Source organism: Halococcus salifodinae DSM 8989, assembly GCF_000336935.1.
In the GTDB taxonomy this organism is placed as follows: Archaea; Halobacteriota; Halobacteria; order Halobacteriales; family Halococcaceae; genus Halococcus; species Halococcus salifodinae.
This window is the reverse complement of sequence record NZ_AOME01000014.1, coordinates 1-105,665: the sequence shown is the minus strand read 5'-3', so window position 1 is coordinate 105,665 and position 105,665 is coordinate 1. Positions and strand designations below refer to the sequence as shown.

General features: G+C 66.0%; 109 protein-coding genes, 1 tRNA gene and 1 pseudogene. 58 read left to right on the top strand and 53 right to left on the bottom strand.

The window, feature by feature from the left end:
- Window positions 1–297: hypothetical protein (locus C450_RS02995; protein WP_005039830.1), on the top strand; the 297-nt coding region annotated here is incomplete at its 5' end.
- Here the strand turns inward: C450_RS02995 and C450_RS02990 are convergent.
- From C450_RS02990 to C450_RS02975, 4 genes are all read right to left on the bottom strand, one after another.
- Window positions 281–1,372, bottom strand: a complete 1,092-nt coding sequence (locus tag C450_RS02990) for a molybdopterin-dependent oxidoreductase (RefSeq protein ID WP_005039829.1) — start codon at window positions 1,370–1,372, stop codon at window positions 281–283. The two genes, C450_RS02995 and C450_RS02990, sit on opposite strands and share 17 nt — an antisense overlap.
- Before the next feature lie 60 nt (window positions 1,373–1,432).
- Window positions 1,433–2,416, bottom strand: a complete 984-nt coding sequence (locus C450_RS02985; RefSeq protein ID WP_005039827.1) for a lamin tail domain-containing protein — start codon at window positions 2,414–2,416, stop codon at window positions 1,433–1,435.
- 63 nt (window positions 2,417–2,479) lie between these two features.
- Window positions 2,480–3,037, bottom strand: coding sequence for a magnesium transporter (locus tag C450_RS02980; protein ID WP_005039823.1), 558 nt, complete (start codon window positions 3,035–3,037; stop codon window positions 2,480–2,482).
- Window positions 3,038–3,616, bottom strand: coding sequence for a magnesium transporter (locus C450_RS02975; RefSeq protein WP_005039820.1), 579 nt, complete (start codon window positions 3,614–3,616; stop codon window positions 3,038–3,040).
- Window positions 3,617–3,731: 115 nt separating this feature from the next.
- Between C450_RS02975 and C450_RS02970 the strand changes: the two genes are divergently transcribed.
- Window positions 3,732–4,085, top strand: a complete 354-nt coding sequence (locus tag C450_RS02970; RefSeq protein WP_005039818.1) for a MarR family transcriptional regulator — start codon at window positions 3,732–3,734, stop codon at window positions 4,083–4,085.
- Window positions 4,082–4,417: a type II toxin-antitoxin system PemK/MazF family toxin gene (locus C450_RS02965; protein ID WP_005039815.1), complete on the top strand. Its 336-nt coding sequence runs from the start codon at window positions 4,082–4,084 to the stop codon at window positions 4,415–4,417. Before C450_RS02970 ends, C450_RS02965 begins: the two co-directional genes overlap by 4 nt.
- 4 nt (window positions 4,418–4,421) lie before the next feature.
- Here the strand turns inward: C450_RS02965 and C450_RS02960 are convergent, their stop codons facing one another.
- The 9 genes from C450_RS02960 to thpR form a co-directional block, all read right to left on the bottom strand.
- Entirely contained in the window at window positions 4,422–5,816 is a 1,395-nt protein-coding gene (locus C450_RS02960; RefSeq protein ID WP_005039813.1) for a signal recognition particle protein Srp54, read from the bottom strand.
- Window positions 5,817–6,075: 259 nt separating this feature from the next.
- Window positions 6,076–6,567: a metal-dependent hydrolase gene (locus C450_RS02955; RefSeq protein ID WP_005039811.1), complete on the bottom strand. Its 492-nt coding sequence runs from the start codon at window positions 6,565–6,567 to the stop codon at window positions 6,076–6,078.
- 21 nt (window positions 6,568–6,588) lie between these two features.
- Window positions 6,589–7,944, bottom strand: coding sequence for a signal recognition particle-docking protein FtsY (gene ftsY, locus C450_RS02950; RefSeq protein WP_005039809.1), 1,356 nt, complete (start codon window positions 7,942–7,944; stop codon window positions 6,589–6,591).
- 9 nt (window positions 7,945–7,953) lie between these two features.
- The gene (pfdA, locus tag C450_RS02945) at window positions 7,954–8,430 is read right to left on the bottom strand and encodes a prefoldin subunit alpha (protein WP_005039807.1); all 477 of its coding nucleotides are present in this window, start codon (window positions 8,428–8,430) and stop codon (window positions 7,954–7,956) included.
- A 109-nt stretch (window positions 8,431–8,539) separates the two neighbouring features.
- Complete coding sequence (locus C450_RS02940) at window positions 8,540–9,205, bottom strand: translation initiation factor IF-6 (RefSeq protein ID WP_005039805.1); 666 nt, start codon at window positions 9,203–9,205, stop codon at window positions 8,540–8,542.
- 1 nt (window position 9,206) lies between these two features.
- Entirely contained in the window at window positions 9,207–9,485 is a 279-nt protein-coding gene (locus tag C450_RS02935; protein WP_005039803.1) for a 50S ribosomal protein L31e, read from the bottom strand.
- Window positions 9,482–9,634 (bottom strand): 50S ribosomal protein L39e, encoded by a 153-nt coding sequence (locus C450_RS02930; protein ID WP_005039801.1) that lies wholly within the window; start codon window positions 9,632–9,634, stop codon window positions 9,482–9,484. The genes C450_RS02935 and C450_RS02930 overlap by 4 nt, the downstream gene beginning before the upstream one ends.
- Window positions 9,635–9,703: 69 nt before the next feature.
- Entirely contained in the window at window positions 9,704–10,501 is a 798-nt protein-coding gene (locus C450_RS02925; RefSeq protein ID WP_005039799.1) for a ZIP family metal transporter, read from the bottom strand.
- Between the two features lie 80 nt (window positions 10,502–10,581).
- Complete coding sequence (gene thpR / locus C450_RS02920; protein WP_005039797.1) at window positions 10,582–11,133, bottom strand: RNA 2',3'-cyclic phosphodiesterase; 552 nt, start codon at window positions 11,131–11,133, stop codon at window positions 10,582–10,584.
- A 53-nt stretch (window positions 11,134–11,186) separates the two neighbouring features.
- Here thpR and C450_RS02915 point away from each other — a divergent pair, with 53 nt between their 5' ends.
- Together C450_RS02915 and C450_RS02910 are read left to right on the top strand one after the other, a co-directional pair.
- Complete coding sequence (locus C450_RS02915) at window positions 11,187–12,032, top strand: tetratricopeptide repeat protein (RefSeq protein WP_005039795.1); 846 nt, start codon at window positions 11,187–11,189, stop codon at window positions 12,030–12,032.
- Window positions 12,013–12,306, top strand: coding sequence for a DUF424 domain-containing protein (locus tag C450_RS02910; RefSeq protein WP_005039794.1), 294 nt, complete (start codon window positions 12,013–12,015; stop codon window positions 12,304–12,306). Before C450_RS02915 ends, C450_RS02910 begins: the two co-directional genes overlap by 20 nt.
- A gap of 7 nt (window positions 12,307–12,313) precedes the next feature.
- Here C450_RS02910 and C450_RS02905 read toward each other — a convergent pair whose 3' ends face one another.
- Window positions 12,314–12,598 (bottom strand): GYD domain-containing protein, encoded by a 285-nt coding sequence (locus C450_RS02905; protein ID WP_005039792.1) that lies wholly within the window; start codon window positions 12,596–12,598, stop codon window positions 12,314–12,316.
- Between the two features lie 152 nt (window positions 12,599–12,750).
- On the opposite strand from C450_RS02905, the gene C450_RS22275 reads away from it, so the two are divergent.
- The 6 genes from C450_RS22275 (at window position 12,751) to C450_RS02880 (ending at window position 18,537) form a co-directional block, all read left to right on the top strand.
- Window positions 12,751–12,897: a hypothetical protein gene (locus C450_RS22275; RefSeq protein ID WP_005039790.1), complete on the top strand. Its 147-nt coding sequence runs from the start codon at window positions 12,751–12,753 to the stop codon at window positions 12,895–12,897.
- 61 nt (window positions 12,898–12,958) lie between these two features.
- Window positions 12,959–14,206, top strand: a complete 1,248-nt coding sequence (locus C450_RS02900) for an aminotransferase class V-fold PLP-dependent enzyme (protein WP_005039788.1) — start codon at window positions 12,959–12,961, stop codon at window positions 14,204–14,206.
- Window positions 14,207–14,461: 255 nt separating this feature from the next.
- The gene (locus C450_RS02895; RefSeq protein ID WP_005039786.1) at window positions 14,462–14,932 is read left to right on the top strand and encodes a winged helix-turn-helix domain-containing protein; all 471 of its coding nucleotides are present in this window, start codon (window positions 14,462–14,464) and stop codon (window positions 14,930–14,932) included.
- Window positions 14,932–15,207 (top strand): DUF7521 family protein, encoded by a 276-nt coding sequence (locus C450_RS02890; RefSeq protein WP_005039784.1) that lies wholly within the window; start codon window positions 14,932–14,934, stop codon window positions 15,205–15,207. The genes C450_RS02895 and C450_RS02890 overlap by 1 nt, the downstream gene beginning before the upstream one ends.
- 196 nt (window positions 15,208–15,403) lie before the next feature.
- A complete protein-coding gene (locus tag C450_RS02885) occupies window positions 15,404–18,022 on the top strand; it encodes an efflux RND transporter permease subunit (RefSeq protein ID WP_005039782.1) in 2,619 nt (872 codons plus the stop codon).
- A gap of 95 nt (window positions 18,023–18,117) precedes the next feature.
- Window positions 18,118–18,537 (top strand): iron-sulfur cluster assembly scaffold protein, encoded by a 420-nt coding sequence (locus C450_RS02880; protein WP_005039780.1) that lies wholly within the window; start codon window positions 18,118–18,120, stop codon window positions 18,535–18,537.
- Between the two features lie 345 nt (window positions 18,538–18,882).
- On the opposite strand, the gene radA is transcribed toward C450_RS02880, so the two are convergent.
- The 4 genes from radA to htpX form a co-directional block, all read right to left on the bottom strand.
- Window positions 18,883–19,917: a DNA repair and recombination protein RadA gene (gene radA / locus C450_RS02875; RefSeq protein WP_005039777.1), complete on the bottom strand. Its 1,035-nt coding sequence runs from the start codon at window positions 19,915–19,917 to the stop codon at window positions 18,883–18,885.
- Between the two features lie 119 nt (window positions 19,918–20,036).
- Window positions 20,037–20,678 carry a TMEM165/GDT1 family protein gene (locus C450_RS02870; RefSeq protein ID WP_005039773.1) on the bottom strand — a complete coding sequence of 214 codons (642 nt, stop codon included), beginning with the start codon at window positions 20,676–20,678 and terminating at the stop codon, window positions 20,037–20,039.
- Window positions 20,679–20,753: 75 nt separating this feature from the next.
- Window positions 20,754–21,356, bottom strand: a complete 603-nt coding sequence (pspAB, locus tag C450_RS02865; protein ID WP_005039771.1) for a PspA-associated protein PspAB — start codon at window positions 21,354–21,356, stop codon at window positions 20,754–20,756.
- Window positions 21,357–21,705: 349 nt separating this feature from the next.
- A complete protein-coding gene (gene htpX, locus C450_RS02860; RefSeq protein WP_005039769.1) occupies window positions 21,706–22,578 on the bottom strand; it encodes a zinc metalloprotease HtpX in 873 nt (290 codons plus the stop codon).
- A gap of 112 nt (window positions 22,579–22,690) precedes the next feature.
- Between htpX and C450_RS02855 the strand changes: the two genes are divergently transcribed.
- Window positions 22,691–23,803, top strand: a complete 1,113-nt coding sequence (locus C450_RS02855) for a 60S ribosomal export protein NMD3 (RefSeq protein ID WP_005039767.1) — start codon at window positions 22,691–22,693, stop codon at window positions 23,801–23,803.
- Between the two features lie 189 nt (window positions 23,804–23,992).
- Window positions 23,993–25,666 (top strand): Na+/H+ antiporter NhaC family protein, encoded by a 1,674-nt coding sequence (locus tag C450_RS23145; protein WP_005039764.1) that lies wholly within the window; start codon window positions 23,993–23,995, stop codon window positions 25,664–25,666.
- A gap of 30 nt (window positions 25,667–25,696) precedes the next feature.
- Here the strand turns inward: C450_RS23145 and C450_RS02845 are convergent, their stop codons facing one another.
- Both C450_RS02845 and C450_RS02840 read right to left on the bottom strand, forming a co-directional pair.
- Window positions 25,697–27,430, bottom strand: a complete 1,734-nt coding sequence (locus tag C450_RS02845) for an ATP-dependent DNA helicase (RefSeq protein WP_005039762.1) — start codon at window positions 27,428–27,430, stop codon at window positions 25,697–25,699.
- A 38-nt stretch (window positions 27,431–27,468) separates the two neighbouring features.
- On the bottom strand, window positions 27,469–27,693 hold the full coding sequence (locus tag C450_RS02840) for a DUF7561 family protein (protein WP_005039761.1): 225 nt from the start codon (window positions 27,691–27,693) through the stop codon (window positions 27,469–27,471).
- Window positions 27,694–28,150: 457 nt separating this feature from the next.
- Here C450_RS02840 and C450_RS02835 point away from each other — a divergent pair, with 457 nt between their 5' ends.
- Both C450_RS02835 and C450_RS02830 read left to right on the top strand, forming a co-directional pair.
- Entirely contained in the window at window positions 28,151–29,086 is a 936-nt protein-coding gene (locus C450_RS02835) for an NAD(P)H-binding protein (RefSeq protein ID WP_005039759.1), read from the top strand.
- Window positions 29,083–29,811, top strand: a complete 729-nt coding sequence (locus C450_RS02830) for a DUF7530 family protein (protein ID WP_005039755.1) — start codon at window positions 29,083–29,085, stop codon at window positions 29,809–29,811. The genes C450_RS02835 and C450_RS02830 overlap by 4 nt, the downstream gene beginning before the upstream one ends.
- Here the strand turns inward: C450_RS02830 and C450_RS22220 are convergent.
- The gene (locus C450_RS22220; RefSeq protein WP_394324902.1) at window positions 29,798–29,974 is read right to left on the bottom strand and encodes a DUF5786 family protein; all 177 of its coding nucleotides are present in this window, start codon (window positions 29,972–29,974) and stop codon (window positions 29,798–29,800) included. The genes C450_RS02830 and C450_RS22220 overlap by 14 nt on opposite strands.
- Window positions 29,975–30,087: 113 nt before the next feature.
- Here C450_RS22220 and C450_RS02825 point away from each other — a divergent pair, with 113 nt between their 5' ends.
- Window positions 30,088–31,083 (top strand): DUF5784 family protein, encoded by a 996-nt coding sequence (locus C450_RS02825; protein ID WP_049909800.1) that lies wholly within the window; start codon window positions 30,088–30,090, stop codon window positions 31,081–31,083.
- Window positions 31,084–31,102: 19 nt separating this feature from the next.
- Here C450_RS02825 and C450_RS02820 read toward each other — a convergent pair whose 3' ends face one another.
- Window positions 31,103–31,390 (bottom strand): DUF5789 family protein, encoded by a 288-nt coding sequence (locus C450_RS02820; RefSeq protein ID WP_049909799.1) that lies wholly within the window; start codon window positions 31,388–31,390, stop codon window positions 31,103–31,105.
- 123 nt (window positions 31,391–31,513) lie between these two features.
- On the opposite strand from C450_RS02820, the gene C450_RS02815 reads away from it, so the two are divergent.
- The 5 genes from C450_RS02815 (at window position 31,514) to C450_RS02800 (ending at window position 33,934) form a co-directional block, all read left to right on the top strand.
- On the top strand, window positions 31,514–32,296 hold the full coding sequence (locus tag C450_RS02815) for a PHP domain-containing protein (protein WP_005039744.1): 783 nt from the start codon (window positions 31,514–31,516) through the stop codon (window positions 32,294–32,296).
- A gap of 38 nt (window positions 32,297–32,334) precedes the next feature.
- The gene (locus C450_RS22270) at window positions 32,335–32,496 is read left to right on the top strand and encodes a DUF6757 family protein (RefSeq protein WP_005039741.1); all 162 of its coding nucleotides are present in this window, start codon (window positions 32,335–32,337) and stop codon (window positions 32,494–32,496) included.
- Window positions 32,497–32,608: 112 nt separating this feature from the next.
- The gene (locus C450_RS02810) at window positions 32,609–33,139 is read left to right on the top strand and encodes a cupin domain-containing protein (RefSeq protein WP_005039738.1); all 531 of its coding nucleotides are present in this window, start codon (window positions 32,609–32,611) and stop codon (window positions 33,137–33,139) included.
- A gap of 63 nt (window positions 33,140–33,202) precedes the next feature.
- Entirely contained in the window at window positions 33,203–33,445 is a 243-nt protein-coding gene (locus C450_RS02805) for a hypothetical protein (RefSeq protein WP_241430243.1), read from the top strand.
- Between the two features lie 99 nt (window positions 33,446–33,544).
- Window positions 33,545–33,934: a DCC1-like thiol-disulfide oxidoreductase family protein gene (locus C450_RS02800; protein ID WP_005039734.1), complete on the top strand. Its 390-nt coding sequence runs from the start codon at window positions 33,545–33,547 to the stop codon at window positions 33,932–33,934.
- A 21-nt stretch (window positions 33,935–33,955) separates the two neighbouring features.
- Here C450_RS02800 and C450_RS02795 read toward each other — a convergent pair whose 3' ends face one another.
- Complete coding sequence (locus C450_RS02795; protein WP_005039732.1) at window positions 33,956–35,119, bottom strand: acyl-CoA dehydrogenase family protein; 1,164 nt, start codon at window positions 35,117–35,119, stop codon at window positions 33,956–33,958.
- 40 nt (window positions 35,120–35,159) lie between these two features.
- Window positions 35,160–35,873: a type 1 glutamine amidotransferase gene (locus tag C450_RS02790; protein WP_005039730.1), complete on the bottom strand. Its 714-nt coding sequence runs from the start codon at window positions 35,871–35,873 to the stop codon at window positions 35,160–35,162.
- Between the two features lie 166 nt (window positions 35,874–36,039).
- Between C450_RS02790 and C450_RS02785 the strand changes: the two genes are divergently transcribed.
- The 3 genes from C450_RS02785 (at window position 36,040) to C450_RS02775 (ending at window position 39,630) form a co-directional block, all read left to right on the top strand.
- Complete coding sequence (locus tag C450_RS02785) at window positions 36,040–37,314, top strand: ABC transporter substrate-binding protein (protein ID WP_005039728.1); 1,275 nt, start codon at window positions 36,040–36,042, stop codon at window positions 37,312–37,314.
- Window positions 37,311–38,594, top strand: coding sequence for an ABC transporter substrate-binding protein (locus C450_RS02780; protein ID WP_005039725.1), 1,284 nt, complete (start codon window positions 37,311–37,313; stop codon window positions 38,592–38,594). Before C450_RS02785 ends, C450_RS02780 begins: the two co-directional genes overlap by 4 nt.
- A 76-nt stretch (window positions 38,595–38,670) precedes the next feature.
- Complete coding sequence (locus C450_RS02775) at window positions 38,671–39,630, top strand: ABC transporter ATP-binding protein (protein ID WP_005039723.1); 960 nt, start codon at window positions 38,671–38,673, stop codon at window positions 39,628–39,630.
- A gap of 33 nt (window positions 39,631–39,663) precedes the next feature.
- Here the strand turns inward: C450_RS02775 and C450_RS02770 are convergent, their stop codons facing one another.
- The 4 genes from C450_RS02770 to C450_RS02755 are packed head-to-tail and all read right to left on the bottom strand — an operon-like array spanning window position 39,664 to window position 42,805.
- Complete coding sequence (locus C450_RS02770) at window positions 39,664–41,229, bottom strand: alpha/beta fold hydrolase (RefSeq protein ID WP_005039721.1); 1,566 nt, start codon at window positions 41,227–41,229, stop codon at window positions 39,664–39,666.
- On the bottom strand, window positions 41,226–41,771 hold the full coding sequence (locus C450_RS02765; RefSeq protein ID WP_005039719.1) for a poly(R)-hydroxyalkanoic acid synthase subunit PhaE: 546 nt from the start codon (window positions 41,769–41,771) through the stop codon (window positions 41,226–41,228). Before C450_RS02765 ends, C450_RS02770 begins: the two co-directional genes overlap by 4 nt.
- Before the next feature lie 42 nt (window positions 41,772–41,813).
- On the bottom strand, window positions 41,814–42,494 hold the full coding sequence (locus C450_RS02760; protein ID WP_005039717.1) for a hypothetical protein: 681 nt from the start codon (window positions 42,492–42,494) through the stop codon (window positions 41,814–41,816).
- Window positions 42,491–42,805, bottom strand: a complete 315-nt coding sequence (locus C450_RS02755; RefSeq protein WP_005039714.1) for an AbrB/MazE/SpoVT family DNA-binding domain-containing protein — start codon at window positions 42,803–42,805, stop codon at window positions 42,491–42,493. Before C450_RS02755 ends, C450_RS02760 begins: the two co-directional genes overlap by 4 nt.
- Before the next feature lie 227 nt (window positions 42,806–43,032).
- On the opposite strand from C450_RS02755, the gene C450_RS02750 reads away from it, so the two are divergent.
- Window positions 43,033–43,629, top strand: a complete 597-nt coding sequence (locus C450_RS02750; RefSeq protein WP_005039711.1) for a MaoC family dehydratase — start codon at window positions 43,033–43,035, stop codon at window positions 43,627–43,629.
- On the opposite strand, the gene C450_RS02745 is transcribed toward C450_RS02750, so the two are convergent.
- Genes C450_RS02745 through C450_RS02735 form a run of 3 tightly spaced genes read right to left on the bottom strand, consistent with a single transcriptional unit; the run spans window position 43,626 to window position 47,359 of the window.
- Window positions 43,626–44,489: an alpha/beta fold hydrolase gene (locus tag C450_RS02745; RefSeq protein WP_005039710.1), complete on the bottom strand. Its 864-nt coding sequence runs from the start codon at window positions 44,487–44,489 to the stop codon at window positions 43,626–43,628. The two genes, C450_RS02750 and C450_RS02745, sit on opposite strands and share 4 nt — an antisense overlap.
- A gap of 45 nt (window positions 44,490–44,534) precedes the next feature.
- Entirely contained in the window at window positions 44,535–45,059 is a 525-nt protein-coding gene (gene cgi121, locus C450_RS02740) for a KEOPS complex subunit Cgi121 (RefSeq protein ID WP_005039707.1), read from the bottom strand.
- A 29-nt stretch (window positions 45,060–45,088) separates the two neighbouring features.
- Window positions 45,089–47,359 (bottom strand): ATP-dependent DNA helicase, encoded by a 2,271-nt coding sequence (locus C450_RS02735; RefSeq protein WP_005039705.1) that lies wholly within the window; start codon window positions 47,357–47,359, stop codon window positions 45,089–45,091.
- Between the two features lie 439 nt (window positions 47,360–47,798).
- Between C450_RS02735 and C450_RS02730 the strand changes: the two genes are divergently transcribed.
- On the top strand, window positions 47,799–48,077 hold the full coding sequence (locus tag C450_RS02730; protein WP_005039703.1) for a ferredoxin: 279 nt from the start codon (window positions 47,799–47,801) through the stop codon (window positions 48,075–48,077).
- Between the two features lie 324 nt (window positions 48,078–48,401).
- A complete protein-coding gene (locus C450_RS02725; protein ID WP_005039701.1) occupies window positions 48,402–48,764 on the top strand; it encodes a nuclear transport factor 2 family protein in 363 nt (120 codons plus the stop codon).
- Between the two features lie 40 nt (window positions 48,765–48,804).
- Here C450_RS02725 and serS read toward each other — a convergent pair whose 3' ends face one another.
- Window positions 48,805–50,187, bottom strand: coding sequence for a serine--tRNA ligase (gene serS / locus C450_RS02720; protein WP_005039699.1), 1,383 nt, complete (start codon window positions 50,185–50,187; stop codon window positions 48,805–48,807).
- Between the two features lie 202 nt (window positions 50,188–50,389).
- Here serS and C450_RS02715 point away from each other — a divergent pair, with 202 nt between their 5' ends.
- The 6 genes from C450_RS02715 (at window position 50,390) to C450_RS02690 (ending at window position 58,795) form a co-directional block, all read left to right on the top strand.
- Entirely contained in the window at window positions 50,390–51,292 is a 903-nt protein-coding gene (locus C450_RS02715; RefSeq protein ID WP_005039696.1) for an MBL fold metallo-hydrolase, read from the top strand.
- A gap of 36 nt (window positions 51,293–51,328) precedes the next feature.
- Entirely contained in the window at window positions 51,329–51,595 is a 267-nt protein-coding gene (locus C450_RS02710) for a hypothetical protein (RefSeq protein ID WP_005039693.1), read from the top strand.
- 95 nt (window positions 51,596–51,690) lie between these two features.
- Entirely contained in the window at window positions 51,691–53,628 is a 1,938-nt protein-coding gene (locus C450_RS02705; protein ID WP_005039690.1) for an AMP-dependent synthetase/ligase, read from the top strand.
- A gap of 84 nt (window positions 53,629–53,712) precedes the next feature.
- Window positions 53,713–55,593 (top strand): cation:proton antiporter domain-containing protein, encoded by a 1,881-nt coding sequence (locus C450_RS02700; RefSeq protein ID WP_005039689.1) that lies wholly within the window; start codon window positions 53,713–53,715, stop codon window positions 55,591–55,593.
- A gap of 489 nt (window positions 55,594–56,082) precedes the next feature.
- Window positions 56,083–56,571, top strand: a complete 489-nt coding sequence (locus C450_RS02695) for a universal stress protein (protein ID WP_005039687.1) — start codon at window positions 56,083–56,085, stop codon at window positions 56,569–56,571.
- Window positions 56,564–58,795: an amino acid permease gene (locus tag C450_RS02690; protein ID WP_005039684.1), complete on the top strand. Its 2,232-nt coding sequence runs from the start codon at window positions 56,564–56,566 to the stop codon at window positions 58,793–58,795. Before C450_RS02695 ends, C450_RS02690 begins: the two co-directional genes overlap by 8 nt.
- Before the next feature lie 55 nt (window positions 58,796–58,850).
- On the opposite strand, the gene C450_RS02685 is transcribed toward C450_RS02690, so the two are convergent.
- Window positions 58,851–60,158: a DUF389 domain-containing protein gene (locus C450_RS02685; protein WP_005039682.1), complete on the bottom strand. Its 1,308-nt coding sequence runs from the start codon at window positions 60,156–60,158 to the stop codon at window positions 58,851–58,853.
- Between the two features lie 304 nt (window positions 60,159–60,462).
- On the opposite strand from C450_RS02685, the gene C450_RS02680 reads away from it, so the two are divergent.
- Window positions 60,463–61,638 (top strand): Fic family protein, encoded by a 1,176-nt coding sequence (locus tag C450_RS02680; protein ID WP_005039680.1) that lies wholly within the window; start codon window positions 60,463–60,465, stop codon window positions 61,636–61,638.
- Window positions 61,639–62,164: 526 nt separating this feature from the next.
- On the opposite strand, the gene C450_RS02675 is transcribed toward C450_RS02680, so the two are convergent.
- Window positions 62,165–63,304 (bottom strand): thiolase family protein, encoded by a 1,140-nt coding sequence (locus C450_RS02675; protein WP_005039679.1) that lies wholly within the window; start codon window positions 63,302–63,304, stop codon window positions 62,165–62,167.
- 174 nt (window positions 63,305–63,478) lie between these two features.
- On the opposite strand from C450_RS02675, the gene C450_RS02670 reads away from it, so the two are divergent.
- Window positions 63,479–64,909: an ATP-binding protein gene (locus C450_RS02670; protein WP_005039676.1), complete on the top strand. Its 1,431-nt coding sequence runs from the start codon at window positions 63,479–63,481 to the stop codon at window positions 64,907–64,909.
- Window positions 64,910–65,731: an MBL fold metallo-hydrolase gene (locus tag C450_RS02665; protein WP_005039675.1), complete on the top strand. Its 822-nt coding sequence runs from the start codon at window positions 64,910–64,912 to the stop codon at window positions 65,729–65,731.
- Window positions 65,732–65,740: 9 nt separating this feature from the next.
- On the opposite strand, the gene C450_RS02660 is transcribed toward C450_RS02665, so the two are convergent.
- The 9 genes from C450_RS02660 to eif1A all read right to left on the bottom strand — a co-directional run bounded on the left by C450_RS02660 (window position 65,741) and on the right by eif1A (window position 73,538).
- The gene (locus C450_RS02660; protein ID WP_005039673.1) at window positions 65,741–66,682 is read right to left on the bottom strand and encodes an ABC transporter permease; all 942 of its coding nucleotides are present in this window, start codon (window positions 66,680–66,682) and stop codon (window positions 65,741–65,743) included.
- A complete protein-coding gene (locus C450_RS02655; RefSeq protein ID WP_049909802.1) occupies window positions 66,679–67,719 on the bottom strand; it encodes an ATP-binding cassette domain-containing protein in 1,041 nt (346 codons plus the stop codon). Before C450_RS02655 ends, C450_RS02660 begins: the two co-directional genes overlap by 4 nt.
- A gap of 125 nt (window positions 67,720–67,844) precedes the next feature.
- Window positions 67,845–68,315: a carotenoid biosynthesis protein gene (locus C450_RS02650; protein WP_005039668.1), complete on the bottom strand. Its 471-nt coding sequence runs from the start codon at window positions 68,313–68,315 to the stop codon at window positions 67,845–67,847.
- Between the two features lie 101 nt (window positions 68,316–68,416).
- Complete coding sequence (locus C450_RS02645) at window positions 68,417–69,049, bottom strand: TetR/AcrR family transcriptional regulator (protein ID WP_005039666.1); 633 nt, start codon at window positions 69,047–69,049, stop codon at window positions 68,417–68,419.
- A 436-nt stretch (window positions 69,050–69,485) separates the two neighbouring features.
- Window positions 69,486–70,034, bottom strand: coding sequence for a KH domain-containing protein (locus C450_RS02640; RefSeq protein ID WP_005039664.1), 549 nt, complete (start codon window positions 70,032–70,034; stop codon window positions 69,486–69,488).
- Between the two features lie 114 nt (window positions 70,035–70,148).
- Window positions 70,149–71,435 (bottom strand): tryptophan--tRNA ligase, encoded by a 1,287-nt coding sequence (locus tag C450_RS02635; RefSeq protein ID WP_005039662.1) that lies wholly within the window; start codon window positions 71,433–71,435, stop codon window positions 70,149–70,151.
- Between the two features lie 203 nt (window positions 71,436–71,638).
- A complete protein-coding gene (locus C450_RS02630; protein ID WP_005039660.1) occupies window positions 71,639–72,145 on the bottom strand; it encodes a GNAT family N-acetyltransferase in 507 nt (168 codons plus the stop codon).
- Window positions 72,146–72,170: 25 nt separating this feature from the next.
- Window positions 72,171–73,028, bottom strand: a complete 858-nt coding sequence (rio1, locus tag C450_RS02625) for a serine/threonine-protein kinase Rio1 (protein ID WP_005039658.1) — start codon at window positions 73,026–73,028, stop codon at window positions 72,171–72,173.
- A gap of 222 nt (window positions 73,029–73,250) precedes the next feature.
- Complete coding sequence (gene eif1A, locus C450_RS02620; RefSeq protein ID WP_005039657.1) at window positions 73,251–73,538, bottom strand: translation initiation factor eIF-1A; 288 nt, start codon at window positions 73,536–73,538, stop codon at window positions 73,251–73,253.
- Window positions 73,539–73,688: 150 nt separating this feature from the next.
- On the opposite strand from eif1A, the gene C450_RS02615 reads away from it, so the two are divergent.
- On the top strand, window positions 73,689–73,877 hold the full coding sequence (locus C450_RS02615; protein ID WP_005039655.1) for a DUF7470 family protein: 189 nt from the start codon (window positions 73,689–73,691) through the stop codon (window positions 73,875–73,877).
- 16 nt (window positions 73,878–73,893) lie between these two features.
- On the opposite strand, the gene C450_RS02610 is transcribed toward C450_RS02615, so the two are convergent.
- A complete protein-coding gene (locus C450_RS02610; RefSeq protein ID WP_049909801.1) occupies window positions 73,894–75,870 on the bottom strand; it encodes a DUF460 domain-containing protein in 1,977 nt (658 codons plus the stop codon).
- A gap of 120 nt (window positions 75,871–75,990) precedes the next feature.
- Between C450_RS02610 and C450_RS02605 the strand changes: the two genes are divergently transcribed.
- The 5 genes and pseudogenes from C450_RS02605 (at window position 75,991) to C450_RS02585 (ending at window position 79,664) form a co-directional block, all read left to right on the top strand.
- A complete protein-coding gene (locus tag C450_RS02605) occupies window positions 75,991–76,269 on the top strand; it encodes a hypothetical protein (protein ID WP_005039652.1) in 279 nt (92 codons plus the stop codon).
- Between the two features lie 104 nt (window positions 76,270–76,373).
- Window positions 76,374–77,073, top strand: a pseudogene (locus C450_RS23410) (nucleoside monophosphate kinase).
- A 118-nt stretch (window positions 77,074–77,191) separates the two neighbouring features.
- Window positions 77,192–78,145, top strand: a complete 954-nt coding sequence (locus C450_RS02595; protein ID WP_005039650.1) for a DUF106 domain-containing protein — start codon at window positions 77,192–77,194, stop codon at window positions 78,143–78,145.
- Window positions 78,146–78,210: 65 nt separating this feature from the next.
- Window positions 78,211–78,786, top strand: a complete 576-nt coding sequence (cmk, locus tag C450_RS02590; RefSeq protein WP_005039648.1) for a (d)CMP kinase — start codon at window positions 78,211–78,213, stop codon at window positions 78,784–78,786.
- Window positions 78,786–79,664, top strand: coding sequence for an RNA-guided pseudouridylation complex pseudouridine synthase subunit Cbf5 (locus tag C450_RS02585; protein ID WP_005039645.1), 879 nt, complete (start codon window positions 78,786–78,788; stop codon window positions 79,662–79,664). Before cmk ends, C450_RS02585 begins: the two co-directional genes overlap by 1 nt.
- On the opposite strand, the gene C450_RS02580 is transcribed toward C450_RS02585, so the two are convergent.
- On the bottom strand, window positions 79,661–80,578 hold the full coding sequence (locus C450_RS02580) for a mechanosensitive ion channel family protein (RefSeq protein ID WP_005039643.1): 918 nt from the start codon (window positions 80,576–80,578) through the stop codon (window positions 79,661–79,663). The genes C450_RS02585 and C450_RS02580 overlap by 4 nt on opposite strands.
- Window positions 80,579–80,728: 150 nt before the next feature.
- On the opposite strand from C450_RS02580, the gene C450_RS02575 reads away from it, so the two are divergent.
- A tRNA-Pro gene (locus C450_RS02575) sits at window positions 80,729–80,801 on the top strand.
- Between the two features lie 2,394 nt (window positions 80,802–83,195).
- On the top strand, window positions 83,196–83,342 hold the full coding sequence (locus C450_RS20530) for a PGF-CTERM sorting domain-containing protein (protein ID WP_005039639.1): 147 nt from the start codon (window positions 83,196–83,198) through the stop codon (window positions 83,340–83,342).
- A gap of 157 nt (window positions 83,343–83,499) precedes the next feature.
- Here the strand turns inward: C450_RS20530 and C450_RS02565 are convergent, their stop codons facing one another.
- Window positions 83,500–84,492 carry a radical SAM protein gene (locus tag C450_RS02565; RefSeq protein ID WP_005039637.1) on the bottom strand — a complete coding sequence of 331 codons (993 nt, stop codon included), beginning with the start codon at window positions 84,490–84,492 and terminating at the stop codon, window positions 83,500–83,502.
- Window positions 84,493–84,735: 243 nt separating this feature from the next.
- Here C450_RS02565 and C450_RS02560 point away from each other — a divergent pair, with 243 nt between their 5' ends.
- A complete protein-coding gene (locus C450_RS02560) occupies window positions 84,736–85,821 on the top strand; it encodes a DUF373 family protein (protein ID WP_005039635.1) in 1,086 nt (361 codons plus the stop codon).
- Between the two features lie 405 nt (window positions 85,822–86,226).
- Here the strand turns inward: C450_RS02560 and C450_RS02555 are convergent, their stop codons facing one another.
- Genes C450_RS02555 through C450_RS02540 form a run of 4 tightly spaced genes read right to left on the bottom strand, consistent with a single transcriptional unit; the run spans window position 86,227 to window position 90,110 of the window.
- Window positions 86,227–87,069, bottom strand: a complete 843-nt coding sequence (locus C450_RS02555; RefSeq protein WP_005039634.1) for a polyprenyl synthetase family protein — start codon at window positions 87,067–87,069, stop codon at window positions 86,227–86,229.
- Between the two features lie 58 nt (window positions 87,070–87,127).
- On the bottom strand, window positions 87,128–88,096 hold the full coding sequence (locus C450_RS02550) for an electron transfer flavoprotein subunit alpha/FixB family protein (RefSeq protein ID WP_005039631.1): 969 nt from the start codon (window positions 88,094–88,096) through the stop codon (window positions 87,128–87,130).
- Window positions 88,093–88,887, bottom strand: coding sequence for an electron transfer flavoprotein subunit beta/FixA family protein (locus C450_RS02545; RefSeq protein WP_005039629.1), 795 nt, complete (start codon window positions 88,885–88,887; stop codon window positions 88,093–88,095). Before C450_RS02545 ends, C450_RS02550 begins: the two co-directional genes overlap by 4 nt.
- A 44-nt stretch (window positions 88,888–88,931) precedes the next feature.
- Window positions 88,932–90,110 (bottom strand): helix-turn-helix transcriptional regulator, encoded by a 1,179-nt coding sequence (locus tag C450_RS02540; RefSeq protein WP_005039625.1) that lies wholly within the window; start codon window positions 90,108–90,110, stop codon window positions 88,932–88,934.
- 121 nt (window positions 90,111–90,231) lie between these two features.
- Here C450_RS02540 and C450_RS02535 point away from each other — a divergent pair, with 121 nt between their 5' ends.
- The 13 genes from C450_RS02535 to C450_RS02475 all read left to right on the top strand — a co-directional run bounded on the left by C450_RS02535 (window position 90,232) and on the right by C450_RS02475 (window position 102,782).
- Window positions 90,232–91,551: a DUF7096 domain-containing protein gene (locus C450_RS02535; protein WP_005039623.1), complete on the top strand. Its 1,320-nt coding sequence runs from the start codon at window positions 90,232–90,234 to the stop codon at window positions 91,549–91,551.
- Window positions 91,552–91,601: 50 nt separating this feature from the next.
- Window positions 91,602–92,075 (top strand): type IV pilin N-terminal domain-containing protein, encoded by a 474-nt coding sequence (locus C450_RS20525; RefSeq protein WP_080510249.1) that lies wholly within the window; start codon window positions 91,602–91,604, stop codon window positions 92,073–92,075.
- Window positions 92,076–92,323: 248 nt separating this feature from the next.
- Window positions 92,324–92,944 (top strand): methyltransferase domain-containing protein, encoded by a 621-nt coding sequence (locus C450_RS02525; RefSeq protein ID WP_005039618.1) that lies wholly within the window; start codon window positions 92,324–92,326, stop codon window positions 92,942–92,944.
- Window positions 92,945–93,222: 278 nt separating this feature from the next.
- On the top strand, window positions 93,223–93,549 hold the full coding sequence (gene ahaH / locus C450_RS02520) for an ATP synthase archaeal subunit H (protein ID WP_005039616.1): 327 nt from the start codon (window positions 93,223–93,225) through the stop codon (window positions 93,547–93,549).
- Between the two features lie 10 nt (window positions 93,550–93,559).
- Window positions 93,560–95,857 carry a V-type ATP synthase subunit I gene (locus C450_RS02515; protein ID WP_005039613.1) on the top strand — a complete coding sequence of 766 codons (2,298 nt, stop codon included), beginning with the start codon at window positions 93,560–93,562 and terminating at the stop codon, window positions 95,855–95,857.
- A 178-nt stretch (window positions 95,858–96,035) separates the two neighbouring features.
- On the top strand, window positions 96,036–96,290 hold the full coding sequence (locus C450_RS02510) for a hypothetical protein (RefSeq protein WP_005039611.1): 255 nt from the start codon (window positions 96,036–96,038) through the stop codon (window positions 96,288–96,290).
- A 19-nt stretch (window positions 96,291–96,309) separates the two neighbouring features.
- Complete coding sequence (locus C450_RS02505; protein WP_005039608.1) at window positions 96,310–96,891, top strand: V-type ATP synthase subunit E; 582 nt, start codon at window positions 96,310–96,312, stop codon at window positions 96,889–96,891.
- Entirely contained in the window at window positions 96,888–97,949 is a 1,062-nt protein-coding gene (locus tag C450_RS02500) for a V-type ATP synthase subunit C (protein ID WP_005039605.1), read from the top strand. Before C450_RS02505 ends, C450_RS02500 begins: the two co-directional genes overlap by 4 nt.
- Window positions 97,950–97,998: 49 nt before the next feature.
- On the top strand, window positions 97,999–98,328 hold the full coding sequence (locus C450_RS02495; RefSeq protein ID WP_005039603.1) for a V-type ATP synthase subunit F: 330 nt from the start codon (window positions 97,999–98,001) through the stop codon (window positions 98,326–98,328).
- Between the two features lie 4 nt (window positions 98,329–98,332).
- On the top strand, window positions 98,333–100,090 hold the full coding sequence (locus tag C450_RS02490) for an ATP synthase subunit A (protein ID WP_005039601.1): 1,758 nt from the start codon (window positions 98,333–98,335) through the stop codon (window positions 100,088–100,090).
- Between the two features lie 7 nt (window positions 100,091–100,097).
- Window positions 100,098–101,615: a V-type ATP synthase subunit B gene (locus C450_RS02485; RefSeq protein WP_005039599.1), complete on the top strand. Its 1,518-nt coding sequence runs from the start codon at window positions 100,098–100,100 to the stop codon at window positions 101,613–101,615.
- Window positions 101,616–101,642: 27 nt separating this feature from the next.
- On the top strand, window positions 101,643–102,347 hold the full coding sequence (locus C450_RS02480; protein WP_005039595.1) for a V-type ATP synthase subunit D: 705 nt from the start codon (window positions 101,643–101,645) through the stop codon (window positions 102,345–102,347).
- 39 nt (window positions 102,348–102,386) lie between these two features.
- Complete coding sequence (locus tag C450_RS02475) at window positions 102,387–102,782, top strand: DUF6276 family protein (protein ID WP_005039592.1); 396 nt, start codon at window positions 102,387–102,389, stop codon at window positions 102,780–102,782.
- A 31-nt stretch (window positions 102,783–102,813) separates the two neighbouring features.
- Here the strand turns inward: C450_RS02475 and C450_RS02470 are convergent, their stop codons facing one another.
- The 3 genes from C450_RS02470 to C450_RS02460 all read right to left on the bottom strand — a co-directional run.
- Complete coding sequence (locus C450_RS02470; RefSeq protein WP_005039590.1) at window positions 102,814–103,800, bottom strand: TackOD1 domain-containing metal-binding protein; 987 nt, start codon at window positions 103,798–103,800, stop codon at window positions 102,814–102,816.
- 109 nt (window positions 103,801–103,909) lie between these two features.
- Window positions 103,910–105,154 carry a peptide chain release factor aRF-1 gene (prf1, locus tag C450_RS02465; RefSeq protein WP_005039588.1) on the bottom strand — a complete coding sequence of 415 codons (1,245 nt, stop codon included), beginning with the start codon at window positions 105,152–105,154 and terminating at the stop codon, window positions 103,910–103,912.
- Window positions 105,155–105,265: 111 nt separating this feature from the next.
- On the bottom strand, window positions 105,266–105,665 hold a 400-nt coding region (locus C450_RS02460; RefSeq protein ID WP_005039586.1), incomplete at its 5' end, for an MATE family efflux transporter.

Genomic DNA, 105,665 nt, shown 5'->3' with positions numbered 1-105,665 from the left:
GGCGAGATCCGTGCCGAAACACACTCGCTCGATCGATTTTCCGAACTCCTCCACCGTCAGGCAATCCTCGACTCCGCCCGGAGCGAGTTCTTCGGCGGCCGTCAGGGCGAAACGGTCTCTTTCGACTTGAAGAAACAGGCCGCCTTCGAGAGTGTGGTCAACTTCGCGGTCGGTGAACCGAGCGAACTCGGCGAGATCCACGTCCGGGTGCGGGTCCACGAGCCGTCGGTTGAGGAATACGTCGATCACGTCGCGCCGTCGACCGAAGACGGGACGCCAGTTACCGACGATCCGTAGCACGGTCCGCGCTCGTCTCGTCGAACCCGCTGACGAAGATCGCCAGCCACTCGCTCGCGTCGCGCTTCCGCCGCACTTCGACCGTCTCGACCCACTTCACCCACTGGAACCCGCGCCGGCCAGGCGCGACGAGCCGGAGGGGGAAGCCGTGACCATGAGAGAGCCGCTCGCCATCGACGTGGGTCGCGAGCAGTGCGTCGCGGGCTTCCTCGATCGGCAGGCTCCAGCGATACCCCGTCACCGATCGGAACGAGATCCACTGCGCCTCGTCCGTCGGTTCGGCGCTATCGAGGAGGTCGCCGACTCGAACGCCCCGCCAGTCGTGTGTCGAGTACCAGCCGCTGGTGCAGTCGAGCACCGTGCGGCGGCCTGCGTCCGAATCGAGCGCTCCACCGTCGAACGCGAGTTCGCGCCCGACCCGGCCGCCGACCTGGAGCTGCCAGTCGTCGGGATCGATCGGATCGGGATCGTCGGCGACCCAGCTCGTGACCGGGAACGCGTTGCCCTCGCCGCTGCCGTCCTCACGCGACCCGGTGAATCGGTGATCCGCGCCCGCGAGCCCGAACAGCTGATTGGCCTCACGCTGGAGCCGCCACGTCAGCGCGCCGAATCCCACGACCGCGAGTCCGCTCAGCGTGGTTCGCCGCCCCGCGAAATCGTCGGTATTCGGGGCGCGAAATCGTCCGCGGAGGTGGACGAGCACGAGTGGCACCACGAGTACCCCGAGTGCCATGTGGACGAACAGTAGCGTCCACGGCCCGACGCCGAGGCGGCCGCCGAACGCCCAGTACGCCCCGGTGGCGAGCGCCGCGATGGCGACGATCCCCAGCAGAATCGAGAGCGGGGTGTGTCGATCCCACGCCACTCGATTGGTCATCCGATGGCGTACCCGCCGGAGCTTCCAGAACAGCAAGAGAACGAGCGAGAGCCCGCCGATCCCGTGGGTCACGAACACCCACGCGTCGCCGGTGCGTCCCGACACGAGACCGAGCAGGCCGGTGGCGACCGCGAAGCAGACGGCGCCGAGGATCGACCAGTCGACCAGGCGCGGCGGGAGTTCGAAACGCGACCCCATCGTTTGGGATACGGGCTCCAGGCGGTTGAGCCCTGCGTCCACTCGTGACGGACGAGCCTCTCAGCCGTACGACCGCTCGGCGACCGTCTCTCCGGCCCCGTTCCGCACCGTCACCGTGTCGCCGTCGTTGTTCCAGACGGCCCCCGACGCACCCCAGTACAGCTTGCTCGCGGTGTTCGCACCGTCCCCCGTGTGGAGCGTAACTCGCTCGCCTGGTCCGAGCGTGAACCCGCTGGGAAGCGTATAGGTATGGTCGGCGGCGTCGCTCACGGTCCAGCCGCCGAGATCGATGCGTGTCTCTTTTCGATTCTCGAATACGATCCGTTCCTCGTTGCGGTTCGCGTTGTCGTTGCCCGGCGCGTCCGCGTCGATCTCGGCGATCACGAGCCCACCCGGCTCCGTCCGAACCCTGGTCGACGGTTCCGGTTCGTCCTCGTCAGTCGCGCACCTCCAGAGTCCGATTCCCTCCTGCCTCGCGCGCGCTTCGGCCCGGTCGAACCGCTCGCGACCCACAAACGAACTCTCGTACACCCGGGCGTACCCCTCGTCGACGAGGCGATAGTTGAGGCTGATCCCGTCGTGGCGGACGAACGCCAGCAGCCGGTCGTAGCGGTCGCGGCGGTCGCCGCCGACCACGAGTCGTACCTGTTCGTCCGCGAGGGTCCGTTCGACGAACGCGCTCGCGTTCCGGCCCGCGTCCCGGAGACAGGCGCTCCCTGCTTCGGTGTCGGGAATCCCCTCGAACTCCGGCGGATCGTTCGCGACGTGGACTTCCGGGGTGTCGACACCGAGCAGCCGGACCGTGTCGATCGTGCCGTTCGAATAGCGGACCTCGATGGTGTCGCCGTCGACGATCCTGGTGACGGTCGCTGCCCGTCCCTTCGCCTGCTCGACGGTCGTTCCGGCTGGCACGGTCGTTTCCGGGACGGTCGTGACGTCCTGCGTTTCGGCTGGCGACTCCGTGGGTTCGGTCGCCCCTGGCGTCGTTCCTGCACAGCCAGCGAGCACGACACAAACGACAAGAACCCACGCGAGGCGGTGCATATCCACACGATCGCGTCATCACTTCTAAACCTTCGGGAGACTTTCGGCGGGCCCGTCTCGGGTTCAGACCACGATCTGGACGATCCCGAACAACACGAGCACGCCGAGCACGTCACAGACGTTCGTCACGACTGGGATCACGATGTCGTCGGGATCGAGTTCGAACCGGTAGGCGGCGTAGGTCGCCACGACGGTGACGGCGACGGCGAGAACAGAAAGCACCGCACCGCTCGCGGTCGCGATCACTACTACCGTCGCAAGCGCGAGGCTCGATCCGGCAGTGAGCGCAGTGAGTACCCACGCACCAGCGCCGACGACCGGAAAGACGGTGAGCGCGAGCCCCACGGTGGCGACGGCGTTGCCCGCGAGGGTGTCGTCGGTCGGCGAAAAGGAGAGCGTGCCGAGGTGGAAGGCGGTCGAGAGCCGCGCGGCGAGCACGCTCCCCAGATTGCCTGCCGTGCCGATCGTGACCGGAACGAGCACGAGCAGCGCGGGGTAGCGGAGCAGGGTGGCTTCGAACGACCCGAGCACGAACCCGCTGCCGAGCTCGACGAGTGTGAGAACAGTTAAAACGGGCAACAGCGCCCGCGTGATCGCCCGGAACGACCACTCGGTCGGCACTCAGCCACCCCCGAGCGCGAGCACGATCCGCACCGCGAGCAACAGGTAGGCGATCCCGAACACGTCGCCCGTGGTGGTGACGAGCGGCCCGACCAGCGTATCGGGGTTGTACCCCCGCCGGTAGCCCGCGAACACCGCGAGCACGACCACCGTCGAGAGCGTCACGCCCGAGAGCAGCCCGGCGAGCACCGCGATCCCGACGAGTGTGGTGAGCGGCGCGGGCGACGCCGAGAGACTCCACAACACCGCGTAGGCCGCGGTCGCGGCGAACGCACTCGCGAGCAATCCGTTCGCGATCGACGCCGCGACCGCCGACCGGAGCCGGGGATCGCCGCCGCGCACCCGTGGCTCGACGAGTCCCTGGTGAAGTGCGGTGGCGATCCGCGCGCCGAGCGAGCTGTAGACGTTGCCCCGGGTCGCGAGTAGCGCGGGCACGAGCACGAGGAGTCCCGGGACCGCTTCGAGTTCGCTTCGCATCCCGCCGAGGACCACGCCCGCGAGAAGGCCGCCGACGAGGCTCGCCGACAGCGCCGGCAGTGCCTCGCGGTAGGCTTCGCGTGCGACCTCGGCGACGCTCATTGGCGTGTCGATACCCGCCGGGAACAAAAATCGGTTCCATCCGCGTGCGACAGCCGACGAGTGTCGTTCGGTTGGACGCCAATACATCTATTACAGTGAGACACGTAGTACAGCCGTGTCGATAGACATCGAACGGTTCGAGGACGAGGATGCGGACGCCCTCGACCGGACCAACGCCGAGCGCGTCGTTGGCTTTCTCGCAACCAACGACGACCGTGCGTGGACGCAGTCAGAAATCAGCGATCGAACGGGTGTCAAACGCGGATCGATCGGTCCGGTGTTGAGTCGCCTCCACGACCGCGGACTGGTCCGCCATCGTGGCCGATTCTGGGCGATCACCGACGACGAGGAACGCCTCACGGGGGCGATAGCGCTTCACCGCATCACCGAATCCCTCGACGAACGGTACGGGAGCGAGAATCGAGAGGCGTGGCTGGAACACGCTGCGGACGACGGAACGACCGAATGAGCCACGACCGCGGCGATGTCGTGTGGAGCGATGACCCGTTCAAAGACGGAACGGCCGGCCGCCCGTGGCTCGTGTTGAACGACGACACCCATCCGTTCGGCGACGAACAGCACATGGCCGTCGCGCTCTCGACCAGCGGCCACGACGCCGCGCTCCCGATTCGAGAGGACGACTGGGTCGAGGGTGGAACACCGAAACGAAGCTACGTGCTCCCGTGGGCGATTCACTCGCCACGACGAGCGGACGTCACCCATCGCCAGGGCCACCTCGCCGATGCTATCGTTGACCGAACCGCCGAGGAACTCCTGACGTACATCGAACCCGGAGCGTAGCGCCTCAGCCGAACGGCCCGCCACCGCCGCCCATGCCACCCATGCCGCCGCCGCCCTCGCCCTCCATCCGCTTCATCATCCGCTGCATGTCGGCGTCACCCATTCCCTGGAACTGCTTCAGGGTCTGCTCCATCATCCGGTGTTGTTCGAGGAGTTCCTGCACGCGTTCCTCGGGCTGGCCGCTGCCGCGCGCGATCCGACGGGTCTGGCTCGCGCCCACGGAACGAGGATTTTCCAGCTCGTTCTCGGTCATCGAGTCCATCACGATGTCGAAGCTCCGCATCCGGTCCTGGGTGACGTCCATCGCGTCGTCGGGGAGCTGATCCTTGAGCCCGCCGCCCAATCCAGGGATCATGTCGAGAACCTGATCGAGGGGCCCCATCTTGTTCATCGCGTCCATCTGGTGGCGCATGTCCTTCAGGGTGAACTGCCCATCCAGGATGTCCTCGGGGTCCCAGTCCTCCTCGTCGGTGTCGGTGTCGGCCATCGCGCGCTCGACCCGCTCGGCGAGCTGCTTGAGGTCGCCCATCCCCAGCAGTCGGGAGATGAACCCGTCGGGTTCGAAGCGCTCGACGTCTTGGACCGTCTCGCCCGTCCCGAGAAACGCGATCGAGGAGTCGGTCTCGTTGACCGCGGTCAGCGCGCCCCCACCCTTCGCGGTCCCGTCGAGCTTGGTGATGGCGACGCCGTCGATCCCGATGGCCTCCTCGAAGCGCTGTGCTTGGTCCTTCGCTCCCTGGCCCAACGCCGCGTCCATCACGAGCAGGCTCCGATCCGGCTCCACGACCGCGTCGATCTCCTGGATCTCGTCGATCAGCCCCTCCTCCAAAGCGTGGCGGCCCGCGGTGTCGACGATGTGGATGTCGGCCTCTTCGGTCGCCGCGAGGCCCTCGCGGGCGATTTCGACGGGGTCGTCGGCGTCGGGATCGCCGTAGAAGGTGACCTCCGCGCGCTCGGCCATCTCCTTCGCCTGGTCGTACGCGCCTGGCCGGAAGGTGTCGGTCTGGATCACCGCGGGACGCAGCCCCTTCTTCGAGAACCACCACGCCATCTTCGCCGCGGTCGTGGTCTTCCCCGAGCCCTGGAGCCCGGCGAGCAGAATCGTCTGCGATTCGAGGGGGAGGTCCGTGCTCTCGCCGACGAGCTCGACCATCTCCTCGTAGACGATCCGGAGGACGAAATCCCGGGCCGTCGTGCCGCCGGGGGGCTCCTCTTCGAGCGCGCGCTGCTCGATGCTGTCCGAGAGCTCCATCACGAGGTCGATCTCGACGTCGGCCTGGATCAGCGAGCGCTGGATCTCCCGGACGACCTCCTCTACGTCCTCTTCGTCGAGGCGGGTCTTTCCCTGGAGTCGGTCGAGAGTCCCCCGGAGGGAACTCCCGAGATCGTCGAGTACCATTTGTCGGTGCTACGTCGTGTGGCTGGTAAAGGCTTGTCCGTCGGACGAGGCGATCGAAACCCGATCTGATTCAATAACGTCGTCGAAACGAATGGACGTGACTGCAAACCGCCTGCTTGCACGGGACAAATGAATACCGCAGACCACACCCTCCCCAACCGATTCGCTCGTTCGCTGCGCTCACTCGCTCATCCCTCGCGCGAGTCGCGCCTCCGGCACTCCCACGCGCCATCCGCAGCCGTTCTCAAAACGTATCCACTCAGCCGATCAATCCTGTGAACCACAGCACCACGGCTGTCGCGCCCGCGCCAAGCACGAACAGGAACCCGTTCGCGAGCGTGCTCGACGCACGGGCGAAGCCGAGCGAGAACCGATGGGACGAAAGCGGCCAGAACGGCGCGATCCCCATCGGCGTCAGCCAGTCGGCGACCAGATGCGCGACGACGACCAGCGCACCGAGCCCGAACCCAAACGAGCCGAGCAGCTGTGGCTCGAACCGAGTTAGTTCAGTCCCGAGAACCCACCCGATCGCCCCGCACGCGAGCCCGACGATCACCGCGAACCCGAGGGTGTGGGTCGGGCCACGATGGGAGACGAACGGAAGGCGCATGTCGACGTCCGGCAGCATGGCGAGCCAGATCATCACTCCGAACCCGACGATAGCGAGCACGAGCCGTCCGGCCGAAACCATTGCGTAGGCTGCCGGGGCGTAGAGAAGCAGCCCGACTCCGATGTGGCCCTGACGATACACTCCTGTTCCTCGCTTCCCGACTTATTCCTCGCCGCCGAGCAGCCGGTCGACGAGCACGTCGGGGTCGAACCGCTCGATGTCGTCGTAGCCCTGGCCAGTCCCCAAAAAGAGGATCGGCTTGCCGGTGACGTGGGCGATCGAGATCGCCGCGCCACCCTGGGAGTCGGCGTCGGCCTTCGCGAGGATCGCGCCGTCGATCGCCGCGGCGTCGTCGAACTCCTCGGCGCGATTGGTGGCGTCCTGGCCCGCGACCGCCTCGTCGACGAAGAGGGTCATGTCGGGATCGACCACCCGATCGATCTTCGCTAACTGGGCCATCAGGTCGTTCGAGGTGTGGAGTCGACCCGCGGTATCCCCCAACACCACGTCGATGTCGTTCGCCTCGGCGTACTCGACCGCGTCGTAGAGCACGGCGGCCGGATCGGAGCCCTGGTCGTGGGCGATCAGCTTCTTTCCCAACCGGTCTGCGTGCTCGCCCAACTGCTCGTTCGCGCCCGCACGATAGGTGTCGCCGTTCGCGAGCACGGTCGAAAGCCCGCGCTCCTCGAAGTAGCGCGCGAGCTTCGCGATGGTCGTCGTCTTCCCGACGCCGTTGATTCCCGTGAAAACGATCGTCACGGGCTTGTCGGCGTCGGCGATCCGTCCGTCGAAATCGAACTGCCCGACGCTGATGACCTCCCGAAGCGCCTCGGCGAGCGCCTCCTCGACCACCGTGCCGGTGGTCTTGACCTGGGCGCGCGTCGCGCCGGTGAGCTCCTCGCGGAGCCGGTCGAGGATCGCTTCGGCGACGCTCATCTCGACGTCGCTTTCGAGCAGCGCCATCTCGAGATCGAACAGCGGGGCGTCGAGTTCGCCCGCCTCGATCAGCGACTGGCCCGTGGCGAACAGCTTCGCGCGCGTCCCGAGACCGAGATCGCTTCCCTCCCCATCGTCGCTCCCCGCCTCGTTCTCGTCTTCTCCCTCTTCTCGATCGCCACTCGTCCTCGACGTCGACCACCCTCGACGTGCCGCGTCGGCAGCACTCTCGGTGGTCTCTGCTGCTGGCTCTTCCGGCTCGTCCGCCGTTGCTGATGCGGGTTCGCCGTCCGGCCCTTCCGTTTCGGGCGTCGTGGTCGTCTCGGACGTCGCGGCCGCGTCGGTCGCCGACGCCGCTTCCGCTGTCGCTTCGCCGTCCGAGCCGGAGTCGATCTCAGTTCCGCCCCCAGTTTCGGTCTCGTCCTCGGTTCCAGTACCGGCGGTCTCGGCCTCGCTGGCCTCGATCTCACCGTCGCCTTCGGGCTCCGGTTCGGGTTCGTCGACCTCGCCGGCCGCCTCGTCGAGTTCCTCCTCGGCGTCGCGCTGGAAGGAGGAGAGCTTGTCCTTGAGTCCGTCGAACATCGTTCGGCCTTACTCGTCGTCGTCCGCGTCCTCGCCCATGCCACCCATCTGGCCCTGGAGCTGCTGCATCTGCTGTTGTTGCATCTGCTGGGCCTGCTGTTCGAGCTCGTCGCGCTCGCCCTCGACTTCGGTGATCTCCTCGCGGACCTCCTCGATGCGATCGTCGAGCGCGTCGCGTTTGGTTTCGAGGGTGTCGATCGCGCCCTCCTTGTCGCGTTCGGCGGCGTACCCGCCACCGAGGCTCACCACTGCCTCGTCGATGTCCTGAATTTCGGCGCGGACGTACGCGTCGCCGCCGAGCGGGACCTGGACCGTCGACCCGCTTTCGAGCGCGTCGAGCGCCTCGGTCGCCTCGTCGATCTCGCGCTGTTCCTCCTGGAACTCGTCGATCTCGTTTTCGAGCGCCTGCTCGTGGCGTTCGAGGTTCTCGATCTCCTCAGAAAGCTGTTCGAGCTGGCCGCCACCGCCGCCACCACCGAGGCTCATCGGCTGCCTCCCTGCACCGCAACCGCTTTCGATCGATACGTTTCGGGTGTTACGAACTCGTCCATACCCCGGTTGGGCGGGCGCGCCGGAAGTATGTTGTCTTACCTACTCACTCGATGTAGCCGAGCGCGTCCTCGATCCGCCCGAGCTCTGGGCCGGTCGTCTCCTCGCCCGCGACGTACCCATGCGAGTTAGCGAGCAGTCCCGAGCCCACGACCGGCGCACCGTAGTTGATGGTGCCGATGTCCGCCGGAACGCCGAGCAGTTCCTCGACGTGATCCAGCTCTTCGTCGGTGCTTTTCGGATGGCAGAGCACGCCCCGATTGGTGGCGACCGCCGCCGTCCCGACAGTTCGAACGCCAGCGAGCACGCCCCGATCGGCCGGGACGTCGAGATGCTCCTCGACGACAGCGACCGCTTCGTCGGGGAGATCGGGATGGAGATACGCACCATCGTCGTTCGCGAGCACGACGTTGCCGGCGGCGTTGATCCGGCCGGGCAGCTCCGCCACCGATACGTCGACGGCCTCGTCGATCCGGTCGCGCTCGACGTCGGTGAGTCGGCTGCTCGTCACCAGTCCGTTGGAGTTGCCCGCGACGAGCGCACCCACGGTGCCGGAGCCGGCGATCGTCGTTCGCACTGCGGAGACGCCGAGCTCGTCGGTCAGCGCCGCGAGACGATCCTCGTCGACGTCGGGCCGAACGAGCAAGCAGTCGTCTGTGGCTCGGGCGAAGACGCCGACGTACGCCGAACCGGTGAAGGCCGCGCGGAGCACGTTACTCCGCGTATTCGGCTTCGACCACGCGCTCGCCTTCCTCCTCGAACCGGGCGGCTCGCACGCGGAGCTTGCTCGGGGGGTTGCCCCGGCCGCGCGCCCAGACCGCCTCGTTGATCGAGGGATCGAGCCGCACCGCGTCGGGATCGGCCTTGAAGTGCTGTGCGAGGTGGTCACGGATGAGCGTCATCGCGCGGTCCGCACCCTTGTGGTTCGCGCCCGCTTTCACGTCCCGGAGCGGTACCGTCACGACCCGCTCCTCGAACTCTTCGGCGCTCATTCGTCCGTGTCACTCCGCCGCCAGTTGCGCTGCTTCGGGTTGCGCATCGTGTCGCGGTCGGTCTTCATGATGACCCACGCCGGCACCCGGGAGTTCTGGCGTTCGAGCTTCCCCAGCCGCTTCTTCTTGGCTTTCGAGTTCTTACCCATGATGGACGCATTCGGCCGGCGCGGCTTAAATCGTTGTCCTTCTTCGGCTCGCTCGGGCCGCGACCCCACTCAGACCAGCGCCAGCGGGACCATCACGACCACGCCGACGCCGAGTCCAGCGAGGAGTTCTCGCCGGCCGCCGCCAGGCAGCCCCGCACCGACCTCGCGCGCCTCGGGGATGAACTCCGAGACGACGAGGTAGATCATCGCGCCCGCCGCGAAGCCGAACCCGAACGGGACGAACGCGCGCGCGACCCGGACGAACGCGAACGCGACGACTGCACCCACGGGTTGAGGGAGGCTCGAAAACACCGACCACCAGACGAGGCGTCGTCGCGGCACCCCCATCTCCTGGAGCGGGATCGAAACCGCGACGCCCTCTGGAACGTTGTGGATCGAGATCGCGACAGTCATGAAGACAGCGAGCACCGGCACCGTGAACCCAACCAGTTCGATCCCGTTCCCGAAGTTGAGATCGGCAAAGGAGACCCCGACCGCAACGCCTTCGGGAAAACTGTGGACGGTGAGAACGCCGAGGATCAGGAGGAGCTTGCGGTAGTCGGCCTCGGCGTACTGTTTCGGCTCGACCTCCCACCCCTCGATGACGTGGTGGCTGACGATCACGAGCGCGACGCCGGCGAAGAGACCGGGGACGATCTCCATCACTGTGCCCTCGGCGAGCCCCTCGAACACCAGGCCGAACACCGACGCCGACACCATGATCCCCGAGGCCAGCCCCCAGAGCACGACGCTCGTCCGGTCGCTCACGTCGTCGACGAGGAAAAAGGGCAGCGCACCCAGGCCAGTCGCGAGCGCGGTGAGCAACCCCGCAACGAACACCAGCGCGAGATTCGCCAGCGCGCCCATACCGTCGAGTGACGATCCAACGACTTAGGACTTATCAATATACGTATATTTTCGGCCTGCCTAAATCGGTGTGTCGCGGCTCAGAGCTCGAACCGCTCGACGGTGGTGTACTCCGGTCCGTCGTCGTTGAGCACGCTCTCGGTCAGCCGGACTTCCCTAACATCGAGCGTGCCGACAGTGGGATCGGTCTCGCGTAACGCACGCTGGACCCGCTCTTTCCCACCGGCGTGATCCATTCGGGCGATCGTGGCGTGTGGCGTGAACTCGTGATCGGCGGGATCGAACCCCATCTCGACGGTTCGATCCTCGATCGCTTCGTGGAGCCTGGCCAGCTCGTCGCCACCCTCATGGACGCCGACCCAGAGCACGCGGATGTACTCCTCGCTCGGGAACGCGCCGAGCCCGCCGAACGCGGCCACGAACGGCCCGACGCCCGATTCGTCGATCGCTGCGGCCAGTTCCGTCGTGAGGGCTGGAACCCGCTCTTCCTCGACTTCGCCGAGGAACTTCAGCGTCACGTGGACGTTCTCGGGATCGGTGAGCCGGACCCCGCTCGCGTCGGCGACCGCTTCCTGGACGGCCGCGATCTCCGCGGCGAGCCCGTCGAGATCGACGCTCACGAACAGTCGCATACCGAGCGTACGCGGTCGTAGCCCTTAATCGCGGTCGTCGTTTATGGATACCCATGACCGACGACGAGTCCGAACGAACTCCCGACGCCGAACCGAGCCGTGATTCGGCCGACGACCACGATCCCCGCCCCGCATCCGACGAGCCTGTCCCCGATCCCGCAGACGACACCGCGGACGACCACCAGTTCTCCGCGGGCCAGGGGTTCGGAGAGCCCGAAGGGTTCGATCTCGACCCGCCCGAGCTCTCGGTCGACCCGGGCGAGGTCGATCCCGTCGACTCGCGCGCAGTGGCCGACTTGCTCGACGAACGCCAGCTCGGCACCGACGACGTGGACGCCGAGGAACTCGTCGACGTGGGGCTGAACTACCTTCGGATCAACCGGTACGAGCAGGCGACTGAAACCCTCGAACGCGCGGCGCGATTCGCCGACGACGAGTCGATCGAACAGGAGGCGTGGGTCAACAAGGGCGCGGCCCACGCCGAACTCGAAGAGTACGACGAGGCGATCGGCGCGCACCAGGAAGCACTCCGGATCGACGACCGGAGCGAACACGCCGCGAGCGCCGAAACCAACCTCGCCTCCGCGCTCTGGGAGGCCGGCCGGTCCGAGCAGGCCCTCGAACACGCCGAGCGCGCCGTCGAGATCGATGCACGCTTCCCCCAGGCGTGGTTCAATCGCGGCTTCTTCCTGCTCGAACGCGGGCTCGCGAGCGAGGCGCTCGACGCGTTCGACAACGCCATCCGACTGGGATTCCGGAACGCCGAGGTCATCGAGGAGAAAGCGCGCGCGCTGGAGGAAACCGGCGAGGACGAGAAAGCCGAGGAGCTCGCCGCGGAGGCGCGCGAACTCCGTGAGGAGGCCGAGGAGGAGCTCGTCCGTGATCGTCAACGAGCGTGAGACGCCGGAAGGACGGCTGGTTTCGGTCTGTGACCCCGAAGTCCTCGGCGAGACCTTCGAAAACGGCGATCTCGACTTCGAGGTGAGCGAGGAGTTCTACGACGGCGAGCCAGCCGACGAGGAAGACGTGGTGGCGAGTCTCGCGGGCGCGCGGGTGGCGAACATCGTCGGGTGTGACGCCGTAGCGCTCGCGGTCGAGCATGGGTTCGTCGACGAGGAAAGCGTGCTCGATCTCGGGGATACCCGCCACGCACAACTGCTGCGCTTGGAGTGAACGCGGCCTACTCGCCGACGAGCCCGCCGAAATCCTCGATCGGGACGCCTTCCATCGAATCCATATCGAGGCCGTGGCGCTCGGCGGCCAGCGAGACCTCGAACACCGACTCGCGGTCGGGGGCCTCGAACACCACGAGGAAATCGTACCGCCCGAGCAGCGCGTAGGTCTCCTGGAGTTCGGCGTCGACCTCCTCCAGCTCGATGTTGATGTCGCCCCAGAGCGAGGCGAGTTCTTGGAGGTCCTGAAACTCACCGTCGACGACTTCGACGAGCGCAACCCAGGTCTGCATGGCCACCGTTCCGCCCGCGGCGAGTAAAACCGTTCCGGCCGAGCATATCACCAGGCGGCTTGTCGGGTGGTTTCGGTCGTCCGTGCCGCACAAAAGCCGGGGCTTGCAGATGCCGACGGGGAGCTTTACCCGTTCGCGTCCGGTGTTGCCCCATGAGCTACTCCACGACCATCGGTTGGTCGCTGTTCACCTCCGGTATCGTCACGCTACTGTTGGTCTGGGTGCCCGGCGATTCGCTGTACTGGGGGCTTGCGCTGCTCGTGCTCGGACTGCTGGTGATGTCGCGCCGCGTCGCCTGAGCCGGCCACGAACACGTGCTGACCGAAGGAATGTTCCCCCTCCGGACCGTACGCAGCGTCAATGAGCAGTCAGACCGCCGAACCGCTGGATGTCGGCCGGATCCGGGACGAGTTCCCGATCCTCGAACGCGAGGTCGGCGACGGCCAGCACCTCGCGTACCTCGACAACGCCGCCACGAGCCAGACGCCCGATCGCGTGGTCGACGCGATGAGCGACTACTACCGGGGGACCAACGCGAACGTCCACCGGGGGATCCACCATCTGAGCCAGGAGGCCTCGATCGCGTACGAAGAGGCCCACGACCGCCTCGCCGAGTTCGTCGGGGCCTCGGGCGGTCGCGAGGAGATGATCTTCACGAAGAACACCACTGAAGGCCTGAACCTCGTAGCGTACGCGTGGGGCCTGAACGAGCTCGGAGAGGGCGACGAAGTCGTCCTCTCCGAGATGGAACACCACTCCTCGCTCGTGACGTGGCAGCAGATCGCCAAACGCACCGGCGCGGACGTGCAGTATATCGAAATCGACGACGAGGGCCGGCTCGACATGGACCACGCCCGCGAAGTCATCGGTCCCGACACCGAGATGGTCTCGGTCACCCACGTCTCGAACACCCTCGGCACCATCAACCCGATCGGCGACCTCGCCGATCTCGCCCACGAGCACGATAGCTACATTTTCGCCGACGGTGCCCAGGCAGTCCCACACCAGTCCGTCGATGTCGAGGCGCTCGACGTCGACTTCTACGCCTTCTCCGGCCACAAGATGTGTGGACCGACGGGGATCGGCGGGCTCTACGGCAAGAAAGCGATCCTCGAAGCGATGGAGCCGTTCATGTACGGCGGCGGGATGGTCCGGAAGGTCGAGTTCGAGGGGACGACGTGGGCCGACCTGCCGTGGAAGTACGAGGCCGGCACGCCGCTGATCGCAGAGGGGATCGCGCTCGCCGAGGCCGCCGATTATCTGGACGAGATCGGTCTCGATCGGATCGATCGCCACGAGCGCGATCTCGCCGATTACGCGGTGGAGCGGTTGAACGAGTTCGACGACATCGAGATCTACGGCCCGCCGGCGGGCGAGCGAGCGGGCCTCGTCTCCTTCAATCTCGATGGCGTCCACGCCCACGACCTCGCGAGCATCATGAACGACCACGGCGTCGCGATCCGGCCCGGCGATCACTGCACCCAGCCGCTCCACGACGTGCTCGGCACGGCGGCCTCCGCCCGGGCCTCGTTCTATCTCTACAACACGGAAGACGAGGTCGACACTCTCATCGAGGCCATCGACGACGCCAGACAGCTGTTCGCGTAGGCTGTCATGGATCATTCAGACGATTGCCGTCCGCGCTCGGGTCGGACGGGCGTCGAACGCGATCCCGGCACCGACGCATCTGCCGCTGGGATCGACGATCGTGAACGACCAGCGATCACAGATGGTTGCAGTCGACCTGTTCCGAGAAGTTGGGAACGACCGGGACGCCTATACCGGCCCGGAGGAAATCATCAGCACCAGAGGACATGACTCTCGCTGCTCGCCGAACGGCCGACGCAGTCGACGCTGTCTGACATGACCGATCGACACGTCGGCTCGAATCGCTTGCCGCTCATCCCCTCGCACGCCGATCCGACCGATCCCGCCGAGTCGACCGACACAGCCACCGAAACGGCTCACTGGTCGACGGACGGGCCGGACGGTCCCGATCTCGAAACGGTGCTGCGATCGCTCGACGACAGCAACTGCCGGGCGATCCTCAGAGTGCTGGATAGCCCGAAATCCGCGAGCGAGCTCCGTGAGGCGTGTGATCTCTCTAGTTCGACGGTGTACCGAAAGCTCGAACTGCTCCGCGACGCCGCGCTCGTCCGGGAGTACACGGACGTTCGATCCGACGGGCCGAACGTCACGCGCTACGAGCGCGATTTCACCGACGTCTCGATCGGTATCACCGACGACGAGTTCACGGTGTCGATCGACCGGCCGGAGCGGGACGCGGAGGACCGCCTGGCGTCGTTCTGGTCGGCGATGAAAGAGGAGTCGTGATGGAACCGCTCGTCGCTCTGGTCGTCGTCGTCAAACTCGCCGCGCTCGTCCTCGGTGGCGTCGTCTCCGTGTTGGCGTACAGAGCCTATAGGCGGACACGGATCGCGGGGCTCCAGTACTTCTCGGTGGGACTGCTCGTCATCACCCTCGGCACGGTTCTGGTCGGTGTCTTCCATCACTTCCTCGGCGTCCCGACTACGATGGGAATGCTCCTCGAAAGCGTGATCGTCTGTGCCGGGTTCGGCGTCATGATCGTTGGACTGTACGACGGGTAGTCCTCGGGAGACTCCCGACACCCGCCGTCAGCGCCGTCGGGCCGTTCCGAACCGAACCGTGGTTGTCCCACGTTCTGGGAACTTCCCATTGGTCTTTATCGGCTTCTCCCGGAGAGCGTTGTATGAACGGTCCTCCGCCGTCCGTTAGTCGCTTCGCCTCCAGTGTCGCCACAGCGTTCGACGGTGTCGGGGACCGATGAAGTCGGGACTGTCGTCTCGATACGCGGACGTGCTCGCCTCCCGGAGCAAGCTGGTGATCGCGCTCTTGCTCGTCCTCACCGCCGTCGTCGGTGCGGGGGCGATCGTCGGCACGACCGGCCAGGGATCGATCGGCCAGGCCGCGATCGACTCACCGGAGCAGGCCGCACTCGATCGAATCGACGCGACGTACGATACGGACGAGGCGGTGGTCGCACAGATCGTCGTCAGGGACGAGGGTGGCGACGTCCTCACTCGCGAATCGCTGCTCGAAAGTCTCCGTCTCCAGCAGAACCTCCGCACGAACGCGTCGATCAACGCAACGCTCCAGAACGGAACCGGAGTGATCGGGATCGAGAACGCCGTCGCGACCGCCGCGTACGCCCAGGACGCCAGCGAGCGCGCCAACGCGTCCAGTGCCAACGCGGGTTCTGGCGCGAGCAACGCCACCAACGCGTCGGCGGCGGGAGCGACCGGCCAGCCACCGGCTCCGACGCTCGACCAGCAGATCGCGGCGCTCGAATCTCGCTCGGACGAACAGGTCGAAGCGCTGCTCAGTCGGCTTCTCGACCCCGAGGCGACCACTCCGGGTGGCGATCCCACCCAGTTCCTGCCCACGGACTACGAGCCGGGAACGACCCAAGCCGACGCGCGGAGCACGCTCGTCTTCCAGCAGAATCCGGAAGCGTCGGGAACGACCGAGGCGGCGGTCTACGACGCGCAGGTGGCGATCGAGTCACGGGCCGAGGCGCGCTTTTCGGACGCGTTCGTCTTCGGGCCGGGGATCATCGACGCGGAGACCTCACAGGCCATCGGCGACACGTTCACGATCATCACGCCCGTCGCGCTCGTGCTCTTACTAACCGTTCTCACGATCGCCTACCGCGACGTCGTCGACGTCCTCGTGAGCCTCTTCGGTGTCGCCGTCGTGCTGGTCTGGTACGTCGGCATCCAGGGCTGGCTCGGCATCGCGATGAACTCCATCCTGATCGCCGTCCCCTTCCTGCTCATCGGGCTGAGCATCGACTACTCGCTCCACGTCATCATGCGCTACCGCGAGGCGCGAGAGGGAGTGCTCGACACCGACGACGGTGGTGCGGAGCGGCGAGATCCCACGACCGCGATGCGCCTCGGGATCGGTGGCGTCGTGCTCGCGCTGGCCACCGCGGCGTTCTCGACGGCCGTCGGCTTCCTCTCGAACTACGTCAGCCCGCTGGGCTCGATCCAGGACTTCGCCATCCTGAGCGGGTTCGGCATCGTCGCCATCTTCGTCGTCTTCGCGGCGCTCGTGCCAGCGGTCAAAGTCGAACTCGAACGGTTCTTCGATCGGCGCGGCCGCGACCGCGAGAAGAGTGCCTTCGGCGTCGGCACCGGATTCACGAACCGGGCTCTCGCCGGGAGCGCCGCGCTCGCACGGCGGGCCCCGGCCGTCGTCATCGCCGTCGCGCTGGTGCTCGCCGCCGGCGGCGCGTACGGCGCGACGACCATCGACACGGAGTTCAACCAGGCAGACTTCCTGCCCCAGGACGCCCCGGCGTGGATGGACTCGTTGCCGGGCCCGTTCGCGCCCGGCGACTACGACGTGAGCCAGAACCTCAACTATTTGAGTGAGAACTTCCAGCAGCGCGGCCAGGGATCGGCGGGACAGGTACTGATACGAGGCGATGTGACAGCGCCGGCGCTCCTCACCGCGACCGAAAACGTGACGCGGACGACCGACGGCGGCACGATCGTCGTCGATCCCGACGGACGGGCTGCAATCGAGAGCCCGGCCTCCGTGCTCCGAACCGTCGCCGCCGAGAACGAGACGGTCGCCGGCGCGATCGAGGCACGCGACACGAACGGCGACGGACTCCCGGACGAGGACGTTTCGGCGGTCTACGATCGGCTGTTCGATGCCGCTCCCGACCGGGCGTCGTCGGTGCTCTACCGTGCCGAAAACGGTTCGTATGCGTCTGCTCGCCTCACCGTCGGCGTTCAGGGCAACGCCTCGTCCCAGTCGGTTGCCGGCGACGTTCGCGGCGTCGCCTCGTCGATCGAGGCGAACGCGCCGGTGCGGGCCATCGCGACGGGCGGGCCGGTCATCACCGGGGTCGTCCAGACCGCGCTATTACAAACGCTCGTCGAGGGGTTCGCCATCACGCTCGGCGTCATTCTCACGCTTCTCGTCGGGCTGTACTGGTGGCGGTATCGTGCGCCGGGGCTGGGCGTCGTGACGCTTGCCCCTGTCGTCGTCGCGCTCGCGTGGCTGCTCGGCACGATGGCGGCGCTCGGTCTGCCCTTCAACAGTGAAACCGCCGTCGTCACGAGTCTCGCGATCGGGCTCGGAGTGGATTACAGCATCCATCTCGGCGAGCGATTCGTCGACGAACGGAGCCGTCACGACTCGCTCGGGGATTCGCTGTCGGCGGCGCTTACGGGGACTGGCGGGGCGTTGTTCGGTAGTGCTGTGACGACCGGGGCCGGGTTCGGTGTGCTCGCGCTGGCGCTGTCGCCACCGCTCCAGCGCTTCGGCATCGTGACCGGGCTGAGTATCGTTTATGCGTTCGTGGCGTGCGTGACGGTGCTGCCCGCGCTGCTCGTGCTCCGGGAGCGTCTGGTCGCGCGCCTGGCGTAGATCGCGCGGTGCTGCCCGAGCGCGTCCTCGTCCAACGCGGCGATTCGAGCCCGCCCGGAATCCTTTTGGGTTGCACGCGCGTATCTCGATTCACTATGAGCATGGGTTCGGACATGTATCGCCAGCAGATCCTGGATCACTACAAGAACCCGCGCAACTACGGCGATCTCGACGATCCCACCTTCAGCCACGTCGGCGAGAACCCGATGTGTGGCGACGAGATCAAAGTCGACGTCAACCTCGCCGACGACGGTGAGACGATCGAGTACGCCGCCTTTTCGGGCGAGGGCTGTGCGATCAGCCAGGCGAGCGCGAGCATGCTGACCGACGAACTCCAGGGGATGACCCTCGACGAGCTCGACGAGCTCGATCGCGACGACGTCATCGACCTCCTTGGAGTGGACATCAGCCCGATGCGGGTGAAATGCGCCGTCTTGATCGAGATGGTGGCCCAGGACGGCGCAGCGATCTATCAGGGCGAGAAGACCTCGATCGAGAAGACGACGACCGAATAGCGGCTTTTGCTGCGGCTGCGGTGGCGGTACGGTTGCGGGCCTGGCGTCCTGACGAGCGGAGCGAACAGTCGAGGGCTTTGGCGATGCCGTGCGGTCGCGGAGCGGTGCGGTCGCGGAGCGGTGCGGTGCGGTCCTCGGTGGATCGAGGGCGAGGCCCGTAGGGCCGAGGGCTCGGGCGGTGCTGTGTGGTTTGTAGAAAGCGATTGTATCCGCGCGAGCGCAGCGAGCGCGGTTCACCGCGAACGAGGCCGGAGGCCGAGTGAGCGGGTGTTTTTCATGAACGTTTTTGCGAGGGGTTGAGCGCGAGCGGAGCGAGCGCGAACCCCCGAAGTAAAAAGGTTCGTGTTATTCGGGCTTCAGTCCCTCTTCCTCGACGCGCATCACGGCCTCGCCGTCGGGGAGGTTGGGGGCGTCGACCAGCCGGACGATTCTCTTGGTGCCCTTCGATTTCCGGAGGTACATCCGGAACGTCGATTTGTGGCCGAGAATGTTGCCGCCGATGGGTTGGGTCGGGTCGCCGAAATAGGAGTCGGGGTTCGAGGCGACCTGATTCGTGACGACGGTGGCGGCGTTGTAGAGGTTGCCGACTTTGTCGATGTCGTGGAGGTGTTTGTTGAGCTTCTGCTGGCGCTGGGCGAGTTCGCCACGACCGACGTACTCCGCGCGGAAATGTGCCGTCAGCGAGTCGATACAGACGAGTCGAACGGGCCACTCTGACTCCTCGTGCTCGGCGGCGATCTCCTGGGCCTTCTGAGCGAGGAGAATCTGGTGGTTGGAGTTGAACGCCTTCGCGACGTGGATGTTGTCGAGGATGCTCTCGATGAACTCGTCCATCGCCTCCTCGCTGTCGGGGCTGCCCTCGATCTCGCGGACCTCCATCGCGGCGGCGATCGCCTCGTCGGGGAGCCCACGCACCATCTGGGCGATCCGCTCGGGGCGGAACGTGTCCTCGGAGTCGATGAAGATGGCGCTGCCTTCGAGGCCGCCGTACTCGTTGGGGAGCTGGACGTTGACCGAAAGCTGGTGGGTGACCTGAGACTTGCCCGCGCCGAACTCGCCGTACACCTCGGTGATCGATTGGGTTTCGACCCCTCCTCCAAGGAGCTCGTCGACCTCGTCGACCTGCCAGGTGAGTTTCCCGATCTCGTTGCGACGTTCGAGGACGTTCGCACCCGTTTCGAACCCACCGATATCGGCGGCGTCGCGCGCGGCGTTGATGATGTCCGCCGCGGTGCTTTCGCCGATGTCCGCGGTGTTCGAGAGCTCACCGGGGCTCGCGACCGCGATCCCCTGGTACGAATCGAACCCCGACTCCATGAGCTTGTCAGCCGTCGCCGGCCCGACGCCGGGCAGGCTCTCTAGGTCCTCGGTTGCTGCCATACCTCCGGGTTGTGCGGCTCCCCTGATAAAGCCTCGTTAACAGCTTGGTGGAAGTGAAATCCGGGAGGTGAAGGTAGTGGATGAGGGGAAGGGGATCGACGCAACGTGCTGGTGGCGGATCAGATCGGCAGGAACGACCAGCCGAGGAGGTACGACGCCGCGATGTCGGCCGCGAACAGGAGGAAGACGATCGCCGAGAGTCGGTGGAACCACGCCGTATCGAACCGGGTCGCGAGTCGGTCGACCGACAACGCGGTGAGGAGGCTCACCGGGATGATCGCGAGCATCTCGCCGACCCAAATGCCGGCGTGGACGCCGTACTGGGCCGCGAGCCCGATCGTGACGAGCTGGGTCTTGTCGCCGAACTCGCCAAGCGCGAGCAGCGAGAACGCCGGTACGAACCCGCCGAACCGCTCGGTATCGAGCGGGAGCCCCCGAAGCACCTCACCGCCGTCGGGGAGCGATCGCGGACTGTCGTTCGAATCGCGCCAGTCCGCGTAGAGCAGGATCACCGCGAACGCCACGAACAGTCCGGCCGTGACGACGTCGAGGTACACTTCGGGAAACGCGCCCCGCAAAGCGTTGCCGAGCAGGATCTCGAGCACCGTCCAGCCGGCGAACGCCGTGCTCGCGCCCGCGACCACCGTGTACGGATCGTACCGCGTCGCCAACCCCCCGATGATGATTTGGCCCTTCTCGCCGGGCAGCGCGAGGAGTTGGAGGGCGAACGCGGTTGTGACGACGGCTACGAACTCGGCCATCGATCGCCTCCGCTGTCCATGTCCGATTTAGCACCAGCTAACTCTTAACGTTGAGGATACGAAGAGACTGTGTGGCTACTCCCACGGGTGCCGTCCGCTGTCGGGCCAGAGCGCGTACCAGTAATCTTTGTCCGACTCGATGTCGAGTTCACCGTCGAGCACCGACTCGAGCTTGAACTCAACAGTTGAATCGCGTTCGCTGCTCGACTGCGGCGCGAAGGGGTAGTACGCGCCTCGTCGGAAGGAGTACACCCAGTAGATCGGGCTGCCCTCGTTCTCGAAGCCGAACAGCGCGGCGAGCAGCCGCGAACCGTAGCCCCGCTCGATCAGCGTGTCGGCGGCGAAGTGAACGCTGGTCACGAGGTCCTCGAAATCCCGGTCCGCGAGGACGACCCACTCGTAGCCGTGCGAGTCGTCGACGAAGCGGGCTTCGGTCCCGGTCTCGACCTCGCCCGCTTCGAGGATCGTCTCGACTTCCTCCACCGCGTCCGCGAAGTCGGTGCTGTCGACGCCCGAAAAGCAGAGCGCCGCCACCCCGGCGGGTGGGAAGCCCAAGTCGGCCTCCATCGTGAGGTAGGCGGTGCTCATTCCGAAGAGGTCCTCGGGGTCGGCCTCGCGGGTCGCGTCCGCCTCCGCACTCATCCCGAGCGCCGACCGAAGTCCGTCGAAGATACCCATGTCGAGGGTTATAGCGCCGGGAATAAAAACCCGGAGCGATCCGGCTCGACTTTTCACCGCCTCCCGTGGAAGCGCGCGTAGCGAACGGCTTGTGCGGTTGTGGTGTAGTTAAAAGGCAGTTGTAGTGCGGTTGGCGCGTGGCTGCGCGCCGCTTGTCGGCGCGCAACTCTCGTGCGAGGGATGACTGAGGAAGCGAACGGAGTGAGCGACTGAAGGAGTCGGCTGGGGAGGCGTGTGGCCTGCGGTTCTCATTTGTGTCGGCATCAGTGCGGTCCCGATGCCAGCCCCGCGTGCCTGCACCCTCCCCGGAACTCTCCAGCAGTTCGACTTCGGGTACCGTAACGTGGATTCAGGCCGTTTCGAGCTCGCTCTGCATGTCTTTCAGCCGCTCGACGCGCTGTTCGGTCGAGGGGTGCGTCGAGAGCAGCTTCCCGATCGCGCCGCTCTTGATCGGGATGATGAAGAACGCGTTCATGTCGGCCTGCTCGCGCAGGTCGTCGTCGGGAACGCGATCCATCCGGCCGTCGATCTTGACGAGCGCGCTCGCGAGCGCGGATGGCCGGCCGGTGATGATCGCCCCGCCGCGGTCGGCGGCGTACTCCCGGTAGCGCGAGAGCACGCGCACGAGCAGGAACGAGACGATGCCGACCACGAGCGAGACGAGGACGGCGACCAGGACGGGCGCACCGCCTTCGTCGTCGCCGCCGGTGAACAGGAACCCCCACCGCACGATCATGAACGCGAGCGTCGAGAGGAACGTGGCGATCGTCATCACCATCACGTCGCGATTTTTGACGTGGGTGAGCTCGTGGGCGAGCACTCCCTCCAACTCCTCCTGGTTCAGGGTGTCCATGATCCCGCGTGTGACACAAACGGTCGCGTTGTCCTGCGAGCGACCGGTCGCGAAGGCGTTCGGTTGGCGGCTGTCCGCGACCGCCACCGTGGGCTTCGGGAGGTCTGCCTGCTGGGCGAGCCGCCCGATCATCGCGTGGAGTTCGGGGTACTCCTCCTCGCTCACCTCGTGGGCACCCATGCTCCGCAGCGCGAGCTTGTCGCTGAAAAAGAGCTGTCCGACCATGAACAGTCCCATCACGAGGGTGATCCAGAACAGCCCAACCCCGTAGATTGCCAGCGCGCCGATGAAGACGACGTAGAGCGCGAGCAGCAACAGCATCGTCAGGCCCATCCTCGCCTGGAGGCCCCAGTCGGTCTTCCATTCCATATGGCCCTTACTAAGCGTTCAGGTCATAAATCTTCGTCGCTCTGTGCCAGCGATTCCCCCGGAGGCTGGTGGAGTCACGCCGCTTAACCCGCTGAGGGACGTTCCTCGTTCAATGAGCGAATCGCGTCAGTTCTGTCCGCGGTGTGGCGATCCCGTCGAATCGGGGGCGACGGTCGCCGCGGCCGACGGACGCGCACCCATCTGCGAGGACTGTTTCTTCGAGGACTTCGATCTCGTCGACGCGCCCGATCGGATCGAGGTCTTGGTGTGTGCGACCTGCGGGGCGATCCGGCGCGGCAAGCGCTGGGTCGACGTCGACGCACGCGATTACACCGAGGTCGCGATCGACGAGGTGGCCGAAGCCCTCACGATCCACGTCGACGCCGAGGAGTTCGAGTGGCGAGTCGAGCCCGAACAGGTCGACGAGACCACCGTCCGAATGCATTGTCTCCTCTCGGCAAGCGTCCACGACCGCCCGATCCGGACCGAACTCACGATCCCGGTCAAAATCTCGCGGGGCACCTGCACCCGGTGTGGCCGGATCGCGGGCGAGTACTACGCGAGCACGGTCCAGGTCCGCGCCCGCGGACGCACCCCGACCGACCACGAGACCGAGCGCTCGATCGCCATCATCACCGAGTACGTCGACGAACGCGAGGCCGACGGCGACCGCGACGCGTTCGTGACCGAGCTCGACGAAACCGCTGACGGCGTGGACGCCAAACTCTCGACCACCCAGATCGGCCGCGCGGTCGCCGATCGGATCGTCCGCCAGCTCGGCGGCGTGGTCGACGAGTCCGCGACGCTCGTGACGGAAGACGAGGACGGCGACGAGGTGTACCGTGTGACCTACGCCGTCCACCTCCCCGAGTTCACGCCGGGCGACGTCATCGATCCCGACGCCGACGATCCGCTGCTCGTCCGGAGCGTCCGGGGGAACCTGAAGGGCGTCCACGTCACCACCGGCGAGCCCTACGAGGCGGCGTTCGAGGACGGCGAGGCCCCCGACGCCCGCCGGCTCGGGGACCGTGGCGATGCCGAAGAAACCACTCTGGTCGCGATCGAGGACGATCACGCCGTTCAGGTGCTCGATCCCGAGACCTACGCAGCGAAGACGATCCCGCGGCCCGACTATCTCGATCCCGACGCCGACACGGTATCGGTCCTCAAGAGCCGCGCCGGCCTCCACGTCCTGCCCGACGCCGACGCCAGCGAAACCGACTAATTCCTCGGTTCACAACGACACGGTATGACTCGCCAGCAGTGGTTCGCGCTGCTCCTCGTGGTGTTGATGATCTCTTCCACGTTCGTGTCCGTGATCGGGAGCTTCCTCTGAGGACGACAGACGCCCGACGGGACCGCGATCGCCGGCGTCTTGGGTACTTTTTTAGCCCCGCCTCCGATCGTGACTGTCATGCCGCTCGAAAGTATTGCCGCGGGCCCGTGGTCGTTGCTGCCGGCGCTGCTCGCCATCGCGCTCGCGTGGTACACTCGCGACGCGCTCATCGGCCTGTTCGTCGGCATCGCCGGCGGGGCCGTCGTCTACGGTGCCTTCCGCCCCGGCCTCGTCGGGGTTCCGGACGGTCTCGTCGGGGAGCTTCCCGGCACCGTCCTCGGAGGGGTGCTCGGGCCCACGGTGATCCCCGAACTGATCGCCACGTCGGCGCTGTTCGCCGACCCGTGGTACGTCAAAAACGTGCTACTCGCGCTCTTTGCGATCGGTGGATTGATGGGGCTGATGATCCGTTCTGGCGCGATCCGTGGCGTCTTGGAGGCGCTCGCCAGTCGGGTCGACTCGCCCGCCGACGCCGAGAAAGCCTCGTTTCTCGCGGGGATCATCATCCACATCGACGACTACTTCAACTGTTTAGTGGTCGGCTCGATGATGCGCCCCCTCACTGACGAGTACAACGTCTCGCGCGCGAAACTCGCGTACTACGTCGACAGCGCGGGCAGTCCGGCCGCCCGCCTCGCCTTCTACTCGACGTGGGGCGTCGCGCTGGTGGGGTTCATCGGGGCTGGGATCACCGCCGCGGCCCAACAGGACGTCCTCCCGTCGGGGATGTCGAACTACGTTACCCAGTCAGGTGACGGTCTCCAGGCGGCCACCGACGCGATCTGGCCGCTGTTTTTCAACAGCATCGGCTTTGCCTTTTACTCGTGGACCGCGCTCGTCATCGCGGCGCTGGTCGCGTGGCAGGTCATTCCGAACGTCTTCGGGATGGGACGCGAGGAGGAACGCGCCCGCAACGGCGGTGGCGTGGTAGGACCCGACGACGACCCTCTCGTCTCCGACGAGATGTCGAACTACGCGATGTACGAGGGCGCGACCCCCGACTGGCGTAACTTTGCGATCCCGGTCGCGGTCATCGTCGGCGTTGGACTGATGGCGATGTTCTGGCGCGCTTCGCCCGTCGTGAACGCTCCACAGATGTCGACGGCCCTCTCGGTGCTCGGCTACGACCTGATCGTTCCCGCGGGCGGGCCGTGGTCGTTCAACATCGGCGAGATCCGGCTCGGTCTCGCCGCGCTCACGGGATTGGTCGTCGGCTTCCTCCTGTTCCGGGCGCGCGGCGACATCCCCTCGAACGACGACGCGACCGACGCGATGCTCAACGGGTTCAAGGGCATCTTCCTCGCGGCCACGATCCTCACGCTCGCCATCACGATCCAGAACACCGTCACGACTCTCGGGATATCAGGGTTCGTCACCGACTGGTTCCGCGGCGTCCCCGTGGGCCTGATCCCGCTACTCGTCTTTCTCACGACGGGGTTCGTCAGTTTCTCCGACGGGAGCTCGTGGGCGACCTACGGCATCATGTTCCCCATCGCGATCCCGGTGGCGTTCACGACCGGGGCGAACCTCCCGCTGGTGCTCGGCGCGGTGCTCTCAGGGGGTATCTTCGGCGATCACTGTTCGCCGATCTCCGACACCACGGTGCTTTCGTCCTCGACCAGCGGCGCGGATCACATGGTGCACGTCCGGACACAGATCCCCTACGCGTTCATGTGTGCGGCGGTCGCCGGCACGCTCTTTCTCGTGCTCGGTTTCGCCGTTCCGGAGAACTTCTCGCTCCTCCCGTACTGATTCCTCGGGCGCTTCGCTCGATTTCGTTCCTCAGTCCGATCCCCAGACGTCAGCGAGCGGGTGGTCGTCGGGATCGGTCCGTGAGCTTCGTGTTTGCCGGTTCGTGGCGGTGGTACCGTCCCTGCCACCGTTGCCCGCACCGGGGTCGAACGCCGGCAGCTCCGGACGGCTCAGCCGATCGACCTGAGCGGCGAACCAGTCGGGCATCGCGCTGCGCGCCCGGTCGAACAGGTCGAGCAGGCTCGCGTCCGCCAGATACGTCGCGCCGTGATCGTCGGGCGCGCGCACGACCCGGCCGCACGCCTGAATCACGGTCTTGAGCGCCGTTCGGTAGTACCAGTCCCACTGGCCCTCCTCCAGCCGCCGCGCGACCCGCGAGTCGCGAGTGTTCGGGTAGGGGGCTTTGCAGAGCATCTGCCACCGCGCGCGATCGCCCTCCAGGTCGAGCGCCTCCTCCATTTTCACCGAGACGAACAGTTCGGGGTCGTCCGTCGCGAGCCACGTCTCCAACTGGGCGTCCCGGTTCTCGCGGTCATGCGTCCGGATCCGCTCACCGACCCCGAACTCGCGCAATCGATCCACGAGGCGCTCCGCGATGGCGTAGGAGTGAGCGTGGACGATCCCCTTCTCGTCGGCGTGGCGGGTCATGAGCCGGACGACGAGTCGCGCGATCTTCGGGAGGGTTTCGTCGCGGTGCTCGTAGGTCATCTTTCCCTGGGTCACGTCGTACAGCGGCCGATTCTCCACGGGAAACGTGTGCGAGACGTCGACCAGCGCCGCGTCGTCCGGATCGAGTCCCACGCCACGACAGAACCCTTCCTTGTCGAGGATGGTCGCCGACAGCAGCGCGAAGTTGTTGGCTCGATCCCAGACCGTGTGCTGGAGATAGCGTTCGGGATTGAGGGGTTTGATCGTCATCGGCCCACCCTCGCCATCCGTTTGGTCAGCGATCCACGTGCTCGCGCTCCCTGGGTCCCGATAATCCGAGACGAACCAGTCGAGGTTCGAGATGAGTTCTTGCAGTCGGTCGCGTTCGGTGACTTCCGCGATGGTGAGCTCGTCGGCCCCGACGAGCGTGTCTTTCCGGTGGCCACACACTCCCGAGAGCCGCTCGGCGAATCGGGCTGCGGCCTCGGCACCGTCGATGTCGGGGATCGAAAGCTCGTCCCACACCGGCACCGTGTCGGGCCGGAGGTCGATAGTGGCGTACATCTCGGCCCATTCGGCGAGCCCGTGGGCCTCGTCGATCACGGCCACGTCGCGCTGGCCGAACGCGTCCGAGCCGGCGGTCTGCATGAAGTACGCGAGCGTCATCGCCGCGACCTGTCGGTTCGAGGCGATCGTGCGGTCTGAAAAATAGGGGCAGCGATGCTTGATCGAGCAGTCGAAGCCCGTCTCGCGTGCACACGGCGCGCGGTCCACAGGAGTATCGGTTTCGCCGGCGACCAGGCACGTGTAGTTGCGCTTGCCCCGGATGACTTGGAGATCCGAGAGGAGGGGATCGGCCGCCACGTCGTCGAGCTGTGAGACCTGCGGGGTGGTGTAGTACGCGCCGACCGGTTCGGCGGGTGCGGCCTCGTCGGCCTGGCGCGCACACCCCGCGATGGCGCGCGCGAGTAGCGACTTCCCCGAACCCGTGGGGGCGCGCACCAGCACGACATCGTTGCCCGCCGCGAACGCCTCGCGGATCTCGCCGAGGGCTGCCTGCTGGTTCCCCCGGTATGAGGGTGCGGGAAACTCCTCGTTGATCCGGGCGAGGTTCACGTTCAGGGAATCGCCGCCCGGAAGGTAAATCCTCCGGGCTACTCGTCGACCGAGTGCTCGTACTCGTCGAGCGCCGCGACGTCCGCCGCCCGCGCGTCCTCGGGGAGTCGCTCGATACAGTCATAGCAGAGGAGATACTCGGAGCCGTCTTCGAATTCGAGGGTCAGCCCCTCGCTCGCGTCACCGCCGAACGTCCAGAGGTTCGCGATCCCGCCGGCGATCTGCACCGCGCGTCCGCAGCTGTCACACGGCTCGGTAGTCATGGATGGCTGGTGGGTACGCCCGGAGAAAGCCCTTTCTCCAGCCCTCGGCAGTAGCCGGGTCGACGACTGCTAGTTCGTTCGAACCGGGTGCCGATACAAATGAGAACCGCAAGCCACACGCCTCCCGCGCCCACTTTTTTACTTCGTCGGGTGCGCTCGCTTCGCTCGCGCACCGCTCCTCGCAAAAACCTGGACTAAAAACACCCGCTCACTCGCGTTGCTCGTTCGCGGTTCGATTACCGACACCACCACCTCAGCACCGCGCCGCAACAGCCACACACCTCCCCAACCGATTCGCTCAGTCACTCCGTTCCTTCGCTCATCCCTCGCGCGAGTCGGGCGTCTTCGCCGCCCTCCCGCGCGCCACCGCACCAAGACCGGAGACGGCATTCCGACCGATAGCGCCCCGATCTACCGGCGAGCGTGGACTTATACTCCACCGGCCCCTCCCTCGCGTATGCGCGTGCTGGTGACCGGCGCGACGGGGTTCGTCGGGAGTCGCCTCGTTCCGGCGCTGATCGAGGCGGGCCACGACGTCAGGGTGCTCACCCGCGACGCCGACAGCTACGACGGGCCGGCCGACGACGTGTGTGAGGGAGACATCCTCGACGCCGGCACGTTCGAACACGCTCTGGAGGGAATCGACGCCGCGTACTACCTCATCCACTCGATGGAGTCCGGGACCGATTTCGCGGCGCGGGACCGCCGGGCGGCCCACAACTTCCAGCGTGCGGCGAGCGAGGCGGGTATCGATCGCGTGCTCTATCTCGGCGGGTTGGGCGAGACCCGTCAAGGCCTCTCCGAACACCTGATGTCCCGGCGCGAGGTCGAAACCATCCTCGCCGACGGTAGCTACGACCTCACCACGCTCCGAGCTGCGATCATCGTCGGCGAGGGCTCGTCGAGCTTCGCGATGGTCGAACAGCTTGTCCACCGACTCCCCGTCATGATCACGCCGAAGTGGGTCCGTACGGAGTGCCAGCCCATCGCCATCGCGGACGTGATCGCGTACCTCGTGGGCTGTCTCGACGTGCCCGAAACCGCGGGCGACACCTTCGAGATCGGTGGGCCGGAGGTGCTGACCTACCAGGAACTCCTCGAACGCACTGCCGGGATCGCGGATCGCTCGCTGTTCATTTTGCCCGTGCCGGTGCTCTCGCCGAAGCTCTCGGCGTACTGGGTCGATCTCGTCACCGACATCCCGAAAGCGGTCGCCCACCCGCTGATCCTCGGGCTCAAAAACACCGTCGTGGTCGACGACACGCGGATCGAGGAGCTGGTACCGATCGAGCGCACCGACTTCCCGACCGCAGTCGAGCGGGCGCTTGGCCGGCAGGAAGAACCCGCGGCGACCGAACGCGCCGAGCGGGCGCGGGTCGAACCCGAGCGATGAGCCGGCCCACCGACTTCGGTGAGACGTGGACCTACGAGAGCATCGTCGGCGCACTCCCGGGAATCGAGGTCTCGACCACGCTCGCGCTCGCGATCCAACTCGGCGTGTTCGAGGCGGGCGTGGTCGCCCTCGCGTGGTTTTACGACCTCTGGAGCGTCGCGCTCGCGGGCAGCGCCGCGGTGTTCGTCGCCGGCATCGGGTCGATCGAGATGGTGCGGGTCGCGCGGCGCATTCGTACTGTGGAACTCCCCGACGCCTACCGCCGGCTGGTGTTCGGCTCGAACATGGACGTCGTGCTCGCGGTGCTCGCGTTCTGTGCGATGTTGACGTACCTGTTCGTTCCCAACACCGCCAGCGGCCGCGCCCCGCTGCTCGATCGACTGCTCGGTCCCGATCCGCCCGTGCTCGTGGTCTACTTCCTCCTTCTCGTGCTCTGGGACGTCTGCTATCGCATCGGAACGGGCTGGTGGGCGACCGTCACCGCGCTCTGGCGCTCGTATCGCTACGAGTTCGACGCCGACACCGCCCACACCTTTTTTTGGGCCGACGTCGAGACGATCGCGTTCGGCGTCATTCAGCTCCTGCTCGTCCCGTTCGTCCTCGACTATCCAGTCCTGCTCGCGGTGCTCCTCGCACACGTCTCGGCGGTGCTCGTGGTCACGAGCGCGTCGCTCTGGCTGTTGTATTCGAAACGGAGGGCGGTGGAGGACGCTACCGCGACTTGATCTCGCGGAACTGCGCAAGCAGATCGTCCGCATCGCCGACATCGTACTCGACGTCGCCGTCGTACTGGGTCCGATCGTCGTCGTCAGCGGCGTTCGCGCCCACTTCGCTCGTCTTCTCCTCGCGGCGTTGGTGTTCCGCCGCGTCATAGGCACCCATTGACATGGTAAATACACTCGTCGTTTGTCCCTCATGATTATCAATGTATCGCTCACGAAACTGTCATTCGACGGGCGGGGGACCGACACCGCTAACCGCCCGGCCCGCAAACACGACTCGTGGCTGGTCCTCTTCGATTCCGGCGCTCACGCGAGCGGTGGGACGATTCTCGCGTGCGGCGCGATCTCCACGTCCCGCTCGACGAAACCTTCGGCGCGACGCTTTCCTCGGCGTGGTACAAGCCACCCGGCGGCCGCACCGCTCGCCGCCTCGAAATGGACAACGGCGACCGCGCGCTGTTCGTCTGGGGCGAGGACGCCTTCTGGCTCGGTAACACGAAAACTCCGGAAGCGCTCTGGCGCACCGAGAAGTACACCTTCGAGGAAGTTCCCTACCCCGTCGCACGGTGGGCCCAGCGCGAACTCCTCGCCGAACTCGACATGACCGATCCGTGGCTCGCGGCGTACGAACACGTCGCGTGGTTCTTTCTGCCGATCCTCTTCTCGAAGGACGGCCGAGCGAGTTCGCGAGCCTTCTTCGCCGACCACGCCGCGGGCTTTCCGGATGCTGACCCCGAGGACGCACTCGGGTTCTACGAGCGATTTCTCTCCACGGGCGTGTTCGACGATCACCGCTACACCATGGCGGCGAAACTCGGCACCAGCGAGCACGTCGATCGAACGCGAATGAGCGCGACGATGGGCGAGTTCAACGCCGCGAAGCTCCTCACCGACGCCGGCTACGCCCCCATCCCCGAGATCGAGCTCGATTCGGGCTATGCCCTAGATTTCCAGGTGACGACCGACCGCGGCCCCGTTCTGGTCGAGGTCACCCGCCCTGGACGACCCGCCGGCCGGTCCGCGAACACCCCGGCGGCCGCGGTTCGCCAGACCGGTGCGGCGAAGACCGACGACCAGCTCGCCGCCCACCCCGACGCCGTACTCTTTGTGGACTGCTCGTCGTTTCACGACGACGAGTGGGCTGCGCTCGCGGGCGAGCATCCCGGAGTGGGTCACCGGCCGGCGGTCGTCTTCCGCGCACGGCCCGACGGCTCGGTTGCGGGCTACGAGAACGGATCGGTGCCGCTCGAACTCGACGACGCTCTCGGGCGGTAGCGGGAGCCGCTCGCGATCGTCAGAGCGACACCTCGTCGTGGCCGGTCTCGCCGGGTGCGGTCGGATCGCGGTCGGAGTACCCCTTTCGGCCGATCGCCGCGTCGCCGACCGCGCTGTAGGCCACGAGCCGCGCGGCCTCCGCCGATTCGACGGTGTCGGGACCGATCCGTCCCAGCGCGTCACCGAACGTCTCGGTGCCGTTCGGGAGCGAGAGTTCGAGTCCACCGTATGCGTCGATCAGTTCGTCGGTCGTCGCGGGATAGCTGTGGGCGTCGAGCCGATCCTCCACCTCGATCATGCACTGCATGCTCGTTGCGGGGCACGTGAACATCATAAACGTTCTCTACAATCCATTGGATCGAATATTCATTGGTTAAGGACTTTGGACTCGCCCGGAAGAGGCTTGTCGCCGGCGGTGCACGTCCCCGGCATGCCGCCCGTCGCCGACCTCCACGTCCACACGACGAACTCCGACGGGACGATGAGTCTCCACGAGGTCCCCCGCGCGGCCCGCGCGGCCGGCGTCGAGATCGTCGCCATCACCGATCACGAGCGCCTCCACGACGATCTCGACACCCCGACCGACGACCTCGACGGCGTGCCCGTGATCCACGGGATCGAACTCCGGGTCGAGACCGGCGCGGGCCAAGTCGATCTGCTGGGGTATGGCGTCGAGCCGACGCCCGAACTCGCCCGGGAGATCGACCGACTCCAGGCTGATCGGGTCGAACGCGGCCACGCGATCGTCGACTGCGCCGAGGACCGCCTCGGGGCTGATCTCCCGCTCGAACCCGCTGCGGGGATCGGCCGACCCGACATCGCGCGCGCGATCGCCGACGTCACCGAGTACGACTACCAGGGGGCCTTCGAGGAGGTGATCGGCCGGGGCTGTCCGTGTTTCGTCGCCCGGAACCTCCCCGACTTCGAGCGCGGGGCCACCCTCCTCGCCGAGACCTGTGGCCTCGTCTCGCTCGCCCATCCGCTGCGCTACGGTGATCCCGAGACTGCCCTCGAACTCACCGGCTCGGCGTACCTCGACGGCGTCGAGCGCCACTACGAGTACGGTCGGTCGGTCGATCCGGCTCCGGTCGAGCGCGCGATCGAGCGCCACGACCTCGTTCCAACTGGTGGAAGCGACGCCCACGACGACGTGCTCGGTCGTGCAGGGCTCGATCGCGCGGCGTTCGACCGGGTCGCGGAACGTCTCCCCTAACGGAGGATTGAACCTTCGTCGGCTCCGAGGGTCGGGTGATGCAGTGTCACTACTGCGAGGCTGAAGCCGCCGTCGCCGTCGAGAAGAACGCCCTGAAGGTCGGTCTCTGTCGAACACACCTCCGCGAGCGCCTCCAAGAGCTCGCCGACGACGACGCACTCGCCGGGATCGAGGACGAACTCGACATCGATCGATCCTGACGGCACTCGCTGCCTGCCGCTCCCTGCTACCCCGCGATCGCCGACCGCGGGGCGCACCGTCGGTTTTCGTCCGCCCGAGCATCTATCCCCTCGTGGCCACTCGTGTCGAGCGATGCCCGTCGACGAAACCGACCTCGACTGGAGTTCTATCGGCCCCGACGACATCGGCTTCCGGCGCAAACAGCTCGGCGACGCCGATGGCGGCGACCAACTGGGCTGTAGCCTCTACGAGCTCCCTGCCGGCGAGCGCTCGTGGCCGTATCACTACCACACGAAAAACGAGGAGGCGGTGTACGTCCTCGCCGGCTCCGGTCTCCTGCGCCTCGACGACGAGGAGCACTCGCTGTCGGCGGGCACGTACGTCGCGCTCCCGACCGGCGAAGAGCACGCCCACCGGATCGTGAACGACGGCGACGAGACGCTCCGCTATCTCGTGCTGTCGACGATGGACGAGCCCGACGTGGTAGGGTATCCCGATGCGGGTGCGGTCGGGGTGTACGCCGGCTCGCCGCCGGGTGGCGACGAGGACGACCGCGAACTCTCGGGGTTTTTCGACCCCGAGGATCGGCTCGATTTCTGGACCGACGTGGCCGATACGGGATCGATGACGGTGGCAGAGTCGAGCGATCGATCCGAGGACTGACCCGCGTGGCTTGCACCTGACGGCAGTAGCTATAGCCCGTCATCGCTCGTTGTGACAATCGTCATGCTGGGGGATACCTCTGAGATCGATTCGGGGATGGACGTACTGGACAACAACGGCGATGAAGTGGGGACGGTCGCCACCGTCGACGACGACACGGCCTACGTCGACCTCGATCCGAGCCTGGGCGACGAGGTGAAATCGAGCCTCGGGTTCGGCGACACCGACGACGACACCTACGCGCTCCGCGACGAGATGGTCGACACCGTCGACGACGACGGCGTCCACCTCCACGGCGATCACTGACCGGCGCTCGCCCGGTCCCGTAATTTCGCCAGTGGAGGCCCGCCCGCGGATCGCCGCGACGACCGATGTCGTTTTTCGTGACCCGCTCGTGTTCGCGTCATGAGCAGTGCCGACCGATCCGCGCCACGGCTGGTCTACGACGACGACTGTGGCTTTTGCACGTGGTGGGCCGAGTGGGCCGTGCTGAACGGCGAGTTCGAACCCCGCGGCTTTTCGGAACTCTCCGAAACCGAGCGCGAGCGCCTCCCCGAGGACTGGGAGGAGTGTGTCCACCTCCTCACCGACGGCACGGTGTACTCCTGTGGGGCGGCCACCGAGGAGGTCCTCACGCGCACCGACACGGTCCCGCCCGAGATATTCGACTTTCTGAACGGATTCGCCGACTACGAGCAGCGCCGCGAGGACCTCTATCGGACGGTAGCCGACCGGCGCGATCTGTTGGGGAAAGTCGTCAGCGCAGAGCCGCCGGTGGGGCGCAAACGCGACTGATCTCGTTGGTGTTCGCCGGTGCTATTCGAACGCCGCAATCCCGGTCAGATCCTGCCCGAGGATCAGCGAGTGGATGTCGTGAGTCCCCTCGTAGGTGTAGACTGTCTCCATGTTGGCGAGGTGGCGCATCGGCGAGTAGTCGAGGGTGATCCCGTTGCCGCCGAGCATCTCGCGGGCCACTCGCGCCTGATCGCGCGCCATGCTGACGTTGTTGTACTTCGCCATCGAGACCTGCTGGGGGCGGAGGTCGCCGCGCTCTTTCAGGTCGGCGAGGCGGTGTGAGAGGAGCTGGGCGGTCGTGATCTCGGTGGCCATCTCGGCGAGCTTGCCCTGCTGGAGCTGGAAGCTCGCGATCGGCTTGTCGAACTGCTCGCGGTCGGTGGCGTAGTCACGAGCGGTCTCGAAGCAGTCCCGTGCCGCGCCGATCGCGCCCCACGTGATGCCGTACCGGGCCTGGGTGAGACACGACAGCGGCCCCTTCATTCCTGTGACGCCGGGCAGCACCGCCGACTCGGGCACCCGGACGTTCGAAAGCCCGATCTCGCCGGTGACGGAGGCGCGCATCGAGAGCTTCTCGTCGATCTTGTTGGTGCTCACGCCGTCCCGATCGGTCTCGACGAGGAACCCTCGTACTGGTGAGTCCTCGGCCGACGTGTCGCGCGCCCAGACCACCGCAACATCCGCAATGGGGGAGTTCGTGATCCACGTCTTCGATCCCGAGAGCACGTACTCGTCGCCGTCTTTCTCCGCGCGAGTTTCCATTGCCGACGGGTTCGAGCCGTGTTCGGGTTCGGTGAGACCGAAACAGCCGACTTTCTCGCCGGTCCCGAGATCCGCGAGCCACCGCTCCTTCTGCTCGTCGGAGCCGTAGGCGTGGATCGGGTACATCACGAGTGCGCCCTGGACACTCGCCATTGATCGAATTCCCGAGTCGCCCGCCTCCAGCTCCTGCATCAGGAGGCCGTAGGCCGTCTCGGAGACGCCAGGCAGGCCGTATCCCTCCAGGTTCGGGGCGTAAAATCCCAGCTCGCCCATCTCGGTGATGAGTTCTTCGGGGAACGTGCCGTTCTCGAAGTGCTCGCCGATGTCGGGGTTCACTTGCTCCTCGACGAACTCCCGCGCGGTGTCCCGGATCAGCCGCTCTTCCTCGTCGAGATCTGCCTCCAGCCCCACGTAGTCGAGCATACCGCCGCCTCGCGGCGCGCGGCAAAAAACCCTCGTACCCTCAGTCGCCGGCCGCTTCGTCAGTCCGTGCCGTCGATCCCCCGCCGTCGCGCACCTCGCGGACCGAATCGGTGAAATTCTCGAAGAGTGTTTTGGCCTCGCATGCCGCCGCGTAGTTCGCTTCGGTGATCCCGTCGAGCACCCGATCGATGCGCTCGTCGGCGAGGTCCTTGCCCCGAGTGACCTCGCGGGCGGTCGCCGGATCGTACTCGGGGTGGAACTGCACGCCGACCGCGTTGCCGACCCGGAACCCGTGGACGCCGTAGTCGTTTTCGGCGATCTGCTCGGCTCCGGGCGGGAGTTCGGTCACGGTATCGGAGTGGGTGGTGAACACAGTGGCGGGGCTCTCGACGCCCGCGAACAGCGGATCGTCGTCCACCTCGACGTCCCGGTAGCCGATCTCGTAGCTCCCCATGTCCGCGACTTCTCCACCGAGGGCGGCCGCGAGCACTTGGTGGCCGAAACACACTCCCAGAACGGGCATGTCGCGCTCGACGGCCGTCCCGACCCACTCGACGAGAGGATCGATCCACGGCTCGTCCCAGTAGACCGACGCGCGCGATCCGGGAACAACTGCTCCGTCGAACGCGAACGTGTCGGGCACGCCGTCGCGGACCGCGAACTCCGCGAGGTCGGCGTCGAGTTCTCGACGGAAGTTCCGTCGGGTGTTCTCGTTCTCGGACGGATCGAGCAGGGCGATGCGTGGCCGCGTCATCGTTTTCCATTGACTGCTCGTGCCTGTTGTACGTTCCGTTCCTGCACGGAACCGACACGACGCTCGGTGATTCTCGGGTCGTATCCCTCGTTTGCATGTCTCTCCGTTGTCTTTAGGAGCGCCTAAAACCGGAAGGTTTAGTACGATTTAGGGACGCCGAAATCGTATGCAACGACGACGGTTCCTGACGGGTGCGGCGACAGCGAGTGCACTGCTTGCGGGCTGTACCTCCAGTGACGGGGACGGCGATGGGAACAACAGCTCCGCGGGCGGGAACGAGTCGACGACCGCCGCGAACGGGACAAGCACTGCGGCGGCCACCACGACAGCCGGATCGACCGCGACCGCGTCCGGCAACGGGACCGACGCCGGGGCCCAAACGGGCACGGAGAACGGGACCGAAACGGACGGCCAGAGCGGAACCGAGACCGGGAGCTCCTACAGCGTCTCGATCGCGCCGATGGGTGAGGTCACGTTCGACGGCGTTCCCGAGACGTGGGTGGCGAACAACGGGAGCTGGGCGGATATGGGGGCTGCGCTCGGCGTCGCCCCGCCGAAAGCGGTCTGGCTGCCCGAACGCTATCACACCCAGTACTACGACGAGGTTCCGGGGGTTTCGGTCGACAAAAGCGGGATGCAGGCGCTGTCGAGCGACGGCGTGAGCAAGGAGCTGTTCTACGAACTCGACGGCGACGTTCACGTCATCGATCCCAACTTCCTGCTCAACCGGTTCAAGGGATGGAAGCAGTCGGACATCGAGGAACTCCGGACGAACGTCGGTCCCTTCTTCGGCAACAGCAGCTTCTCGCGAGGCTATTCGTGGCACGAGGACTACCAGTACTACACGCTCTACGAGGCGTTCGGCAAGCTCGCCGAGATGTTCCAGCGTGAGGACCGCTACGAGCAGTTCGTGGAACTCCACGACGAGATGCAGTCGAACCTCTCGGAAGTCGTCCCATCGAACGAAAGCGAGCGCCCGAGCGTCGCGATCCTGTGGGCGTCGGGCAACGAACCGGAGGAGTTCAGCCCGTATCTCATCGGTGAGGGGACCAGCTTCAAGCAGTGGCGCGATCTCGGGGTTCGCGACGCGCTCGCCGAAACCGACGTCGGGAACTTCCATGCGAGCCGCTCGGCAGTCGACTTCGAGACCCTCCTCCAGATCGATCCCGAGGTGTTGTTGTTCCGTGGCCACGAGAGCCAGACCGCCGAGGAGTTCCAGAACACCGTGGTGCAGTTCATGAAAAACAACTCGACGGCGAGCGCGCTGACGGCCGTCGAGAACGACGATGTCTACCGCGGTGGCCCGCTGTACCAGGGGCCGATCACGAACTTCGTCACGACCCAGCGCGCCGCAGAGCAGGTCTACCCCGACCGCGTCTCCGGTCCGCTGTACGATCCCGAGCGCATCGCGCCCATCGTCGACGGGAACGGCGAATCGTGACTGACCGCGACGCCATACGGCCGACGCGACGCGCGTATCTCAGAGCCGGTGCGATCGTCGGCGGTGGGCTGCTCGCCGGCTGTGCCGGCCGTTCCGGAAACGCCAACTCGGACACGGAAAACGGCGGTCAGGACGGCGGCAACAGCAGTGTGAACGCCGACAACGCCAGCGGCGGTTCCGCAAGTGACGGAGCGCAGACGAACGCCGACACGAACGCCACTGCCGGCGGCGGCGGGAGCTACACCGCGTCGATGGCTCCGATGGGTGCCGTCGAATTCGATTCCGTACCGCAGAGCGCCTTCGCGATCTTCCCGCAGTACGCCGATATGGCGGTCGCACTCGGTCACGGCGACGCCGTGAATGCGGTCTACGTGCCCGAGATGTCCGGCACGACGATGAATCACTACTACGATCGACTCGACGGCGTCTCCTTCGACTGGCAGGGACTCCCGGACCCGCTGAGCGACGGCCTCGCCAAAGAACAGCTCTACAGCCTCGGTAGCGACGTCCATCTCGCCGACCCCGCACACGCTGCCACCAACGACAACTGGAGCCAGGCCGATGTCGAGGAAGTCGGGGCGAACGTCGCGCCGTGGTTCGGGAACTTCTACAGCGGAACGCACGCCGAGCCACCATCGTCGTACCGTGATTCGTACCAGTACTACGGGCTCTGGGAGCTGTTCGGGAAGGTCGCCCAGGTGTTTCAAGAACGCCAGCGCTACGAGGCGCTCGCGTCCGTCCACCGGGACCTCCGATCGACGATCGAAAAGGGTCTGCCGCCGAAGGACGAGCGCCCGACCGCTGTCCGCGTCACCCTCAGCGAGGGGTCGTTCTACACCTACCATCTCAACAAGCCCGGCTACTGGCTGGCCGACACTCGGCCGCTGGGCGCGAACGACGCGTTCGCGGACGAGGACTGGTCCGATTTGTGGGGGACGGTCGGTTACGAGACCATGCTCGAGGCCGATCCGGACGTGATCCTCCATCTCTGGGGGCTCACGCCGAACCACGACATGGCGGAGATCCGCAGCCAGCTCGCGGACCACTCCGTCGGCAGCCAGCTCTCTGCGGTGCAGAACGATCGGGTGTACCCTGCTGGAATGCGCTATCAGGGCCCCATCATGAACCTCTTCCAGCTCGAAATGGGGGCAAAGCAGCTCTACCCCGAGCAGTTCGGCGAGTGGCCGGAGTACACCGACGGGAACCCCTATCCCGACATCCCCGACGACGAGCAGCTGTTCGACCGCGGTCGCGTGGCGCGTATCGTCACCGGTAACTAGTAATGGCTGCTCGGTGCGTCCTCACCGGAGGGAGACAGCCGAAACGGTTTTGAGCCCTTAGGGAGACCTAAAACGCATGGACGACGAGCGACGGACTGGATCGGCGACGACCGACGAGGACGAGCGAACCGCCGATTCGCGATCCACGTCGGACTCGCCTCGCGTGACCGACGGTGGTGTGACCGCGGCGTCGGCTGCAAGCGAGGCGGTCCATCGTCAAGCCGCGGCGGACGACGCGGAGCCGCCACGGAGTGCGCTCGTCGGCGAGGATCTCGCCATCAGCTATCCGACCACCGAGGAGCCGGTCGTCGAGTGTACGCGTGTCGACATCCCCGAGGGCGAGATGACGGCGCTCGTCGGCCCGAACGGCTCCGGGAAGTCGACGCTGCTCAAAACGCTCTCCGATCACCTCGCGCCCGACGGCGGCGCGGTCGCGCTGAACGGCCGCGCGATCAACGAGTACGGCTCGAAGGAGCTCGCCCGCGAACTCGGCCACCTCTCCCAAGAGAACGACTCGCCCGGCTCGATCACCGTCGAGGACCTCGTCTCTCACGGCCGATACCCGTATCGCGGCACGTTCGAGTCGGTCGACGACGCCGATCGCGCCGCGGTCGAGCGCGCGATCGACCTCGCGGGGATCGATCACCTCCGTGACACCGAAGTCGGCCAGCTCAGCGGCGGCCAGCGCCAGCTCGCGTGGATCGGGATGGTGCTCGCCCAAGAAACCGACGTCCTCCTGCTCGACGAGCCCACCACCTTCCTCGATCTCCATCACCAGCTTCGGGTGATGGAAACGGTACGACGGCTGAACCGTGAGAAGGGCGTCACCGTCGCGGTCGTGCTCCACGACATCGCCCAGGCTGCACGCTTCGCTGACTACCTCATCGCGCTCAAAGACGGCGCGGTCTACGACTGGGGCCCGCCGGCCGACGTCGTGACCGAGGGACTGCTCGCCGATGTGTTCGGCGTCGAGGCGGTCGTCGAGGGGACCGATCACGGCCCGCGTCCGGTCCCCATCCGACCGCTCGACGGCTGAAAAGCGTTCTTTCTACAACCCGTTGGCCGCAACTCAGGACGCCTGTTCGATCCACTCGGTAGCGCGACTCTCGGACACTTCGGCAGCGTCGGCAACAGTTGCAGCGTCGGCGGCCGCGAGGTCCGCGGTCGTCTCGACCCCCGCCCCGCGTAGCCGCGCGGCGTAGGTGTCACCGATCCCGGAAACGGTTTCGAGACCCGACTCGTCGTCAGCCTCTGCGTCGCTTCCATCATCGCTAGCGGCCACGTCGTCGGCCGTTTCGCTCGCACTCTCGATTTCTATTTCGGCGGCCTCGGTGTCGAGCTGTGACCGTTCCTCGAACCACTCGCAGACCTGCGGCCAGACGTTCTCGTGGGAGCTACCCGAGACCGAGAGCCCGATGTGGCCCGTCGGATACTCGATGATTGCGGTGTCCTCGCTCGCGATGACGTCGTTGAACGGTTTGCTCGTCTCGGAGGGGATGAGATGGTCGTACTCGCCGGTGATCTGGAGGACGGGCATGTCGATGTTCGCGAGATCGACGTGCTCGCCGCCGTCAGCGCGCTCGCCGCCGTCGGACTCGCTTCGCTCACGGCTTCGCCGTTCGCCGTTCCGAGGTCGTTCGAGAGGCGCGTCGCGCCTCTCGTGATGACGAGACGCCGAAGGCGTCTCGGACCACGCTCCCTCTGGTTGCGCCTCGCTTCGCTCGCCCGACGAGGATCGCGAACCGGCGGTTCGCTCACCGCCGAGGTACAGCTCGTTCTCGTAGAGCTTGTTGTCCTGATAGATGTCCTCGACGAACTGGGCGAACGTCGCGCCCGCGACATCGATTCCCTCCGAGAGCCACCGCTCCATCCGCCCGAAGTTTTCGACGAAGTCGTCGTTGTCGAGGTTGTCGTACAGGCGGACGTACTTCGAGACGTAGTTCGAGACGGGATCCATCAACGCGAAGCCCACATCGAGCATCTCCGCGGGTGCGTTGCCGTAGGTCGCCCGGAGTTCGTCGGGCGAGAAGAACTCCTCGTCGCCCCAGAGTTCGAGTACTCCTCCAGTGTCGTCGAAACAGAGCCCGGCGGCCATCAGCCCGAGATTCCGGACCTTCTCGGGGTGGAGCGCGGCGTACATCGCCGACATCGTACCACCCATGCAGTAGCCCAGAATATTGATCGAATCCTGGTCCGACTCCTCGCGGACTTCGTCGACGCAGTTCTCGATGTATCGGTTCACGTAGTCGTCGAGGGTGAGATGCTGATCGAGCCTGGAGGGTTCGTTCCAGTCGATCATGTAGACGTCGAAGCCCGCCTCCAGGAGCCGCCGGATCACCGACCGGTCGGGCTGGAGGTCGAGGATGAACGGCTTGTTGATCAGCGCGTAAATCACGAGGATCGGCACGTCGTGCTGTTCGTCGGTCCGCGGCTCGTAGTGGAGGAGTTCGAGCTTGTTCTCGGTATACACTACTTCGCTCGGGGTCTCGCCCACCTCGACCGAGAGCATCTGGTTCAACTGCTCGGGCGCGACCGTGGTCTTCTCGACCGCCTCGGCGGCGGCCTCGAAGCTCCGGCGCTGGGCGTCGAGCGCCGTCGTGAACGGGTTGAACGCCCCCGTACCGCGGTCGCTCATTCGTCCTCCAGCAGCCGGTCGAGCTTCTTCGACACCTCGTGTTGGCGGCGTTCGAGTTCGACGAGACGTTCACCCACCTCGTCGATATCGTCGCGGGTGGCAAAGCCGAGCGCTTCGAGCGTGTCCTGACTCAGGTCGTCGACGTCCTCTTGGAGCTCCATCAGGTTCCCGACCATCTCGCCGGTTCCTGCGGCGAACGCGCTGGTGCCCATCACCTCGGAGAAGGCCTCGTTCGCGCTCTGGAGCCAGATGTCCCGGAGCTCCTGTACGTCGACGTCTTCTCCCTCGGCGGCCGCGGTGAGCCGGGTGGTCATCTGCTCTGCGGCCTCCATCCAGACGTCGACGGCGCGCTCGTACCCCTCGATCCCCTCCTTCGTGGTTCCCTCGTCGGGCATCGACCCCTCGAACGCGCCCATCCACGACTCCATGAACGCGGCTTGGGCCTCCATGTTCTGCTCGAAGGAGTTCGCGACCGCGTCGTTCATCTCGGTCATCATCGCCGCCCAGTTCTCCTGTACGTCCTCCGGGTTCATCTCGCTCATGGTGGGTTGTGGTCGGGTGGTGGCTAAAAGGTGTGTTGCCGCTCAGGCCGTCTCGTCTTCGACCGCGATCTCGAACGCCTCGGTCTGGGACTGGAGCTGCTCTTCGAACGCCGCGGCCTGCTCGCGGAGGCGCTCCTGGAACGCCGCTGCCTCGTCGAACTGGTCGTCCATCCGCGCCTCGAACTGCTCTTGGAGTTCTTCCGTGCGTTCGAGCTGCTCGTCGAGCTGCGCTTCGAACGCGTCCTCGAACTCCTCGGTTCGCTCCTCGGCTTCGTCGATCGTCGCGAGGGTCTCCTCGTGGAGTTCCTCGTGGGCGTCGAGCAGCTCCTCGACTCCTTCGCCGACCGCCTCGGTGGACGAGACCGCAAGCTCGTCGTGGCTATCGAGGGTTTCCTCGGCCGCGCGCTCGAACGCGTCGAAGGTCTCGGCATGGGCGGCGGTCAGCCGGGCAAACCCCTCGTCGGTCGCTTCGCGGACCTGCTCGACGCCGGTCCCGCTGGCGGGAACGGTCGCCGCGACGCTATCGAGGTAGCTTTCGGTTGCCGCGTGGAGCAGCTCGACGCCCTGGCGCTGGATCGTTTCCTGGCTTTCGAGGCCCGAGAGCGCCAGGCGGCCAGCCGTCCGCTGGAGGTCGAGGCCCTGCTGCATCGCCTCGTGGCTGCTGGTGATCGCGGATCGTTGCATTGCGAACGCTGCGTCGATGGGGGTTGTGTACTGGCTCATGAGTCGTCCTCGCGATTGCGTTTGACCGGCACGACGACGGTTTGGACGATGTCGCCCTCCTCGATGTCGAGCGCCTCGCGCTCGGCGTCGGGGATCGAGATCCGGCCGCCGCTCTGGACACGGGTCTTGAACGTCGCCGTTCCCATGCTCGACGCCGCGAACTCCGGAAGCCCGTTCGGCCCCGACCCGATGCCCGCGGTCATCATCTGGCGAGCGAACTCCGTCTGTCGCTCGACGGCCTGCTCGCCCGCCTCTTGGAACTGCTCAGCCCATTGTGCCGGCGGCCACGTCGTCTCGTCGTTGTCGGTCATCGCTTACCCCTGTCTACTCGTCCAGACGACATAAGACTTCCCTCCAATACCATTTATTGCCATAGAGTTCCTTCGAACACCGCAAACCGACTGTCACTCCCGCCATCCTGCTGAACGATGTTTCGCGCTCCGACGTGTTACTCGCCCGAAAAACGGTGCTATCGACCGATCGTCGACGCTTCCGCTTAGCATCGTTTAAGTATTCTCGGGGATGATAACTACTGTCAATGAGTTCCGGATCTCGGCACGACACGTTCGCGGATGCGTGGCTCCGCGGCTCGACCCGGTTTCTCGAAAACGTCTTCGAAGCGAACCGGGCCGCACTTGCGGCGTTTGGCGGGCACGAGACCGACGACACGCCGGCCGAGGGCGCGCTGGCCGGCGCGGAGCGTCCGGAGTGGGAAGTCGATCTCACCGAACATCGACGCGACGCACTCTCGGTCGGCGATCGTGTCCGGTTCACGAAAACGCTCACCGATGCCGACGTCCGAGCGTTCGCGCGTGCCAGCGGCGACACCAACCCTCTCCACCTCGACGAGAGCTTCGCCGAACGTACCCGCTTCGGTGGTCGGATCGTCCACGGCACGCTCGCCTCCGGGCTCATCAGCGCCGCGCTCGCCCGCCTTCCAGGATTGGTGGTTTACCTCTCTCAGGACGTCGAGTTCCAAAACCCAGTCGGGATCGGCGAGCGCGCGACCGCCGAGTGCGAGATCGTCGAGGACCTCGGCGAGCATCGCTATCGGATCGCGACGCGAGTCACGACCGACGACGTGACCGCCATCGACGGCGAGGCAGTCGTCCTCCTCGACGAGGTCGACGATTAGAGAAACTCGCCAACGGCGCGATTGAATTTCTCGGACTGCTCTCGCGGCGGCCAGTGTCCACATCGCTCGATGATCTCACACCTCGCCCCCGGAATCCGCTCCGCGGCCCGCTCGGACCACGCGACGGGGAAGATCGGGTCCTCGCGCCCGTGAATCAGGAGGGTCGGCACATCGAGTTCGTCGAGTCGGTCGCGATAGCACGTTTGGAGCCCACTCGCCCGGAACTCGTTGCGCTGCCACCTGGCGAGCGCCCGGGCCGCTCCCGGCGTGATCGATTTCTGTACATCGGCGACGAATTCGGGGGATGCGGCGACGGTGAGGCCCGCGAGGCTGCCCGCGACGGCAGCCGGGTTCAGGCCGAACCCCGCGCTCAGGAACTGATCGAACCCCGGCACGCGGAGCAGGCCGTACCCACCCGGTCGCCACGGCGCGTCCCGTCCCAGTCCGTAACTGTCTACGAGAACCAGTCGTTCGACCCGCTCGCTGTCGAGTGCGTGACCGAGCGCGAGCGCGCCGCCCATCGAGATGCCGACGAGGCGCACTCTCTCGACGTCGAGCGTCGCAAGGAAGGCTTGGAGCGTCTCACGATAGTAGTCGGTCGTGTACGCGACGTCCGGTGCGTCGCTCTCGCCGTGGCCAGGCAGATCGGGCGCGAACACTTGGTTTTCCCGAGCGAGATGCGGAAGGAGGTGTTTCCACGAGACGCCTGCGGCGTCGAGCCCGATCCCATGCAGGAGGACGATCGGCGACTCGTCGGCCTCGGTCTGACCGGCAGCGAGATATCGCAGTTCGACCGAATCTCCGTCGACGGCGACCTCGACCCGCTTCGATTCGACGCGTGCCGTCGACCCGGTTCGCATACGTAGGCTCCGCTCGCGGCGGGCATGACCTTTCGGAAACCCCACTCACTTCTCGACGTCGAGCAGTGCGACCCGCTCGCCCACCAGGGCGTCGAGTCCCGCGTGCGTGGCCGCGAGTTCCGCATCGCCGATCCCGAAGAAGTCCCGAACGCGCGCTTCGTCGAACTCGTCGAGCGTGTCGGTCTCGCTGAGGACACGAGCGGTGTCGAGTCGCTCCACGACTGCCGCCGCAGCCGCCCGCTCGTCGTTCGTTTCGCCGTCCTCGTCCGCCGCCACGACCACGACGACCGATCCCTCGCCCGCGTCGACCCCGAGTTCGAGCGAGCGTTCGATCTGGCGGCGTCCGGCGGCGTACAGCAGTATCTCGACCGCGCGCTCCCGTGCGACCGCCTCGTCGCGCGCCCGCGCACGATCGGCCAGTTCGAGCGCACGTTCGAGGTGGCCGCGCGAGACGATATAGCGCGCGTCGAACGCCTGAATCGCACACCCATGATCGTCGCCGATCACGCCGAGCCTCGCGACGAACCGATCGACGTCCTCGATCGTCGCCCGCCCCTCGACGAGTTCCATTCAGCGCTCACCCCGCTTGACCATCGCCATCAGAACTCACCGAGACTCGACTGGTCCTCGCGGTCGGCTTCGCCTCGCGCTGCGGTGCCGTCTTCCTGGCTGTTCGACCCCCCGCTCTCGACGATCACCGATCCTTCTGGCTCGATGCCTTCCATCGAGGGATCGGCCCGGCCGACGTTGTCGAGGACGTTTTCGGCGGTCTTCCGTCGACCGCGGAGCGCACCGAGCACGACGGGTTTATCCGCGTTGCGGAGGTCGGCGCGGGTCTCGATCCCGGTTTCGAAGAGCCGGCGGGCGCGCTTGCGGCCGACGCCGCGCACGCCAGCGAGGTCGATCAGTTCGGACTGGATGCCGTGCTGAACCCGAGTTCTGGCCTCCCTGACGGCTGGTGCCCATTCGAGACCGAGCTCGCCGGCGAGTCGCTCCGCAGCGGAGAGGAGCCACTCCGCGGTGTCGACCTTCCCCCGGAGGTCGCCCGGCCCGATTCCGTACCGATCGGTGATCTCGCCCTCGTCGAGTTCGCTCGCCCAGTCTTCGAGCATGCGCGCGGTTTTGAGCGCCGAGAGCCAGTCCTCCCACCGGTCCTCGAACTCGCTCGGCACACTCCCCAGGAGTTCGGTCTCGCGCTCGTGGGCGAGCATGGTGTACTCCTCGCTGTCGCCCGATCGGAGGTAGAGCTCGTACATGTCGGGCGTGCGACTCGCGAGATGAAAGAGTCCGAGCGCGCTCGGACGGTCGTCGGCCGCGCGGAGCCCGTCGACGATCTCGGCAGCGCTCATCGGATCGAGGTAGAGCCGCGAAACGGTGTGGCCGAGCGACGTGGCCTGGAGCTCCTCGCCATCGCGATCGAGGAAGTCGTTCACCACGAGGTAGTCGAGCATGTCGTCCGTAACCCGCTCCAGACGACCGCTCTCGTCGGTCTGGGTTGCATACAGCGTCCGATCGAGGAATTCGAGGAGTCCGGACCGCGAACTCGCGAAGCCCGACGCCACGGTGGCAAGGAGGTGGGTACGGAGGGCGGGCTCGGCGGCGAGTTTCGAGCGGACGGGTTCGGGTTCGGTCCAGATATACCGGTCGAAGAGCTCGTCGAGTTCGTCGTGGCTGTTGGCGAGCAGGAGTGATTCGCCGTAGGGATCGAGTCCCGGCCGTCCGGCACGCCCGCACATTTGGTGGACCTCCAGCACCGAGAGGGGCTTCATCCCACCCGCCTCGCCGTCGTACCGTCGCCAGTCACGCACCACCACCCGCCGGCTCGGGGTGTTGACGCCGGCGGCGAGGGTCGGCGTCGCCGCAACCACCTTGAGCGCGCGCTCACGGAAGGCGTCCTCGACCAGCTCGCGGTGGTCGGAGGCGAGTCCCGCGTGGTGGAAGGCCGCGCCGCGCTCGACCGCGCTCGCGAGGTCTTCGCTGGTCTCGGTGTCGCTCACGTCGCGGATTTCGGCGGCCACGTCCGCCAGCCGCTCGCGTTCCTCGTCGGTGAGTCGTGATTCGACCGTGTCGGCGAGCCGCCGCGCCGACGCCTCGGCGTTGCGCCGCGAGTTCACGAACACCAGCGTCGAGCCGCCGTCGTCGAGCGTGTCGCGGACGATCGCGGCGGTCGGCTTCTCGCCGTCTCTGACCCCGAGCTCGTGCTGCTCGCCGTCCTCTAAGTGAATGGCCTGGCCGTAGTGGACACCCTTCTTGAGGTCGATCGGCCGCCACGTCGAGTCGACCAGCTCGGCGTCGAGCCACTCGGCGAGAATCTCTGGATTGCCGATCGTCGCCGACAGCGCCACGACCTGCAATCCCGGATTTCGCTGGCGGAGCTTCGCGAGCGTGACTTCGAGGGTGGGGCCGCGATGGCCGTCGTCGACGAGGTGGACCTCGTCGCTCACCACACAGGAGAGGTCGTCGATCCACGGCGCGTTGTTGCGCACGAGAGAGTCGACCTTTTCGGAGGTGGCGACGATGATGTCACACGTCGCAAGCCACTCGCCGTCGGACTCGTAGTTCCCCGTGGAGACCCCCACGCTGAGACCGTACTCCTCGAAGGCCTCGAACTCAGTACGCTTCTCACCTGCGAGCGCGCGCAGCGGGACGATGTAGAGCGCTTTCCCGCCGCGCGCGACGCTCGCACACATGGCGAGCTCGGCGACGAGGGTCTTTCCGCTCGCGGTCGGGACGCTCGCGACCAGGCTCTCGCCCTCCGTGACGCCCGCATCGACCGCTTCCGCCTGTGGGGGGTAGAGCTCCTCGATCCCCTCCTCCTGTAGATGGTCGGGCAGCCACTCGGGGACGCCCGACAGCGCCGAGACGTTCATTACCTACTCTCTGCCCGTTCTTCGGTTTAAACTGTTGTCTCGCACGGCGGAAGTGAACAGCGCGAAACAGCACCCGTTCGTCACGGGGCAGATCTGGTGAACTCGGTCACGCCGACCGCCGCGAGTACCGACTCAAATGAGAGACCGCCACCGCACCGCGACAGCCACACCCTCCCCAGCCGACTCCTTCGCTCGCTCACTTCGTTCGCTCCCTCAGTCATCCACCGTCAGAGCTACGCTCTGACGTGCCTGCACTCGCTGCTCACGGCTCGCTTCGCTCCCCGTTCACGTCCGCGGCCCTCCCTTCGGTCGCGCCGCGCTCCGCTCCCGCGCGCCACCCAGAAACCCAAATACTCACGACGGCGCGTCGTGGTTCTCGGCTCGGACCGGGCTGTCGGCTTGCCGTCAGCCATATGTCCGCGCCGCCGAAATCGCTGGTATGCGCATCGAGTACGACCGCGACACCTGCATCGGGATGTTCCAGTGCGTCGCCGAGTGGGACGGGTTCGAGGCCGACGAGGACGCCGGGAAGGCGATCCTCGTCGACGGCGAGGAACGCGAAGAAAGCACCGCAGCGCGAGGCGACGCCGACCGCGAGGGCACCACGGTCGTCCGCGAGATTCCCGACGACGCGGAGCTGGATGCGAAGTTCGCCGCGAGAGCGTGCCCCGTCGACGCCATCGCGGTCTACGACGACGGCGAGCGCATCATTCCCTGAACGTCTGCGGACGACTCCGTACCGAACCGACACAACTGTTATATCGATCGGCGAAGACACTTCGATTGAGACAGTATGTCACGGCGCGAGGGACACACCCATCTCGCTGAGTGGGCGGCTCTCGTCGGGGCCGATCTCCCCGAGGGCGTGCTCGACGGCGATCCCGAAAACGGCTGCTGAGCCCGCCGTCCGTCGGCTGGGACAGTCCGGACCAGGGATGCTGCGTGCGTCGCCCACTCCGAGAGTCCCCAGTCGTCCTGCCGTCCGCTCGGGTCGTACCGATAGTGTCGTCAGGTTCTTCTCTCCGACCGCCGATCCGCGCGTATGAGCGCGACGGCTGTCGTTCGATCGTACTACGCCGCCATCGACGAGAGCCGGTACGATGATCTCGCCGGCCTGCTCGCGGCCGACTTCGTCCACGAGCGTCCCGACCGGACGTTCGGGGGGCGCGAGGCGTTCGTCGTGTTCATGCGCGACGACCGTCCCCGCACCGACACGACTCACGAACTCGATGCGATCTATACCGACGAACCCAGCGGGGACGTGGCTACGGGAACCGAGACCGGTGGCGAGGTCGCCGTCCGTGGACGGCTGCTCGGTGCGGACGGCGAACGACTGTTCGGGTTCGTCGATGTCCACACCGTCGAGAACGGATCGATAGCACGCATTCGAACCTACACCGACTGAGATCGACCGTTCGGGACCGTTCCGGTGCGCCGCCGGCGATTCACTCCTTCCTGCCCGCCCCGACCGCGCTCTCGCCGACGGGTTCGTGGCCCTCGATGACCTCCTGACCACCCATGTACGGCCGGAGCGCCTCGGGCACCTCGACCGTGCCATCGGGGTTCTGGTAGTATTCGAGGATGGCGACCATCACGCGCCCGACCGCGGTCCCCGAGGCGTTGAGCGTGTGGAGATAGTCCGCCGACTCGTGGCGCTCCGGGCGGTACCGGAGGCCGGCCCGACGCGCCTGAAAGTCCTCGAAGTTCGACGCCGAGGAGACTTCGAGCCACCGCCCGCCCTCCTCGGGGCCGTCGTCCATGTCGTCGCCGGGGGCCCACACCTCGATATCGTACTTCTTCGCGGGCGCGAACCCGAGATCGCCGGTACACATGTGAAGCACCCGGTAGGGAAGCCCGAGCCGTCGCAGCGGTTCGGCGGCCTCCTCGACGAGCTCTTCGTGGCGGTCGTAGCTCTCCTCGGGACGGACGAAATTGACCAGCTCGACCTTGTTGAACTGGTGAACGCGGACGATCCCGCGGGTTTCGGTGCCGTGCTCGCCCGCTTCGCGCCGGAAGTTCGGCGTGTACGCCTGGTGCTTGAGGGGAAGATCGTCGTCCAGCAGGATGTCGTCGCGGTACATGTTCGTCACCGGCACCTCCGCGGTGGGACAGAGCCAGAGATCGTCGTCGTCGTAGCCCTCGTGCTCGTCCCCGCCGACCCGGTAGGCGTCCTCGTTGAACTTCGGGAGCTGGCTGGTGCCGGTCATCGATCGCGAGTTGACCGGGATCGGGGGGAACACGTCGACGTATGACTGTTCGCGATGGACGTCGAGCATGAACTGGATCAGCGCGTGCTCCAAGCGCGCGCCATCGCCTTTCAGGAAATAGAACCCCCCACCCGTGACCTTCGCGCCGCGCTCGAAGTCAAGGATATCCAACTCCTCGCCGAGGTCGTAGTGGGGCACGACGGGATCGGCCAGGTCGCGCAGATCGTCGAACCCCTCGCGGCGGACCTCGACGTTGTCCGATTCGTCCGCACCCACAGGAACGCTCTCGTGGGGGACGTTCGGAATTTCGAGGAGAGCGTCGTCGAGTTCTGCTTCGAGTTCGTCGGCACGTTCCTCGACCTCTTGGATCTCGTCTTTGAGCTCTTGGGAACGCTCGATGGCGTGCTCGGCCTCCTCGTCCTCGCCGGCCGCTTTGAGATCGCCGATCCGATCGCTGATCTGGTTGCGCTCATGGCGGAGCTCGTCGCCCCGGTTCTTGTGCTCGCGCCACTCCGTGTCGATTTCGAGCACGCGATCGAGATCGACGTCGTCGGCCCCGCGATCGGTGAGCGCTTGCCGGACCTCGTCGGTGTGGTCGCGGAGATACTGTCTGCTGAGCATTTGTCGGCGGTTTCACTCCCGGAGAGAAGTCTTTGTCGATGGAAGTGACGGAATCGACGCCATCCGGGGCCAGACCGGTCTCACGATCGTTCCCGTCCGTATCTCGACCACGATCCGTTCTCTTCGTCTGTATCCCGACCACGATCCAGCGACACCGTGCTCCCTGCGGGGGACTTTTGGGCCCACCTCGCGTGGGGTCGGCATGGCCATCGGCGACGTCTTCGCAGTCGAGGGGTGTCCGGATCTCTACTACGTCGACACCGGGATGTACGACACCGAGGAGTACGGCGCGGTGTACCTCCTCGACGCCGAACGACCCGCACTGATCGACACCGGGATCGGTACGCGCTACGAGAACATCCTCGCTTCCCTCGACGAGGTAGGGATCGCCCGCGAGGATCTCGCCTACATCCTCCCGACCCACGTCCACCTCGATCACGCCGGCGGCGCGGGCTACCTCGCCGAGGCGTGCCCGAACGCCACGGTCATGACTCACGAGATCGGGGTTCCTCATCTGATCGATCCCGAGGCTCTCGTCGCGGGCACCAAGGCCGCCGTCGAGGACCAGTGGAGCTTCTACGCCGAACCGAAACCCGTCCCCGAGGATCGGATCGAGGGGATCGCGGGCGGCGACGCGATCGACCTCGGGGATCGAACGCTCGACGTCCACCACGCGCCAGGCCACGCACCCCACCAAGTGATGTTTCATGACCGCGCGACCGACGCGCTGTTCACCGGCGATGCCGCCGGCATCTGGATTCCCGGGATCGAGCGGATCCGTCAGACCTCGCCCCCCTCGAACTTCGATCTCGACGCCTGCCTCGACGACGTCGAGACCATCCGCGAGATCGAGCCCGACGTGCTCTGCTTCGGCCATTTCGGCCCCCGCGAGTACGACGACGCGCTGATGACCGAGTACGCGCGCGTCCTCGAAGAGTGGGTCGCGGCCGTGGCGGACAAACGCGCCGAACTGGGAGATGACGAAGCGGTGATCGAACACTTCGTCGAGACGAGTGAGATGGTCGATGTGTGGGGCGAGCGCAAGGCCCGTGCCGAGGAGCGGCTGAACACCCGAGGCGTGCTCGCCGCCCTCGACGAACAGTAACACAACAGCTTTGTGAAAAAAGAACGGTGCGCCGGTATGGATAGTTCACGTCTCGCCGGCGTTGGGTTTCTCGTGGCCGGTCTGGTCGCCCTCTTCCAGTTCGGCGTCGATCCCGCCATCACCACCTCAGCGGTTTTCGGTGCCGTCATTGGTGTCGGGTGCTGCGCGCTCGGTGTCCTCTGGCTGCGAAACGGTGCCGGAACGGATACCACCCGTGACGGACGATCGGTTCCAGCCCCCGTCGCCGTCGTGGCTGCTGTCATCTTCTTCGGACTTGGGGTTGCAGCCTACGTCGCTGTCTGACTCCGTCCCCGCGACTCGCGTTCGGGTGAACGTGGTGAGTGCTCGTCGGAGGGAGGTTGCTGTCTTTTATTATGACTCCCGTCCCAGTGTGAGGCATGGCCTGGCAGGATGCGGAAGCGTCGTTCGAGAGCGATGTTCTCGGCGAGACCACAGTTCCGAAGATGTTCGAGGCGAGCACCCCCCGGAACGCCGAATTGGTGGCCCAGCGGTACAAGGGTGGGATCTACGACCGCTCGCTCGCCGGTCCCGTTCTCCCGACCGCCCCCGACGGCGAGTACGCGAGCCTGAGCTACGCCCGGATGCGCCGGTCGGTCCGACGACTCGCAGCCGGGTTTCGCGACCTCGGTGTGGAGGCGGGCGATCGGGTCGGCATCTTCGCGAACACCCGGATGGAGTGGGCCCAGACTGACTTCGCGCTCTTGGCTGCTGGCGGGGTCGTCACCACCGTCTACACGGGCTCCTCGCCAGATCAGGTCGAGTATCTCCTCGACGATCCCGGCGCGACGGGCGTCGTGGTCGAAAACGAGGAACTCCTCGAACGCGTGCTGGCGGTCGAGGACGAACTCGACCTCGAATTCGTGGTTTCGATGGACGAGATCGACGGCTACGGCGACCGCGACGACGTGCTCACGCTCGCGCAGGTCCACGAGCGCGGCGTCGGCGCGTTCGATGCCGATGCGTACGAGGGATGGCTCGACGACCGCGCACCCGACGACCTCGCCAGCCTGATCTACACCTCGGGCACGACCGGCCAGCCGAAGGGCGTCCAGCTGACCCACCGGAACTTCAAATCGAACGTCGATCAGGTCTATCGCCGGTTCGGTCCGCGGCCCGACAAGGGCGACACGCCCGCGATCGACACCGATTCCGAGGCGATCTCTTTCCTCCCGCTTGCCCACGTCTTCGAGCGGCTCTCGGGACATTTCCTGATGTTCGCGGCCGGCGCGACCGTGGGCTACGCCGAGAGTCCCGACACCCTCCAGGAGGACTTCGGACTCCTCCAGCCCACCACCGGCGCGAGCGTGCCTCGCGTGTACGAAAAGCTCTACGACGCCATCCGCGACCAGGCGGCCGAGTCCGCAGTGCGCGAACGGATCTTCGAGTGGGCGGTCGAGATCGGGCGTACCTACCAGACCGCGGACTCGCCCGGGATCGGGCTCCGCGCGAAGCGCGCGGTCGCCGATCGCCTGGTGTTCGGCCAGGTTCGGGAGGCACTGGGCGGCAACGTCGAGTTCCTCATCAGCGGCGGCGGCAGCCTCTCGCCCGACCTCGCCGAACTCTTTCATGGAATGGGGGTCCCGATCCTCGAAGGCTACGGCCTGACCGAGACCGCACCGGTCGTCAGCGTCAACCCACCCGAGGAGCCGGAAGTCGGCACCATCGGTCCGCCGGTCCACGACGAGGAAGTCCGGATCGATTCGACGGTCGTGGCCGACGACCTCGCCGCGAAAAGCGGGGGCGAGGTGGGCGAACTCCTCGTCCGCGGCCCGAACGTCACCGATGGCTACTGGAATCGGCCCGAGGAAACCGAGGACGCCTTCTCCGAAGGATGGTTCCGGACCGGCGATGTCGTCGAGCAACAGCCAGATGGGTATATCACGTTCCGCGAGCGCTCGAAACAGCTTCTCGTGCTTTCGACGGGCAAGAACGTCGCGCCGGGCCCGATCGAGGATTCGTTCGCCCAGCACTCGGCGGTCGAGCAGTGCATGGCGGTCGGCGACGGGGAGAAGTTCGTCGGCGCGTTGATCGTGCCGAACGAGGCCCACGTCCGCGAGTGGGCCGCCGACGAGGGGATCGATCTCCCCGACGACTCCCAGGCGCTCTGTGAGGACGCGCGCGTCCAAGAGTACGTTCAGGAAACCGTCACGACCGTCAACGAGGACTTCGAGGCCCACGAGAAAATCAAGAAGTTCGCGCTGGTGCCCGAGGAGTTCACCGAGGACAACGACCTCCTGACCCCGACGATGAAGAAGAAACGCCGGAACGTCCTCGACCGCTACGCCGACGAGATCGAGCGGCTCTACGGACGGTAGGTGGGTGTCGTTCGTGACGCCGATGAGGAGTGAGTGGGCTTATGTGTGCGGCTCCCATGAAAAACGCCATGTGGAGGAGTATGAGTGGCAACTGGCGGCGCTGAGCTGATCGCGCTCGTTGCGGGAATCGTCGCGCTCGGGATCGTCTCCCAGGTGCTCGGCGATCGGTTCCGTGTGCCGAGCATCATCTTTCTGCTGTCGGTGGGGCTCCTTCTCGGTCCGTTGTCCGGGTTCGTCCTTCCCGAACGGATCGTCACCGTCGACACGTTCGGCGGCGCGCTCTCGGCGATCGTCGGCCTCGCGGTCGCGATCATCGTGTTCGAGGGGGCCTTTCATCTCCGCATCGAGGACCTCCGACAGGCCTCCTCGGCGTCGTTTCGGCTCGTCACCCTTGGCGCAGCCATCTCGCTCGTCGGCACCGCCACGGTGGTCCACTACGCGCTTGCGACGCCGTGGGACATCGCCTTCCTGATCGGTGCGCTGCTGGTCGCCACCGGCCCGACCGTGATCTCGCCGATCCTCGACGTGGTGCCGGTCCGCGACCGTGTCGGGACCGCACTCGAAACCGAGGGGATCGTCAACGACGTCACGGCCGCGGTCCTCGCGGTCGTGGTGTTCGAGGTCGTCGTCCTCGGCGAGGGGTTCGGCACCGTCGAAATCGTCGCCGAGTTCCTGACGAAGATCGGTGTCGGTCTCCTCGTCGGCACGGCGGTCGCCGGCGCGCTCTGGTATCTGCTGCGGTACGTCGACCTCTCGCCGGGCAACGCTCCGCGGAACGCTCGCCTGCTGGTACTCGCCGGCGCGCTGGTGGCGTACGGCCTCGCCAACAGCTGGACCTCCGAGGCCGGCATCGCGGCGGTCGCGACCGCCGGGATCATCGTCGGCAACCTCGATATCCCCTACGAGGCCGAGATCACCGAGTTCAAGGGCGACGTCACGCTGATCGTCCTCTCCTTTGTGTTCATCGCGCTCGCCGCACTGCTCAACTTCCAGGACCTCCCGCTCGACCTCGGCGGCCTCGCCGTCGTGGTCGTCGTGGCGCTCGTGTTCCGGCCGCTCCTCGTCTTCCTCTCGACCACCGGTGATCGGTTCACTCGCGAGGAGCGCGTGTTCATGAGCCTGGTCGGGCCGCGGGGGATCATCCCGGCCTCGGTGGCGACGCTGTTCGCGGTGCGGCTCCAGGCCGAGGGGCTCGATGCGGCGGCGACGACGCTCGTGGGGACCGTCTTCCTCGTGATCTTCGCCACGGTGGTGTTCGAGGGCGGACTCGCCAGATACTTCGCGGAGTATCTCGACGTGATCCCCATGCGTGCGCTCATCGTCGGTGGTGGGAAGGTCGGCCGTGATCTCTCGACGCGGCTCGAAGCCCGCGGTGAGAACGTCGTGATCGTCGAGGACGACCAGTCGATCGTCACGACCGCCCGGAACGAGGGGTTCACGGTTCACGTCGGCGACGGCACCAACAGTGACGTGTTGCGGTCGGCGGGGGCCGAGAACGCCTCGACAGTCGTCGCGACGACCGGTGACGACGACGTCAATCTCCTCGTTGCCCAGCTCGCGGCCACGACGTTCGATACCGATCGGGTCATCTCGCGGGTCAACCGTCCGGAGAACGTCGACGCCTTCGCGGATCTCGACGTCGACACTATCTCCTCGACGGAGGCCACCTCGTGGGCGATCGACAACCGGATCGAACGCCCTGCACTCTGGAACTGGATGACCGAACTCGGCCGGTCGGGCGACGTCCAGGAGTTCGAGGTCACTGCCAAGGACGTCGCGGGCAAGACCATCGCGGACCTCAGCAGCGCGATCCCCGAGGGCTGTCTGATCGCACTCGTCTGCCGCAACGGCGAGAACAAGGTCCCCGACGGCGACTTCGAACTCCAACAGGGCGATCGTATCACGCTCGTCGGACTCAACGAGTCGGTCCAGGGTGCGCTCGAACGGTTCCATCCTGCCGACTAACGACCTTTTGCTGCGCTCAGTCGCTCACTACCGTCGCTCCCGCTCGCACGGTACGAGGGACGCGAAGCGTCCCTCGCTACTCGCGGTAGCACTGCTGGCGCTCTCCGCGACCGCCATCCGCACAGCACCGCCGAAGCCCTCGCTCCGGAAGAGCGAAGCTCTTCCGTGCTCTCGCTCGCTTCGCTCGCGAGAACTTCGCTCGTTCGCCCTTCATCCACCAGGAGAGCGGCGTTCCCCCTGTGCCCTGCGTTCGTGGTGTGAACGCAGGACGCCAGGCTCGCACCGCAACCGCAGACCGCACCAGCCGCACCAGCCGCACCGGCCCGACTCGCGGGCGAGCATATCGCTCCGCCCGGTGGATGTTTCGGCCACACCACCGCATCACTTAACCTGTATCGCGTGTGTGAATACTACCGTGATTCGACCGTCGAGCGGACCTGCCGTCGTATCGTTCGCCGTTGTGACGCCCTTCACGAGTGCTGACACGGTATGACTGTCGCCAGAGACCTCTTCGAGACCGTGGTGCTCCCGGTCGCGAGCGCCGAGGACGCACGCACCACGTGTGCGGCCGCGGCGGCCCACCTCCGACGGACGGGTGGGCGCGCGGTCGTCGTCCACGTGATCGAGAAGACCGGTGGCGCGCCGGACAAGGCCTCGGTCGAACAACGCGAGGAGGGTGCAGAGGAGACGTTCGCGGCCGCACGCGAGGCGTGTGACGCCACCGAGATCACGGTCGAGACACGGCTTGAGTACGGCACCGACGTGGCCGAGACCGTCTTCAAAGTCGCCAACGACGTGGACGCGAGCGCGGTCGCGTTCACGCCCCGGGAGGCGAGCCGGTGGATCAAACTCCTCTCCGGCGACGTTGCGAACGCGCTGATCAACGGGGGCGAACGGCCGGTCGTCGTGCTGCCCGATCACGTGGCCGACGATGCCGATACGACCGACGACGCGGCCGACGGGGGCGGCGGTGGCTGACGAGGAGCTCGCCAAGGATCTCGGGTTGCTGTCGGCGATGACCATCGGCATCGGAACGATGATCGGCGCGGGCATCTTCGTCCTGCCGGGTGTCGCCGCCCAGACGTCCGGTCCCATCGTCGTCGTCTCCTTCGTCGCCGGCGGTCTCATCGCCATGGTGAACGCGCTGTCGGTCTCGGAGCTCGGCACCGCGATGCCGAAAGCCGGTGGCGGCTACTACTACGTCAATCGCGCGCTCGGCCCGCTCTTTGGTTCGATTGCCGGTCTCGGCGACTGGATGGGGCTGGCGTTCGCCTCGGCGTTTTACTGCATCGGCTTCGGGCAGTATCTCGCCGAACTCGTTGGACTCCCGCAGGTGGGTTTCCTCTCACCGATTCAGCTCGGGGCGCTCGCTGCCGGCGTCGTCTTCGTCGGCGTCAACTACATCGGCGCGAAGGAGACCGGGAGAATCCAGACCGTCATCGTGCTCGTGTTGCTGGCAATACTCGGCGTGTTCGCCCTCGTCGGCTGGACCGCCTTCGACTACGCGACGCTCGCCGGCGAGGGCGGTCTCGCGCCGTTCGGCTTCGGGGCCATCCTCCCCGGAACGGCGCTCGTGTTCGTCTCCTTTCTGGGGTATGCGAAGATCGCCACCGTCGCCGAAGAACTCAAGAACCCTGGCAGAAACCTCCCTATCGCCATCATCGGCAGCGTCGCGCTCGTCACCGTCGCCTACGCCGTCATCGTGACGACGATGCTCGGCATCGTCTCCTGGCCCGAGCTGAGCCAGGATGCGCCGGTCGCCCAGGCCGCAGAGGTGGCGTTCCCCGGCGGTTTCGCCGGCATTGCCGCGACCGTGATGACCCTCGGCGCGCTGCTGGCGACGGCATCGTCGGCGAACGCCTCGATTCTCGCGTCGGCACGCATCAACTTCGCCATGGGCCGAGAACGGATCGTCACCAACTGGCTCAACGAGATTCATCCGCGGTTCGCCACACCCTACCGCTCGATTCTGGTGACGGGTCTCGTCATCGTCGTGTTCATCGCGGCGCTCGGTCGGGATCTCGCGGTGCTGGCGAAGGCGGCGAGCGTGCTCCACCTCATCGTCTACGCGCTGATGAACGTCGCGCTCATCGTCTTTCGCGTCTCGGAGGCGGTCGAGTACGACCCCGACTTCCGGGTGCCGCTGTACCCGGTGACGCCGGTGGTCGGTGCGGTGCTCTCGCTCGGCCTCGTCGCGTTCATGGACACCATCGAGATCGCACTCTCGGGGCTGTTCGTCGTCGGGGCGGTCGGCTGGTACTTCGTCTATGCCCGCAACGAGGTCGAACGGGAGGGACTGCTCAGTCGGTACGTCCTCAGTCGCTCCGAGCGCCTGCCCGATTCTGCCGTGTCGGCCGCCGCGACCGTCCAGCCCGACGGCGGCGACTACCGGGTACTGGTGCCGCTGGCGAACCCCGCAAACCGGACCGCCCTCATCGCGCTCGCGGGCAGTATCGCCAAACACCGCGGCGGGCGCATCGTCGCGGTCCACATCGTTCAGGTTCCGGACCAGACTTCGCTCGCCGCCGGGGCCGAGCACATCGAGAAGTTCGACGACTCGGTGGACCTCCTCGAACGTGCCGAGGCGGATGCCGAGCCGTTCGGCGTCCCGGTCGAGACCCACACCGTGCTCAGCCACCGCTCGTTCGAGGAGGTCTTCGACGCCGCGCGGACCTACAGCGCCGATACGGTGGTGATGGGCTTCGGCGAGGATTCCCGTGGCTCGCCGGGCCGCGCCGAGAGCGCGATCGACGAACTCGCGAGCTCGCTACCCTGTGATTTCCTCGTGCTCAGGGATCGCGGGTTCGATCCCTCGCGGATCGTGGTCCCCACCGCTGGCGGTCCCGACTCGGCGCTCAGCGCTCAGGTCGCGACGATGCTCCAGGCCGAACACGACGCCGAGATCGCGCTCCTCCACGTCGCCGACGACCGTGCCGAAGGCGAGGCGTTCCTCGCGGAGTGGGCCGACGAGCACGGTCTGAGCGACGCCGAACTCCTCGTCGAGACCGGCGACGTCGAGACGGCGATCGCGCGCGCCGCGGCCGACGCCTCGATGTTGATCGTGGGCGCAACCGAGCGCGGGTTGCTCTCGCGCCTCGTTCGCGGTTCGCTCGTGCTCGACGTCGTCGACGACGTCGAGTGTTCGGTGCTGCTCGCCGAAAAAACTCGCGAGCGCGGCCTGTTCGGCCGACTACTGGGCTGATCGACAGGACACTCACGATCCGGTGGTCTGTTAGTGTCGATACGCTGGTTCGCGATCAACCGGTCGGCTCCACGGCCGACTCGTAATCGAGGAAGCGCAGCTGCACCGTGACCGGTCGATCGGTCGCCGCACTGATGCGTTCCTGAAGGGTCCGTGCCAGCTCCGGATACTCGTTGCCGGTGGTGCGACTCAGCGTGACCGTGACCGACGCGTCGCCGCCGAGCAGTTCGCGCGCGCTGTAACTCGTGCTGACGTCGACGAGTTCGACGCTGTCGTACGCCGGTTCGTCGATGGTGGTCTGAACTTCGCGGTTGGCCGCGCCCTCGAACCCGACGTAGCTCGCGGTCGCCGCGCTGACGACGATCACGCTGACGACGAATCCGAGAACGAGCAGCGCGTACGCGCCCGTCCGGACCGAGATCGTGAGGTTCTCACGGACGCTTCTGGTCACCGAGTCGCGGTAGCCGAGCGCGACCAGCGCGACGTACGCGCTCACGTTGATGAACACCACGTTCATGAACAACAGAGCGAGCGCGCCAGCCACCACGAGGGGCTCGCCCCAGACGGTGCCGATGCCCGCGGTCGCCGCCGAGGGGACGATCGCGGCCGCGACCGCGACCCCGGCGATCGACACCGGAAGATCGGTCGCGAGCGCGAGTGCACCCGCCGCGCCCGCCGCGAGCGCGACCACGACCGCGAGCAGGCTCGGGGTCAGGAACGTCCCGACCTGCTGAACACGGGTGATCGCGAGCGCCGCCGGCACGAAGAAGGTCTCCCGCAGCACGAGGCTCATCGCCACCGCGCCGATGTACGCGACGACGAGTCCCAACAACTGGGAGCCCACGCTGTCGATCACCATCCCGCGATCGTCGATGACCGCGCCGACCGCCGCCGACAGCGACGACCCCGCGAAGGGGGCGATCACCATCGCGCCAACGATAACGATCGCGGAATCGAGCAGGAGGCCTGCGACCGCGACGATCGCCGCGAGCGCCGCGAACGCGACGTAGGTCGCCCGTCCCGGTTCGAGGTCCGCGGCGCGCTCTTTGATCTCGGGGTAGGAGACGCCCGATTCGCCTTTCGGCCCCGCGACGTACCGCTCTTCCAGGTCCGCCACGGCCTGGGTGGTCGAACCGGCGGTCTCGACATCACTGATGACGGTGTAGGCGTCCTCGTCGAGCCCTGCTTCGTAGAGCAGTTCGAGGATCGGGTCGACCCCACCGCCGGGAACCGGAATCTCGACGATCACCGCGTCGCGGCCGCTCGCTTCCTCGGACAGCAAGTAGTCGATATCGGCGTCGGTCAGCGCCGTCGTGACCGCCTCCCGGGAATCGCTCGGGACGCGGGTCCGTATCTGCCGCACGCTCGCCCGTCGAAACCGGACAGCATGAAGGTTCTGATCGACGTTTTATTATTGCCCGAAAACCGAAGATTTCCGGGATATTAACACACTGATGACACTTTGACGAGTTATTCTGCTTCTGATATGGAGTGATCTGCGTGACCGATTATTCGGCGGTCCCTGCGAGCTGTATCTACCAACACCATATGACCTCCTGAAATTCATATACTGCAAATGTATTCATCTATAGCCACTCTCAACCCTCCATCTATTCATTTAGTGCCGATAGATTAATACGACGGGACGCTCTACCGGTTGAGTATGTATGCAACAGTCAGAACTCGATTCTAACGTTCCTGGCGGATTCATCTCGTACGGACGGAAATCGTACTACAAGCCTGCTCCGCTGCCGCCATCCCGAGACCTCGCTCTCGGGAACGACTTCTACGAGACGCTCTCGGACGCGACGTTCTGGCTAGGGAAACTCAGTGGAATGAGTCTCGAACTCGATTTCCCGCCAGTACTCTACACCTCACTCCTCCGTAAGGAAGCCATAGAATCCGCTGAAATCGAAGGGGCTGACGTTGACTACGACGCTCTCTACAGCCTCGAAACACGCTCATTTGACGCCGGTGAAGACGAGATCAGCGCCGACTCCACGAAGGGCCAAACGAAGGATACGCAGGAAGTCCTCAACTACGAAGACGCTATCAAGGGTGGCATCGAGGCACTCGACCGACGCGAAGACCTGACCGTCGAACGGCTGCACGAATTCCACGAGACGCTTCTCACAGGCGTTCCAGACGACCGCGTCGATACAGATACGCTCGGCGCGTACAAGACGAAACCGAACCATATCGGCGACTTCCTCCCACCCGTTCCAGACCAGGTCGACGGCTTGATGGATGCGCTGTTCACCTACTACAGAACTGGCGGGAGCTACCACCCGCTCGTAGACGTCGCACTCTTCCACTACCAGTTCGAGACCATCCACCCGTATGGCGACGGGAACGGTCGTCTCGGCCGGCTCCTCATCACGCTCCAGTTGTACGACGCTGGCTATCTCGAACGCCCGAATCTCTACCTCAGTGAACACTTCAATCGAAACAAGCCGACGTACGTCGACCGGTTGGAGGCCGTTCGATACGACGGCGATTGGAAAGCGTGGCTATCGTTCTTTATCGAGGGCGTCGCTCGCCAGGCCCACGAGTCCGTCGACCGAACACTCTCGCTAGCCCGCCTCAGACGTCAGTACGACGCCGACTATGGGGGAAAGTCGTACACGAAGAACCAACTCGCAGTGAAGCTCTTCGAACAGCCCTACGTCACGAGCAAGACTGTTCAACGGCTCTTCGACGTCAAGCAACCGACGGCGTCGCGAGTAATCAACGACCTCGTCGACGAAGGAGTTCTCGAGGAAGTGACTGGGAAGGGCCGCAACAAGGAATATCGTGCCCGCGAAATTTTCGAGATTCTCGAGCAGCCACCGCAGACCTACTGACCACGGTGACAACGTGCCGGCTGGTGTAGTGTGTTGCTCGAACTCACCCCTGTGGAAACACTACTCGTGTGACTGTTCGTATCGACCTTTCTCTGTCGTTCGAGAGAGTGAAGCTCTCTCGTGATGTAGCCAGAACTCTTTGAGTTCTGGCTGCCTGCCAGAACGCGTGGCGTTCTGGCAATGTCGTCAGATTCCAACGGAATCTGACTGCTTGCAGGAAATCGCCGATTTCCTGCAATGATGAAAGAGCGCGACACGCTTTTTCGAACCACGTCGCGTTTCCTCGTTCCCCTCGGCCGCTGCGGGACTCATTCTTCGAAAAACGCCGAAGACAAAGATCCAACGGCTCGACTGTCGGTCTCGCTCTCGGTGAACCGCGCCTGCTCTGCTCGCGCAGAGCTACGGATTGCTCCGACGATCCCTCTGGCAAAACCTCTGCCAAAAGTCGTCATCATTTCTTCGCACTGTTCGGGATTCCTCGGCCCGCTCACTCACTCCGTTCGCTCGCGGTAGAACGTCGGAGGTGCTACGGTCGCGAGAACTCGATCGCCGCACCCTGACCGAAGCCGACACACTCGGTGGCGAGACCGTGATCGGCGTCGCGCTTTTGCATCTCGTGGATCAGCGTGACGGGCAGGCGCGCGCCGCTCGCACCGAGCGGGTGGCCGATGGCGATCGCGCCGCCGTTGACGTTGAAGATCTCGTCGTCGATGCCGAGCTCGCGCTGGCAGTAGAGGGCCTGGGAGGCGAACGCCTCGTTGAGCTCCACGAGATCGAAGTCGTCGATCGACCCTCCCGTGCGTTCGAGCAGGCCCTCCGTGGCGGGCACGGGACCGATCCCCATCACCTCGGGGTCGACGCCGGCGACGTTGTTGCCGCCGATCTCGGCGAGCACGTCGAGGCCGTGATCCTCGGCGAACGCCCGGCTTGTGATCAGGGTCGCCGATGCGCCGTCGGAAATCTGGGAGGCGTTGCCCGGCGTCACCGTCCCCTCCGATTTGAAGACGGTAGGAAGATCGGCGAGCACCTCGGGCGTCGTGCCCGGTCGGAGTCCCTCGTCGGTGTCGACAGTCCCGTCTTCGGTCTCGATCGGGACGATCTCGTCGTCGAAGCGGCCCTCCTCGGTGGCTTCGACCGCGCGCTGCTGGGAGCGTGCGGCGTACTCGTCCTGTACTTCCCGACTGACGTCGTAGCGTTCGGCGACCGCTTCGGCGGTCATCCCCATCGCCAGCGCGGCGATGTTGTACTCTTCGGCCAGCCGGGGGTGGATGGTCTCGCGGTTCGCGCCCTGTTTCACCCGACTCATGCTCTCGACTCCGCCCGCGATGATCGCGTCGCGCTGGCCCGCTCGGATCGCGTCCGACGCGGAGATCATGGCCTGTGCCGAGGAGGCACACCAGCGGTTGATCGTGGTCGCGGGCACGGACTCGCCCAGATCCGAGAGCAGCGCGATCACCCGCGCGAGGTTGCTGCCCTGCTCGTCGCGCTGCTGGGCACACCCCCACATCAGGTCGTCCACGTCCTCACTGCCGATCCCGGTCTCGGCGAGGATCTCGTCGATCAACGGGATCGAGAGGTCCTCGCTCCGGACGTCGGCGAAAACGCCGTCCTCTTTGCCCTGTGCGGTGCGATACGCCGCAGCGACGACCGGCGTCGTGTCGGCCATACCTGCTCCTGGGGGTCCTCAATGTTAAACGCACGCAAACCCCGCGTCGTTTGACTCGGGTTCACGGGGGATCCGGTGGACACCTCCGAAACTCCTGGCAAGCGTTGCGGGAACGACCCACGCTGAGCGGGAGTTCGACGGTCTTATCCCGCCGGACGGCGTATCGAGCAGGGAATGAGCAGCCCGGAACTGGACGTCGTCGAATTCCTGCTCACGACACGCGCCTACAACGAGCACCGCGAACGCGACGCCGAGGATCTCCCGCCGCGCTACCGCACCGTCTTCTTCGCCGACGGGGGGGTCGAACGCCCGCTCGCGACGGGCGAGGAGCAGGCGGCGGCCGCCACCGGTGTCGACGATCCGTGGGCCGCGGTGTCGGGGCTGATGTTCACCGATCGCGACGATTTCGCCGAAACGCTCTCGCTTTCGGAGCCCGACATGGCCGAGGAGTGGTTCGCCGGCCGAGTCGACGCCGACCGGCTCGCGGCGAACCCAACGCTCGCGGCCGTCTTCGAGGAGCGTGACGAGGGCCCCGATGTCGACTACGAGCAGTCGCGCGAGGCGAACCGACCGATGCGCGCCGATCGGGTCTGGATCGACAGCCTCCTCGAAGAATACTTCGACAACGAGGAGGACGAGGAGATGCTCGATCTCGTCGACGTGCGGGCGCCCGAGGAGGTCGACATGACCCTCGACGATCTCGTGCTTACCGCCGATCAGGAGAACGAGATCGTGAAGATCATGAAGGCGATCGAACACCGCGAGTATCTCGCGGGGATCGGTCTGCGCGAGATCGGGAAACTCCTGCTCGTCGGGCCGCCAGGAACCGGCAAAACCACGACCGCGCGGGCGCTCGCCCACGAACTCGACCTCCCTTTCGTCGAGGTCAAGCTCTCGATGGTCACCAGCCAGTATCTCGGCGAAACCGCCAAAAACGTCGAGAAGACCTTCGAGGTCGCCAAACGCCTCTCGCCGTGTATCCTGTTCATGGACGAGTTCGACTTCGTGGCGAAAACCAGGAACTCCGACGAGCACGCCGCGTTGAAGCGCGCCGTCAACACCCTGCTCAAGTCGATCGACGAAGTAAGTCTGATCGAGGACGACGTCCTCCTGATCGGCGCGACCAACCACCCCGACCAGCTCGACGCGGCGGCGTGGCGACGCTTCGACGAGATCGTGAACTTCCCGAAGCCCGACGTCGAGATGCGTGCGGACATCCTCCAGCTCGTCACGCACGAGATGGAGATCGCGGAGTTCGATCCGATGGAGCTCGCCGCCGATACTGAAGGACTGACCGGCAGCGACCTTCGATTGGTGCTTCGAGAGGCGGTGCTCGACGCGCTGACCGAGGAGCGCACTACGCTGACCCAAGAGGACCTGATGGAGGCGGTCCGGGACTTCGAGGAGCGCGACAGCCTGAAGGACCTCGACATGATCGAAGGCGATCACGACGCCCTCGTCGCCGGCGGTGACATCAGTGCGGACGGCGGTGAGGCGAGCGAAGCGAGCCGATCCTCGTCGGAGCACGGCTCCGACGGCGGCAGCGACGCCGACACTGCCGACCACAGCCACGATCACGACGACGGCCACACTCACGACCACTGAATGGAGGTCATGCTGCTCGGTACCGGCGACACGACCGGGACGCCGACCGTCGGCTGTGACTGTGATACCTGTACGGCCGCCCGCGAGAGGGGTGTTGAGCGTAGCCGGTTTTCCGTCCACGTCCGGAACGAGCGCACCGACGAATCGTTGCTCGTGGACTTCAGCCCGGATTTCCGTGCCCAGTTCCTCGATCGCGACGTCGCGCTCCCCGACGCCGCGATCGTCACCCACATCCACTTCGACCATCTCGACGGGCTCGGCAACGCCTTCCGCCTCGTTCGGGAGCTTCCGGTCGCGGCCGCGAACGAGACCGATCCCGAAACCGGCGAGAGCGTGGCTGAAACCATCGAGCGAAAGTACGACTATCTCGACGCGCTCTCGGTCACGGGGAAGGAGCCGCTTGAACCGTTCGAGCTGTGTGGGTTCGACGTGACGCTTGTTCCGGTTCACCATCCACCGCTCGTGTGCTACGGCGTCGTGATCGAGTGTGAGACGGGCGCGAAACTTTCGATCACCGGCGATACGAACTACGCGATCCCCGAGGCGTCCCGCGAGCGCCTCGCCGACCCCGATCTCCTGATCGCGGACGCGATCGCCCCCGCGTCGTTCTGTGAACACCACCCGCTCGGCGGCGATCACCACGATTCCGAGGGCGTCCCGCGGACGTTCGGCACCAAGCACATGACTCGCGAGGGGGCGCTCGCGCTGGCCGACGAACTCGGTGCGTCGGAGACGCGGCTGGTCCACGTCTCGCATTTCTTCCCGGCCGACGAGGCGTTCGCCGAGCCGCTTGCGGTCGACGGCGAGCGATATCACCTCTGATCTCGGGGGCTACTGCGCCGACGAACTCGACGCCTGGCTCAGGAGGTACACCGCGATCCCGCCGAGCACGAGATCGAGCCCGGCGAGCACGGCGGTCGCCGGCACGAGCGCGTTCCAGATGCCCGAGAAGGCCGTGACGTCGAGCACCGTCATCACGTCCGTATCGAGCATCAGCGTGCGGGCGGCGTCCACGCCGTAGGTGATCGGGTTGTACCGCGCGAACGTCTGGATCCACTCCGGGAGCGCTTCGAGCGGGAGGAACGCCGAGGAGAGAAAGAGCAGCGGGAACTGGAGCAGGTTCATCACGATGATGGTCGACTCCTGGTCCTTCGTGATGACCGCGAGGCTGTTGGAAAGCGAGACGAACCACAGCGAGAACAGGATCCCGATCGCGATGATCCCGAGCGCGCCGACGATCCCGGTGGCGATCTCCGCGCCGAGGAGGACCCCGAGTCCGAGGATGATCGCGATCTGGACCGCGATTCGGAGCACCTCGGCGGCGGTTTTCCCCACGAAGACCGCGGTGCGGTTCATCGGCGTGACGAGCACCTTCTCGAACATCCCCTCCTCGATGTCGTTGACGAGCCCGATCCCGGAGGTGATCGCGGCTGCGAGCGAGACCTGGATCACGATCGCGGGCACGAGGTACGTTTCGTAGGAGATCGCGCCGGCACCACCCTGGTTGATCGCGCCGGTCGCGATCTGGCCGAACACCTGGGTGAAGAGGACGAGGAAGATGATGGGCTGGGCCAGCGAGACCACGAGCACGAACGGGTTTCTGACGGCTTTGATGTTCCAGCGCTTGAAGTTGACCCACGCGTCGCCGAGAAACGAGTTGCTCGACCGTCGTACGGTGGTCGTGTCGGTCTCGGCTTCGGCTCCCGTTGCGGCCCCCGCAGTCCCGCCATCGGCCGCGGGCCGCTCGGACGTCTCGTCGGCTGACGGACTCATCGGCTCGCGCCTCCGTCGGCGGCCGCAGGGCTCGTCTCGGTGGCATCGGCCCCGCCAGCCCCGTCGGCTTCGCCGTTGTCGCCCTCTTCGTCGACGGATTCACCGGTGATCGCGAGGAACACGTCGTCGAGGGTGGGCGCGCGGATGTTGAACCCAGTCACCGTCAGGTCTGCGTCCCGCAGCGCCACCAGCAGATCGGTGCCCGCCTGGCGTGCCCGTCGCGAGGTGACGCTGATCCCATCCTCGGTGGTTTCGACCGTCGCCTCGTCCTCGAAGAGATCGGAGTCGGCGGCGACCGCGGCCGCGTGCTCGCAAGCGTCCTCGCCGCTGTCGAGGTCGATGTCGAGAATTTCGCCACCGACCCGGCGTTTCAGCTCCGCGGGCGAGCCGGTGGCGACGATCTCGCCGTCGAGGATGACCGCGATCCGCTCACAGAGCTGGTCGGCCTCCTCCAGGTACTGGGTCGTGAGGAAGATCGTCGTGCCCTCCTCGTTGATCCGGCGGAAGTACTCCCAGAGCCGATTGCGGGCCTTGGGGTCGAGCCCTGTCGTCGGCTCGTCGAGGAAGACGAGGGGTGGCTGGTGAACCAGCGCCATCGCGGCGTCGAGACGCTTTTTCATCCCACCGGAGAACCCCTCGGCCACCTTGCCGGCGGCTCCGACGAGATCCACGAGATCGAGGAGTTCGTCGATCCGGTCACCCCGCTCGGCTTTCGGCACGCCGTAGGCCTCACAGGCGAACCGGATGTTCTCTCGCGCGGTGAGCTCCTCGTCGACGCTGGTCTCCTGGGCCATGTACCCGATCGACTCGCGGACGGCCCGCGGCTCGCTCGCGACGTCGAACCCGTTCACCGTGACCGATCCCGACGTCGGTCGCAACAGCGTCGTGAACGTCTTGATCGCGGTGGTCTTGCCCGCGCCGTTCGGCCCGAGGAAGCCGAAGAACTCTCCCTCCGGGATATCGAGATCGATCCCTCGAACGGCCTCGGTGCCGTCGGCGTACGTCAGTGTCACCTCCTCGGCGTCGATTGCACTCATTGTCCACCCCTCGGTCCGGATGGGCATAAGCTCACTGACCACCTGGACAGCCGCGGTCACGCATGGTCGAGCGGCGTGGTTCGATCGTCCGACTCGGTCACTGCTTTCTCACTACGATTTCTCGCTCACAGGAACGGCACGGTGAGTCCGGCTGTAATGACGCTAATGACGAACCAACCGGCGAAGTTCCACCACGGCACACCCCGGTGACGAGGGCCCGGGAGATCGTCGGTGTACGTCCAGTGACCGTCCGCGACCCCGCGGTGGTCGGTGAGGCCGTCGTATATCGTGGCGAGCACGCCGGCAGCCACGACCGCCGTCCAGCCGTTGGTCACGAGCAGCGTCGTTCGGAACGCGATGTAGACCGCACCCGTCCACCCGAAAAGGACGTAGAGCGGCACACCGGCGAGTTTCGGACCGACGTGGTGTTCGAGCCAGCCGCGGTCGATGACGACTGCCTCGGCGACGAACGCCACGAGCGCACCCCCGACGAACAGGGCGACCGTCGCGCGCCGTGGCCAAGTGAGGAGTGCGTGAGCGAGCGCACCGAGACCGACCACAACGGTGATCGTCGCGAACCGACGACTGCTGGGCACACGTGATCGTTTTCCCTGGATAGAAAAGTTTCAACCGATCCACCACCACTTCTGTCGAACCCTATATCAGGGGTGCCGTCGGCCGGGTCGCGCTGTCCGTCTCACCGATCGTCGTCGGCCGCCCGCAGCGTCGGGAGGACGAACGTCTCGATCGCCCGTCTGGTCCGGCGCGGCGCGTCGTCGTGACCGAGCGTGATCTTCCGGATGCGGGCGGCGTCGATGGCGTCGTAGAGGAACTGTGCCGTCTCTTCTGGGTCGACATCACGGAAACAACCTGTCTCGATGCCTTCCCGGATCGTTGCGGCGAGGAGGTCGGTGATGAGGCCGATGGTGCGGTCGAGCTGCTCACGGTAGGCGTCGTTGCGGTGGGCATGCAACCGGAGTTCGAGCAGCGCGGTGTGGAAGTCCCAGAAGTCGAAGGGAGCGTTCTCGGGACCGAACAGCCCGCGGTCGATGAACAGTTCGAGGCGTTCGTCCGGATCTGCGATCTCGTCGGTCGCCGCCTTCGCCGGGTGGGATTCGAGCAGGTACTCCAGTAGCGCGACGATGAGTTCCTGTTTGGTGTCGTAGTGATAATGGAGGAGTGATCGGCTCTTTGCGAACTCCTCGGCGATCTCGCGGGTCGTCAGATCGGCGTACCCGTGTTTGCAGAACGCACGATACGTCGCCTGCATGATGGCCTCGTAAGTCTCGGGCGGGGGTGTGGGGCGGTCGGGGGCATCCGATTCGGCCATGAGTCGTCCTGTCGAAACTGATCGGCGCGTGAGTAAGAGGATTGCTATGGCTCCCGAGCGGTCGTGATCTCGATTGCTGTCGCAGCTACTCTCGTTTCGATCGTTGTCGCAGCCAGCGAGACCGCTGCAAGATTGCTGATACACGTATCGAGACCGCTGCGATGCCGACACAAATGAGAACCGCAGGCCACACGCCTCCCCAGCCGATTCGCTCACTCGCTCCGCTCGTTCACTCATCCACCGTCAGAGCTTCGCTCTGACGAGCCTGCACTCGCTTCGCTCGCGCAGACCTCGAACGAGTCGCGCCTTCGGCGCTCTCGCGCGCCAACTGCAATAACCGCAACAGCACCAGCGGCCATATCACACCGCCGTCGACCGCCCGAAATTCTCAAGCCGTCTCTCACCCACGACTTCGTATTCCCTCCGTTTGTGGGCTCTATCCGGTGAACTGGTGGTACTCCATGCCGGCCTGCTTGAGCTCGTTGTGCTTGCGTTCGAGGAAGGAGTACACCGCCCCGTGTGGCGCGCCATCGAGCAGCATCTCGACCGCGCTCCTGACGGCCTCGACCTGCTGGGGGGTCCCGATCGCGCCGACGGTCGTCCCGTAGATCACGACCTCCGCGCCGGTAAGCTCGACCATCAGCTCGCGGGTACGCCCGTTCTCGCCGATCAGGCGTCCTTTCTTGCGTTCGAGGTCGTTCTTGTTCCGGGTCGCGGCGTCGACGTCGACGAGGTCGAACATCATCATCTCGTCGTCGAGCAGCACCAGCGCGTCCTCGGGCGCGAACCCACGCCCGATCGCCTCGACGATCTCGGGGCCTTTCAGCCCGAGAACGGGATCGCCGACCGATTCGACCGCGACCGCGCCGGTTTCGGAATCGATGTCGAGACGGACCTCTGCGCGCTCTTCGACCTCGCGCATCGTCGCGCCGCCCTCGCCGATCAACACGCCGATGCGGTCCTGCGGAATCTTCACGTGTTGCATGTGTGCGCTACGGAGCCCGGCGATTTGAACGCTTCGCACGCGCCCGCGCTGCTCCCCGCCGGAGAACGTCCGTCGTCCCTTCCTGCATTGATCGTCTCTCGGGCCGTTCGCGCTTCAGCCGTTCCCGGATTCGACCGTCGCCACGCCGTTTCCGAGCCCGACCGCGGCGAGCGCGCGCTCGCGCTCCGCACCGGTCAGCCGGTAGGGCGCGAGCGCGTCGTCGAGTTCGGCGTCGCTCGGTCGCCTGGCCTGATGGGCGTCGAGGAAGTCCGCGATCCGGTCGGCGGCGTGGGCCTTGAGCTCACCGCTCAGCAGCTCGCCGGCCCGATACTCGCGCGCGAGCCGATCGAGTTCGCCGTCGTCGGGCTCGAAGAAGGCGCGGAGGAGCTGGAACGCCACGTCCACGCCGGGGTCGCCGCCGTGCTCGCGGTGGGCTTCCCTGTCCGTTCGTCCGCCGGAGTACGCCCGTCCGAGCTTCTCGTGGACCGTCTCGCGGTCGTCGGTGAGGTGGATCGTGGGTGCATCGTCCGAGGAACTCATCTTTCCCGGCCCCTCCAGTCCGGGGAGGAACTTCGAGAGCAGCGCGCCAGGCTTCTCGACCGGGAAACGTTCCTTCGCGGCGACATCGCGCGCGAGCCGGACGTGAGGATCTTGATCGACCGCGATCGGTACGGTGGTAGCGTGCGGGCCGTCGACGAACTGCGGCAGCAGGAGATGGGTCGCCTGCACCGCCGGGTAGAACCCCATCCCGACGTTCGCGGGCTCGCCGTACACCGCGTCGCGGGCCGCAGGTGTAATTCGTTCGGCGAGCGCGGTCGCGAGCGGATAGATCACGTCCGCGTCGGCGGTGTCGATCACGAACCGCGTCCGTTCGGGATCGAATCCCACTGCCACGAGGTCACGCAGGTTCTCCCGGGCGTACGCCCGGGTTTCCGCGAGGCTCTGCTCCCGACTCAGATACTTCTCATCGTCCGAGAGCGGAACGTAGACGGTCGCGTCGGTCGCGGCCTGGAGCCACTTCGCGAAGTAGAACGTGACCGCGTGACCGATATGCATCGGTCCAGATGGGCCGACGCCGGTGACGATCGAGCACCGCTCGTCGCCATCGATCGCGTCGAGAAGGCGGTCGACGTCGCGGCCGGCGTAGTAGACTCCCCGTCGAAGCAGCGGGTGTGACGGTTGTGGGAACCGTCCTACTTGGCCGTCGGTCAGCGCGTCAGCGCCGAACCGATCGAGGAGTTTGCCGTAGTCGACCTCGCCGGCGACCGCATCCGGCGTCACACTGTTCTCGGGATCGTCGGCGTCGCTTTCGTCGGTACCGCCTTCGTCGGTGTCGTCCCTTTCAGTGTCGTCGGTTCGTCGCGCTGTTCGATCCGTCGTGTTCGCGTTCGTGTCGTCCATCGTGTTCTGGTGCTCTGGGTGGTCAGTAGCGGTGCGGCAGAAGGCGGAGGGAGCACCAGACCACGGCCGGCGGGGTTAGGCCGCCGCGGGCGAACGGGCTGGACTGTCCGCTGGCAAGAGAGTACGCCAGCGCCACAGTCCGTGACTCATCGTCGACCGTACCGAGCCACGACGTATCACTGTTCCGGCTCGATGACCGCTGTTCAGACGTCGCGATAGTAGACGCACTCGGGAAGCGTCTGCTCGCCAACCGTCCGCTCGCGCTCGGCGGTCCGCTCGAACCCGCGTGATTCGTAAAACGAGACGCCGACCGCGTTGTCCGCGAGGACCTCGACACGGAGTCGCTCGATACCACGCTCCGCGAGCCGACCGACGACGTTTTCGAGCAACGCCGTACCGATGCCGTCGTTCCAGCGATCAGGGTCGACGTAGATGGCGTACAGCTGTGCTTCCTGCCCGTCGTCCTCGGCGTCGATCGGTGCGGCGCTCGCGTAGCCCGCGACCGACTCGCCGTCGGCCACGAGGTAGACGCTCCGCTCGCTCGTGATCGAGCCCTCGATCTCCTCGGCCGCGTACCAGTCGTCCAGGATCGCGTCGATGGCTTCCGCAGGCAGAAACTCCCCGTACGTCGCGTGCCACGCCCGGGGTGCGACCTCCTGAATCTCGTCCACGTCCGCGACTGTGGCGGCTCGAACCGATACGTCGCTCATACCGTGTGAACGACCCCCAGAGTGATTAGTCTTCGCGCGGTTCGGCTTCGCTCGTCACGTGTGCCAGGAGTTCGTCACCGGTCACGTCGACGCCCTGGCGTGCGAAGAAGTTCGCCACGTTCCGGCAGTCGCGTTCGAGGAACTCGCGGCTATTCGGATGGTGGATCGTGACCGCCTGGCCGAGGTCGATGATCCACAACTGCGAGTCGTGGACCACGATGTTGTACTCCGAGAGGTCGCCGTGGACCAGCCCGGCGTCGTACAGCCGGCGGGTGTACTCCCGAACGACCTCGTACGTCGTCTGGGGGTTCTCGATGTGGACCTCACCGAGGCGTTTCGCGCGCTCGCCGTCGTGGCCCACGAACTCCATCACGAGCACGTTGCGCTGGACCGCGATCGGTTCGGGCACCTTGACGCCCGCCGCGGCCGCTCGCCGGAGGTTCGCGAACTCCTTTTTCGTCCACGCGAGCACCACCTTCTTCTTTTTCGAGCCGATGTTCCGAAAGCGTGGATCACCTTCCAGATACCGGCGCATCTGCCGGAAGTCGCTTGCGTTGATCCGATAGATTTTGACTGCTACGTCGGCCTTGTCCGCGTCCGCGAGGAAGACGTGAGCCTCCTTCCCCGTCGAGATCGGCCCGCCGAACGCGTCGATGTGGCCGTCCTGGACCAGTTTGTAGAGCGCGCCGAGGGTCGCCTCGTCGAAGACGCCACCCTCGACCTTGAACTGGTCGGCGTCCTTGATGCGTTCGCGAAACCGCGCGAACTCCCGGTCCTGCTGGCGGGCGACGCGATCCGCTTCGGTATCCGAAACGTCGAGATCTTCCCACTCGTCGCCCGGCTCCTCGGTGGCCTCGGTATCCACGAAGTCGTCGTCGCTCACGCATCACCTGCCGTCGATGGCGGTGCGGCAGAGCGGTCAGCGGCTGCGGTGCGGTAGCGGCCCTCGGCGTCCCGACGAACAGAGTGAGTCGGGGCTCGGGAGAGCGTTGCTCTCCCGGTGGATGAAGGGCGAGCGACCGAAGAGAGAGGGGGCTTCGACAGTGTGGTCGCGGTGCGGTGGCGGCGAGCGTCCGAGGGCCCCGCTAAAAAAGGTGACACTGCATCATCCCTGGATGTGCCCCTCCTCGCGGAGCTGGTCGGCGTCCTGTTTGTCGTAGCGCCACTCGATGTCGCCTTTCTCGTCCTGCCAGTCCCACGGCGAGACGAGCACGACGTCGTCCTCGCGGATCCAGACCCGCTTTTGCATCCGGCCTGGGATCCGAGCCGTCCGTTCGGTTCCGTCCATACAGCGGACGTTCACCCGGTTCGCACCCAGCATTTCGGTTACGACGGCGAACACCTCGTCGTCGTCCGGCATCCGGAGGTTCCCCTGTCCCTGGTTGCCGCTCATGGGGCGGTCTTCGACAGCGAGCGGTTTAACTCTTTCAAGCCCCCGATTTGGGTTCCGAACCGTGTTGAGCGGGGCCGGTATTCGATGCTGGATCTGCCTGGCAGGAGAGGACTTCACCGTTCTTAAACCGGCGAAGGCCTGACCTCAGCTATGCTAAACCGACTCGGTCTCGCCGGTATCGTCGGCGTGCTCTGCTGTCTCGCCGGTCTCGGGATCGTCGCCTACGCCGCACCGATCGTTGCGGCCGGGATCGCGCTCGTGCTCGTCGGACTCCTCCTCGTGGCGCGCGGCCTGCTCTCGGGGATGCTCGCCGCGTTCGGGATGGACGGGATGTTCTGACGCGAACGCGCCCCCATCAGTCACTCTCGCCACGGTCAGCTCGGTGCTCACTGATGACCTGATCGACCATCGACTCGTTCTGATCCTTGCGCCACGCGTCCGCACGCTCCTTCCACCCCTCGATGGCGGCTTCGACCGCCCCCTCGCGCGCGACCGCGAGATCATCGATCTCCTCGATCGTCACCTCGTCGGCAGGCGCGACCGGGATCTCGTGTTCGAACAGCAGCTCCCGGGCAACCTCCGAGAGTCCACCCTCTTTGAGCACGACGCGGGGCTCGCGCTCCACCAGCGTTTCGGCCGTCGAGCGCCCGGCACCCGACGCGTCGCGGAGGTACACCACGTCACCCACGGCGAGGCCGTAGCGTTCGTCGGCGTCCTGAAGCGCGCTCTTGGTGAACTTCGCGACCGGCTTGACCGGGACGAGTCCCTGTTTCGCCTCGGCCACGTCCGCGAAGTCCGAGTGATCCAGCCGCCAGAGCTCCTTCAGCCGGTCGAACTTCTCGGTGAGCTCCTCGCTTTCCTCACGCTGCTCGTCGCGCTCGCGTTCGAGGCGCTCGTTCTCGCGTTCGAGTCGGTTGACTTCCCGGCGCTCCCGCGCCTCGCGGCGCTCCTCCCGTCTGGCGTCGGTGAGTTCGCGCTCGTACTCCGCGATCTCTTCGTCCTTTGCCTCGATCGTCGCTTCGAGGTCGTCGACGTGAGAATCGAGGCGCTCGATCCGGGTTTCGAGCTCCTTGATCCGCTGCTCCTCGGGCGTGAGTTCGCGGGGTTCGTGCTCGTCATCGTCGTCGTCGGTCTCGTCGTCGTCCGAGAGGTCCGCGAGGACGGTCTCGACGGACTCTTCGCCCGCGACCACGCGCGCGATCACCTCGCCGGTCTCGATCCGCGGGGGCACCTTCCGGCCAACACGCTCGAACGTGTCCTCGTACCCGTCGAACGCGTGGAGGGCGGCGGCGAGCGTGTCGCGTTCGTGGTCGTTCTCGTACCCCTCCTCGCGGGTTCGGTGTTGCTTCTCGTCGACGGCGAGATCGCGCTCGGGCACCCAGCCCGCCGCCGAGAAGCTCCGGCGGATTTTCTCCACTGTCGACGGCATCGGTTCGACATCGGCCGCCACCACCACTGGTCGGCCGCGCTCGATGATCCACTCGATCACCGCGGCGGTGTCGGCGGTTCTGGTGCTGAGAACGTCTAAAACTGTGCCGTCGAGCCCGACGATCGCCACCGCGGTCGTGGTGCCGGGATCGACCCCCACGAGCACGTGATCCCGACGCTTCGCGAGCGGTCGGAACTCGATGCCGTCGCGCCGAACCCGCTCGATCTCGGTTCTGGTGTCGCCCGCGCGCCTGGCCGAGACCGGGATGTCCGACGGGCGCGCTTCCACAGTAAAGACCGCGTTGGCGTACCCGCCGTACTTCTCTGTCTCGTCCATCTCGTAGTCGAGGCCCGCCTTCCGCAGCTCGGTGTCGACCTCGCGCGCCCGGCGCTTGACCGACCCGTGGATCCGCCGCGTGTAGCGGTCCTCCGACCACCCGCCGCTGCCGGTCGAACGTCCACGTGAGACTTTCACCTCGGTGGTGTCGGTGAACGCCGACACCTCGTAGCCGACGTTTGCGGCTGCGAGCCGCGCGGCGGCCTCTGCCTCCTTCATCGGCTTCTTTCCGTACGGAACCCCGTGCCGGCTCGCCACCCGCGAGAGGGGTTCGGGCTGCTCGTCGCCGGTGACTTGGACCAGCCGCGTCTCGTCGGGCAGACTTCCCAGCAGCCGGACGAGGGCGTCCTTGTCGGCGGCGAGCTCGTAGACGTTGTCGGTGGCGACGATCGCGGGCTCCTCGCGGTCGATCAGCCGGCGGAGCTTTCGGTGCGAGACCACGTCGCGGTCGATGTTTTCACCGTCGAACGCGACCACGGCGTAGGAGGGTGCGTCGCCCCGGATATCCCCGCTCTGGACGTCGACCCCGAACACCACCGCATCGAGCGCGCTGATGCGACTGCTCACGCGCTCGCGTAGGGGATCTGCCGGCATAAATCCACGGCGGGGCCGGGTGGCGGCGAGCGAACGACGAGCGACGTGATGACCGGACGAACGTTTTAGTTATTGGATAAATAAAACACTCTCATGGCCTTGCTCACGCTCCTCGCACCGATCGGCGCGCTGGCGAACGCGGCCATCGCGACCCTGGTGGTGGGTTTTGTGATCGTTCTCGTCTACCGCTGGTTCGCGGGAGCCAACGACGCCGAGACGAAGGAGGTGAATCCCGAGACGTCCGAAGGACCGCCGCTCGAATCGTGGCGTCACGTCTACGACGTCGACAAGGCAGCGGCCGACCGCGAGATAACCGCCGTTCAGGAGCAGGCGAGCGATCTAGCGGAGGCCGACAACGAGGCGCGCCGGTAACACCCCAACCCGGGTAAGCGAACACGGGAACGAACGTCACCGGTTCGGCAGGGCGTCCCGGCGCGTATCTGCAAACCTTTTACTCTCGCCTGCGAAGCCCGCCCATGAGCCAGCAACCGAACGTCCTGCTGCTCGGGCCACCCGGTGCAGGGAAAGGCACCCAGAGCGCGAACGTTGCCGACGAGTACGACATTCCCCACGTCACGACCGGCGACGCGCTCCGGGCGAACAAGGACATGGAGACCGAGCACGGCACCCCGCGCTCGTTCATGGAGGCGGGCAAGCTCGTCCCCGACCCCGTGGTGAACGAGATCGTCGCCGAGGCACTCGGTAACGCCGAGGGCTACGTGCTCGACGGCTACCCCCGGAACGAAGATCAGGTCGAGTACCTCGCGGACATCACGACTCTCGATGCCGTCTGTCTGCTCTCGGTGAGCGAGTCCGAACTGGTCGATCGGCTGACCGGCCGGCGGGNATGCCGTCTGTCTGCTCTCGGTGAGCGAGTCCGAACTGGTCGATCGGCTGACCGGCCGGCGGGTGTGTGAGGAGTGCGGCACGAACTACCACGTCGAGTTCGACCAGCCCGAAGCGGAGGGCGTCTGTGACGAATGCGGCGGCGAGCTGATCCAGCGCGACGACGACACCGAAGAAACTGTCCGCGAGCGCCTTCGGGTCTACCACGAGACCACCGAGCCGGTGATCGAACACTACCGTGAGGCGGGCGCACTCGAAGAAATCGACGGCGAGCAGTCTCCCGACGCGGTGTGGAACGACCTCCGAACGACGATCGACGAGACGATCTGACGCCCCGACACACCGCCGTTTCGATCGTCGTGCAGGCGACATCCGCACCGATCCCGGACGGGCCACCTGGGCGAACGAACTAAAAGGTTGATTAGCGTCCGCCCCAAAGGAGCCTACAATGGCGCGGACAGCCGACAAAGTGCGCTCGCTGATCGCCGAGGACAGCGCGTTCGAGGACGCGCTCTCGGTAGTGCTCTCGCGGGCCGGCCACGCATCCCCCGACGACGAGGCCACTCCCGACGGCGGCACGCAGCCACACACCGTGACGTGGGGCGACGTCAGCGATGAACTCACGAGCGGACAGTGGGGCCGGCTGATCGAGGCCGGCATCCTGACCGACGCCGACGGTAGCGGGTTCGCGGTGAACGATCCCGACGGGGTGCGCGAGGCACTCAGCGACGACGCGGTCGAGACGAGCGATGACGACGACGAGGAGTCGAGCTGGACCACCTACGACAAGCTCGCGGGTCTCGGTGCGCTCGCGCTCTTTCCCGCCTACTGGTTCGCCCCGATCCGGAACGCGGTCGGCGGCGCGGTCGACCTCTTCCTCGGGCCGCTCGACGCCGTTCTCCCGTTTTACGCCGTCGTGATCGTGCTCTCGGTGCTCACGGGGCTGTACTCGACGCTGTTGCAGGCGAACCTGATGAACACCGAGAAGATGAGCGCCGTCCAGGAGAAGATGAGCAACATCCAGGAGCGCCGAAAGGAGGCGAAAGAGCGGGGCGACGACGCCGCCCTCGAACGCATCCAGGAGGAGCAGATGGACGCGATGAGCGACCAGCTCGGGATGTTCAAAGAGCAGTTCCGACCGATGGTGTGGATCATGCTGCTCACCATCCCGGCGTTCGTCTGGATGTACTGGATGATCGGTTTCCGGGGCGGGGCGGGACACATCGCTCCTGCCGAGTCGTCGCTCATCCTCCCGATCTTCGGCGAGCTGGAGTGGGCAGGATCGGCGGGAAAGATCGCCGGTATCGCGCCGGTCTGGCTGGTCTGGTACTTCCTCTGCTCGACGGCGTTCCGGATGATCATCCAGAAGTCTCTCAACATCCGGACCACACCCGGCTCGTAGCCGTATCGTAAGGACGGTGAGCGAGAGACACAACCGATTTGTACCGCGCCGGACCCAGAAGAGACATGTTTGTCACCCTGTCGGGGCCGGCTGGCGGCGGCACGTCCACGACTGCCGCCGATCTCGCCGCGGCACTCGGCTACGAACACATCAGCGGCGGCGACATCTTTCGATCCGTGGCCGACGAGCGCGGGCTGACTCCCTTGGAGCTCAACCGGCTCGCCGAGGACGACGACGAGATCGATCGCGCGCTCGACCGCCGTCAGCGTGAGATCGCCACCGAGCGCGACGACGTGGTGCTCGAATCCCGACTCGCGGGCTGGATGGCGGGCGAGCACGCTGATCTCCGACTCTGGCTCGACGCTCCGCTCGACGTCCGCGCCGAACGGATCGCCGACCGCGAGGACAAGCCGGCCGACCTCGCGCGTGAAGAGACCGAGGCCCGCGCACAGAGCGAGGCGCGGCGGTACCGCGAGTACTACGACATCGACATCGAGGACCGCTCGATCTACGACCTCGCGGTGAACACCGCGCGATGGGATCCCGAGACCGTCGCCCAGCTCGTTCACGAAGCGTGTGAGCGCTACGACCCCGCGACCGACGAGGGCGGGGTCGTCGTCGACGCCGACTACGACCGGTGATGCGCGGCCCACCCGACGAGCGCCCGCCCGACGATCGCCGCGAGTTCGGCGTCGTGAACCTCGACAAACCGCCCGGTCCCTCCGCCCACCAGGTCACGGGCTGGGTTCGTGATCTCGTCGGTGTCGACCGGGCCGCCCACGCCGGCACGCTCGACCCGAAAGTCACGGGCTGTCTCCCGATCCTGCTCGGCGACGCCACCCGGCTCGCCCAGGTCTTCCTCGAAGGCGCGAAGGAGTACGTGGCGGTCCTCGAACTCCACGGACCGGCCCCCGACGATCTCGAAGCGGTGCTTGCGGCGTTCGAGGGACCGATCCAGCAGAAACCACCCAAGAAAAGCGCGGTCGCGCGCCGGCTGCGAGTCCGGACGATCCACGCGCTCGACCCGCTCGATGTCGAGGAACGTCGCGTCCTGCTCCGGATCCGGTGTGAGAGCGGAACCTACGTCAGGAAGCTGTGTCACGATCTCGGGCTCGCACTCGGCACTGGCGCGCATATGGGCGACCTCCGGCGCGCAGGGACGACGCCGTTCGACGACACGGACCTCGTGAGCCTCCACGACCTCACGGACGCGCTCGCGTTCGCCGAGGGCGATGATATCGCTCCGCTCGCCGATGCCGTCCGGCCAGCCGAGCGCGCACTCACCCACCTCCCGCGGGTGACGATCGCGCCGAGCGCCGCCCGCGAGGTCGCCGAGGGTGCGCCGGTGTACGCGCCCGGCGTGCTCTCGATCGAGGACACGTCGGCGACGAACCCCGACGAATCACCGCTGGTGGCGTGCTACACGCCCGATGGGGCCGCAGTCTGTCTCGGACGGCTCGTCGGTGAGGCCGACGCGGAACGTGGGACGGTCGTCGAGCTCGAACGCGTCCTGATCTAGTCGTCGGCTCGCGCGAGGTCGGCGTCGTCCATGTTCTCGATGTCGATCCCGCCGGTGAGCTCGGTGTAGGGGTACGGCATGTCGATCCCCTCGGCGTCGAAGCGCTCCTTGACCGCCTGGACCCACGCAGAGAGCGCTTTGACGTACTTCCCGCGGGAGGGATCGTCGATGTGTGCGCGAGCGGTGAGGCCGACGTACGAGTCGGCGAGCTCGGTCAGGATCACGTCGGGTTCGGGCTCACCTTTGAGCCGGTCGACGGTCGCTGCCTCCTGAACGATGATCTCTTTGGCCTGCTCGATGTCGTCTTCGTAGCCGATCCCGAAGGTGAACGGGATCCGGAGCTGATCGTCGGCGACGGGGTTGGTGACGGCGTTGTCCGCGAGCTCCGAGTTGGGAACCGTGATGAGCTCGTTGTCGAACGTCTTGAGCTTCGTGACCCGCAGCCCGATATCCTGGACGACGCCGGATTTGGTTCCATCGCCGGAGGGCCACTCGATCCAGTCGCCGATGCCGAAGGGATCGTCTTTCAGGATGAAGATCCCGGCGGCGAAGTTCGCCAGCAGGTCCTGGGCGGCGAACCCGAGCGCGAGCGAGAGCGCGCCGAGCAGGGTCGCAAACGCCGCGAGCACGGTCCCGAAGCCAGCCATCGTCGCGGCGAGCGAGAGCGCGGCGAACAGCGCGAGCGCGCGGGCGACGGTACCACCCAGGCCAACGACCTTCGGGTCGAACCCGCGTGCGCCGAGCGCACCCTTCACGAGACGGACGAGCACGAATCGCCCGATGGCGTAGATGGCGACGAACGCGACGACGAACAGCGCGGCCTTCGCCGCGACTTCAATCAATGCCGGGCCGTACTGGTCGACGATTCCCCCTGGACTCGTCGGAATTCCCTGCTGGAGTAGTATCGAACCCATCGAATGACGTGATACGCGTACGCATCATGAATGCATCGCCTGTTCTTCGGTTCGACGTCCTTCACGGTCCAGCCGCCGGCCGTCGACCGTCGGTCTTCCGCGTGGGCGAAACGAAGGGCTTAATCCCGGAGGTGGCGTGGTTCGGGACGCGGGACCGTGGGGTAGCTTGGTATCCTCGGCGCATGGGGTGCGTCGGACTCGTGTTCGAATCACGACGGTCCCACTCCTTCGTTTTCAACGACACCCTTCCGGCCGTCAGGTCATCACACCGCCACTCACGTGGCGGGCGTCCGTGATACAGCTCCTCTCCTCTCAGTGAACTGTTTCGGTGGGAGAGTCGAACCGATGGACAACCCAGTTGACACCGACTCGTTGTCCGCTATCGCCCGCCGGCAGCATAACGCACAGACGGTTGTCGGTACGATCGAATCTTCGGACCGGCCGTGTCGGCGCTTCGATTAGCCGCAATCCGATCTCGAAGAAACGGGGGCGCATAGAAATGTTTATTGGGCGCTAGTATGAGATGTGTTTCATGAACCGAACTGCGAGTGATACGGTATCGATTTCGACGGCCAGCGCCCGATCGGATACTGCTGCGCTCGGCCGTGGGAGCGGGCGATGACAGCGCGTTCCCGATCGGCGGCAGTCCTCGTCACACTCCTGGTCGTGCTGAGCACCGTCGTCGCCGGTGGGGGCATCGTCGGTGCACAGAGCGATGCGGGCGGCGCGAACGGGACGAACGCCACGGCCGAGACGGGTGTCGATCTCCCACCGGCCGACGACGTCTACGTCGAGGACAACGGTGACGCCGTCCTCGCCTACGAGGAGGCGGCGAACGGCACACAGGCGAACTACGGCCTGAACGTCAGCGAGGGGCTGTTCCACGCGCTCGTCGCGAGTGATGTGGAGGGCTCGGACGATCTCGCGGCCAACGTCACGGCGGTCATGACCGGCGAGAACGTCACCGGCAACGGCACGCTGGGAATGGCCCGTCCCGAGACGCTCTCGAACCTCTCGGTGAACGCGACCGGCGTGCGGACCGACGAGAACGCGCGCTCGGACGTCTCCGCCGCAGCGACCGTCACCGGCGAGAACGTCGCCCGTTCGGTGCCCATCGAGCGTGCAGGGATCACCGGCGACGTCACGACCACTGGCTCGATGTTCGACGCCGATCTCTCGGCGAACGCTCAGCTGACCCAGCCGCTGGGGCAGCCCCAACATCAGTCCTACGAGATCACCGAGGGCAACGGTACGTACACGCTGAACGTCTCCCAGGAACGGCCGGTTCTCGAGGCCACCGCGTCACAGTGGGAAACCCGCGAACAGGCCAAACGGACGCTGCAGTCGCAGTACGTCGCGCTCGCCGAGTCGATGAACGGCTCGGCCGACCTCACGATCGACTCGTACTCGTTCTCCCAGGGTGAGTCGGGCCGCTCGCAGCTCGACATCGACTACTCGGTCACCTACGAGGGGATCGAACGCGCGGTTGCCGACCAGCTGACGTCGTCGCTGACGTCGGCCGAGGACGTCGATCTCAACCGCTCGGAGGCGCGTAACGTCTCCCAGCGCCTCCAGAACCTCACGGTGAACGAGCTCTCGGTTCGATACGACCAGCGTCAGGGTTCGATCGAGGCCGGGATGAACGCCGACCTCGACAACTACGACGGGGCCGTGCTCGCGGCGCTCGACGTCGCGGAAGCGACCGATATGCAGGCGCTCAACGAGGGCAGTATGGCGGGGATGAACACGGCTGGCGTCGGGTCGATGCCCGCAAGCGCGGAGACGACGCCGACCACGTCGAACGTGACGTCCTCGAACGCGACAGCCACGAACGCCGCAGCCACGAGTGCGGCGTCGTTCAACCAGAGCATCGAACGCCTCCGCAAGCAGTTCGAGGCCCAGCAGGCCGCGAACCTCACCCGGACGAGCACGTTCACCGCGAACGTCACGAAGAACTCCCCGCAGGCGATCAGCGTCGACCTCGACTCGCAGTCTCGGACCGAGAACTGGGGGACGTACGTCGACGAACTGGAAGACCGCGATATCGAGAGCAGTAACCTCGAATACGAACTTCACGCCGCCACCGAGGGCGAGCGCGTCAACGTCACCGCCGCAATGTCGGTCTCGGGCGAGAACCTCCTCAAGCAGGCGACGAATCAGATGCTGAACAGCAGCACCGGCCCGCAAGCGGGCCAGACTCGCGAGTACGTCACGGCGTTCCGCGAGGCGGGCTTCCGGAAGGCCCAGATGGACGTCTCGGTCGAGGACGGCCGGATGCAGCTGGAGACCGGTGCGGCCTTCGAGAACATGACGGCGCTGCGCGACGCGCTCGTTACCCTGGAAGGCGGACAGAACGTCCAGAGCGTCGTCGGCCGGACCGACAACGGCACCACGACCTCCTACGTCCGGGTCGAGGGAGCCGTCCCCGAGAACGCCTCGGAATCACAGGTTCGCGAACTCGCGTACGCTGACGACGACACGTCGGTCCACCTGNACGACCTCCTACGTCCGGGTCGAGGGAGCCGTCCCCGAGAACGCCTCGGAATCACAGGTTCGCGAACTCGCGTACGCTGACGACGACACGTCGGTCCACCTGCCGAACGCGTGGAACCGGACGATGCCGTCGGCGAACACCAGTCAAGCCAACGAGTATCTCGGGCTGACGGGCGCGACCTCCGGCCTGACCGGCCCCGGCTTCGGAGTCGTCGTCGCGGTGATCGCGCTCGTCGCCGCCGCGCTCGTCGCTGTCAGACGGCGACAGTAGACACCCCCACCTTTTGCCACGCTCAGTCGTTCGCTTTGCTCACTCCTTCGCGGGCAAAATCTGGATCAAAAGCCTTGCCGCTCCCTACAGTCGCGCCTCGGCCCGCTCGCTCACGTCCGTTCGCTCGCGGCGAAACGCCGCCGAAGCGCGGCGTATGCTACGCTAGCGGCGTCCGCTCGACCACCGTGCCGTCGGCCGTCGGATACTGCTCGACGATCTCGCCCTTCCCGATGTCGCCCTCCTCTATCATCTCCTCGGCGAGCCACCACGCGAGTTCGACGTGGTCGGTTTTCTCGGTGTAGAACTCCTCGGGAACCCCGAGTTCGGCGAGGCGCGCGACGGGTTCCCAGATCTTGCCGTAGACGAGCGTGCCGTCGTCGGTGACGTCGTCGAACTCGCGGCCGACGATCTTCGCCATCCGCTTCAGTCGGTTGCGGTGCTGGGCGGCGTCCTTGAACACGCTGGTGCAGTAGTAGACCTTCTCGTGGTCGCCCATCGCATCGAGCACGTCGTGACTGCCCTCGACCGCGCTCATGTGCCCTTCGCGGAGCTCGAAGCCCGCCTCCTGCATCCGTTCTGCGTTGCCGTCGGACATCTCGAACTCGTTGATGTTGCAGAAGTCCGCCGCGCCCTCGTCGAGGAACTCGAGGAACTCGCTTTCGGCTCGAATACCGGGGATCTCGAAGGCGGGTGTCAGCCCCTCCTCGCGCGCGATGTAGAGGATCTCCTCCCACTCCGTGCCATGCATGTCGCCCCACAGCTCGTACGGTGGATGGAAGCGGATCTCGTCGAGGCCCGCCTCCGCAAGCCGGCGCATGTTCTCGCGCCCGCCCGTGATCCCGGTGTAGAGGTGGGTGTGGTGGTCCTCGCCGAACTCGTCTTTGAGCATCGAGAGGTAGCGACAGGTCCGGTCGAGAGCCTCCTGTGGCTCACCGCCGGTGATCGAGGTTCCTAGCGCATCCATCCGGTGAGCTTCCTCGATTACGTCCGAGTCGTCCTCGACCTGACGCTCGTTCGCGTAGACGTCGGTGACGTTCTTTCTGTTCTCGCCGAGCGGACAGTAAAAGCAGTCTCGCTGGTCGCAGTAGCCGTAGACAAACAGCACCATCTTGCCGCCTTTGGCACACTGTTCACAGCCCTTCGAGATCATTCGTTAGCCCCTCCTCGGGGGCCGACGCTCAAAAGCCGCACGACTCCACTCGACGCCACACCGGCCGCCCACCACTACACCGTCCCCCACCACTACCCGGCCCTCCACCGCCACACCGGCCCTCCACCACTACACCGGCCCTCCACCACTACACCGGCCCTCCACCGCCCACCACCCACCCGCCACACCGTCCGCACCGTTCGCACGGAAAGCAGTTAACCCCGGATCGCGTACGCCCGGGCGATGCTGCTCGTGCTGTGTGTCGATCTCGACGACGACCTCGGCCGGAAGGCTGGCGTCGAGACGCCCGTTGTCGGCCGCGAGGCGGTCGAGCGCGCAGCGGTCGCGCTCGCCACTGCGGACCCGGAGGACTCGGACTCCAATGTGTTGTTCGAGGGCCTCCATATCCACGACGACATCACCGACGAGCGGATCGAGGTCGCGGCGGTCGCGGGCGTCGAGAGCGGTGGCGTCGCCGCCAACCGCCGCGTCGGCGAGGAGGTCGACACGATCCTCGCGGGGCTCGCCACCGGCGAGGACGTCCGCGCCATCGTCGTTACCGACGGCGCACAGGACGAGTCGGTGCTGCCGGTGATTCGGTCGCGGCTGCCGGTCGATGGGGTGCGACGAGTGGTCGTTCGCCAGGCCCAGAACCTCGAATCGATCTACTACACGATGAAGCAGGTGCTCGACGATCCCGAAACGCGGGGCACCATTCTGGTTCCGCTCGGCATCCTGCTGTTGATCTATCCGCTCGTCGAGCTCGCCGGCCGGCTCGGGGTTCCGGGAACGACGGTTGTCGGCCTCATCTCGGCGCTGCTCGGACTGTACGTCCTCTTTCGCGGTCTCGGCCTCGAACAGGCCATCGACGAGTCGGTCGCGCGCGCACGGAGCGGGTTGTACGCCGGTCGGGTCATGCTCATCACGTCGGTGGTGGCGCTCGCGCTGTTCGTCATCGGCGGCGTCAGCGGTGTCCGAACGCTCGACGCCGCCCAGGCAAGCACGGGAGTGCTGACACCCGTCGAGACCGCCGCCGCGCTCGTCGTCGGTGCTGTCCCGTGGTTCGCCGCGGCGGGGATCACGAGCAGCGTCGGCCGGATCACCGACACGTATCTCGCCGAGCGGTTCCGGTGGCGCTACCTCAACGCCCCCTTCTACGTGCTCGCGATCGCGGCCGTCCTCCACGGCGTCGGCGCGTACCTCCTCGGGAACGTCGGCCTCTCGTACATGGCGGTCGCGCTCACTGCCGGAACGCTGCTCGGCCTCGTGAGCACGCTCGCGTTCGCTATCGTGGAATCGCGCTCGCCGAGCGTGCCCGAGCCTGCCTAGAACCCCCACTTTTTTACTGCGGGGGGATCGTGCTCGCTTCGCTCACGCGACCCCCACTTGCAAAAACCTGGACTAAAAACACCCGCTCACTCGCGTTGCTCGTTCGCGGTACTGCCACTAGCCCTGCCCGCACAGCACCGCCCGAGCCCTCGACCGCTCGCTTCGCTCACGGTCTCGCCCTCGATCCACCGAGGACCGCTACGCAGACCGCACCACCGAAGCCCTCGCACCCTTCGGGTGCTCGCCCTTCATCCGCTGTCAGAGAAACCTCCGACAAGCCTCGTGCTCGTTTCACTCACACGAGACGCCAGGAGAGCTTCGCTCTCCTGAGCCTCGACTCGCTCCGCTCACCGAGACGCCAGGTCCGCACAGCCGCCGCAACCGCCAGCCGCGGCCGCCGGCCGCTCACCGCTCGCGGACGACCACGAACTCCGCGAGATCTCGAAGATACTCCTCGGCCTGCTCGTCGTCGATCGCGACCGAATCGAGCGCCGCGAGCGCGTCGTCGGCGGTCCGGCGCGCGAGGTCGTTCGCTTCCTCCGGTGCGAGATCGGTGACTTCGACGAGCGAGGGCCGATCCATCGCGCTGTCCTGCCCCGTCGGTTTGCCGAGGTCGTCGGCGTCGGCGGTCGCGTCGAGCACGTCGTCGCGGATCTGGAAAGCGACCCCGACACCCTCTGCGTAGTCGCCGAACGCCTCGACCGTGGCCGCATCGGCGTCGGCCGCGACCGCGCCCAGCTGGGCTGCCGCGCGAAACAGCGCCCCTGTCTTCCGGCGGGCGAGCTCCATGTACTCCGCCTGGGTGGTGGGGTGAGCGACGAGTTCGGTCGCCTCGCCCTCTCCGAGTTCGACCATCGCCTCGCTCACGACCTCCATCGCGCGCTCGTCGGCCGCAAAGAGCGCGAACGCCTCGCCGAGCAACCCATCGGAAGCGATCAGCGCCGAGCCGTGACCGAACGCCGCCCACGCGCTGTCGGTTCCCCGGCGGACGTCCGACTCGTCGATGATGTCGTCGACCACGAGCGACGCGTTGTGAACCAGCTCGATCCCGACCGCGAAATCGACCGCGTCTTCGCCCTCCCCGCCGGCGGCCTCGCAGGCCAAAACTGTGACTGTGGGCCGGACGCGCTTGCCGCCAGAGAGCGCGACGTGTTCGAGCTGGGCCGTGAGATCGTCGGGCTCGGACGCCTCGCAGACGGCTTCGAGGCGCTCCTCGACCATCGCCCGCCGGCGTTCGAGATACTCCATTATCCGCTCTTTAGACCCGGCGTGAAAGTACGTGACGATCGGCGGTAGCCGAGAACTCTCAGACTTCGGGTGGCTCGCCGCCGAACGCCTCGATCAGCGCCGGCACCACGTCGAAGAGGTCGTCGACGACCCCGTAGTCCGCGAGGTCGTAGATCGGCGCGTTCGGGTCGGTGTTGATCGCGACGATCGTCTCCGCGCCTTTCATGCCGGCGACGTGCTGGACAGCCCCCGAAATCCCGATCGCGATGTAGACGTCCGGGGTGACGACCTTGCCGGACTGGCCGACCTGACGGTTCTTCGGGAGCCAGCCGTTGTCGACGATCGGCCGCGACGAGGAGAGCGTCGCGTCGAGCGTGTCCGCCAGCGCCTCGACCAGCGCGATGTTCTCCTCCTCTTCGATCCCGCGGCCCACCGACACCAGCACGTCGGCCTCGCTGATGTCGACGTCACCGCCGCCGACTTCCTGGAATCCCGTCACCGTCGAGTGCACCGTCGACTCGTCGATCTCGGCGTCGAACTCCTGAATTTCGGCCCCGTTGGTTCCCTCCGCAGGCGGCCACTCGCCCGGCCGAACCGTCACCGCTGCGCGGTTGGCGTCGACTTCGACTACTGTTTCGACCTTCGAGCCGTACTTCTCGCGGGTCACCGAGAGGACGCCGTCGCTCTCGATGTCGATCGCGTCAGTCACGAGCGGAAGCGAGAGCCGGTTGGCGACCGCGGGCGCGTAGTCGAGGCCGTTGACCGAGTTCGGCATGAGCAGCGTGTCGGGTTCGACCTCATCGTAGAGCGCGGCGACCGCCTGGGTGTAGACGTCGTGGTTGAACTCCTCGCCCTCGTCGATCGTGTGGACGACGTCGACGCCCTCGCGGTCGAGCCGGTCGGCGAACTCCTCGACCGCGCCGCCGATCACGGCGAGGTGGAGGTCGCCGTCGGTGGCGTCGGCGAGTTCGCGGCCCGCGGTGGCGAGTTCGAAGCTCACGTCACGGAGGTCACCGCGGCGGTGTTCGGCGATGGCGAGAACCGTCATCCCTCGACCACCCCCTTGTCGCGAAGCAGGTCAGCCAGCTGGTCGGCCTCCTCGTCGGGACTCCCCTCGAACACCGTCGCGTCGCTCTCGGTTTCTGGCTCGTAGAGCTGCGTGAGCGTGATCGGGCTCTCGGTCACCGACGCGTCGAGACCGATATCCGCGAGGTCCTTGGGCGCGATCTCCTTCGACTGGGCCTGACGGATTCCCCGAAGGCTCGCGTAGCGGGGCTCGTTGATCCCGGTCTGGATGGTGAGGACGGCGGGGAGCTCCACGTCGGTCAGTTCCTCGACGCCGCCTTCGAGTTCGCGGTGGACCGAGGCGACATCGTCGCCTGGTTCGAGGTCGAGATCGTTGACGACCGCGGCCCACTCGAAGCCGATCTCGTCGGCGAGCGAGACGCCGGTGGCCCCGAAGGCGTCGTCGTTCGACTGGACGCCCGTGAGCACGAGATCGGGGTCTTCGTCCTCGGCGACTGCCGCGAGGATATCGGCCTTGGTCTCGACGCCGAGCTGACCCTCTCCTTCGAGCGCGTCGTCCCAGACCCGGATCGCGCGGTCGACGCCTTTCGCGAGTCCCATCCGAATGGTCTCCTCGGAGCGTTCGGGCCCGACCGTGACCGAGACGACCTCAACCTCCTCACCCACCTCCTGGAGCTGGACGCCCGCCTCGATGGCGTAGTCGTCCCACTCGTTGAGGTCGTAGTCGAGGTACTGATCGGCGACTGCCAACCCATCGATTTCGAAGTCGTCCTCGACTTCGGCCACCTCCGTTACCGCGATGAGGATCTTCATCGAGCGGGAGTCGCCGCCCGCGAATGTTAACGGTTCCGAAAGCGTCAAACCCTCTCATCGTCGCGGTTGGGCAGGCTGATGAGGTTCTCCCGGCCGATCCGGAGCTTCTCGATTCTCCCTGTGTCGTCCATCGCCGACAGCAACTGGGACACCTTCGCGTTCGACCAGCCGGTCTCGTCGACGATCGAGGCCTGCTTCATCCGGCCGTCGTTGCGTTCGAGGAGTCGTTCGACACGTTCCTCGTCAGAGAGGAGTTCGTCGTCGGGCGGTTCGTCGTCGGGTTGGTCGGCGGTCGCCGCGGCGGAAGCGTCCGACTCCGATTTCGTTTGTGCTGTCGCCGCCGTCGTCCCTGATCCGGTTTCGCTATCGGCGACGTCTGGTGCACCCCCGTCGTCGTCCGTCTCGCGTCGCGTCCAGGTGTACGCCCCGACGATGACGGCCCCCGCCCCGAGCACGATCACTCCTGCTCCGAGCACGAGCGGCGGTACTGCTGTGAACGGTCCGGTGTCGCCGTTGCCATCGCCACTTCCGTTATTCTCGCCGGTCGTCGGCTGGAGCGGTGCGCCGCTGCGATCGTAGACCACCCGCGGCTCCCCGGGAGCGAACGATCGGGGTCCCTTCCACACGAGCGTGCGATTGGTGTACCCGATCGGCGAGGTATCGATGGTGTGCCCTCGGGGTGTTTCGATGCGCAACGTCTGCTCCGTGGTGAGCGACGGGAGCCAGGTGCTCTGGCTGGTGTTGAACGCGTCACCGACGATCAGTTCGTCGTCGCTCTGCCGGGCGAAGTTCGTCCACGTGAACGCGACCACGAGCTGGCCGGTGTCGTTCTTGCTGGTGTCGTTCTGGCCCACGATCGTCGCGGTTCGGTTGACGTTCGTGACGTTCATCGGCCGGCGGGTCGCGTTGCTCGCCGCGGTCGCGGCGCGCCGAAACGTCGGGATCGGATCGGTGTTGGTGCTCTCTTCGAACTCCCTCGCGATCGTTCTGAACGCTCTGGTCTCGTTCGTACTGGTGAGCGCGAAGCGCGTCGAGACCTGAAACCGAGCGTCGCCGTTCGGTCGGGGCTGGATGGCGATGGTCGTGGCGGCGTCGGCGCTGTCGGTCGGCGACGCCGCCTGATCGACGGCCGACCCGGGCTGGCCGTACACGATCGCCGGCCCGACGGCGGTGACGGCGACGACGGTGGCGAGGAGCGCGCACAGCACCGCCCGAAAACGCATACCCGACTCTGCTCGGGCCGACACGAAAACCCTTTTCATCCCCTGGATCTCCGTGTACGGACCCCCCCGAGCCACGTTTCGGCCGGGATTTTAATAGCACCGGGGACGGACTGTCCATCCGATGCGCCGCGCGATCGCACTCGTGCTCGCTCTCTGCTGTGTCCTCGCGCCGGTCGCGCTCGCGGCTCCGGCTTCACACCCGCCGGACGGGGCTCGCGCCAGTTCGGTGGCCCCGGTCACGCCGGCGACCGAGACGACCTCGTATCTCCGTATCGCTCCCGATGCGCTCGAAACCGCGGCGTACAATGGCGCGACGATCGACGTTTCGGGAACGCTCGCACTCGAAACCCAGCAGCTCGACGGCCGGTTTCAACAGGAGCTGCTCCGACAGCGCTTCTCGGACACCGAGTCCGTGGCGGCACGTCACGAGCAGATCGAGGCGACTGCCGCCCGAATCGACGAGCGGATCGAGACACTCCACGATCGACAGGCCACCACGATCACGGCCTACAACAACGGATCGCTGTCCGGACAGGCGTTTCTCCGTGATCTCGCGCGGATCGGCGCTGCGGCCGACCGGCTCGAAACGGCCGTCGGGGAGCTCCAGCGACGTGCGGACTCGGTCCCACGGTCGACGATCGACGGTACGTCGGTGATCAACTGGGCACAGAACCGGCAGTTCGAACTCGCTCCGTTCGGCGGGCCCGTCCGCGATCGGATCACAACGGCGCTCCGCGGGGAGAACACGGTCCCCGTCGATAGCGACGTTCCGTCCGGCGTCGCCCGGATCGGCCCGACCCGCGAGGAGCGCCTCGAACCCCTCTGGGTGTACGCCGAGACGACGGCCGATGGGGTCGTGTTGGCGACCGTCGACGACGGACAGTACTCTCGCGAGGCGTATCTCCCGGGTGAACGCAACGCCACCGCGGGCAGCGTCGAGAACAACACGGACGTGCGCAACCGACGCGCGACGTTGTACCCCTGGGCCGAGAACAACTCCGGGTCCAAAGGCCAGCGCAACGTCCAGCAAGTCGGCATCTCCCGATTCCGCTTCTCGCACGACCACGGCCGACTCACGGCGTATCTCGATCAGAACACCAGCCAGGTGTTCGTCGAACACCAGCAGAAGACCCTGACGCGGCTGCCGACGGCCGCACCGGTGACCACCACAACCGAAAACCGGCGACTCGTGGTCAATCGCACCCACCCGAGCGGTCCGCTCGAAGTGTTCCTGACGACCGAGAGCGGCAAACGGCTCGACGGCACCGTGACGGTCGAGAACCGAACGGTGGGCGAAACCGGACCCGATGGCCGCCTGTGGACGGTCGCACCGCGCGGAAACGTCACGGTGACGGCCCGCGTGAACGGATCGTCCATGCGGGTCGAGACGAGCGCGGCCGTCGCAACGAACCAGACGCTCGTCGCCCCCGCCTCGCCGTAATCGCCCACGCCGCCGAAGGTTGAAATACGAGACCGGAACTACCGCGTGGCGTGTCACGCCGTGCAGTCGCCCCGGTGGTTGGCGTCGTTCTCATGCTCGCCGTCGTCGTCACGCTCGCCGGTGTCGTCGCGGTGTTCGTCGTCGGGATCGGCGGGCAGACAGACGATGGGCCGAGTGCTGTGATCTCCGCTGATAGGGGAAACGGCGATCAATATGGCAATCCAAAATTCACTTTCGTGCATGAAAGTGGTGATCCGATCGACACACGTGATCTCACTGTTCGGGTGTTCGTTGATGGACAGTCCATCAAACACCAACCAGATGTTCCATTCTTTTCGAAGACAGGGTTCGTGTCTGGTCCTGAAGGGCCCTTCAACAGTAACACCGCAAACAAAACCTGGATGGCGGGTGAGAAGGCATCACTAACGATCGCTGCCTCAAATACTCCACAACCCACTCCCGGATCAGAAGTAACCGTCAAATTCTATGTCAACGGAACAGCGGCTGCCACGGCGCGAGCATGATTTGGGCTGTCTTCGATTAGAACTGTTTGGGGCCGGTGGCGCGCGGGAGCACGCCAGCGGCGTGCGACTCGCGCGAGGGATGAGCGGAGTGAGCGACGCGAACGGGGCGAATCGGTTGGGGAGGGTGTGGCCTGCGGTCTCTCACTTGGATCGTGATTCGTTGTATCGTCGGTGCGGATCGCTCTTAGACGGGTTGTCTGAAAACAGATACCCCAGAGTTATGCCGACAGCCGGCGAATCCGTGACCAATGGGAGTGCTCGAAGACAAGGCGCGTGCGCGGGTGTTTTACAAGTATCTCTCCCGAGTCTACGACGAGATCAACCCGTTCATCTGGAACGAGACGATGCGGGCCGAAGCCATCGACTGGCTCGATCCCGCGCCCGACGATCGGGTGCTCGACGTGGGCTGTGGCACGGGTTTTGCCACCGAGGGCCTGCTCGAACGCACCGACAACGTCCACGGCCTCGATCAGAGCAGCCACCAGCTCGAACGCGCGTGGGAGAAGTTCGGGAAAACCGATCAGGTCCGATTTTATCGGGGCGACGCCGAGCGGCTCCCCTTCGCCGACGACACCTTCGACGCGGTCTGGTCGTCGGGATCGATCGAATACTGGCCCGATCCGGTCGCCGCGCTCGCCGAGTTCCGCCGGGTGGTGGAGCCGGGCGGCGGCGTGCTCGTGGTCGGTCCCGACGCGCCGACGTCGTCGATGTTCGGCCGGCTCGCCGACGCGATCATGCTGTTTTACGACGAGGACGAAGCCGATCGGATGTTCGACGCGGCGGGCTTCGAGGATTTCGAGCATCACATCCAGCAGGCCCGCCCCGGCAGTCCGCGGGCAATCACGACGATCGCGCGCGTTCCTGAATAAGTGCTTTCGATCGGTTTTGAGTAACCACGGTACTGGTTCGTCCGCCCCTATCCCGTCACAAATGAGTGGCCACAGACCACTCCCTCCCCAACCGATTCGCTCCGCTCGCACCGCTCGCGCAGACCTCGCACGAGTCGGGCGTCGGAGACGCCCTCCCGCGCGCCACCGGCCCTACACATCAGTAGGGCGACTCGCCAACCGACGGGACGCTGCCGTACTCCACACGGCATTCGCAACTACCAAATAGGCGCTCGCACAAGGGCCGCTCAGACAAGATTATGGCGAGGCCAGAGGTTCTCGACCGAATCCAGGCGGCCGAGCGCGAGGCCGAGGAGATCGTCGAATCCGCCGAGGAAGACCGTGAGGAGCGCATCGCCGAGGCCGAGCGCGAGGCCGAGGAAACCCGCGAATCCGCCCGCGAGGAGGCCGACAAGCTCGAATCCGAGCGCCTCGATGCGGCGCGCGAGGAGATCGAGGCCGAGAGCGAGGCAATCCTCGAATCGGGTGCACAAGAGCGCGAGCAGCTCGAATCGCGCGCGAGGGAGAACGTCGACGACGTGGCCGAGTACGTCGTCATCGAGTTCGAAGAGAGGGTTCATGCTTAGGCCAGAGCGGATGAGCCGGGTGTCGATCACGGGCGCAAAGCGCGTGCTCGACGACGTGATTGAGACCACCCACGATCTCAACCTGCTCCACGTGACCGACTACGACGGCGCATGGGAGGGGTTCGAACCCGGCGACCCGATCGCCGGCGCTGACGCGGCCGCCGAACGCCTCGTCACCGTCCGCTCGCTCGAATCGATCCTCGATCTCGATGACGACCCCGACGGCTCCGGCGAGCACGTCGACACTGACGATCTCGCCGATCGGCTCGAACGCGTCCGCGGCGCGGTCAACGACTGCGACGATCGGCGCGACGATCTCCGTGACGAGCGCCGCGAACTCGACGAGCGCGCCAGCGCGATGGCTCCGCTCGAAACGCTCGGGATCGATCTCGATCTGCTCTCGGGGTACGACTCGCTCGAAACCAGCGTCGGCGAGGGCGACGAGCAAGCAGTTCGGGACACGCTCGACGCCGCCGACGATGTCGATCGGTACGAGACGTTCGCCGAGGACGGCGTGGTCGCGGTGTTCGCGCACCCGACATCGGGATCGAGCGACGTGCTCGAAGACGCGCTCGTCGGTGCGGAGTTCGCGGCCATCGAGGTCCCCGACGCCGAAAAGAGTCCCGCAGCGTATCTCGACGACCTCGACGATCGCCGTGCGGAGCTCGATCGCGAGATCGAGTCCGTCGAGGCCGAGCTCGACGACCTCCGCGAGAAACACGGCGACTTCCTGCTCGCGGCCGAAGAACAGCTCACCATCGAGGTCGAGAAGCGCGAGATCCCGCTCGCCTTCGCCACCACGAAGAACGCGTTCGTGGCCGAGGGCTGGCTCCCGACCGAGCAGTTCGTCGATCTCGCGGAGGCGCTCGAAGCCAGCGTCGGCGAGCACTGCGAGGTCGAGGAGCTCGAACGTGCCGCCTACGACAGCAGCGGCCAGGTCGCCGACCGCGAACCGACCGGCCCGACCGAACCCGGTGTAGGCGACCCCGAAACCGCTGCTGACGGTGGGAACGCTGACAGCAAGCAGTCGAGCGGGCTGCAGCCGCTGGACGACGAAAACGAATCGGACGACCGACTTGAAGCGGATGGGGGTGAGCCGAGCGAAGCGAGGCGATCCTCGCCGATCGAGCGAAGCGAGTCCGACGGTGGGACCGAAGCCCGGATGGCCGACGGCGAGCCGCCGGTCGTCCAGAAGAACCCGAAGGGAGTACGGCCGTTCGAACTCCTGACGAAGGCGGTCGGGCGGCCGTCGTACGCCGAGTTCGATCCGACGATCATCCTGTTCCTGACGTTCCCGCTGATGTTCGGGTTCATGATCGGCGACGTCGGCTACGGGCTGATCTACACCGGGATCGGCTACTGGGTGTACAACGGCTTCGACTCCGACACGTACCAGCGGTTCGGTGCGGTCGCGCTCGCGGCCGGCATCTCGACGACCGTGTTCGGCGTGCTCTACGGCGAGATCTTCGGACTGCATCTGGTCTCGACGTATCTCTGGGAAGGCGTCGTCGGCCTCTCGCACGCGCCGATCGAGAAGGGGCTCTCGCCCGCGACCAGCTACTGGGCCCGGACGTGGTTCGTCGTCACCGCACTGTTCGGGATCCTTCACCTCAATCTCGCGTGGATCTTCGAGTTCATCGAGGAGTACACCTTCCACGGGTTCGCCGACGCGCTGAAGGAGACCGGCTCGTGGCTGCTCGCACTGAACGGGCTCTGGCTGTTCATCTTCAGCCGGCTGTTCGACGGGTCGAAGCCCGACCTCCTCTTCGAGGTGTTCAGCAGCGGTGATGTGGCGGCGTTCGAGCTCGGCTTCACCGGCTTCCCGGCGTGGGTCGGGATCGTCGGCGGCGTTGCGTTCTTCGCCGGTCTCGGGCTGTTGGCCGTCGGTCCGACCCACGAGCTCGTCGAGGCTCACCAGGTGCTCGCACACGTGCTGTCGTACCTCCGGATCGCCGCTGTGTTGCTGGCGAAGGCGGGGATGGCCTTTGCGGTCAACCTCCTCGTGCTCGGGGTGTACGTCACCGAGGGCGAGTACCACTTCATCTACGATCCCGGCCACATCCCCGAGGAGGCCGAACTCCTCGGCGCGCTCGGCACGGGGTTGATCCACGGCGGGCCGGTGTCGATCCTGCTCGCCGTCGTCGTGCTGCTGGTTGGCCATCTCGTCGTCCTCTTGCTGGGGGTCACCTCGGCGGGGATCCAGTCGATCCGGCTGGAGTACTTCGAGTTCTTCTCGAAGTTCTACGAGGGCAGCGGGGCCGCCTACGACCCGTTCGGGTACGCCCGTCGGTTCACCACCGACGAGTAGCGTTCGTCCCCCGCTGACCGGGGGTAGAGTGACCGATCGTTCGTGTTCTTTTTCCGGTCCGTCGCAACGTCACAGTCCACGGACCTGGGCGCGTCTCTCGACCGATTTAGGAAGTTTTATGCCTACTTCGGGACCAACTCTCGGCCGTCGGAAGACCAAGCCAACGGAATCTCATCCAATGCTCGAAATCATCCCAGCACTGACGGAACTCGTACTGCAGCAGGGCAGCCCAGCCATCGGTAACCAGGGTATGGCAGCACTCGCGGTCGGTCTCGGTGCGCTCGGCACGGGCCTCGCCCAGCGCTCGATCGGCGCGGCGGCGGTCGGTGCGGTCGCCGAGGACGACGACATGTTCGTGCAGGCGCTGATCTTCACCGCCCTGCCGGAGACGCTCATCATCATCGCGTTCGTCACCCTCTTCATCGCAACGTAACTCCCGCTTTTTCACCACTATGAGTCTCGATACGGTTGCGGAGGACATCAAAGACGACGCAAGAGACCGGGCCGAACGCATCCGGAACGAGGCCGACGAGCGTGCCGAGGAGATCGTCGCCGAGGCCGAGGCCGATGCCGAGGAGATCCGCGCCGAGCGCGAACGCGAGATCGAACGCCGGATCGAACAGGAACGTGAACAGAAACTCTCCAGTGCGAAGCTGGAGGCCAAACAGAAGCGCCTCGAAGGCCGCCGCATCGTCCTCGAAGAGACGCGCGAGGAGGCCGAGTCCCGCGTCGCCGCCCTCTCCGGCGAACGACGTGAGGAGCTCACGCGCACGTTGCTCGACGACGCTGCCGCGGAGTTCGACGAGGGCGACACGGTGCGGATTTCGGGACGAGCAGACGACGCCGACCTGCTCGAATCGCTCGTCGCGGAGTACGACGGGTTCGAGCACGCTGGCGAGATCGAATGCCTCGGCGGCGTGGTCGCCGAGAGCGACGCCTCGCGGGTGCGGGTGAACAACACGTTCGACTCGGTGCTCGATAGCGTCTGGGAGGACAGACTCCAGGCAATCAGCCAGCGACTGTTCGAGCAATGAGCGTTCGATCGGGTTCGGGCGAGTCGAACTACGAGTACGTCATCGCGCGCGTTCGCTCGCGACGGTCGCGGCTGTTCGACGAGGACGACTACCGGAAGCTGATCCGGATGGGGCCGAGCGAGATCGCGCGGTTCATGGAGGAAAGCGAGTACGAGGCGGAGATGAACGCGCTCGGGAGCCGCCACTCCGGTGTGGACCTCATCGAGAACGCGCTCCACCGCAATCTCGCGAACCACTTCGACGATCTGCTTCGGTTCGCCGACGGCACGCTGTACGACTACATCGCGCGCTACCTCCGGCAGTTCGACGCGTGGAACGTCAAGACCATCCTTCGGGGGCTGTACTCCGACGCCGACCGCGAAGCGATCGACGTCGACCTGATCAGGGCCGGCGAGTTCAGCGACGAACGCATCGATCGACTCCTCGGGGCTGGTTCGATCGACGAGGTCGTCACGCTGCTCGACGACACCCTGTTCGGCGAACCGCTCGCGAACGCCTACGAGGAGTACGAGGAGCGCTCGCTGCTCGTCCCGCTCGAAAACGCGGTCGATCGGGCGTTCTACGAGGCCCTTACTGAGGGACTGCCGAACGAGCCGGATCGCGCGACCGAGCTGTACGTCGATTTCCTCGAAAGCGAGATCGACTTCCGGAACATCCGGAACGCGCTGCGGCTCTCCCGGAGCGGTGCGGAGATGGACCCCGCCGAGTACTACATCTCGGGCGGGCGGCTGTTCGACGAGAGCGAGATCAGCCAGCTCGTCGCCAACACGGACGAGCTGGTCGCGCGGCTGCGCGAGAGCCCCTACGGCGACGATCTCGACGCCGCGCTTTCCGAGCTCGACACCGCCGCGAGCCTGCGCGGGTTCGAACGCGCGCTCGACGCGGCGTTGCTCGAGTACTCGCGCACGCTCTCGAATCGCTACCCGCTGTCGGTCTGTCCGGTGTTCGCGTTCGTCCTCGCGAAGATGCGCGAGGTCGAGAACGTCCGGGCGATCGCTCGGGGTAAGGAAGCCGGACTCGATCCCGACACCATCGAGGACGAACTGGTGATGCTATGACCGACAGGCCGAAACCGACGGGTACCCAACACCCGCCGATGGATGCACCATGAGTCAGGAGATCGCGGTCGTCGGGAGTCCGGAGTTCACCACGGGCTTTCGACTCGCGGGCGTTCGGACGTTCGAGAACGTCCCCGACGACGAGAAGGCGGACACGCTCGACGGCGCGGTCGAGCGCGTGTTCGCGGACGACGACGTCGGGATCGTGGTGATGGCCGACGACGACATGGAGTATCTCTCGCGCGGCGTGCGACAGGATGCGGAAAGCAGTATCGAACCCACGCTCGTGACGCTCGGTGGCGAGGGTGCGGGAACCGGCGGACTGCGGGGGCAGATCAAACGCGCCATCGGCATCGACTTGATGGACGACGACCAGTAACACAATGAGTCAAGCAACGGAGACACAGGTCACGGAAGACGGTACGATCGCGAGCGTGAGCGGCCCCGTCGTGGTCGCCACGGACCTCGGAGCCCGGATGAACGACGTGGTGTACGTCGGTGAGGAAGGGCTGATGGGCGAGGTCATCGAGATCGAAGGGAACCGGACGACGATCCAGGTGTACGAGGAAACCTCGAACGTCGCGCCGGGCGAACCCGTCGCGAACACTGGCGAACCGCTCTCGGTCGATCTCGGTCCGGGAATGCTCTACTCGATCTACGACGGCGTTCAGCGCCCGCTGGACGTGCTCGAAGAGCAGATGGGCGCGTTTCTCGACCGGGGTGTGGACGCCCCGGGGATCGACATGGACGAGACGTGGGCGTTCACCCCCACCGTCGAGGAAGGCGACACGGTCGAGGCCGGCGACATCGTCGGCACGGTGCCGGAAACCGAGAGCATCGAACACAAGGTGCTCGTGCCGCCGGACTACGAGGGCGGCGAAGTCACGAACGTCGAGGAAGGCGAGCTCACCGTCGAGGACACAGTTGTGGCACTCGACTCCGGCGAAGCCGTCACGATGCACCAGGAGTGGCCGGTGCGTGAGGCCCGCCCCACGCTCGACAAGGAGACGCCGACCACGCCCCTAGTAACGGGTCAGCGCGTTCAGGACGGGCTGTTCCCGCTCGCGAAGGGCGGCACGGCGGCGATCCCGGGGCCCTTTGGCTCCGGCAAAACGGTCACCCAGCAGAGCCTCGCGAAGTTCGCCGACGCCGATATCGTGATCTACATCGGCTGTGGCGAGCGGGGCAACGAGATGACCGAGGTGATCGACGACTTCCCCGAGCTCGAAGACCCGAACACCGGGAAACCGCTGATGAGCCGGACGTGTCTCATCGCGAACACTTCGAACATGCCGGTCGCGGCGCGTGAGTCGTGTGTCTACACCGGAATCACCATCGCCGAGTACTACCGCGACATGGGCTACGACGTGGCGCTGATGGCGGATTCGACCTCGCGATGGGCCGAGGCGATGCGGGAGATCTCCTCGCGGCTGGAGGAGATGCCCGGCGAGGAGGGGTATCCCGCCTACCTCGCGGCGCGCCTTTCGGAGTTCTACGAGCGTGCGGGCTACTTCCAGAACATCAACGGTACTGAAGGATCGATCTCGGCGGTCGGCGCTGTTTCCCCGCCGGGTGGTGACTTCTCGGAGCCAGTAACCCAGAACACGCTGCGGATCGTGAAGACGTTCTGGGCGCTCGACAACGACCTCGCCGAGCGCCGGCACTTCCCCGCGATCAACTGGGACGAGTCGTACTCACTGTATCGGGACCAGCTCGATCCGTGGTTCGAGGAGAACGTCGCCGAGGACTGGCCCGATGTCCGCCAGTGGGCGATCGACACCCTGGACGAGGAGAGCGAGCTCCAGGAGATCGTCCAGCTCGTCGGCGAGGACGCGCTGCCGGACGACCAGCAGCTCACCCTCGATATCGCGCGCTACCTCCGCGAGGCGTTCCTCCAGCAGAACGCACTCGACGACACCGACGCGTACTGCTCGCCGGAGAAGACCTACCTCCTCATGGGCGCGATCAAGACCTACAACGACGAGGCGTTCGCGGCGCTCGACGCCGGCGTGCCGGTCGAGGAGATCACCGACATCGACGCCGCACCGCGACTGAACCGGATCGGCACGACCGAGGAGTACGAGGAATTCATCGACGACGTCGAGGACAGCATCGAGAGCCAGCTCCGGGAGAAATACTGAACTACCAATGAAAGAATATCAAACGATCGAGGAGATCAGCGGGCCGCTGGTGTTCGTCGAGATCGACGAACCGGTGGGGTACGACGAGATCGTCGAGATCGAACTGCCGAACGGCGACCAGAAGCGCGGCCAGGTGCTCGAATCAACTGAAGAATACGCCTCGATCCAGGTGTTCGAGGGGACCGGCAGCATCAACCGCGACGCCTCTGTCAGGTTCCTCGGCGAGACGATGAAGATGCCCGTCACTGAGGACCTCCTGGGACGGGTGCTCGACGGCTCGGGCCGCCCGATCGACGATGGCCCCGAGATCGTCCCCGACGAGCGCCAGGACATCGTGGGCGCGGCGATCAACCCCACGGCGCGGGAGTACCCAGAGGAGTTCATTCAAACCGGCGTGTCGGCGATCGACGGGATGAATACCTTGGTACGGGGCCAGAAGCTCCCGATCTTCTCCGGGTCGGGGCTGCCCCACAACGACCTCGCACTCCAGATCGCGCGCCAGGCGTCGGTGCCCGAGGAAGAGACCGACGACGCTACCGAGAGTGGGGACACCGACGGCGACGAAGCGGCGGATGTCGAGGCAGCGGACGACGAGAGCTCGGAGTTCGCGGTGGTGTTCGCGGCGATGGGGATCACCGCCGAGGAGTCGAACGAGTTCCTCGCGGACTTCGAGCGCACCGGCGCGCTCGAACGCTCGGTCGTCTTCGCAAATCTCGCGGACGACCCCGCCGTGGAGCGCCAGATCACCCCGCGGCTCGCGCTCACGACCGCGGAGTATCTCGCCTTCGAGAAGGGGTATCACGTCCTCGTGATCCTGACGGACATGACCAACTACTGTGAGGCGCTCCGCCAGATCGGTGCCGCTCGGGAAGAGGTTCCCGGCCGGCGTGGGTACCCCGGCTACATGTACACCGACCTCGCCCAGCTCTACGAGCGGGCGGGTCGGATCAAGGGCCGCGAGGGATCGGTGACCCAGATCCCGATCCTGACGATGCCCGGCGACGACGACACCCACCCGATCCCCGACCTGACCGGGTACATCACCGAGGGTCAGATCATGATGGATCGAGACCTCAACTCTCAAGGTGTGCAGCCGCCGGTCAACGTCCTCCCCAGCCTCTCTCGGCTGATGGACGACGGGATCGGCGAGGGACTGACTCGCGGGGACCACGGCGACGTTTCCGACCAGCTCTACGCGGCCTACGCGGAGGGTGAGGACCTCCGGGACCTCGTGAACATCGTGGGTCGGGAGGCGCTCTCCGAGCGGGACAACCTGTATCTCGACCTCGCCGACCGCTTCGAAAACGAGTTCGTCGATCAGGGCTTCGACACGAACCGCGACATCGGGGAAACCCTCGATATCGGCTGGGAGCTGCTCTCGACGCTCCCCAAGACGGAGCTCAATCGGATCGACGAGGAGCTCATCGAGGAGTACTACCGCGAGGACGTCACGACCGAGACCGCCGACGAGGACGCAGCGGACGAGGCGAGCGAGGAGTCCGCCGAGGCGGAGGCCGAGGCTTAAGAGCCTCGCCCCGTTAGCCCCACTCAAATGGCCACCGACGTCAAACCCACGCGCAAGAACCTGATGGCGATCGAGGACCGGATCGACCTCTCCGAGCGCGGCCACGACACCCTGGAGAAGAAACGCGACGGCCTGATCATGGAGTTCATGGACATCCTCGATCAGGCCCAGGACGTCCGCTCGGGGCTCGCCGACGACTACGAAGACGCCCAAGAGGCCATCGACATCGCCCGCGCGATGGACGGCGACCTCGAGGTCCGTGGCGCGGCGGCGGCGCTCGAAGACTACCCCGAGATCACGCTCCAGTCACACAACATCATGGGCGTGGTGGTCCCTCAGATCGAGTCCTCGAAGGTCAAAAAGGACCTCGCGGAGCGTGGCTACGGCGTGATGGGCACGAGCGCGCGCATCGACGAGGCCGCCGACGCCTACGAGGAGCTGATCGAATCCATCATCCTCGCGGCCGAGGTCGAGACCGCGATGAAGAAGATGCTCCACGAGATCGAAACCACCAAGCGTCGGGTCAACGCCCTCGAGTTCAAACTCCTGCCCGAACTCAAGGAGAACCAGGAGTACATCGAGCAGAAGCTCGAAGAGCAAGAGCGCGAGGAGATCTTCCGAATGAAGAAGATCAAGAACAAAAAGGAAGAGGCCGAGAGCGAGGCCCGCGAGCAAGCCGCGGCCGAAACCGAAGAGCGGCCCGAAGGCGAAGTCGCCGTTACCTCGGACTGACGGCACCCACATTTTTACTGCGCCCGTACTCCACCGATCATGGACTGTCCCGACTGCGAAAGCGAGACCGTCACGTTCGCCGTTCCCGACGATTTCCGCGAGTACGTTCCCGGCGACGAAACGGCGGTCGCGCTCTGTACGCACTGCCTCGCGCTCCACCCGGCCCCGGAGGTGGCCACGGACTCGAAAGTCGATTTCACTGCGGTGAGTCCCGACTTCCCGACGAACGAGGCGGCGGTGCCGATGGCGCTCGCGATAGGATTACTCGACTCGCTCGCAGTCTACCGATCCGAGGTCGAAGCACTCCTGGAGCGTGTCGAACGTGGTGGTGTGGACCCGCTACTGGTGCTCGACCGCCTCGCGGCCGATCCCGACCTCGACCCGCAGGTGGATCTCGGACGGCGACGACGGCAGCTCGAAAGCGTTCGCGAGTGACGCGAAAAACCGGTCGGTCGTCGCGGCCGGATCAGGGCTGTTTGACGGCCGAGGCGATCCGCTGGACCAGTGACTGTGTCGTGCGCGGGTCGTCGGTCACCTCGTAGTCGTGTTCGAGCGTGCCGTCGGTCTGCGCACTCAGGATGCGGAGGTCGTCGCGCTCGGCGAGGGTGGCCACCGAGGTCGCGACCGAGCCGAGCGTGGTGACCATCATGGGCCGCGCGTCGAGATCGGCAGCGACGTCACGGAGTTCGGCAGCGTCCTCTCGATCGGGGCGCTCGTGGATCGCCACCACGATCCGGCTGTCGAGGAGTTCGTCCTCGCCGTAGACGTGCACCGGATGGTCCGTTCCGGAGTCGCCCTGGACCGTCGTGTTCGCGCTCGCGTCGAACCCGCGATCGGTCAGCAGTTCGACGACCGACTCGCGGGCCGAAAGCTGGGTCTCGACCCATCGCTGGCCCGAATCGGTGAGGCTGTACCGACAGAGCACGCGCTCTTTCCCTTCGCTCGGCACGTAGATGTCCGTACACTCACGACACCGGAGGCCGTGTTCGGGCTGTTCGAAGTACGAATCACAGTCCTGACAGACGTGGCGCATGCCCTGCTCGACGTTCTCGGTGGCCTCGTCGAGCGTCGCCTCGCACCCGGGACAGACGAGCTCGTCCGGACCCGCCTCGAACTCTACTCGGGGTGCGATGTGGCCACAGTCGAGATGTTCGAACAGTTCCGTCTCGATGGTGTACCCCGAGCCACAGCCCGGACAGGCCGTGGTGTACTGCATCCCCTCGGCCCCGCAGCCGGGACAGACGTACACCTTCTCCTCGAAGGTCTTGCCGAGGATCTCGCGACGAGCCAGCGATTCGAGCGCCTCGAAGGCGGTCGGATCCTCGTCGTCGAGCAACCGCGCCACCTCCGGATAGCTGACCGCGCCGGTGTCGGGATCGATCGTGGGTTCGTACTCCGGAGCCGAACCGTCCGCGAGCGCCGTGAGAGCGGTGAGTTTGCCGGGCGAGACCATGGATCGTTACGTATTCTCTCCACCCGGGCGGTTATATAATTTGCTTCGCCCCGCCGACGGTTTCGCTCAGTCAAACCGACTGCTGGCGTCCGGTTTCGGATGGGGCGCGTCAGACTCCTGTCGAGTAGCGGAGGATTCCGGCGATCCCGCCGAACGCGTTCAGGAGCTGCTCGCCCTTCTCGAAGTCCTCGGAGATGAACTTGGTCTCCGTACCGCGGCTGTCGGCGATTTCCATCAGATGCTCGATCGCGTCCTCGCGCTCGATGTCTTCCGGCTCCGCACCACACTTCTCACAGGTGTGTTCCGGCGTGTCGCTTCGCCGACCGACGAGCTTGCGGTCCTCGTGGCCATCCGGACACTCGTAGATCACGACGTCGTCGCGGAGCTCCTCGGAGATGAGGAGCCGATCGACCGAGCCGAGCACGAGGTTTTCCCGCGTGGGGCCGAACCCGTAGGTCGCGAGATCGCCGCCGTGGAGTTCAGCGAAGAACTCCTCCATCTCGGCTTTGTCCTGCATTACCTCCTGATCGGCGAGCGCGTCGCCCGCCGAATCCACGAGATCGGAGAGGCCCGATTCGTCGGTGTACGCCACGTCGAACTTCCCGATCACCTCCTCGCCGAGCTCGTGGTGGAGGTAATCGCCGTCGAGGAACTCGTCTTTGGTGGGTGAGGGTCCACCCACCAGGATGCCGTCGATCTCGTGGCGCTCGGGCACCATCAGGTCGTTCGCCATCCCCGCGACCTCCTGATAGAAGTTGTCGATCGCCTCCAGCCGCAGGCGGGCGAACCGCTGGGCGGACTGACCACCCTTTCGCTGCTTTCCGGGGACCAGCGAGGATGCGGACTTGACGGGAACGACGCGCTTGCCACGGAGCCAGCCCACGTTCGCCTCCCGCCGGTCGAGAACGATCAGCCCGAACAGTCCCTGATCGGCGAGCATGTGCTCTAAGGGCTCGGTCACGAACTCCGAGGAACACCGGTACAGCGACGACTGGATGGGTTGGGGCGGATCTTCGAGAACCCGGGTGACCATGTCGGTCCGCCCCCCTCCAGTATCGATCGCGCCGCTGAACACCGCCATCCCGTTTTCGGGGGGGTTGTCGTAGTATCGGAGGCGGTCCTTGATCGACTTCAGCGCGTCCTGGACGTTGGTCCGGGTCTGTTTCGACTTGATGTTCGACGCCTCGGAGTACTCCTCGTTGACGTGCGCGACGATGTCACTGATCATCTCGCCCGGCGTGACGTAGATCGAAACGAGCTGCGTTCCTGATCCTTCGTACTCCTTCAGATCCTCGATGACCTTCCGGAACTCGTATTTCTTCCGGTCGGACTGTTCGGCTTCCTGGGCACTCATTACGCGATAATACCGCCTTCCGGGGTAAGTACCCTTTGGCAATCGGTCAGTCCACCGCTGTGCGTCGATCGTCGTGTGGAGTGTGGTCGATTTAGCCGTCGACCATCGACGTCAGTCGTCCATCGACGACGCTTCCGCTCCGGCGACGTCTGTACCGGCATCCGAATCGGTGAGATCTCCCTCGCGCCAGCTCCCTCGTTTGAACCACAGATACGCGACGAGACCGCCGGCAACGTTCGAAACCGGGAACGCGATCCAGAGTCCGACAGTTCCCAGCGCTGCCGTCCCGAGCCACGCGATCGGCAACCGAACGAGTCCGAGCGAGATCACCGAGACCGCGGCGGCGATCATCGTCTTCCCTGCCCCCCGGAACCCGCCGGTGTACGCCCGCATGACGCCGATGAATCCGAACGACAGGGCGGAGAACCGGAGGAAGGTCGCACTTTGGGTAATGACCGCGGGGTCGTTGGTGAAGACCTGTCTCTTATACACATCTCTGAGCGGGCTGGCA

What these genes read in the sequence shown, in the direction of transcription:
- C450_RS02990 (WP_005039829.1), bottom strand. Translation starts at nt 1,372, where the DNA reads ATGGGGTCGCGTTTCGAACTCCCGCCGCGCCTGGTCGACTGGTCGATC.
- C450_RS02985 (WP_005039827.1), bottom strand. Translation starts at nt 2,416, where the DNA reads ATGCACCGCCTCGCGTGGGTTCTTGTCGTTTGTGTCGTGCTCGCTGGC.
- C450_RS02975 (WP_005039820.1), bottom strand. Translation starts at nt 3,616, where the DNA reads ATGAGCGTCGCCGAGGTCGCACGCGAAGCCTACCGCGAGGCACTGCCG.
- C450_RS02965 (WP_005039815.1), top strand. Translation starts at nt 4,082, where the DNA reads ATGAGCCACGACCGCGGCGATGTCGTGTGGAGCGATGACCCGTTCAAA.
- C450_RS02960 (WP_005039813.1), bottom strand. Translation starts at nt 5,816, where the DNA reads ATGGTACTCGACGATCTCGGGAGTTCCCTCCGGGGGACTCTCGACCGA.
- ftsY (WP_005039809.1), bottom strand. Translation starts at nt 7,944, where the DNA reads ATGTTCGACGGACTCAAGGACAAGCTCTCCTCCTTCCAGCGCGACGCC.
- pfdA (WP_005039807.1), bottom strand. Translation starts at nt 8,430, where the DNA reads ATGAGCCTCGGTGGTGGCGGCGGTGGCGGCCAGCTCGAACAGCTTTCT.
- C450_RS02935 (WP_005039803.1), bottom strand. Translation starts at nt 9,485, where the DNA reads ATGAGCGCCGAAGAGTTCGAGGAGCGGGTCGTGACGGTACCGCTCCGG.
- C450_RS02930 (WP_005039801.1), bottom strand. Translation starts at nt 9,634, where the DNA reads ATGGGTAAGAACTCGAAAGCCAAGAAGAAGCGGCTGGGGAAGCTCGAA.
- C450_RS02925 (WP_005039799.1), bottom strand. Translation starts at nt 10,501, where the DNA reads ATGGGCGCGCTGGCGAATCTCGCGCTGGTGTTCGTTGCGGGGTTGCTC.
- thpR (WP_005039797.1), bottom strand. Translation starts at nt 11,133, where the DNA reads ATGCGACTGTTCGTGAGCGTCGATCTCGACGGGCTCGCCGCGGAGATC.
- C450_RS02915 (WP_005039795.1), top strand. Translation starts at nt 11,187, where the DNA reads ATGACCGACGACGAGTCCGAACGAACTCCCGACGCCGAACCGAGCCGT.
- C450_RS02905 (WP_005039792.1), bottom strand. Translation starts at nt 12,598, where the DNA reads ATGCAGACCTGGGTTGCGCTCGTCGAAGTCGTCGACGGTGAGTTTCAG.
- C450_RS22275 (WP_005039790.1), top strand. Translation starts at nt 12,751, where the DNA reads ATGAGCTACTCCACGACCATCGGTTGGTCGCTGTTCACCTCCGGTATC.
- C450_RS02900 (WP_005039788.1), top strand. Translation starts at nt 12,959, where the DNA reads ATGAGCAGTCAGACCGCCGAACCGCTGGATGTCGGCCGGATCCGGGAC.
- C450_RS02895 (WP_005039786.1), top strand. Translation starts at nt 14,462, where the DNA reads ATGACCGATCGACACGTCGGCTCGAATCGCTTGCCGCTCATCCCCTCG.
- C450_RS02890 (WP_005039784.1), top strand. Translation starts at nt 14,932, where the DNA reads ATGGAACCGCTCGTCGCTCTGGTCGTCGTCGTCAAACTCGCCGCGCTC.
- C450_RS02885 (WP_005039782.1), top strand. Translation starts at nt 15,404, where the DNA reads ATGAAGTCGGGACTGTCGTCTCGATACGCGGACGTGCTCGCCTCCCGG.
- C450_RS02880 (WP_005039780.1), top strand. Translation starts at nt 18,118, where the DNA reads ATGAGCATGGGTTCGGACATGTATCGCCAGCAGATCCTGGATCACTAC.
- radA (WP_005039777.1), bottom strand. Translation starts at nt 19,917, where the DNA reads ATGGCAGCAACCGAGGACCTAGAGAGCCTGCCCGGCGTCGGGCCGGCG.
- C450_RS02870 (WP_005039773.1), bottom strand. Translation starts at nt 20,678, where the DNA reads ATGGCCGAGTTCGTAGCCGTCGTCACAACCGCGTTCGCCCTCCAACTC.
- pspAB (WP_005039771.1), bottom strand. Translation starts at nt 21,356, where the DNA reads ATGGGTATCTTCGACGGACTTCGGTCGGCGCTCGGGATGAGTGCGGAG.
- htpX (WP_005039769.1), bottom strand. Translation starts at nt 22,578, where the DNA reads ATGGAATGGAAGACCGACTGGGGCCTCCAGGCGAGGATGGGCCTGACG.
- C450_RS02855 (WP_005039767.1), top strand. Translation starts at nt 22,691, where the DNA reads ATGAGCGAATCGCGTCAGTTCTGTCCGCGGTGTGGCGATCCCGTCGAA.
- C450_RS23145 (WP_005039764.1), top strand. Translation starts at nt 23,993, where the DNA reads ATGCCGCTCGAAAGTATTGCCGCGGGCCCGTGGTCGTTGCTGCCGGCG.
- C450_RS02840 (WP_005039761.1), bottom strand. Translation starts at nt 27,693, where the DNA reads ATGACTACCGAGCCGTGTGACAGCTGCGGACGCGCGGTGCAGATCGCC.
- C450_RS02835 (WP_005039759.1), top strand. Translation starts at nt 28,151, where the DNA reads ATGCGCGTGCTGGTGACCGGCGCGACGGGGTTCGTCGGGAGTCGCCTC.
- C450_RS02830 (WP_005039755.1), top strand. Translation starts at nt 29,083, where the DNA reads ATGAGCCGGCCCACCGACTTCGGTGAGACGTGGACCTACGAGAGCATC.
- C450_RS22220 (WP_394324902.1), bottom strand. Translation starts at nt 29,974, where the DNA reads ATGTCAATGGGTGCCTATGACGCGGCGGAACACCAACGCCGCGAGGAG.
- C450_RS02820 (WP_049909799.1), bottom strand. Translation starts at nt 31,390, where the DNA reads ATGCAGTGCATGATCGAGGTGGAGGATCGGCTCGACGCCCACAGCTAT.
- C450_RS02815 (WP_005039744.1), top strand. Translation starts at nt 31,514, where the DNA reads ATGCCGCCCGTCGCCGACCTCCACGTCCACACGACGAACTCCGACGGG.
- C450_RS22270 (WP_005039741.1), top strand. Translation starts at nt 32,335, where the DNA reads ATGCAGTGTCACTACTGCGAGGCTGAAGCCGCCGTCGCCGTCGAGAAG.
- C450_RS02810 (WP_005039738.1), top strand. Translation starts at nt 32,609, where the DNA reads ATGCCCGTCGACGAAACCGACCTCGACTGGAGTTCTATCGGCCCCGAC.
- C450_RS02805 (WP_241430243.1), top strand. Translation starts at nt 33,203, where the DNA reads ATGCTGGGGGATACCTCTGAGATCGATTCGGGGATGGACGTACTGGAC.
- C450_RS02800 (WP_005039734.1), top strand. Translation starts at nt 33,545, where the DNA reads ATGAGCAGTGCCGACCGATCCGCGCCACGGCTGGTCTACGACGACGAC.
- C450_RS02795 (WP_005039732.1), bottom strand. Translation starts at nt 35,119, where the DNA reads ATGCTCGACTACGTGGGGCTGGAGGCAGATCTCGACGAGGAAGAGCGG.
- C450_RS02790 (WP_005039730.1), bottom strand. Translation starts at nt 35,873, where the DNA reads ATGACGCGGCCACGCATCGCCCTGCTCGATCCGTCCGAGAACGAGAAC.
- C450_RS02785 (WP_005039728.1), top strand. Translation starts at nt 36,040, where the DNA reads ATGCAACGACGACGGTTCCTGACGGGTGCGGCGACAGCGAGTGCACTG.
- C450_RS02775 (WP_005039723.1), top strand. Translation starts at nt 38,671, where the DNA reads ATGGACGACGAGCGACGGACTGGATCGGCGACGACCGACGAGGACGAG.
- C450_RS02770 (WP_005039721.1), bottom strand. Translation starts at nt 41,229, where the DNA reads ATGAGCGACCGCGGTACGGGGGCGTTCAACCCGTTCACGACGGCGCTC.
- C450_RS02765 (WP_005039719.1), bottom strand. Translation starts at nt 41,771, where the DNA reads ATGAGCGAGATGAACCCGGAGGACGTACAGGAGAACTGGGCGGCGATG.
- C450_RS02760 (WP_005039717.1), bottom strand. Translation starts at nt 42,494, where the DNA reads ATGAGCCAGTACACAACCCCCATCGACGCAGCGTTCGCAATGCAACGA.
- C450_RS02755 (WP_005039714.1), bottom strand. Translation starts at nt 42,805, where the DNA reads ATGACCGACAACGACGAGACGACGTGGCCGCCGGCACAATGGGCTGAG.
- C450_RS02750 (WP_005039711.1), top strand. Translation starts at nt 43,033, where the DNA reads ATGAGTTCCGGATCTCGGCACGACACGTTCGCGGATGCGTGGCTCCGC.
- C450_RS02745 (WP_005039710.1), bottom strand. Translation starts at nt 44,489, where the DNA reads ATGCGAACCGGGTCGACGGCACGCGTCGAATCGAAGCGGGTCGAGGTC.
- cgi121 (WP_005039707.1), bottom strand. Translation starts at nt 45,059, where the DNA reads ATGGAACTCGTCGAGGGGCGGGCGACGATCGAGGACGTCGATCGGTTC.
- C450_RS02735 (WP_005039705.1), bottom strand. Translation starts at nt 47,359, where the DNA reads ATGAACGTCTCGGCGCTGTCGGGCGTCCCCGAGTGGCTGCCCGACCAT.
- C450_RS02730 (WP_005039703.1), top strand. Translation starts at nt 47,799, where the DNA reads ATGCGCATCGAGTACGACCGCGACACCTGCATCGGGATGTTCCAGTGC.
- C450_RS02725 (WP_005039701.1), top strand. Translation starts at nt 48,402, where the DNA reads ATGAGCGCGACGGCTGTCGTTCGATCGTACTACGCCGCCATCGACGAG.
- serS (WP_005039699.1), bottom strand. Translation starts at nt 50,187, where the DNA reads ATGCTCAGCAGACAGTATCTCCGCGACCACACCGACGAGGTCCGGCAA.
- C450_RS02715 (WP_005039696.1), top strand. Translation starts at nt 50,390, where the DNA reads ATGGCCATCGGCGACGTCTTCGCAGTCGAGGGGTGTCCGGATCTCTAC.
- C450_RS02710 (WP_005039693.1), top strand. Translation starts at nt 51,329, where the DNA reads ATGGATAGTTCACGTCTCGCCGGCGTTGGGTTTCTCGTGGCCGGTCTG.
- C450_RS02705 (WP_005039690.1), top strand. Translation starts at nt 51,691, where the DNA reads ATGGCCTGGCAGGATGCGGAAGCGTCGTTCGAGAGCGATGTTCTCGGC.
- C450_RS02695 (WP_005039687.1), top strand. Translation starts at nt 56,083, where the DNA reads ATGACTGTCGCCAGAGACCTCTTCGAGACCGTGGTGCTCCCGGTCGCG.
- C450_RS02680 (WP_005039680.1), top strand. Translation starts at nt 60,463, where the DNA reads ATGCAACAGTCAGAACTCGATTCTAACGTTCCTGGCGGATTCATCTCG.
- C450_RS02675 (WP_005039679.1), bottom strand. Translation starts at nt 63,304, where the DNA reads ATGGCCGACACGACGCCGGTCGTCGCTGCGGCGTATCGCACCGCACAG.
- C450_RS02670 (WP_005039676.1), top strand. Translation starts at nt 63,479, where the DNA reads ATGAGCAGCCCGGAACTGGACGTCGTCGAATTCCTGCTCACGACACGC.
- C450_RS02665 (WP_005039675.1), top strand. Translation starts at nt 64,910, where the DNA reads ATGGAGGTCATGCTGCTCGGTACCGGCGACACGACCGGGACGCCGACC.
- C450_RS02660 (WP_005039673.1), bottom strand. Translation starts at nt 66,682, where the DNA reads ATGAGTCCGTCAGCCGACGAGACGTCCGAGCGGCCCGCGGCCGATGGC.
- C450_RS02655 (WP_049909802.1), bottom strand. Translation starts at nt 67,719, where the DNA reads ATGAGTGCAATCGACGCCGAGGAGGTGACACTGACGTACGCCGACGGC.
- C450_RS02645 (WP_005039666.1), bottom strand. Translation starts at nt 69,049, where the DNA reads ATGGCCGAATCGGATGCCCCCGACCGCCCCACACCCCCGCCCGAGACT.
- C450_RS02640 (WP_005039664.1), bottom strand. Translation starts at nt 70,034, where the DNA reads ATGCAACACGTGAAGATTCCGCAGGACCGCATCGGCGTGTTGATCGGC.
- C450_RS02635 (WP_005039662.1), bottom strand. Translation starts at nt 71,435, where the DNA reads ATGGACGACACGAACGCGAACACGACGGATCGAACAGCGCGACGAACC.
- C450_RS02630 (WP_005039660.1), bottom strand. Translation starts at nt 72,145, where the DNA reads ATGAGCGACGTATCGGTTCGAGCCGCCACAGTCGCGGACGTGGACGAG.
- eif1A (WP_005039657.1), bottom strand. Translation starts at nt 73,538, where the DNA reads ATGAGCGGCAACCAGGGACAGGGGAACCTCCGGATGCCGGACGACGAC.
- C450_RS02615 (WP_005039655.1), top strand. Translation starts at nt 73,689, where the DNA reads ATGCTAAACCGACTCGGTCTCGCCGGTATCGTCGGCGTGCTCTGCTGT.
- C450_RS02605 (WP_005039652.1), top strand. Translation starts at nt 75,991, where the DNA reads ATGGCCTTGCTCACGCTCCTCGCACCGATCGGCGCGCTGGCGAACGCG.
- C450_RS02595 (WP_005039650.1), top strand. Translation starts at nt 77,192, where the DNA reads ATGGCGCGGACAGCCGACAAAGTGCGCTCGCTGATCGCCGAGGACAGC.
- cmk (WP_005039648.1), top strand. Translation starts at nt 78,211, where the DNA reads ATGTTTGTCACCCTGTCGGGGCCGGCTGGCGGCGGCACGTCCACGACT.
- C450_RS02585 (WP_005039645.1), top strand. Translation starts at nt 78,786, where the DNA reads ATGCGCGGCCCACCCGACGAGCGCCCGCCCGACGATCGCCGCGAGTTC.
- C450_RS02580 (WP_005039643.1), bottom strand. Translation starts at nt 80,578, where the DNA reads ATGGGTTCGATACTACTCCAGCAGGGAATTCCGACGAGTCCAGGGGGA.
- C450_RS20530 (WP_005039639.1), top strand. Translation starts at nt 83,196, where the DNA reads ATGCCGTCGGCGAACACCAGTCAAGCCAACGAGTATCTCGGGCTGACG.
- C450_RS02565 (WP_005039637.1), bottom strand. Translation starts at nt 84,492, where the DNA reads ATGATCTCGAAGGGCTGTGAACAGTGTGCCAAAGGCGGCAAGATGGTG.
- C450_RS02560 (WP_005039635.1), top strand. Translation starts at nt 84,736, where the DNA reads ATGCTGCTCGTGCTGTGTGTCGATCTCGACGACGACCTCGGCCGGAAG.
- C450_RS02555 (WP_005039634.1), bottom strand. Translation starts at nt 87,069, where the DNA reads ATGGAGTATCTCGAACGCCGGCGGGCGATGGTCGAGGAGCGCCTCGAA.
- C450_RS02550 (WP_005039631.1), bottom strand. Translation starts at nt 88,096, where the DNA reads ATGACGGTTCTCGCCATCGCCGAACACCGCCGCGGTGACCTCCGTGAC.
- C450_RS02545 (WP_005039629.1), bottom strand. Translation starts at nt 88,887, where the DNA reads ATGAAGATCCTCATCGCGGTAACGGAGGTGGCCGAAGTCGAGGACGAC.
- C450_RS02540 (WP_005039625.1), bottom strand. Translation starts at nt 90,110, where the DNA reads ATGCGTTTTCGGGCGGTGCTGTGCGCGCTCCTCGCCACCGTCGTCGCC.
- C450_RS02535 (WP_005039623.1), top strand. Translation starts at nt 90,232, where the DNA reads ATGCGCCGCGCGATCGCACTCGTGCTCGCTCTCTGCTGTGTCCTCGCG.
- C450_RS02525 (WP_005039618.1), top strand. Translation starts at nt 92,324, where the DNA reads ATGGGAGTGCTCGAAGACAAGGCGCGTGCGCGGGTGTTTTACAAGTAT.
- ahaH (WP_005039616.1), top strand. Translation starts at nt 93,223, where the DNA reads ATGGCGAGGCCAGAGGTTCTCGACCGAATCCAGGCGGCCGAGCGCGAG.
- C450_RS02515 (WP_005039613.1), top strand. Translation starts at nt 93,560, where the DNA reads ATGAGCCGGGTGTCGATCACGGGCGCAAAGCGCGTGCTCGACGACGTG.
- C450_RS02510 (WP_005039611.1), top strand. Translation starts at nt 96,036, where the DNA reads ATGCTCGAAATCATCCCAGCACTGACGGAACTCGTACTGCAGCAGGGC.
- C450_RS02505 (WP_005039608.1), top strand. Translation starts at nt 96,310, where the DNA reads ATGAGTCTCGATACGGTTGCGGAGGACATCAAAGACGACGCAAGAGAC.
- C450_RS02500 (WP_005039605.1), top strand. Translation starts at nt 96,888, where the DNA reads ATGAGCGTTCGATCGGGTTCGGGCGAGTCGAACTACGAGTACGTCATC.
- C450_RS02495 (WP_005039603.1), top strand. Translation starts at nt 97,999, where the DNA reads ATGAGTCAGGAGATCGCGGTCGTCGGGAGTCCGGAGTTCACCACGGGC.
- C450_RS02490 (WP_005039601.1), top strand. Translation starts at nt 98,333, where the DNA reads ATGAGTCAAGCAACGGAGACACAGGTCACGGAAGACGGTACGATCGCG.
- C450_RS02485 (WP_005039599.1), top strand. Translation starts at nt 100,098, where the DNA reads ATGAAAGAATATCAAACGATCGAGGAGATCAGCGGGCCGCTGGTGTTC.
- C450_RS02480 (WP_005039595.1), top strand. Translation starts at nt 101,643, where the DNA reads ATGGCCACCGACGTCAAACCCACGCGCAAGAACCTGATGGCGATCGAG.
- C450_RS02475 (WP_005039592.1), top strand. Translation starts at nt 102,387, where the DNA reads ATGGACTGTCCCGACTGCGAAAGCGAGACCGTCACGTTCGCCGTTCCC.
- C450_RS02470 (WP_005039590.1), bottom strand. Translation starts at nt 103,800, where the DNA reads ATGGTCTCGCCCGGCAAACTCACCGCTCTCACGGCGCTCGCGGACGGT.
- prf1 (WP_005039588.1), bottom strand. Translation starts at nt 105,154, where the DNA reads ATGAGTGCCCAGGAAGCCGAACAGTCCGACCGGAAGAAATACGAGTTC.